107 protein-coding genes, 7 tRNA genes and 1 other RNA gene (2 of these 115 running past the window's edge) are annotated in these 113,202 nt (G+C 68.9%); 71 read left to right on the top strand and 44 right to left on the bottom strand.

All coding sequences use genetic code 11. From position 1 onward, the window contains the following. The 3 genes in view from lepA to hemW are tightly spaced (at most 51 nt apart) and all read left to right on the top strand, a layout consistent with a single transcriptional unit that may run on beyond the window. Positions 1-1,527 carry the 3' portion of a translation elongation factor 4 gene (lepA, locus tag EHF32_RS03480; protein ID WP_137416834.1) on the top strand. 318 nt of this gene lie to the left of the window's left edge, so the window shows 1,527 of its 1,845 coding nt (coding positions 319-1,845); the start codon falls outside the window, past its left edge; the stop codon is at positions 1,525-1,527. A gap of 51 nt (positions 1,528-1,578) precedes the next feature. Beyond that, complete coding sequence (locus EHF32_RS03485) at positions 1,579-2,229, top strand: DUF1990 family protein (RefSeq protein WP_137416835.1); 651 nt, start codon at positions 1,579-1,581, stop codon at positions 2,227-2,229. Next, positions 2,229-3,443: a radical SAM family heme chaperone HemW gene (gene hemW, locus EHF32_RS03490; protein WP_137416836.1), complete on the top strand. Its 1,215-nt coding sequence runs from the start codon at positions 2,229-2,231 to the stop codon at positions 3,441-3,443. Before EHF32_RS03485 ends, hemW begins: the two co-directional genes overlap by 1 nt. 1 nt (position 3,444) lies before the next feature. Here the strand turns inward: hemW and EHF32_RS03495 are convergent, their stop codons facing one another. Then, the gene (locus tag EHF32_RS03495) at positions 3,445-4,860 is read right to left on the bottom strand and encodes a carboxylesterase/lipase family protein (protein WP_137416837.1); all 1,416 of its coding nucleotides are present in this window, start codon (positions 4,858-4,860) and stop codon (positions 3,445-3,447) included. Between the two features lie 102 nt (positions 4,861-4,962). Between EHF32_RS03495 and hrcA the strand changes: the two genes are divergently transcribed. The 9 genes from hrcA to leuA all read left to right on the top strand — a co-directional run bounded on the left by hrcA (position 4,963) and on the right by leuA (position 13,893). Then, on the top strand, positions 4,963-6,000 hold the full coding sequence (gene hrcA / locus EHF32_RS03500; RefSeq protein ID WP_137416838.1) for a heat-inducible transcriptional repressor HrcA: 1,038 nt from the start codon (positions 4,963-4,965) through the stop codon (positions 5,998-6,000). Positions 6,001-6,044: 44 nt separating this feature from the next. Beyond that, on the top strand, positions 6,045-7,154 hold the full coding sequence (gene dnaJ / locus EHF32_RS03505; RefSeq protein ID WP_137416839.1) for a molecular chaperone DnaJ: 1,110 nt from the start codon (positions 6,045-6,047) through the stop codon (positions 7,152-7,154). 4 nt (positions 7,155-7,158) lie between these two features. Beyond that, positions 7,159-7,896, top strand: coding sequence for a 16S rRNA (uracil(1498)-N(3))-methyltransferase (locus EHF32_RS03510; RefSeq protein ID WP_137416840.1), 738 nt, complete (start codon positions 7,159-7,161; stop codon positions 7,894-7,896). Between the two features lie 23 nt (positions 7,897-7,919). Next, on the top strand, positions 7,920-8,267 hold the full coding sequence (locus tag EHF32_RS03515) for an HIT domain-containing protein (RefSeq protein WP_137416841.1): 348 nt from the start codon (positions 7,920-7,922) through the stop codon (positions 8,265-8,267). Positions 8,268-8,298: 31 nt separating this feature from the next. Next, positions 8,299-9,330, top strand: coding sequence for a PhoH family protein (locus EHF32_RS03520; RefSeq protein WP_137419099.1), 1,032 nt, complete (start codon positions 8,299-8,301; stop codon positions 9,328-9,330). After that, positions 9,327-9,803, top strand: coding sequence for an rRNA maturation RNase YbeY (gene ybeY, locus EHF32_RS03525; RefSeq protein ID WP_137416842.1), 477 nt, complete (start codon positions 9,327-9,329; stop codon positions 9,801-9,803). The genes EHF32_RS03520 and ybeY overlap by 4 nt, the downstream gene beginning before the upstream one ends. Next, the gene (locus tag EHF32_RS03530) at positions 9,800-11,110 is read left to right on the top strand and encodes a hemolysin family protein (protein WP_137416843.1); all 1,311 of its coding nucleotides are present in this window, start codon (positions 9,800-9,802) and stop codon (positions 11,108-11,110) included. The genes ybeY and EHF32_RS03530 overlap by 4 nt, the downstream gene beginning before the upstream one ends. After that, positions 11,107-12,003 (top strand): GTPase Era, encoded by an 897-nt coding sequence (era, locus tag EHF32_RS03535; RefSeq protein ID WP_137416844.1) that lies wholly within the window; start codon positions 11,107-11,109, stop codon positions 12,001-12,003. Before EHF32_RS03530 ends, era begins: the two co-directional genes overlap by 4 nt. A gap of 132 nt (positions 12,004-12,135) precedes the next feature. Then, a complete protein-coding gene (leuA, locus tag EHF32_RS03540) occupies positions 12,136-13,893 on the top strand; it encodes a 2-isopropylmalate synthase (RefSeq protein ID WP_137416845.1) in 1,758 nt (585 codons plus the stop codon). 34 nt (positions 13,894-13,927) lie between these two features. On the opposite strand, the gene EHF32_RS03545 is transcribed toward leuA, so the two are convergent. After that, positions 13,928-14,629, bottom strand: coding sequence for a trimeric intracellular cation channel family protein (locus EHF32_RS03545; protein ID WP_137416846.1), 702 nt, complete (start codon positions 14,627-14,629; stop codon positions 13,928-13,930). 35 nt (positions 14,630-14,664) lie between these two features. Here EHF32_RS03545 and recO point away from each other — a divergent pair, with 35 nt between their 5' ends. After that, the gene (recO, locus tag EHF32_RS03550; protein ID WP_137416847.1) at positions 14,665-15,393 is read left to right on the top strand and encodes a DNA repair protein RecO; all 729 of its coding nucleotides are present in this window, start codon (positions 14,665-14,667) and stop codon (positions 15,391-15,393) included. Then, on the top strand, positions 15,390-16,193 hold the full coding sequence (locus EHF32_RS03555; RefSeq protein ID WP_137416848.1) for an isoprenyl transferase: 804 nt from the start codon (positions 15,390-15,392) through the stop codon (positions 16,191-16,193). Before recO ends, EHF32_RS03555 begins: the two co-directional genes overlap by 4 nt. 7 nt (positions 16,194-16,200) lie before the next feature. On the opposite strand, the gene EHF32_RS03560 is transcribed toward EHF32_RS03555, so the two are convergent. Beyond that, a complete protein-coding gene (locus EHF32_RS03560; RefSeq protein ID WP_137416849.1) occupies positions 16,201-17,241 on the bottom strand; it encodes a PIG-L family deacetylase in 1,041 nt (346 codons plus the stop codon). Positions 17,242-17,476: 235 nt separating this feature from the next. Here EHF32_RS03560 and EHF32_RS03565 point away from each other — a divergent pair, with 235 nt between their 5' ends. Next, a complete protein-coding gene (locus tag EHF32_RS03565) occupies positions 17,477-18,151 on the top strand; it encodes a DsbA family oxidoreductase (RefSeq protein ID WP_137416850.1) in 675 nt (224 codons plus the stop codon). A 1-nt stretch (position 18,152) separates the two neighbouring features. On the opposite strand, the gene EHF32_RS03570 is transcribed toward EHF32_RS03565, so the two are convergent. Beyond that, complete coding sequence (locus tag EHF32_RS03570) at positions 18,153-18,656, bottom strand: glutathione peroxidase (RefSeq protein ID WP_137416851.1); 504 nt, start codon at positions 18,654-18,656, stop codon at positions 18,153-18,155. 51 nt (positions 18,657-18,707) lie between these two features. Between EHF32_RS03570 and dusB the strand changes: the two genes are divergently transcribed. The 6 genes from dusB to EHF32_RS03600 all read left to right on the top strand — a co-directional run bounded on the left by dusB (position 18,708) and on the right by EHF32_RS03600 (position 25,632). Beyond that, complete coding sequence (gene dusB, locus EHF32_RS03575; protein ID WP_137416852.1) at positions 18,708-19,868, top strand: tRNA dihydrouridine synthase DusB; 1,161 nt, start codon at positions 18,708-18,710, stop codon at positions 19,866-19,868. Next, positions 19,840-21,219, top strand: a complete 1,380-nt coding sequence (locus EHF32_RS03580; protein WP_137416853.1) for a deoxyguanosinetriphosphate triphosphohydrolase — start codon at positions 19,840-19,842, stop codon at positions 21,217-21,219. The genes dusB and EHF32_RS03580 overlap by 29 nt, the downstream gene beginning before the upstream one ends. Beyond that, a complete protein-coding gene (dnaG, locus tag EHF32_RS03585) occupies positions 21,219-23,072 on the top strand; it encodes a DNA primase (protein WP_137416854.1) in 1,854 nt (617 codons plus the stop codon). The genes EHF32_RS03580 and dnaG overlap by 1 nt, the downstream gene beginning before the upstream one ends. Positions 23,073-23,104: 32 nt before the next feature. Further along, positions 23,105-23,875 (top strand): ATP-binding cassette domain-containing protein, encoded by a 771-nt coding sequence (locus tag EHF32_RS03590; RefSeq protein ID WP_137416855.1) that lies wholly within the window; start codon positions 23,105-23,107, stop codon positions 23,873-23,875. Between the two features lie 52 nt (positions 23,876-23,927). After that, positions 23,928-24,000: transfer RNA gene (locus tag EHF32_RS03595), tRNA-Asn, on the top strand. 222 nt (positions 24,001-24,222) lie between these two features. Then, the gene (locus EHF32_RS03600; protein ID WP_137416856.1) at positions 24,223-25,632 is read left to right on the top strand and encodes an SPFH domain-containing protein; all 1,410 of its coding nucleotides are present in this window, start codon (positions 24,223-24,225) and stop codon (positions 25,630-25,632) included. Between the two features lie 3 nt (positions 25,633-25,635). Here EHF32_RS03600 and def read toward each other — a convergent pair whose 3' ends face one another. Continuing rightward, positions 25,636-26,202, bottom strand: a complete 567-nt coding sequence (gene def, locus EHF32_RS03605; RefSeq protein WP_137416857.1) for a peptide deformylase — start codon at positions 26,200-26,202, stop codon at positions 25,636-25,638. A 44-nt stretch (positions 26,203-26,246) separates the two neighbouring features. Here def and EHF32_RS03610 point away from each other — a divergent pair, with 44 nt between their 5' ends. Further along, on the top strand, positions 26,247-27,242 hold the full coding sequence (locus tag EHF32_RS03610) for a DMT family transporter (RefSeq protein ID WP_238343781.1): 996 nt from the start codon (positions 26,247-26,249) through the stop codon (positions 27,240-27,242). Between the two features lie 14 nt (positions 27,243-27,256). Further along, a tRNA-Ile gene (locus EHF32_RS03615) sits at positions 27,257-27,330 on the top strand. A 15-nt stretch (positions 27,331-27,345) separates the two neighbouring features. On the opposite strand, the gene EHF32_RS03620 is transcribed toward EHF32_RS03615, so the two are convergent. Next, positions 27,346-27,579, bottom strand: a complete 234-nt coding sequence (locus EHF32_RS03620; protein ID WP_137416858.1) for a histidine ammonia-lyase — start codon at positions 27,577-27,579, stop codon at positions 27,346-27,348. 168 nt (positions 27,580-27,747) lie between these two features. Here EHF32_RS03620 and alr point away from each other — a divergent pair, with 168 nt between their 5' ends. After that, a complete protein-coding gene (alr, locus tag EHF32_RS03625) occupies positions 27,748-28,902 on the top strand; it encodes an alanine racemase (RefSeq protein WP_202876835.1) in 1,155 nt (384 codons plus the stop codon). Beyond that, positions 28,899-29,858, top strand: a complete 960-nt coding sequence (locus EHF32_RS03630; protein ID WP_137416859.1) for a D-alanine--D-alanine ligase family protein — start codon at positions 28,899-28,901, stop codon at positions 29,856-29,858. The genes alr and EHF32_RS03630 overlap by 4 nt, the downstream gene beginning before the upstream one ends. A 49-nt stretch (positions 29,859-29,907) precedes the next feature. On the opposite strand, the gene EHF32_RS03635 is transcribed toward EHF32_RS03630, so the two are convergent. Then, positions 29,908-31,530 carry an MFS transporter gene (locus tag EHF32_RS03635; RefSeq protein WP_161594058.1) on the bottom strand — a complete coding sequence of 541 codons (1,623 nt, stop codon included), beginning with the start codon at positions 31,528-31,530 and terminating at the stop codon, positions 29,908-29,910. Positions 31,531-31,771: 241 nt separating this feature from the next. Between EHF32_RS03635 and EHF32_RS03640 the strand changes: the two genes are divergently transcribed. Then, the gene (locus tag EHF32_RS03640) at positions 31,772-32,275 is read left to right on the top strand and encodes a DUF3145 domain-containing protein (RefSeq protein WP_137416861.1); all 504 of its coding nucleotides are present in this window, start codon (positions 31,772-31,774) and stop codon (positions 32,273-32,275) included. Positions 32,276-32,409: 134 nt separating this feature from the next. Here the strand turns inward: EHF32_RS03640 and EHF32_RS03645 are convergent, their stop codons facing one another. From EHF32_RS03645 to aceE, 6 genes are all read right to left on the bottom strand, one after another. Continuing rightward, positions 32,410-33,648: a beta-ketoacyl-[acyl-carrier-protein] synthase family protein gene (locus EHF32_RS03645; RefSeq protein ID WP_137416862.1), complete on the bottom strand. Its 1,239-nt coding sequence runs from the start codon at positions 33,646-33,648 to the stop codon at positions 32,410-32,412. Between the two features lie 55 nt (positions 33,649-33,703). Beyond that, positions 33,704-33,952, bottom strand: coding sequence for an acyl carrier protein (locus EHF32_RS03650; RefSeq protein ID WP_019182110.1), 249 nt, complete (start codon positions 33,950-33,952; stop codon positions 33,704-33,706). Positions 33,953-34,020: 68 nt separating this feature from the next. Continuing rightward, positions 34,021-35,025 carry a beta-ketoacyl-ACP synthase III gene (locus EHF32_RS03655; protein ID WP_137416863.1) on the bottom strand — a complete coding sequence of 335 codons (1,005 nt, stop codon included), beginning with the start codon at positions 35,023-35,025 and terminating at the stop codon, positions 34,021-34,023. Further along, complete coding sequence (locus EHF32_RS03660; protein WP_137416864.1) at positions 35,022-35,942, bottom strand: ACP S-malonyltransferase; 921 nt, start codon at positions 35,940-35,942, stop codon at positions 35,022-35,024. The genes EHF32_RS03655 and EHF32_RS03660 overlap by 4 nt, the downstream gene beginning before the upstream one ends. Positions 35,943-36,027: 85 nt before the next feature. Continuing rightward, positions 36,028-37,251, bottom strand: a complete 1,224-nt coding sequence (locus EHF32_RS03665) for a PucR family transcriptional regulator (RefSeq protein WP_137416865.1) — start codon at positions 37,249-37,251, stop codon at positions 36,028-36,030. A 2-nt stretch (positions 37,252-37,253) separates the two neighbouring features. After that, positions 37,254-39,980, bottom strand: a complete 2,727-nt coding sequence (gene aceE, locus EHF32_RS03670; protein WP_137416866.1) for a pyruvate dehydrogenase (acetyl-transferring), homodimeric type — start codon at positions 39,978-39,980, stop codon at positions 37,254-37,256. A gap of 170 nt (positions 39,981-40,150) precedes the next feature. Between aceE and EHF32_RS03675 the strand changes: the two genes are divergently transcribed. The 6 genes from EHF32_RS03675 (at position 40,151) to EHF32_RS03700 (ending at position 43,226) form a co-directional block, all read left to right on the top strand. Beyond that, positions 40,151-40,223 (top strand) — tRNA-Val (locus EHF32_RS03675). A gap of 179 nt (positions 40,224-40,402) precedes the next feature. Next, positions 40,403-40,696: a WXG100 family type VII secretion target gene (locus EHF32_RS03680; RefSeq protein WP_137416867.1), complete on the top strand. Its 294-nt coding sequence runs from the start codon at positions 40,403-40,405 to the stop codon at positions 40,694-40,696. Between the two features lie 8 nt (positions 40,697-40,704). Then, positions 40,705-41,355, top strand: coding sequence for a hypothetical protein (locus EHF32_RS03685; protein ID WP_137416868.1), 651 nt, complete (start codon positions 40,705-40,707; stop codon positions 41,353-41,355). Between the two features lie 41 nt (positions 41,356-41,396). Beyond that, positions 41,397-41,708: a hypothetical protein gene (locus tag EHF32_RS03690; protein WP_137416869.1), complete on the top strand. Its 312-nt coding sequence runs from the start codon at positions 41,397-41,399 to the stop codon at positions 41,706-41,708. 25 nt (positions 41,709-41,733) lie between these two features. After that, complete coding sequence (locus tag EHF32_RS03695) at positions 41,734-42,504, top strand: hypothetical protein (protein WP_137416870.1); 771 nt, start codon at positions 41,734-41,736, stop codon at positions 42,502-42,504. 89 nt (positions 42,505-42,593) lie between these two features. Then, positions 42,594-43,226 (top strand): hypothetical protein, encoded by a 633-nt coding sequence (locus EHF32_RS03700; RefSeq protein WP_137416871.1) that lies wholly within the window; start codon positions 42,594-42,596, stop codon positions 43,224-43,226. 70 nt (positions 43,227-43,296) lie between these two features. On the opposite strand, the gene EHF32_RS03705 is transcribed toward EHF32_RS03700, so the two are convergent. The 5 genes from EHF32_RS03705 to EHF32_RS03725 form a co-directional block, all read right to left on the bottom strand. After that, positions 43,297-43,830 carry a PKD domain-containing protein gene (locus EHF32_RS03705; protein ID WP_137416872.1) on the bottom strand — a complete coding sequence of 178 codons (534 nt, stop codon included), beginning with the start codon at positions 43,828-43,830 and terminating at the stop codon, positions 43,297-43,299. A gap of 239 nt (positions 43,831-44,069) precedes the next feature. Then, positions 44,070-44,588 (bottom strand): hypothetical protein, encoded by a 519-nt coding sequence (locus tag EHF32_RS03710; RefSeq protein ID WP_137416873.1) that lies wholly within the window; start codon positions 44,586-44,588, stop codon positions 44,070-44,072. 239 nt (positions 44,589-44,827) lie between these two features. Next, complete coding sequence (locus tag EHF32_RS03715) at positions 44,828-45,646, bottom strand: ABC transporter permease (RefSeq protein WP_137416874.1); 819 nt, start codon at positions 45,644-45,646, stop codon at positions 44,828-44,830. A 28-nt stretch (positions 45,647-45,674) separates the two neighbouring features. Further along, the gene (locus EHF32_RS03720; protein ID WP_137416875.1) at positions 45,675-46,679 is read right to left on the bottom strand and encodes an aliphatic sulfonate ABC transporter substrate-binding protein; all 1,005 of its coding nucleotides are present in this window, start codon (positions 46,677-46,679) and stop codon (positions 45,675-45,677) included. Between the two features lie 47 nt (positions 46,680-46,726). After that, a complete protein-coding gene (locus EHF32_RS03725; protein WP_137416876.1) occupies positions 46,727-47,536 on the bottom strand; it encodes an ABC transporter ATP-binding protein in 810 nt (269 codons plus the stop codon). 142 nt (positions 47,537-47,678) lie between these two features. On the opposite strand from EHF32_RS03725, the gene EHF32_RS03730 reads away from it, so the two are divergent. The 3 genes from EHF32_RS03730 to rnpB all read left to right on the top strand — a co-directional run bounded on the left by EHF32_RS03730 (position 47,679) and on the right by rnpB (position 50,457). Further along, positions 47,679-48,410: a zinc ribbon domain-containing protein gene (locus tag EHF32_RS03730; protein ID WP_137416877.1), complete on the top strand. Its 732-nt coding sequence runs from the start codon at positions 47,679-47,681 to the stop codon at positions 48,408-48,410. Positions 48,411-48,429: 19 nt separating this feature from the next. After that, positions 48,430-50,082: a bifunctional 3'-5' exonuclease/DNA polymerase gene (locus tag EHF32_RS03735; protein ID WP_137416878.1), complete on the top strand. Its 1,653-nt coding sequence runs from the start codon at positions 48,430-48,432 to the stop codon at positions 50,080-50,082. A 14-nt stretch (positions 50,083-50,096) separates the two neighbouring features. After that, an RNA gene (gene rnpB / locus EHF32_RS03740) (RNase P RNA component class A) lies at positions 50,097-50,457 on the top strand. A gap of 18 nt (positions 50,458-50,475) precedes the next feature. Here rnpB and EHF32_RS03745 read toward each other — a convergent pair. Further along, positions 50,476-50,763 carry a DUF6966 domain-containing protein gene (locus EHF32_RS03745; RefSeq protein ID WP_137416879.1) on the bottom strand — a complete coding sequence of 96 codons (288 nt, stop codon included), beginning with the start codon at positions 50,761-50,763 and terminating at the stop codon, positions 50,476-50,478. A gap of 80 nt (positions 50,764-50,843) precedes the next feature. Here EHF32_RS03745 and EHF32_RS03750 point away from each other — a divergent pair, with 80 nt between their 5' ends. Next, entirely contained in the window at positions 50,844-51,533 is a 690-nt protein-coding gene (locus EHF32_RS03750) for a DJ-1/PfpI family protein (protein WP_137416880.1), read from the top strand. 1 nt (position 51,534) lies between these two features. Here the strand turns inward: EHF32_RS03750 and ppgK are convergent, their stop codons facing one another. Continuing rightward, the gene (gene ppgK / locus EHF32_RS03755) at positions 51,535-52,332 is read right to left on the bottom strand and encodes a polyphosphate--glucose phosphotransferase (protein WP_137416881.1); all 798 of its coding nucleotides are present in this window, start codon (positions 52,330-52,332) and stop codon (positions 51,535-51,537) included. A 68-nt stretch (positions 52,333-52,400) separates the two neighbouring features. On the opposite strand from ppgK, the gene EHF32_RS03760 reads away from it, so the two are divergent. The 9 genes from EHF32_RS03760 to EHF32_RS03800 all read left to right on the top strand — a co-directional run bounded on the left by EHF32_RS03760 (position 52,401) and on the right by EHF32_RS03800 (position 62,565). Next, positions 52,401-52,586: an SPOR domain-containing protein gene (locus tag EHF32_RS03760; RefSeq protein ID WP_137416882.1), complete on the top strand. Its 186-nt coding sequence runs from the start codon at positions 52,401-52,403 to the stop codon at positions 52,584-52,586. Positions 52,587-52,647: 61 nt separating this feature from the next. Further along, positions 52,648-53,985: a glutamine synthetase family protein gene (locus EHF32_RS03765; RefSeq protein ID WP_137416883.1), complete on the top strand. Its 1,338-nt coding sequence runs from the start codon at positions 52,648-52,650 to the stop codon at positions 53,983-53,985. A 7-nt stretch (positions 53,986-53,992) separates the two neighbouring features. Continuing rightward, a complete protein-coding gene (locus EHF32_RS03770; RefSeq protein WP_137416884.1) occupies positions 53,993-56,992 on the top strand; it encodes a bifunctional [glutamine synthetase] adenylyltransferase/[glutamine synthetase]-adenylyl-L-tyrosine phosphorylase in 3,000 nt (999 codons plus the stop codon). Positions 56,993-57,091: 99 nt separating this feature from the next. Further along, positions 57,092-57,658: a hypothetical protein gene (locus tag EHF32_RS03775; protein ID WP_137416885.1), complete on the top strand. Its 567-nt coding sequence runs from the start codon at positions 57,092-57,094 to the stop codon at positions 57,656-57,658. A gap of 108 nt (positions 57,659-57,766) precedes the next feature. After that, entirely contained in the window at positions 57,767-58,363 is a 597-nt protein-coding gene (locus tag EHF32_RS03780) for a copper resistance CopC family protein (protein WP_238343782.1), read from the top strand. A 34-nt stretch (positions 58,364-58,397) separates the two neighbouring features. Further along, on the top strand, positions 58,398-58,940 hold the full coding sequence (locus EHF32_RS03785; protein WP_238343783.1) for a copper chaperone PCu(A)C: 543 nt from the start codon (positions 58,398-58,400) through the stop codon (positions 58,938-58,940). Continuing rightward, a complete protein-coding gene (locus EHF32_RS03790; RefSeq protein ID WP_137416887.1) occupies positions 58,940-60,166 on the top strand; it encodes a Dyp-type peroxidase in 1,227 nt (408 codons plus the stop codon). The genes EHF32_RS03785 and EHF32_RS03790 overlap by 1 nt, the downstream gene beginning before the upstream one ends. A gap of 11 nt (positions 60,167-60,177) precedes the next feature. Next, positions 60,178-61,596, top strand: a complete 1,419-nt coding sequence (locus tag EHF32_RS03795) for a PepSY-associated TM helix domain-containing protein (RefSeq protein WP_137416888.1) — start codon at positions 60,178-60,180, stop codon at positions 61,594-61,596. Positions 61,597-61,761: 165 nt separating this feature from the next. Further along, positions 61,762-62,565, top strand: a complete 804-nt coding sequence (locus EHF32_RS03800) for a DUF4190 domain-containing protein (RefSeq protein WP_137416889.1) — start codon at positions 61,762-61,764, stop codon at positions 62,563-62,565. A gap of 70 nt (positions 62,566-62,635) precedes the next feature. Here the strand turns inward: EHF32_RS03800 and glnA are convergent, their stop codons facing one another. After that, on the bottom strand, positions 62,636-64,060 hold the full coding sequence (gene glnA, locus EHF32_RS03805) for a type I glutamate--ammonia ligase (RefSeq protein WP_137416890.1): 1,425 nt from the start codon (positions 64,058-64,060) through the stop codon (positions 62,636-62,638). 135 nt (positions 64,061-64,195) lie between these two features. On the opposite strand from glnA, the gene EHF32_RS03810 reads away from it, so the two are divergent. Beyond that, positions 64,196-64,630: an RDD family protein gene (locus tag EHF32_RS03810; protein ID WP_137416891.1), complete on the top strand. Its 435-nt coding sequence runs from the start codon at positions 64,196-64,198 to the stop codon at positions 64,628-64,630. 3 nt (positions 64,631-64,633) lie between these two features. Here the strand turns inward: EHF32_RS03810 and EHF32_RS03815 are convergent, their stop codons facing one another. Further along, positions 64,634-65,344, bottom strand: a complete 711-nt coding sequence (locus EHF32_RS03815) for a DUF4191 domain-containing protein (RefSeq protein WP_137416892.1) — start codon at positions 65,342-65,344, stop codon at positions 64,634-64,636. A gap of 118 nt (positions 65,345-65,462) precedes the next feature. Between EHF32_RS03815 and EHF32_RS03820 the strand changes: the two genes are divergently transcribed. Continuing rightward, positions 65,463-66,731, top strand: a complete 1,269-nt coding sequence (locus tag EHF32_RS03820; protein ID WP_137416893.1) for a hypothetical protein — start codon at positions 65,463-65,465, stop codon at positions 66,729-66,731. Positions 66,732-66,743: 12 nt separating this feature from the next. On the opposite strand, the gene sucB is transcribed toward EHF32_RS03820, so the two are convergent. From sucB to EHF32_RS03835, 3 genes are read right to left on the bottom strand one after another with little or no spacing between them, the layout of a single operon-like run. Next, positions 66,744-68,459, bottom strand: coding sequence for a 2-oxoglutarate dehydrogenase, E2 component, dihydrolipoamide succinyltransferase (sucB, locus tag EHF32_RS03825; protein WP_137416894.1), 1,716 nt, complete (start codon positions 68,457-68,459; stop codon positions 66,744-66,746). A 55-nt stretch (positions 68,460-68,514) separates the two neighbouring features. Beyond that, a complete protein-coding gene (gene lpdA, locus EHF32_RS03830; RefSeq protein WP_137416895.1) occupies positions 68,515-69,885 on the bottom strand; it encodes a dihydrolipoyl dehydrogenase in 1,371 nt (456 codons plus the stop codon). Beyond that, complete coding sequence (locus EHF32_RS03835; protein ID WP_137416896.1) at positions 69,882-71,351, bottom strand: leucyl aminopeptidase; 1,470 nt, start codon at positions 71,349-71,351, stop codon at positions 69,882-69,884. Before EHF32_RS03835 ends, lpdA begins: the two co-directional genes overlap by 4 nt. A gap of 81 nt (positions 71,352-71,432) precedes the next feature. Here EHF32_RS03835 and EHF32_RS03840 point away from each other — a divergent pair, with 81 nt between their 5' ends. The 6 genes from EHF32_RS03840 to EHF32_RS03865 all read left to right on the top strand — a co-directional run bounded on the left by EHF32_RS03840 (position 71,433) and on the right by EHF32_RS03865 (position 77,642). Next, positions 71,433-72,362 (top strand): proteasome assembly chaperone family protein, encoded by a 930-nt coding sequence (locus tag EHF32_RS03840; protein ID WP_137416897.1) that lies wholly within the window; start codon positions 71,433-71,435, stop codon positions 72,360-72,362. Between the two features lie 200 nt (positions 72,363-72,562). After that, positions 72,563-73,906 carry an RNA polymerase sigma factor gene (locus EHF32_RS03845; protein ID WP_137416898.1) on the top strand — a complete coding sequence of 448 codons (1,344 nt, stop codon included), beginning with the start codon at positions 72,563-72,565 and terminating at the stop codon, positions 73,904-73,906. Between the two features lie 7 nt (positions 73,907-73,913). Further along, complete coding sequence (locus EHF32_RS03850; RefSeq protein ID WP_238343784.1) at positions 73,914-75,209, top strand: MurT ligase domain-containing protein; 1,296 nt, start codon at positions 73,914-73,916, stop codon at positions 75,207-75,209. Next, complete coding sequence (locus EHF32_RS03855) at positions 75,206-75,952, top strand: type 1 glutamine amidotransferase (RefSeq protein WP_137416899.1); 747 nt, start codon at positions 75,206-75,208, stop codon at positions 75,950-75,952. Before EHF32_RS03850 ends, EHF32_RS03855 begins: the two co-directional genes overlap by 4 nt. A gap of 5 nt (positions 75,953-75,957) precedes the next feature. Next, on the top strand, positions 75,958-76,611 hold the full coding sequence (locus EHF32_RS03860) for an alanine racemase (RefSeq protein ID WP_137416900.1): 654 nt from the start codon (positions 75,958-75,960) through the stop codon (positions 76,609-76,611). Then, complete coding sequence (locus EHF32_RS03865) at positions 76,608-77,642, top strand: alanine racemase (RefSeq protein ID WP_137416901.1); 1,035 nt, start codon at positions 76,608-76,610, stop codon at positions 77,640-77,642. Before EHF32_RS03860 ends, EHF32_RS03865 begins: the two co-directional genes overlap by 4 nt. A 6-nt stretch (positions 77,643-77,648) precedes the next feature. Here EHF32_RS03865 and EHF32_RS03870 read toward each other — a convergent pair whose 3' ends face one another. Next, positions 77,649-77,873, bottom strand: coding sequence for a DUF7455 domain-containing protein (locus EHF32_RS03870; RefSeq protein WP_137416902.1), 225 nt, complete (start codon positions 77,871-77,873; stop codon positions 77,649-77,651). A gap of 166 nt (positions 77,874-78,039) precedes the next feature. Between EHF32_RS03870 and EHF32_RS03875 the strand changes: the two genes are divergently transcribed. Then, entirely contained in the window at positions 78,040-80,109 is a 2,070-nt protein-coding gene (locus EHF32_RS03875; RefSeq protein ID WP_443189854.1) for a DNA gyrase/topoisomerase IV subunit B, read from the top strand. A 76-nt stretch (positions 80,110-80,185) separates the two neighbouring features. Here EHF32_RS03875 and EHF32_RS03880 read toward each other — a convergent pair whose 3' ends face one another. Further along, positions 80,186-82,645, bottom strand: a complete 2,460-nt coding sequence (locus tag EHF32_RS03880) for a DNA gyrase/topoisomerase IV subunit A (RefSeq protein ID WP_137416903.1) — start codon at positions 82,643-82,645, stop codon at positions 80,186-80,188. Between the two features lie 54 nt (positions 82,646-82,699). Between EHF32_RS03880 and EHF32_RS03885 the strand changes: the two genes are divergently transcribed. Next, positions 82,700-83,821 carry an alkaline phosphatase family protein gene (locus EHF32_RS03885; RefSeq protein WP_137416904.1) on the top strand — a complete coding sequence of 374 codons (1,122 nt, stop codon included), beginning with the start codon at positions 82,700-82,702 and terminating at the stop codon, positions 83,819-83,821. A 6-nt stretch (positions 83,822-83,827) separates the two neighbouring features. On the opposite strand, the gene sepH is transcribed toward EHF32_RS03885, so the two are convergent. Then, positions 83,828-84,847 carry a septation protein SepH gene (gene sepH, locus EHF32_RS03890; protein WP_137416905.1) on the bottom strand — a complete coding sequence of 340 codons (1,020 nt, stop codon included), beginning with the start codon at positions 84,845-84,847 and terminating at the stop codon, positions 83,828-83,830. 213 nt (positions 84,848-85,060) lie between these two features. Between sepH and EHF32_RS03895 the strand changes: the two genes are divergently transcribed. After that, positions 85,061-85,354 (top strand): DUF4193 domain-containing protein, encoded by a 294-nt coding sequence (locus tag EHF32_RS03895; protein WP_137416906.1) that lies wholly within the window; start codon positions 85,061-85,063, stop codon positions 85,352-85,354. Here EHF32_RS03895 and EHF32_RS03900 read toward each other — a convergent pair. Next, positions 85,329-85,799, bottom strand: coding sequence for a DUF3093 domain-containing protein (locus EHF32_RS03900; RefSeq protein WP_337678153.1), 471 nt, complete (start codon positions 85,797-85,799; stop codon positions 85,329-85,331). The genes EHF32_RS03895 and EHF32_RS03900 overlap by 26 nt on opposite strands. Positions 85,800-85,820: 21 nt before the next feature. On the opposite strand from EHF32_RS03900, the gene dut reads away from it, so the two are divergent. The 6 genes from dut (at position 85,821) to dxs (ending at position 93,066) form a co-directional block, all read left to right on the top strand. Continuing rightward, entirely contained in the window at positions 85,821-86,276 is a 456-nt protein-coding gene (gene dut / locus EHF32_RS03905) for a dUTP diphosphatase (RefSeq protein ID WP_192900685.1), read from the top strand. After that, positions 86,273-86,872, top strand: coding sequence for a DUF3710 domain-containing protein (locus tag EHF32_RS03910; protein WP_137416908.1), 600 nt, complete (start codon positions 86,273-86,275; stop codon positions 86,870-86,872). The genes dut and EHF32_RS03910 overlap by 4 nt, the downstream gene beginning before the upstream one ends. Next, complete coding sequence (locus EHF32_RS03915) at positions 86,869-87,657, top strand: DUF3159 domain-containing protein (protein ID WP_137416909.1); 789 nt, start codon at positions 86,869-86,871, stop codon at positions 87,655-87,657. Before EHF32_RS03910 ends, EHF32_RS03915 begins: the two co-directional genes overlap by 4 nt. Positions 87,658-87,797: 140 nt before the next feature. Continuing rightward, positions 87,798-90,632 (top strand): aconitate hydratase, encoded by a 2,835-nt coding sequence (locus EHF32_RS03920; RefSeq protein WP_137416910.1) that lies wholly within the window; start codon positions 87,798-87,800, stop codon positions 90,630-90,632. 74 nt (positions 90,633-90,706) lie between these two features. Next, positions 90,707-91,075: a DUF2200 domain-containing protein gene (locus EHF32_RS03925; protein WP_137416911.1), complete on the top strand. Its 369-nt coding sequence runs from the start codon at positions 90,707-90,709 to the stop codon at positions 91,073-91,075. A gap of 32 nt (positions 91,076-91,107) precedes the next feature. After that, positions 91,108-93,066 carry a 1-deoxy-D-xylulose-5-phosphate synthase gene (gene dxs, locus EHF32_RS03930; RefSeq protein WP_137416912.1) on the top strand — a complete coding sequence of 653 codons (1,959 nt, stop codon included), beginning with the start codon at positions 91,108-91,110 and terminating at the stop codon, positions 93,064-93,066. 53 nt (positions 93,067-93,119) lie between these two features. Here dxs and EHF32_RS03935 read toward each other — a convergent pair whose 3' ends face one another. The 4 genes from EHF32_RS03935 to EHF32_RS03950 all read right to left on the bottom strand — a co-directional run bounded on the left by EHF32_RS03935 (position 93,120) and on the right by EHF32_RS03950 (position 98,328). Further along, the gene (locus tag EHF32_RS03935; RefSeq protein WP_137419105.1) at positions 93,120-95,264 is read right to left on the bottom strand and encodes a 3-hydroxyacyl-CoA dehydrogenase NAD-binding domain-containing protein; all 2,145 of its coding nucleotides are present in this window, start codon (positions 95,262-95,264) and stop codon (positions 93,120-93,122) included. Between the two features lie 8 nt (positions 95,265-95,272). Further along, entirely contained in the window at positions 95,273-96,478 is a 1,206-nt protein-coding gene (locus tag EHF32_RS03940) for a thiolase family protein (protein ID WP_137416913.1), read from the bottom strand. 73 nt (positions 96,479-96,551) lie between these two features. After that, positions 96,552-97,748, bottom strand: a complete 1,197-nt coding sequence (locus tag EHF32_RS03945; RefSeq protein WP_137416914.1) for a ribonuclease D — start codon at positions 97,746-97,748, stop codon at positions 96,552-96,554. Then, a complete protein-coding gene (locus EHF32_RS03950) occupies positions 97,741-98,328 on the bottom strand; it encodes a DUF3000 domain-containing protein (RefSeq protein WP_137416915.1) in 588 nt (195 codons plus the stop codon). The genes EHF32_RS03945 and EHF32_RS03950 overlap by 8 nt, the downstream gene beginning before the upstream one ends. A 25-nt stretch (positions 98,329-98,353) precedes the next feature. On the opposite strand from EHF32_RS03950, the gene EHF32_RS03955 reads away from it, so the two are divergent. Further along, positions 98,354-99,577: an alpha/beta hydrolase family protein gene (locus tag EHF32_RS03955; protein WP_137416916.1), complete on the top strand. Its 1,224-nt coding sequence runs from the start codon at positions 98,354-98,356 to the stop codon at positions 99,575-99,577. Here EHF32_RS03955 and EHF32_RS03960 read toward each other — a convergent pair. From EHF32_RS03960 to EHF32_RS03970, 3 genes are read right to left on the bottom strand one after another with little or no spacing between them, the layout of a single operon-like run. Next, complete coding sequence (locus EHF32_RS03960; protein WP_137416917.1) at positions 99,546-100,256, bottom strand: dihydrofolate reductase family protein; 711 nt, start codon at positions 100,254-100,256, stop codon at positions 99,546-99,548. The genes EHF32_RS03955 and EHF32_RS03960 overlap by 32 nt on opposite strands. Before the next feature lie 2 nt (positions 100,257-100,258). Then, positions 100,259-100,699 carry a SufE family protein gene (locus tag EHF32_RS03965; protein ID WP_137416918.1) on the bottom strand — a complete coding sequence of 147 codons (441 nt, stop codon included), beginning with the start codon at positions 100,697-100,699 and terminating at the stop codon, positions 100,259-100,261. Positions 100,700-100,723: 24 nt separating this feature from the next. Beyond that, positions 100,724-101,632, bottom strand: coding sequence for a sulfurtransferase (locus EHF32_RS03970; protein ID WP_443189863.1), 909 nt, complete (start codon positions 101,630-101,632; stop codon positions 100,724-100,726). A gap of 116 nt (positions 101,633-101,748) precedes the next feature. Between EHF32_RS03970 and zapE the strand changes: the two genes are divergently transcribed. From zapE to EHF32_RS03985, 3 genes are all read left to right on the top strand, one after another. Continuing rightward, a complete protein-coding gene (gene zapE / locus EHF32_RS03975; RefSeq protein WP_137416920.1) occupies positions 101,749-102,783 on the top strand; it encodes a cell division protein ZapE in 1,035 nt (344 codons plus the stop codon). A gap of 194 nt (positions 102,784-102,977) precedes the next feature. Continuing rightward, the gene (locus EHF32_RS03980; RefSeq protein ID WP_137416921.1) at positions 102,978-104,204 is read left to right on the top strand and encodes an ammonium transporter; all 1,227 of its coding nucleotides are present in this window, start codon (positions 102,978-102,980) and stop codon (positions 104,202-104,204) included. A gap of 95 nt (positions 104,205-104,299) precedes the next feature. Continuing rightward, entirely contained in the window at positions 104,300-104,761 is a 462-nt protein-coding gene (locus EHF32_RS03985; RefSeq protein WP_192900687.1) for a type II toxin-antitoxin system PemK/MazF family toxin, read from the top strand. A 3-nt stretch (positions 104,762-104,764) separates the two neighbouring features. Here EHF32_RS03985 and EHF32_RS03990 read toward each other — a convergent pair whose 3' ends face one another. Beyond that, on the bottom strand, positions 104,765-105,421 hold the full coding sequence (locus EHF32_RS03990) for a pentapeptide repeat-containing protein (protein WP_137416922.1): 657 nt from the start codon (positions 105,419-105,421) through the stop codon (positions 104,765-104,767). Between the two features lie 77 nt (positions 105,422-105,498). On the opposite strand from EHF32_RS03990, the gene EHF32_RS03995 reads away from it, so the two are divergent. Further along, a complete protein-coding gene (locus tag EHF32_RS03995; protein WP_137416923.1) occupies positions 105,499-105,762 on the top strand; it encodes a hypothetical protein in 264 nt (87 codons plus the stop codon). A gap of 55 nt (positions 105,763-105,817) precedes the next feature. Here EHF32_RS03995 and EHF32_RS04000 read toward each other — a convergent pair. Beyond that, a tRNA-Val gene (locus tag EHF32_RS04000) sits at positions 105,818-105,893 on the bottom strand. A gap of 148 nt (positions 105,894-106,041) precedes the next feature. Here EHF32_RS04000 and EHF32_RS04005 point away from each other — a divergent pair. The 3 genes from EHF32_RS04005 (at position 106,042) to EHF32_RS04015 (ending at position 106,338) form a co-directional block, all read left to right on the top strand. Then, a tRNA-Gly gene (locus EHF32_RS04005) sits at positions 106,042-106,114 on the top strand. 55 nt (positions 106,115-106,169) lie between these two features. Further along, positions 106,170-106,240, top strand: a tRNA-Cys gene (locus EHF32_RS04010). Positions 106,241-106,266: 26 nt separating this feature from the next. Continuing rightward, positions 106,267-106,338: transfer RNA gene (locus tag EHF32_RS04015), tRNA-Val, on the top strand. Positions 106,339-106,420: 82 nt separating this feature from the next. On the opposite strand, the gene EHF32_RS04020 is transcribed toward EHF32_RS04015, so the two are convergent. Next, complete coding sequence (locus tag EHF32_RS04020) at positions 106,421-106,960, bottom strand: hypothetical protein (RefSeq protein WP_137416924.1); 540 nt, start codon at positions 106,958-106,960, stop codon at positions 106,421-106,423. 134 nt (positions 106,961-107,094) lie between these two features. Next, positions 107,095-107,808: an alpha/beta fold hydrolase gene (locus tag EHF32_RS04025; RefSeq protein WP_137416925.1), complete on the bottom strand. Its 714-nt coding sequence runs from the start codon at positions 107,806-107,808 to the stop codon at positions 107,095-107,097. Positions 107,809-108,045: 237 nt separating this feature from the next. Here EHF32_RS04025 and EHF32_RS04030 point away from each other — a divergent pair, with 237 nt between their 5' ends. Beyond that, positions 108,046-109,260: a cupin domain-containing protein gene (locus EHF32_RS04030; protein ID WP_137416926.1), complete on the top strand. Its 1,215-nt coding sequence runs from the start codon at positions 108,046-108,048 to the stop codon at positions 109,258-109,260. A gap of 57 nt (positions 109,261-109,317) precedes the next feature. Here EHF32_RS04030 and EHF32_RS04035 read toward each other — a convergent pair whose 3' ends face one another. The 4 genes from EHF32_RS04035 to EHF32_RS04050 all read right to left on the bottom strand — a co-directional run. Beyond that, positions 109,318-111,006, bottom strand: a complete 1,689-nt coding sequence (locus EHF32_RS04035) for a dipeptide ABC transporter ATP-binding protein (RefSeq protein WP_137416927.1) — start codon at positions 111,004-111,006, stop codon at positions 109,318-109,320. Beyond that, positions 111,003-111,986, bottom strand: coding sequence for an ABC transporter permease (locus tag EHF32_RS04040; RefSeq protein WP_137416928.1), 984 nt, complete (start codon positions 111,984-111,986; stop codon positions 111,003-111,005). The genes EHF32_RS04035 and EHF32_RS04040 overlap by 4 nt, the downstream gene beginning before the upstream one ends. After that, entirely contained in the window at positions 111,986-113,059 is a 1,074-nt protein-coding gene (locus tag EHF32_RS04045; protein ID WP_137416929.1) for an ABC transporter permease, read from the bottom strand. Before EHF32_RS04045 ends, EHF32_RS04040 begins: the two co-directional genes overlap by 1 nt. Before the next feature lie 87 nt (positions 113,060-113,146). Next, positions 113,147-113,202, bottom strand: the final stretch of a protein-coding gene (locus tag EHF32_RS04050; RefSeq protein WP_137416930.1) for an ABC transporter substrate-binding protein. 1,576 nt of this gene lie beyond the right edge of the window; the window shows 56 of its 1,632 coding nt (coding positions 1,577-1,632); its start codon lies beyond the right edge, outside the window; its stop codon occupies positions 113,147-113,149.

Here is a 113,202-nt window from a genome sequence, read left to right on the forward strand (position 1 = left end):
GCTGCGTGCGAGGGCGCGATCCTCCTGGTGGATGCGGCGCAGGGTATCGAAGCGCAGACGCTCGCGAACCTGTACCTCGCGCTCGAGAACGACCTCACGATCATCCCGGTCCTCAACAAGATCGACCTGCCCGCGGCCGATCCCGAGAAGTACGCCGCCGAACTCGCGGGACTCATCGGCGGCGACCCCGCGGACGTGCTTCGCGTCAGCGGCAAGACCGGCATGGGTGTCGAAGCGCTGCTGGATCGGATCGTCGAGCGCATCCCCGCACCCGTCGGAGACCCCGCGGCCCCGGCACGCGCGATGATCTTCGACTCCGTCTACGACGCGTACCGCGGTGTCGTGACCTACGTCCGGATGGTCGACGGCAAGCTCGAGCCGCGTGAGCGGATCCAGATGATGTCGACCAAGGCCACCCACGAACTGCTCGAGATCGGCGTATCCAGCCCCGAGCCGGTTCCCACCAGGGGCCTCGGCGTCGGGGAGGTGGGATACCTGATCACGGGCGTGAAGGACGTGCGCCAGTCGAAGGTCGGCGACACGATCACGAACCACCGCAAGCCCGCCACCGACGCGCTGCCCGGTTACACAGACCCCAAGCCGATGGTCTTCTCGGGCATCTACCCGATCGACGGCAGTGACTACGCGGAGCTGCGCGAGGCGCTCGACAAGCTCAAGCTGTCCGACGCGTCGCTGCAGTACGAGCCGGAGACCTCCGTCGCCCTGGGCTTCGGCTTCCGCTGCGGGTTCCTCGGGCTCCTGCACCTCGAGATCATCACCGAGCGCCTCTCGCGCGAGTTCGGTCTCGACCTGATCACCACCGCGCCCTCCGTGACGTACGAGGTCATGACGGACACGGGGGAGACGGTCACCGTCACCAACCCGAGCGAGTACCCGGACGGCCGCGTGGCCGAGGTCTCCGAGCCGGTCGTCAAGGTCGGCATCCTGCTGCCGAAGGACTACGTGGGCACCGTGATGGAGCTGTGCCAATCGCGCCGCGGGACGCTGCTGGGCATGGACTACCTCAGCGAGGACCGCGTCGAGCTGCGCTACAACATGCCGCTGGGTGAGATCGTCTTCGACTTCTTCGACCACCTCAAGAGCCGCACGCAGGGCTACGCCAGCCTGGACTACGAACCGGCCGGGTCCCAGACCGCCGACCTCGTGAAGGTCGACATCCTCCTGCAGGGCGAGAAGGTCGACGCCTTCAGCTCGATCGTGCACCGTGATAAGGCGTACGCCTACGGCACGATGATGACCGAGCGGCTGCGCAAGCTCATCCCTCGTCAGCAGTTCGAGGTTCCGATCCAGGCCGCCATCGGAGCGCGGATCATCGCCCGCGAGAACATCCGCGCCATCCGCAAAGACGTGCTCGCCAAGTGCTACGGCGGTGACATCACGCGTAAGCGCAAGCTGCTCGAGAAGCAGAAGGAGGGCAAGAAGCGTATGAAGATGGTCGGACGCGTCGAGGTGCCCCAGGAGGCCTTCATCGCCGCGCTGTCGGGTGACGTCGAGACGAAGAAGTAGGGGATTCACATTCGGATCGTGCATCCAGGCCGGCTCGGTACGCTGGAGACCATGCGCCGTGGGACCTTCCGGGACGAGACCGTCGACTACGCCGCCGTCGGGGCGACGCAGGCTCCCGACCTCCTCCAGTACCCGCCGGAGAAGAGCATCCCCGCCGAGGAGTCGTGGAAGCTCGGCAGCGGCGAGGAGCGCTTCCGCTCGGCGGGAGATGCGCTGCTGTCCTGGAGTGCCCTCCGTGACGGCGGCATCTCGATCGCCGAGGTGCGCCCCGCATCCGATCCGAGCTACTCGGGCGTCTCGTTCGATGACGAGGGCCAGCCCATCGCGCCGAGCCGCCTCGACGCCGACCAGCGCTTCGATGCGGACGGAACGCCGTACGTGGCCGCCGGTTCGTCGGTGCACGTGCGCGGCCGTATCGGCGGTTATCGCGTCGACGCCGAGCTGCGCGTGATCTTCGTGGTCGAGGAGAAGCGCCGTATCGGGTTCGCGCTCGGCACGGTGCGCGACTCGGTGGTGAGCGGTGAGGAATCGTTCATGATCGAGTGGCGCGGCGATGACGAGGTCTGGTTCACCGTTCGCGCGTTCGACCGCCCGGTGGCGCCGCTTTACCGCCTTCTCCCCGCACTCGTGCGCCGCCGCCGCCGCGAGTTGTTCAGTCGGTACCTGCGCGCGATCTCACCCATGTACACGACCCCCGCCTGATGACCCCATCCGTACTTCCCGACGGCGACATCGCACCCGCCGACGGGGCTCTCCCCGAGGGCACCGTGGTGGATTGCGACACCGATTTCGGGGTCTACATCCACGTCCCTTACTGCCGTGTGCGCTGCGGATACTGCGACTTCAACACCTACACGGCCGATGAGCTGCGCGGCCACCGACGCGACGACTATCCCGACGATCTGAGCCGTGAGATCGCGTTGGCGACCCGGGTGCTGGCAGACGCCCCGCGGCCGGCGCAGACCGTCTTCTTCGGCGGGGGCACGCCGACCCTGCTCTCGTCGGCGGCGCTGGGCGGGATGCTGCACGCCGTCCGCGAAGGCTTCGGCATCGCGCCGGGCGCCGAGATCACGGTCGAGGCCAATCCCGACTCGGTAACCCCCGCGTCCCTCGCCGAGCTCGCCGAGGCGGGAGTGACCCGCGTCTCGATCGGCATGCAGTCGAGCGTCCCCCACGTGCTCGCCGCACTCGATCGCACGCATGATCCCGTCAACGTCGCCGCGGCCGTCGCGGGGGCGCGGGCGGCCGGGCTCGACGTGAGCGTCGATCTGATCTACGGCGCACCGGGGGAGTCCCTCTCCGATTGGCGCGCATCGGTCGATGCCGCCCTCGCGCTGGAGCCGGATCATCTCTCCGCCTACGCGCTCATCATCGAGGATGGAACGAAGCTGGCCCGCCGCATCCGCTCCGGTGAGGTGCCCGCGCCCGACGACGACCTGCAGGCCGAGATGTACGAGCTCGTCGACGACGCGATGGCGGATGCGGGCTACGAATGGTACGAGGTGTCCAATTGGGCGCGCGGCACAGACCACCGCTCACGCCACAACCTCGCCTACTGGCGCGGAACAGACTGGTGGGGGTTCGGTCCGGGTGCGCACAGCCACGTCGCCGGAGTGCGCTGGTGGAACGTGAAGCACCCGGCCGCGTACGCGCAGCGGCTCTCGCTAGGGTCGTCTCCGGCGGCGGCGAGGGAGGTCCCCGACCAGGAGGCCCGCACCCTCGAGCGCATCCTGCTGGAGTCCCGCATCCGTGAGGGGCTTCCGGTCGAGGTGGTCCCGGCCGATCGACGCGGCGCCGTGGCCGGGCTCATCGCCGACGGCCTGGTGGAGGGGGCGGCCGCCCTGCGCGGTCGGATCGTCCTCACGCGTCGTGGCCGGCTCCTGGCCGACGCGGTCGTGCGCGCGCTGACCGACTGAGTCAGCGGGCGAGTGCCGCGAGCACTTCCGCACGCGGCAGGGCGACGTCTTCTGTCACGGTGTCGTAGCGGCGCACGAGCGAGCCGTCGCGGAAGGTGGGCCAGCCGGGATCGCCGGTCTCGGCGAAGCGGATCCAGTCGGCGTGCATGCGCGTGGCCAGCTGCTGCGGGGCCCGGGTGCCGCCCATCGTGATGGCGCCATCGTCGCCGAGCGCGTCGAAGACGAAGCCGAGTTCGAGGGCGTGCGCGGCGCGGAGGTCGCGGACCGGGCTCGGCCAGGCGAACTCGTAGACGAACGTGGGTGCGCCGCGCAACCGTGCGACCTCGATCGCCGGCTGCCGCACCAGCAGATCCGTCAGCACCTGTCCGATGATCTCTCCCGCAGGGGCGTCGGGCAGCGCGGTCCGGTACGCGCGCCATACGCCGCGCGGCAGACGCTTCGCGAGCGCGAGGAGGGCGTACGTCCGCCGCGAGAGCTTCGCGAGCGCCTCGGGTGGATACCAGAGGCGGTACTCGTCGGTGTTGGTGCCGATGATGACCGGAACGTCGACATCGACGAGGGCGCGTCGGGGGTTCTCCGGGAGTGTCATCGGATCGATGGTCGCGTTGTATCCCGGTGCCGCCTTGAGCAGGGTGGATGCCGCCGAGAGTTCGTCCCTCGCCGCGACGAGACGCTCCGGCGGGATCCGGCGGAACTCCTCGGCGGTGGCGGGGATTCCGAGCCGGCGAGCGATGTCGCGCGCGGGCCGGGCGGCGCGCTCGGGCGTCGCGGCGTCCAGCGGCCCCGACTCGATGATCGCCCCCGCGATGAGCGGGCGCAGGTCCTCGCGGGCCAGAAGCGCAGCGACGACGGCACCGCCGGCGGACTCGCCGAAGATCGTGATCCGCGAGGGATCGCCGCCGAAGCGGGCGATGTTCCGATGGGTCCACCGCAGTGCCTCGGCCGCATCCGCGAGCCCGATGTTCCTGGGTGCACCGGGCAGGACCGAGAACCCCTCGGCGCCCAGACGGTAGTTCGCCGAGACGAAGACGACGCCGTCGCGGGCGAACGGGGTGCCGTCGTACACGCTGATCGCCGCCGTGCCGCGCTCGAGCGCTCCACCGTGGAACCAGAGCATGACCGCGGCGCCGTCCGCATCCGCCGGTCGCCACACGTTCACCGTCAGGATGTCGTCGCCGGGGATCAGGGTCGAGGGGAGGAGCTTGCCGATCTCGCCCGGATAGGGCGACTGCGGCGATGAGGGCCCGAACACGGTGGCCTCTCGCACCCCGTCCCAGGTCGCGACCGGCTCGGGAAGAGCGAATCGGCGCGCTCCGACCGGTGGTTTCGCGTAGGGGACGCCGAGGTAGCGCTCGATCCCCTCGGAGAGGGCTCCGGATACGACTCCGGTCTCGGTGTGGATGACGGGATGCGACATGCGACCTCCTCTCGAGAGTCTACGGGCGGCCTACCGGCGACTCGCCTCGCGAGCGCGCTAGAATTGGCACTCCCAGACCTCGAGTGCCAGGAGGGAGTGCGCATGGTCAGCGATCGGGGGCTCGACGTGCTTCGGGCGATCGTCCAGGACTACGTGGAGACGCGCGAACCCGTCGGCAGCAAGTCGATCGTCGAACGTCATTCGTTCGGCGTGTCCGCCGCGACGATCCGCAACGACATGGCGCTGCTCGAGGACGAGGAGCTCATCACCGCACCGCACACCTCGTCCGGTCGGGTGCCGACCGACAAGGGCTACCGCGTCTTCGTGAACCACCTCGCCGAACTGCGGCCCCTCACGAGTGCCCAGCGCTCGGCGATCACGGCGTTCCTCGGGGCTCCGGCCGATCTGGACGACATGCTCGGGCGCACAGTCCGTGCGCTGACCCAACTCACCGGTCAGGTCGCCCTGGTGCAGTATCCGTCGTTCGAGCGCGCGAGCATCACGCACGTCGAACTCGTCCACCTCGGCGGGTCGCGTCTGGTCGTCGTGCTCGTCACCGACACCGGTCGGGTGTCGCAGCGTCTGATGGCAGGGCCCGAGCCGCTCGAGGAGACGGATGTGGCGACGCTCCGCGCGCAGGTGTCGGTGCTCGTGACCGGGCGGCCCGTGCGCGAGGGCACGCAACGCGTGGCGCAGGCTCTGGCCGAGACGTTGACCGACAGTCGGGCCGACCGCGCCCTTGGCGCGCTCCTGCGCACCGTCGGCGAGGAGCTCGACGAGTTCCGGCAGGACCGGCTGGTCATGGCGGGAACCGCCAACCTCGCCCGGGCCGAGGGCGACTTCCGCGGCAGCATCTACCCGCTGCTGGAAGCGATCGAGGAGCAGGTGACGCTGCTGCGTCTGATGGGCGAGATGGTGGCCGACGAGCAGGGGCTCGCCGCATCCATCGGACGCGAGAACGAGGCGTTCGGACTCGTCGAGGCGTCGGTGGTGGCCAGCGATTACGACACGACCGGAGGTCAGGCGCGCGTGGGCGTGCTCGGACCCACCCGGATGGACTACTCCAGCAACCTCGCGGCCGTCCGCGCCGTGGCTCACTACCTGAGCCGGCTGCTGGAAGACGACGAACGCGCGCGCTGAGCGCGTGCGAGACGATTCCGCGGCACGCGGACGGGAAGGCTGAAGTGGCAGACCACTACGAAGTACTCGGGGTGCCTCGCGACGCATCGCAGGACGACATCAAGAAGGCGTACCGCAAGCTCGCGCGCCAGCTGCATCCCGATGTGAACCCCGGTGAGGATGCGGCGGAGCGCTTCAAGCTCGTCACGCACGCCTACGACGTGCTGAGCGACAGTGAGCAGCGTCGCCGGTACGACATGGGCAGCGACGGCGGCGGATTCGGTGGTGCGCAGGGCTTCGGCGGGTTCAGCGACATCTTCGACACGTTCTTCGGCGGCGGCGGCGCAGGACGGGTGCGCCCGCGCTCGCGCACCGAACGCGGCCAGGATGCCCTCGTGCGCGTGACGCTCGAGCTGCGAGAGGTGATCTTCGGCGCCCACCGCGACATCGAGGTGGACACCGCTGTGCTGTGCGAGACGTGCGAGGGCGGGTGCTGCCAGCCCGGCACGTCGCCGGTCACGTGCGACATCTGCCACGGCAGCGGCCACGTGCAGCGCACGGTCCGCAGCCTGCTCGGCAACGTCGTCACCAACCAGCCCTGCGCGACGTGCCAGGGATACGGCACCACCATCCCGTACCCGTGCGCCACCTGCCAGGGCCAGGGTCGGGTGCGTGCGCGTCGCACGGTCTCGGTCGACATCCCCGCGGGCGTCGAGACGGGCCTGCGCCTGCAGCTTCCCGGCTCGGGCGAGGTGGGCCCTGCGGGAGGCCCCCACGGCGACCTGTATCTGGAGATCACGGTGGCCGCCGACGAGGTCTTCAGTCGCGACGGCGACGACCTGCTCGCGACGCTCGACGTCTCGATGCCCGACGCCATCCTCGGCACCACCACCCGCATCGAGGCGCTGGACGGTCACGTCGAACTCGAACTGCGCGCCGGAGTCCAGGCCGGCGACGTGCTGACGATCAAGGGACGCGGGATCACGCCGCTTCGCGGCAATCAGCGCGGCGACCTGAAGATCGGCGTGCACGTGGTCACCCCGACCCGCCTCGACCACAAGGAGCGGGCGCTCATCGAGGAGTTCGCGAAGAAGACGAAGGCGCCGGCTCCCCGCCTGTCGGAGTTCCAGCAGGGCCTGTTCGCCAAGCTGCGCGACCGCTTCCGCAACGGCTGATCCGATGGCGCTGCACTTCCTGCTCGACGACGCCTCCGATGCGCATCCCGGCCGCACGGTCGTGCTGACCGGAGCCGAGGCGCACCACGCCGCCACCGTGCGGCGCGTGCGCGTCGGCGAGGAGGTCACGATCGGTGACGGACGGGGCGTCTGGGCGACCGGGACGTGCGTCAGCGTCGCGCCGCGCGAAGTGGCGGTCGAGATCGGGCGGCGCGAGGACGTTCCGGCCCCCGCGCCGCGCCTCGTCCTCGTTCAAGCGCTGGCGAAAGGCGATCGCGACGAGATGGCGGTGCAGGCCGCGACGGAGCTCGGCGTCGCCGAGGTCGTGCCCTGGCAGGCCGCGCGCAGCGTCTCGCGCTGGGACTCCGCCAAGGCGGTCAAAGGCCGCGCCCGCTGGGCGCAGATCGTCCGCGAGGCCGCCAAGCAGGCGCATCGCGCGTGGGTGCCGGAAGTGAGCGAGGTCCGCACCAGCGCGCAGATCGCGCAGCGCGCGGCCACCGTCCCGACGCTCGTGCTGGAGCCCGGCGCATCCGAGTCGCTCAGCGCCAGGATGCAGGAGCTGCACGGTGCCCCCGAGATCTTGCTGGTCGTGGGGCCCGAAGGAGGGATCGACGCGGGCGAGCTCGACACGTTCGCCGCCGCGGGCGCGCACCCGGTCCGGCTCGGAAGCGGAGTCCTCCGCACCTCGACCGCGGGACCCGCCGCCCTCGCCGCCATCGAGGCTCTCCTGGGTCGGTGGTGAACGCGCGCGCATAGACTGGAGGAATGAGCGAGCCGTCCGTGTTCACCCGCATCCTGCAGGGCGAGATCCCCGCGGAGATCCTCGTCGAGACCGAGCGCGTCTTCGTCATCCGTGACATCGCGCCCCAGGCTCCCGTCCACCTTCTGGTCATCCCGAAGACTTCCGAGTACCGCGACGTCGTGTCGCTCGCGGCGCAGGCGCCCGATCTGCTCGCCGAGATGGTCGAGGTCGCCGGCTCGGTCGCCGCGCAGCACGCGGACGGCGACTTCCGCCTCGTCTTCAACTCTGGTGCCGGCGCCGGTCAGACCGTCTTCCACGTGCACGCGCACGTCCTCGCCGGCGATCTTTCGGAGGGGAGTGTCGGTGCCTGAGCAGCCCCAGCCCGAAGCCGTCGAGAAGCTGATGGCCGACGGCATCGCCATGGTGCAGCTTCTCGGACCGCAGGACCGCCTCCTGCGCGTGGTCGAGCGCGAGCATCCGGATGTCGACGTCCACGTGCGCGGCAACGAGATCACCCTCTCGGGTTCGGCCGCCGAGGTCGCCGCAGCGAAGACGCTCGTGGAGGAGCTGCTGGTCATGACCCGCCGCGGGCAGGACCTCGGCCCCGCCGACGTCGCGTCGTCGCGCCGCATCCTCGACACCGACGGCGGGATGCGTCCGTCGGAGGTCATGGGCGAGGCGATCCTGTCGTCGCGCGGCAAGGTCATCCGCCCGAAGACGCTCGGGCAGAAGGCCTATGTCGACGCGATCGAAGAGAACACGATCGTGTTCGGCATCGGCCCCGCTGGCACAGGCAAGACCTACCTGGCGATGGCGAAGGCCGTCCAGGCGCTCCAGCGCAAGGAGGTCAGTCGCATCATCCTCAGCCGGCCGGCGATCGAAGCGGGGGAGCGCCTCGGGTTCCTCCCCGGCTCGCTGACCGACAAGATCGATCCGTACCTGCGGCCTCTCTACGACGCGCTCAACGAGATGCTCGACCCGGAGCTCGTTCCCAAGCTCATGGCGAGTGGAACCATCGAGGTGGCGCCGCTCGCCTACATGCGCGGGCGGACGCTCAACGACTCCTTCGTGGTGCTCGACGAAGCGCAGAACACGACGCCCGAGCAGATGAAGATGTTCCTCACCCGCCTGGGGTTCGGCACACGCATGGTCGTCACCGGCGACATCACTCAGATCGACCTGCCGCAGGGAGCATCCGGCCTGCGCCTGGTGACGCGGGTGCTCAAAGACATCGACGACATCCACTTCTCCTACCTCACCAGCGACGACGTGGTGCGCCACACCCTCGTCGGGAAGATCGTCGACGCCTACACCGAGTTCGATGAGCGACGCCTCGCCTCCCGGCGTGAGCGGGATGAGGCCAGCGAGCTCGCCAATCGTGCCCAGAGGCGCGGGGGCGCGCGCGACCACCTTCCGAAGCGAGGACGCTCATGACGATCGAGATCACCAACGAGTCCGGAATCGACGTCGACGAGACCGTGCTGCTGCGACTCATGGAGAGCAACTTCTCCGAGCTCCACATCAGCGCGGACGCCGACGTCGCGATCCTGCTGGTCGACGAGGGCGCCATGGAGGCGCTGCACGTGCAGTGGATGGACGAGCCGGGACCGACCGACGTGCTGAGCTTCCCGATGGACGAGCTGCGGCCCGGCTCCGAAGAGGCCCCGACGCCTTCCGGCCTCCTGGGCGACATCGTGCTGTGCCCGCAGGTCGCCGAGACCCAGGCGCGTGAGGCGAAGCCGCCGCATCCGATGCAGGACGAGCTGATCATGCTCACCACGCACGGGCTGTTGCACCTGCTCGGCTTCGATCACGCCGAGCCCGATGATGCAGCCGAGATGTTCGGCCTGCAACGCGATCTCATCGTCGCCTTCACCCTCGCCGAGCGGCGCAGGGCGCGGGGATGACCGCTGCGCTGCTGCTGACCGCGGCCGTTCTGCTCATCGCGTTCGGCGCTCTCATGGCCGCGATCGACGCGGCGTTCGGCGTCACCTCGCGCCAGGACCTCGTCGATCTCTCGGGGTCCGGGCGCAACGCCGTGCCGCTCGGTCGTATCAGCGCCGACCCGGAGGCGCACGCCAACGCGGTGGCCTTCATCCGCGTCCTGGCGGAGACCGGTGCCGCGGTGCTCGTGACCGCCGCGTTCGACCAGCTGTTCGACAACGTCTGGTGGGCGATCCTGGCGGCCGTCGTGCTCATGACGGGCCTGTCGTTCGTCGCTGTCGGTGTCAGCCCCCGCTCGGTGGGTCGTCGCCATGCCGAGGGTCTGCTGCGCGGAGCCGCGCCGGTGATCCGGGGCGTCCGCATCCTCCTCGGCCCGCTCGCACACGGCCTCGTCGCGCTGAGCAGTCGGGTGACACCGGGCGGCGCGCGCGGGGCATCCTTCGACACCGAGGAACAGCTGCTCAGCATGGTCGACGAAGCCGCCATGCACGACCTGATCGAAGAGGACGACCGCGAGCTGATCCACTCGGTCTTCGAGTTCACCGGCACCTACGTGCGCGCCGTCATGGTGCCGCGCACCGACCTCGTCACGCTCGCGGAGGACGACACGGCGCGAGAGGCGCTGCGGATCTTCCTCGACACGGGGGTCTCGCGCATCCCCGTCCTCACCGCCGACGGCGAAGACGTCAGCGGCATCCTCTATCTCAAGGACCTCGTGCGTCGCGCGTTCCGTGACGAGCAGGACTGGGGTGCGCAGTCGGTGGCGCAGCTGGCACGCGTCCCCGTTTTCGTGCCCGAGTCGATGCGCGTCGAGCCGTTGCTGCAGCAGATGCAGCGCGACGCGGTGCACGTGTGCATGGTCGTCGACGAGTACGGCGGCATCGCGGGGCTCGTGACCCTCGAGGACGTCATCGAGGAGCTCGTGGGGGAGATCGCCGACGAGTACGACGCCCCGGCGACGGAAGTCGTCGAGCTCAGCCCCGATCGCTATCGGGTGAGCGCTCGCCTCGGCCTGGACGCGGTCGGTGAGTTGTTCGGCCTCGAGCTCGACGACGACGAGGTCGATTCCATCGGCGGGCTCTTGGGCAAGGTGCTGGGCCGGGTTCCGCAGCCCGGTGCCAGCGTCACGTACGAGGGCCTCAACCTGACAGGCGGGGCGTCGCGCGGGCGGGGGCGCGGACTCGCGACGGTCCTGGTCGAGCGTGCCCCGGAACCGCAGACGGATACCCGGACGGGTTCGATCCCCGTGCCGGTGAAGGGAGAACGATGACCGACGAGCACCGCAGCGGCTTCGTGACATTCGTGGGCCGCCCGAACGTCGGCAAGTCGACGCTCACCAACGCGCTCGTGGGCGAGAAGATCGCCATCACGAGCGAGAAGCCGCAGACGACGCGTCGCGCGATCCGCGGCATCGTGAATCGGCCGGCCGGCCAGCTCGTCGTCGTCGACACGCCGGGACTGCACCGACCCCGCACCCTGCTCGGGCAGCGCCTGAACGACCTGGTCGAGGATGTGCTCGGTGACGTCGACGTCATCGCCTTCTGCGCGCCGGCGACCGAGAAGGTCGGTCCCGGTGACCGCCGCATCGCGGAGTCGTTGAACGGCTACCCCCGCGCGCGGAAGGTCGCCGTGGTCACGAAGACGGATGCCGCATCCCGTGAGCAGATCACCGAGCGACTGATCGAGGTGGACTCCCTCCGCGAGGACTGGGATGCGGTCATCCCGCTCTCCGCGCTGACGGGAGAGCAGCTGGGAGTGCTCTCCGACGAGCTGCTGGCCCTCATGCCCGCCGGTCCTGCGCTGTACGACTCGGATGTGGTGACGGACGAGACCACGGAGGACCGCATCGCCGAGATCATCCGTGAAGCGGCCCTGGGCGATGCGCGCGAGGAGCTCCCGCACTCCATCGCGGTCGTCGTCCAAGACATCTCCGAGCGTGAGGATTCGGATCTGACGGATGTGTTCGCCGACATCGTCGTTGAACGTGACAGTCAGAAGGCGATCATCATCGGACGCAAGGGGCAGCGCCTGCGCGATGTGGGCGCGGCCTCGCGCGCCGGGATCGAGCAGCTGCTGGGGCGCCGGGTGTACCTGTCGCTGCACGTGCGCGTGGCGAAGGAGTGGCAGCGCGACCCGAAGCAGCTGGGGCGCCTCGGCTTCTGACTCGCCGGGTGTAAGCTGTCGGCATGCGCGCGGCCGTGCTTCTCCTTAGTCGCCGCGACGAGACCTCGATCTAGGGCCCTTCTCGTCGCGGAGCTCGTCGACGGCCCGCATCATCCGACGAGGAAAGCAGCCATGGAGAACACTCAGAAGCCGTCCGGCATGCCGACGCACAAGTACCGCCCGTTCCACGAGCAGATCCGTGTGGATCTGCCCGATCGCACCTGGCCCGGCAAGCGCATCACCGAGGCGCCGCGCTGGTGTGCGGTCGATCTGCGCGACGGCAACCAGGCACTGATCGACCCGATGAGTCCCGAGCGCAAGCGCGTCATGTTCGACCTGCTCGTGCGCATGGGCTACAAGGAGATCGAGGTCGGCTTCCCGAGCGCGAGCCAGACGGACTTCGACTTCGTGCGTGAGCTGATCGAGAAGGACCTCATCCCCGACGACGTCACCATCCAGGTGCTCACGCAGGCGCGCCAACACCTGATCGAGCGCACCTACGAGGCCATCGCCGGTGCCAAGCAGGCGATCGTCCACCTGTACAACTCCACGAGCGTGCTGCAGCGCGACGTCGTCTTCCGGACGGACAAGCAGGGCATCATCGACATCGCGCTCGAGGGTGCGCGGCTCTGCCGCGAATACGAGAAGCGCGTCCCCGAGACCGCGGTCTACTACGAGTACTCGCCCGAGAGCTACACGGGTACCGAGCTCGAGTTCGCGGCCGAGATCTGCAACGCCGTGCTCGAGATCCTGGAACCGACGCCCGAGCGCAAGGTGATCATCAACCTGCCCGCCACCGTGGAGATGGCGACCCCGAACGTCTACGCCGATTCGATCGAGTGGATGGGGCGCAACCTCAACCATCGCGAGAACGTCATCATCTCGCTGCATCCGCACAACGACCGCGGCACGGCCGTCGCCGCGGCGGAGCTGGGCTACATGGCCGGCGCCGATCGCATCGAGGGCTGCTTGTTCGGCAACGGTGAGCGCACGGGCAACGTCGACCTGGTCGCCCTGGGGATCAACCTGTTCACGCAGGGCATCGACCCCCAGATCGACTTCAGCGACATCGACCAGATCAAGCGCACGGCCGAGTACTGCAACCAGTTGCCCGTTCCCGAGCGCAGCCCGTGGGCCGGCGACCTCGTCTTCACGGCCTTCAGCGGTTCGCACCAGGACGCCATCAAGAAGGGCTTCGAGGCGATGGCCGCCGAAGCGGCGTCGCGCGGTGTCTCGGTCGATGAGATCGAGTGGGCCGTACCGTATCTGCCGATCGACCCCAAGGATCTGGGCCGGTCCTATGAGGCCGTCATCCGGGTCAACTCGCAGTCGGGCAAGGGCGGGGTGGCATACCTGCTCAAGACCGACCACGCGCTGGATCTGCCCCGCAAGCTCCAGATCGAGTTCTCCGGGGTCGTTCAGGCCAAGACCGACGCCGAAGGCGGCGAGGTCACGAGCGACCAGATCTGGTCGGTCTTCTCCGACGAGTACCTGCCTTCGGAGTCGGAAGACGCCCGCTGGGGCCGTTTCGAACTCCTCGGTACTCGGACCTCGAGCGAGATGACCGGCGACGTCGAGCTGAACGTGCGTCTGCGCGACGGCGACACCGTCGAGGATGCGACCGCGAACGGCAACGGCCCCATCGCGGCCTTCCTCGAGGTGCTGCGAACCCGTGGGTTCGACATCTCGCTGTACGACTACGTCGAGCACACCATGAGTGCAGGCGGCGACGCGCAGGCGGCGGCCTATGTCGAGCTGCAGGTCGATGGCGAGCGTCTGTGGGGCGTCGGCATCGACGGAGACATCTCCACGGCGAGCCTCAAGGCGGTCGTCTCGAGCGTCAACCGCGCGATCCGCACCCGCGAGCGCGAGCTGGTCGCCAGCGCCTGATCCCGCATCCCCGCATCCCCACCTCCGCGGGCGTTCACTCGGGCTCGGCGGCGGGGCGCACGATCGGGATCGCCGCGGTCTCCACGGCGACCTTGCGCCGGTACAGCATGCGCTGCTCCGGGAGTGACAGGTCGAAGATCACCGCGAGGATGCGGATGGTGGTCGTCACGGCGATCCCCACGATCGCCGCGGCGACGAGGTTCACTCCGAACGCGTCCAGCGTCGCGAGCACGACGCATCCGGCCGCTGCGGCCACGGCGTAGAGCGACCCGACGTGCATGATGGCGACCGGCAGACCCATGATCACGTCACGGAGCACCCCACCGCCCACGGCCGCGCAGACGCCGACGAAAACGGCGGGAACGACCGGAAGCCCCAGGGCGAGGGCCTTGCTCGTGCCGAAGGCACCGAAGAGTCCGATGACGAACGCGTCGAGCGAGACGATGACCCGGTTCAGACGCTGGAAGAGGCCCGCCAGCAGCATCCCGATGAGGGATGCTGCCATCGCGGTGAGCAGGTACCAGTCACTCTGCAGGGTGGCGGGAGCGACGCCGAGCAGCAGATCGCGGATCAGACCGCCTCCCATGCCGAACAGGATGCCGATGATCGCCACCCCGAGCAGATCGAGGCGACGCTGGCCGCGAAAGCCGGACGCGAAGAGCGCGCCCTGCACGCCTCCGAGGGCGACGGCGGTGAGATCGGCCCACAGGGGGATCACGAAGAGCGGCTCGGTCACGCATCCATTGTCTCTGCTCCGCGGGATAATCGAGTGTGCCCACCTATCGCGACGAGGTCGTGGTCCTGCGCACCCACAAGCTGGGTGAGGCGGATCGGATCGTCACCATGCTCGGGCGCCGCACCGGCAAGATCCGCGCCGTCGCGAAGGGCGTGCGCCGCACGTCGTCCCGGCTGGGCGCGAGGCTGGAACCCTTCATGGTCGCCGACGTCCAGCTGTACGCGGGCCGCTCGCTCGACATCGTTCAGCAGGCCGAATCGCTGGGCACCTACGGCGCCGACATCGCCGGCGACTACGACAGCTACACGGCCGCGAGCGCGATGGCTGAGACCGCCGACCGGCTCGGCGACGCCGAAGCGTCCTCGTCGCACTATCTCCTGCTGGTGGGAGGCTTGCGGGCGCTCGCTCGCGCCGATCATGCGCCGCGCAGCATCCTCGACTCCTACCTCCTGCGCGCCCTCGCCCTCTCGGGCTGGGCTCCGGGCCTCGACGACTGCGCGCGATGCGGCACGCCCGGCCCGCACAGCGCGTTCGTCGCTCAGGCGGGCGGCATGGTGTGTCCCTCCTGCGCGCCCGCGGGGTCCGCGCGCGTCGATGTCGAGACCACGGGCCACCTCCGCGCGCTGCTGACCGGCGACTGGGAGAGCGTGGATGCCGCTGCCGAGCGCACGCACGCGTCCGCCTCCGGACTCGTCGCCGCCTATGCGCAGTGGCATCTCGAGCGCGGCATCCGATCCCTGTCCCACGTGGAAAGAGCCCGATGAGCCCGAAGCCCTACACGCACCGGGATGCGGTGCCCTATCGACCGGTCGACTGGACGGGGGAGTATCCACCCGCCTACCAGCGCGGCACGGTGCCGCGTCACGTGGCGATCGTGATGGACGGCAACGGGCGATGGGCGAACGGCCGCGGCCTCACGCGTGTCGAGGGGCACAAGGCGGGGGAGGCGGCCCTGCTGGACGTGGTCGCCGGTGCGATTCAGGCCGGCGTCACCCACCTCTCCGTCTACGCGTTCTCGACGGAGAACTGGAGCCGTTCGCCCGACGAGGTGCGCTTCCTGATGGGCTTCAACCGCGACGTGCTCCACCGCCGTCGCGACCAGCTCAACGAGTGGGGCGTGCGGGTCCGGTGGGCCGGCCGCAAACCACGGCTGTGGGGCTCGGTCATCAAAGAGCTCCAGTACGCCGAAGAGCTCACGCGCGACAACACGGTGCTGACGCTGACGATGTGCGTGAACTACGGAGGTCGGGTCGAGCTCGTCGACGCCATGCGGTCGATCGCGGATGATGTCGCCGCCGGGCGCCTGCGGCCGTCCGCCGTCACGGAGAAACTCGTCCAGCGTCGGCTCTACCAGCCTGATATGCCGGATGTGGACCTGTTCGTCCGATCCAGCGGTGAACAGCGCACCTCCAACTTCCTCCTCTGGGAGTCCGCGTACGCCGAGTTCGTGTTCCTCGACACCCTCTGGCCCGACTTCGGCCGCCGTGATCTGTGGCGGGCGATCGACATGTACCTGGGCCGCGATCGCCGGTTCGGCGGCGCCGTCGACGCACCTCGCGCGTGACGCGGCCTCAGCCGATGCCGAGCTCCGCGTCCGTCTTCGGATACGAACGCTGCAGCCACGCGCCGAATCCCTTCCGGGCGAGGCACGCGGTGTTGTCTGCGCAGGCGATCACCGGATCCTCCTTCGCGTAGATGCGGTAGGTGTCGACCTTGCGATTGAGGACATCGCCGCCGAGGTTGACGGGCAGATTCTGCGAGGGATATCCCACGAAGTAACGGATGGCGTCCGTCGGATACCCGACGCTCTGTGCCGCCGCCCGTACGATCGCGCCGGTCGCGCCGTGGTCGGGGTGATCGCCCTGTGTCAGGGGCGAGTTGGCGGGAACGTGGGTGAACAACCGGGTGGGTGCCCACGCCGTGATCGCCTCGGCGACGGTCTGCTGCAGCACCGCGGCGCTGAGGGGCGGTGCGCCGTCGATGGGGGCGAGCGCCGGGATCGCGCCGGATTCCAGCTGCGGAATGCTGGCGTGGCCGGTGGCGGTGAACCCGCCCGCATCGAGACCGCCGTCGGGAAGACGAAGGAACGCCACACTCAACTTGGGGTCGCCCTGGCGGGAGAACAACGTGACGTGTGCGCCGGACAGAGTGGTGATGCTGGTCTCGTCCCAGAACGCCTGTGCGCCGCGCATCGTGTTGTAGGCACGCAGGATGCCGAGTTCGCGCGACCGGGAGTAGTTCGTGCCCTTGCCGGCGTCTCCGGCGGTCAGGTAGAGCGTGCGGACGCATTCGCCGTTGCTCACAGCCTCCTGGAGCGACGGGTTCGCGAAGATCAGATCGTCGTCCTGGTGGGCCCACACGGACATCACAGACGTCGTGTCGCACCCGAGCGCGAGCGGGGAGACCGGCGCCGGTGGCGGTGGGGGCGGCGGAGGGATGTCGGGCGTCTGCACCGGCGTGGGCAGCGGCGCGGGATCCGGTGAGTGGATCGCCGAGGGCGACGAACTGGGTGACGGCTCCGCGGCGAACGGGAAGGACGCCGGCAGCTGCGGCAGGACCACGGCTGCCGCCGTGGTGGCGCCCACCGCCAGGACGGCGATGAGCGAACTCACCCAGATGACTGTGCGGCGTCGACGCCGTCGTGCGTGGCGCGCGTCGCGCGCCGGGGTTCGGGTCCCCACGTGCTTTCCCCATGTTGCTCAGGTGCCGGCATACCCCCACGGCAGCCCCCAGAAGTCTCGCACAGCCCGTCCCGCTTGCGTGGCCATTCTTCGCACCTTCTCAGCGTTCGTCGCTCTTGTCGTGGAGCGTCGGAATAGTGGAGGTCGAGCCGCCGTTGCTCCCGTCATGACAGACCCGATTCGTATCGACGTGTGGAGTGACATCGCGTGCCCGTGGTGTTACATCGGAAAGCGCAATCTCGAGGCCGGATTGAAGGCCACCGCGGATGACGAGGACGCCCCGCGGGTGGAAGTGACGTTCCACTCCTACGAGCTCTCACCTGACACTCCCGTCGACTTCCACGGGAACGAGGTGGACTTCCTCGCGGAGTACAAGGGGATGCCGCACGACCAGGTTCGGCAGATGCTGGACCGTGTCACCGGCGTGGCGGCCGAGGCCGGTCTCGACTATCACTTCGAGAAGCTGCAGCACACCAACACGGTGCTCGCGCACCAGCTGCTGCACTTCGCGAAGGAGCAGGGTCTGCAGCGGGAGATGACCGAGCGTCTCATGGCCGCCTACTTCGTCGAAGGGCACCATGTGGGTCGGGTGGACGATCTCGTCGCACTGGCAGCGGAGGTCGGACTGGATGCGGATGCCGCGCGCGAGGCGCTGGAGAGCAATCGGTACCTCGACGCCGTCGAGGCCGACAAGGCGCAGGCGACGGCCTACGGGATCAACGCCGTCCCGTTCTTCGTCATCGACGAGCGCTACGGCGTGAGCGGGGCGCAGCCGCCCGAGGCGTTCGCGCAGATCGCCCGCCAGGTTTGGGCGGAGCGGCAGGGCGCGGAGACGGCCTGAATCAGGCGGGCAGGTTCCGCTCGATGACCTCGACGATCGCCGGATCGTCGGGCTTCGTCGTCGGGCGGAACCGGTGCACGTCACCCGCGGGGGTGAGCACGAACTTCTCGAAGTTCCAGAGGATGGGGCCGTGCTTGCCCTCTTCGTCCTTCGCACGCTTGAGTGCCTTGTAGAGGGGCGCGGCTCCGGGGCCGTTGACCTTCACCTTGTCGTTCACGGGGAACGTGACGCCCCACGTCATCGAGCAGTATTCGAGGATCTCCTCGACGGATCCCGGTTCCTGGCCCATGAACTGGTTGCAGGGGAATCCGAGCACGGTGAAGCCTCGCTCACCGTAGGTGCGCTGCAGCTCCTCGAGCTGTTCGTACTGCGGGGCGAGGCCGCAGCGGGAGGCGACGTTGACGATCATGAGGACGTTCTGGCCGTATTCGGCGAGGGTCTTCTGGGTGCCGTCTGCGGCGGCGAAGGGGATGCTGCGGAGGTCTTCGGCGGTGGTCGCGCTCATGAGCCTTACAGTACGCCGCCGCGCGGTCCCTCGGTCTGGGAGAATGATTTGGTGACCACGACAATCGCCCCCGCGCGCCCTCTGCGGCTCGGCCCCATCGAGGTCGAGGTGCCGGTGGTTCTCGCGCCCATGGCGGGCATCACGAACACGGCGTTCCGCCGGTTGTGTCGCGAGTACGGTGCGGGCCTCTACGTGAGCGAGATGATCACCTCGCGCGCCCTCGTGGAGCGCAACGACACGACGATGCGCCTCATCCGCCATCATGAGTCCGAGACGCCGCGCTCGGTGCAGCTGTACGGCGTGGATCCGGCGACGGTGGGAGCGGCCGCGCGACTGCTCGCCGACGAAGACCGCGCCGACCACATCGATCTGAACTTCGGTTGCCCAGTCCCGAAGGTGACCCGTAAGGGCGGGGGAGCAGCGCTGCCGTGGAAGAGCGGTCTGTTCGGCGACATCGTCCGCGCGGCCGTGCGGGGTGCGGGTGACATCCCGGTGACCGTGAAGATGCGCAAAGGCATCGACGACGATCACCTCACGTATCTCGACGCCGCCCGTATCGCGGAGGATGCGGGGGTCGCGGCGATCGCGCTGCACGCGCGCACCGCGTCGCAGTTCTACTCGGGCAACGCCGACTGGGACGCGATCGGGACGCTGAAGCAGACCATCACGAGCGTGCCCGTCCTGGGCAACGGCGACATCTGGTCGGCGGAGGATGCGGTGCGGATGGTCGAGCAGACGGGTTGCGACGGTGTCGTGGTGGGCCGCGGCTGCCTCGGGCGCCCGTGGCTCTTCGGCGACCTGGCCCGCGCGTTCGGCGGTGGTGCCGGTACGCAGCCCGTCGATGCGACACTCGGTTTCGTGGCGGGCGCCTTCCGGCGTCACGCGGAGTTGCTCGTGGAGTTCTTCGAGGACGAGGACCGCGGGTGCCGGGATATCCGCAAGCACGTGGCCTGGTACTTCAAGGGCTATCCCGTGGGTGGCGACATCCGAGCGCGCCTGGCGACGGCCTCCTCGTTGCAGGAGATCGACGATCTCCTCGGCACGCTGGAGCTTGACGCGCCGTACCCGGGCGAGGCGGCCGAGGGCCAGCGCGGTCGCGCGGGAACCCCGAAGCGCCCGGCGCTGCCCGAGGGCTGGCTCGACAGCCGAGAGCTGGCGACCGATGCCGCCGGCGCGCTGGCGGATGCGGAGCTCGACCACAGTGGCGGCTGAACGCTCCGTGACGGGGACGCGGCCCGACGGATACGACGCGAGCGATGCCGACCGCTTCTTCGCCGAACAGCACCGCTCGCAGCGCGACGACTTCGCCCGTGATCGCGCTCGGGTGCTCCACTCCGCCTCGCTGCGCCGGCTGGCGGCGAAGACGCAGGTGCTCTCTCCCGCGAGCCCGGCCGATTTCGCTCGTAACCGATTGACCCACTCGCTCGAGGTCGCCCAGGTGGGGCGCGAGCTCGCCACCGCCCTGCAGCTGGCGCCGGACGTCGTGGACACCGCGTGTCTGAGCCATGACCTCGGTCATCCGCCGTTCGGGCACAACGGCGAGCGTGCGCTCAACGATTGGGCCGAGGACATCGGCGGTTTCGAGGGCAATGCCCAGACGCTCCGCATCCTGACCCGTCTCGAGTCGAAGGTGATCTCGGACGACGGGCGCAGCTACGGGCTCAACCTGACGCGCGCGAGCCTCGACGCGACCTGCAAGTACCCGTGGACCATCGACAGCCCGGTGCCCGATCCAGGCGGGCGGTTGAAGTTCGGCGTCTACCCGGACGACGAACCCGTCTTCCGCTGGATGCGCCAGGGCGCGCCGGGGCGGGTGCGCTGCATCGAGGCCGAGGTCATGGATCTCTCCGATGACATCGCCTACTCGGTGCACGATTTCGAGGACGCCGTCATCAACGGATACCTCGATCCTGGGCGCCTCTCGGACCCGCGTCAGCACACGGCGCTGCTGAGCGCCATCCAGACATGGGTCGGGTACGACTTCACACGCGACGAGCTCGAGGACGCCCTCTACCGCCTGACCAGCCTCCCGGAGTGGATCGCCTCCTTCGACGGCACCCGCGCTGCGCACGCGAGGTTGAAGAACCTCACCTCCGACCTGATCGGTCGCTTCGCGCGCGCCGCCACCGCTGCCACGCGCGACGCGTACGACGCGCCGGCTCTGACGCGGTACAACGGGCACGTGGTCGTCCCGCGCGTCGTCGAGGCCGAGATGGCGGTGCTCAAAGGCACCATCGGGGCGTTCGTGGTCACGATCGAGGGGCGAAAGGGCCTCTATCGTGAGCAGCGACGTCTGCTGAAGCGGCTTGCGACCGCCCTGTGGGAAGCGCCGGAGCACCTCGATGCCCTGCACGCGGAGGATTTCGTCCGCGCAGAGAACGACAGCGCACGCCGACGCGTGATCGTCGACCAGGTGGCGAGTCTGACCGACCGTTTCGCCCTCGGCTGGCACCACCGCCTGGTCGGCGAGATCGACACCGAGACCCTCGACGTCTGGATGCCGGGAGGGCGAACCATCGCCCGCTCCTTGTACGCCCTTCCCGAGCCTCTCGAGGGGCTCTGATGCCCGGGCGCATCGCGCAGGCCGACGTCGAAGAGGTGAAGACCCGCACGAACATCGCCGACATCGTGGGGGAGCGCGTCGCTCTCAAGTCCGCGGGCGTGGGATCCCTCAAAGGGCTGTGCCCGTTCCACGACGAGAAGAGTCCCAGCTTCCACGTCCGACCGCAGGTGGGTTTCTACCACTGTTTCGGATGCGGCGAGTCCGGCGACGTCTACACGTTCCTGCGGCGGATGGATCATCTGACGTTCACCGAGGCGGTCGAGCGCCTCGCCGGACGGATCGGCTACACGCTCCACTATGAGGAGGGCGGGGCGGCGCCGGAGACGTCCGGACGCGCCCGACTCTACGCGGCGAATGCAGCGGCTGCCGAGTTCTTCCGGGCGCAGCTGCTGACTCCCGAGGCGGAGGTGGGGCGCCGCTTCCTGGGCGAGCGGGGCTTCGACGCCGGAGCGGCCGCGCACTTCGGTGTGGGCTTCGCGCCGCCGGGGTGGTCGGGGATGCTCGACGCGATGACGGCGAAAGGCTTCACGAAGGAGGAGCTGCTGACCGCGGGACTCGTGTCCCAGGGGCAGCGTGGCGTCTACGACCGCTTCCGCGGTCGGGTGGTCTGGCCCATCCGCGACGTCACCGGTCAGGTGCTCGGCTTCGGTGCGCGGCGTCTGCTCGAGGACGACAAGGGGCCGAAGTACCTCAACACGCCCGAGACGCCGATCTACCGCAAGTCGCAGGTGCTGTACGGCATCGACCTCGCCAAGCGCGACATCGCCCGCGGAGAGAAGCGCCGCGTCATCGTCGTCGAGGGGTACACCGATGTCATGGCGTGCCATCTGGCCGGGCTGACCACCGCGGTCGCCACCTGTGGCACGGCGTTCGGCGCGGAGCACATGAAGGTGCTGCGTCGCATCATGGGAGACGACGCCGCGGCCGAGATCGTCTTCACGTTCGACCCGGATGCGGCGGGCCAGAAGGCCGCTGTGCGCGCGTTCGCCGAGACGCGCACAGCCAACGTGCAGAGCTTCGTCGCCGTGGGGCCTGCGGACCTCGATCCGTGCGATCTCCGGTTGGCGCGCGGCGACGGAGCGGTGCGCGCGCTGATGGACACGAAGGTGCCGATGTTCGAGTTCGTCATCGATCAGCGGCTCGCGGGCCTCGACCTGCGCACGGTCGAGGGCCGGCTCGCGGGTCTGAACCTCGCCGCGCCCCTCCTGGCCGAGATCCGTGATGAGCCACTGCGTCGGCGTTACGAGCACGTCCTCGCGCGCCGACTCGGCGAAGACCTGAAGGACGTCCATCGCGAGGTGGCCCGCCAGCGGGCCCGCGCCGCCGGCGCGCCCGAGCCGGTCGCCGCCCCGGTGGCCGAGCCCGACGCCCCGCAACCGCCGGCCACGCGCGTCACACTCGCCTCGCTGCCCCGCTCGGCCGATCTGGAGCGCGACGCGGTGATGGGGTTCCTGCAGTACGGGCACCGCCTCGATCCGGCAGAGCTGCGGGCAGCGCTCGACGAGACCTTCCAGCATCCCGCGCTCGAGGCGGTGCGCTCGAGCATCGCAGCGGTTCCGGATCACTCTCGTCCGGGGTGGGCCGCCGCGGCGGTCGACGCCGTGAGGGAGCCGTACCGGTCGTTGGCCGCCGAACTGCTCACGGGGGAGTTTCCGGCGCGCGACGAAGAGCACGCCGTGATCTCGGCCCGTGACCTGGCGTTGCGCATCCGATTGCGTGCCATCGACCGGCAGAAGCAGGAGCTGGTGGGAGACATCCAGCGGCTCGCCCCCGATTCGCCGGAAGGGCGCGATGTCCGGCTGCGCCTGCGCGAACTGGATGCGGCGCGACTGCGCCTGACCCTCGATCAGTAGCGATTCAGACGTTCAGCGTGCAGGATGACTGCATGGATCAGGCCGCGCACAGCATCGATTGCAGCGACATCTCACTCGCTCATGCCGGCAGCGACGAGCGGGTGATCGACGGCATCTCCTTCCGCCTGGAGCGCGGAGCAGCCCTCATCCTGGTCGGTTCGACGGGCTCCGGGAAGTCGACGCTCGCGGCCGTCCTGGCCGGGCAGGCGGATGAGGGCGTCCACGTCGTCGGCGGCGACGCTGTGGTCGAAGGGGTGTCGGTGCGGCACGGCGGTCGCCGTCGTCGCGCCCTTCCGGTCTTCGCGGGCTACCTCGGCCAGCAGGACGGTGCCCAGTTGCCGCCCCGGCTGACGGTGGCCGAGATCGTGGCGGAGCCGGTGACGAGCCGTGCTCGGCGGGTGAACGCGCGCGCCCTCGAGCTGCGGGTGGTGACGCTCCTCGACGAGCTCGGACTCAGCATCGGCGCGGCCTCCAAGTTCCCGTACGAGCTGAGCTCGGGGATGCGTCAACGTGTCGCGATCGCCCGAGCACTCGTGCTCGATCCGCGGCTGGTGGTCGCCGACGAGCCCATGGCGAACCTCGACGTCGAGGGACGGGAGCTGGTGCGAACCGCTTTCGAGACGCGGCGCCGGGAACGGGGCACCTCGCTCCTCCTCGTGGCCAACGAGGCGGAGACTCTCGCGAGCTTCGATGCCGACGTGTTGGTGATGCGAGGCGGTCATGCGGTGGGGTTCGGACACGGCGTGAAGCAGATGCAGTGGACGCCTTCGTCGTCGGCCGATCGTCGTCTCGTGTCGTCGTGAGCCCGCGGAGTTTGCTACGATAGTCGGGTTGCCTTCGCGAGAAGGACAGCATTCCTCGGTAGCTCAATTGGCAGAGCAATCGGCTGTTAACCGATAGGTTCTTGGTTCGAGTCCAAGCCGGGGAGCGAGAGTACTGCGTTATCTACCGCAACTCTCACCTGAGACCCGGGCTTCCACCCCGGGTCTTTTTCATGCGCTCTTCGGTGCCCCGGAGAACATGGCGAGCGCCTGCGTACCCGGTCCCCGTGTTCGTCCACAACCGGCTCGGCACCGACATAGCCGGTGGATAGGGTGAGGGGGAGACGCTTCGGGGTGAGGCGTCCCTCGCCGCGACCGGAAGGATGCACATGGATATCGCCGCACTCGGAGCAATGGGGCTGCTGGCCATCGTCGGCGGAATCGTGCTCGTCGTCGTTCTGGTGATCGTGCTGATCCTGATCCGCGCCTGGTACCGGGTGGCGAAGGCCGACGAGGCTCTGGTCATCGTGGGTAAGAAGCAGCGCAGCACCAGCGGGGACTCGCGGATCACCGTGATCACCGGCGGTGGTGCGATCGTGAACCCGCTCACCCAGCGCGGCGAGATGATCTCCCTCCGCGCGCGTCAGATCAAGATGGAGCCGACGGCGCAGTCCTCCAACGGCGTCACGGTCAACGTGAGCGGTGTGGCGCTCGTCAAGATCGGTTCCGACCCCGAATCCGTCCGCCGTGCGGCCGAGCGCTTCGCCTCGCAGGACAAGGCCATCGAGCAGTTCACGACCGAACAGCTCGAGGGTGCGCTCCGCGGTGTCGTCGCCACGTTGACGGTCGAAGAGCTCATGCGCGATCGCCAGCGTCTGTCGGATCAGATCGCCGAAGGCATCAAGAGCGACCTGTCGTCGCAGGGTCTGATCCTCGACTCGTTCCAGATCCAGGGCATCACCGACCAGAACGGCTACATCTCCGCTCTGGGCGCGACTGAGGTCGAGCGCGTGAAGCGCGAGGCGGAGGTTGCCAAGATCAACGCGGAGCGCGAGATCCGGGCGCGTCAGATCGCCACCCAGGAGGCGAACCTGATCGAGCAGACGGCGCTCGACAAGAACACGGCAGCAGCGCAGGCGGAGGTCGGGCGGGCCAACGCCGAGGCCGAGCAGGCCGAGGCCCTCGCCCGGGCGGAGCGTCAGCAGGCCGTTCTGCTCCAGGAGGCCGAGAACAAGCAGGCCCGACTGGATGCCGACATCAAGAAGGTCGCCGACGCCAACCTCTACGAGCGCGAACGCGCGGCCGATGCCGATGCGTACGCCAAGGTGAAGGCCGCGCAGGCGCAGGCGCAGATCGCCGAGCAGGATGCGGCCGCCACGCGGCTGCGTGCGAACGCCGAGGCCGACGCCGTCCGTGCCGAGGGCGAGGCGCGCGCTGCGGCGATCGAGGCGGAGGCCGAGGCGCTCAGTCGCAACCAGCAGGCGCTGCTCGCGCAGCGCGCTCTCGAGGCACTCGTGCCGATGATGGCCGAGTTCGCGAAGGGGTACGATAAGGTCGGCTCCGTCACGGTCCTCGGCGGAGAAGGCGCCAGCAGCCACCTCGCGGCCGAGTCCGCACAGGGGCTGCGTGCCACCTTCGATGCGGTGAAGGTCGCGACGGGCCTCGACCTCGCTGAGATCATCCAGGGCCGTGTCGTGGGTCAGGCCATGGGCGAGCAGCTGCAGGCGGCGGCGCCGCAGGCGCAGCAGCACACCCCGCCCGCACCGCCGGCAGCCGGGCAGCCGGCCGAAGGGGTCTGAGTCTCAGCCTTCGAGATCGTCGACGCCCGGGAGCCAGGACGCTCCCGGGCGTCCCCATCCCCGCTTGCGGGCGATCTTCTGCGTCGTCTTCCAGTCGGAGTCGCTGAGGCGATCGATGTAGAGGACGCCGTCGAGGTGGTCGAACTCGTGCTGCAGGATGCGGGCGCGCCAGCCGTCGACCTCGATCGAGACGGGACGGCCTTCGAGGTCGGTTCCCGTCACACGCACCCGCTCCGAACGGCGCAGCGGGAAGCGCTCACCCGGGAACGAGAGACAGCCCTCGGACTCCTCGTCCTCGTCGGGTTGCCCGGGGATGAGCGGCGTCATCCACAGCTCCGGATTGATGATCTCGCCCCGCCAATCGGCGCCTTCGTCGTCCTGATACGTGTAGGTGAAGATGCGCAGGCCCACACCGACCTGGGGGGCGGCGAGACCGACACCGGGCGCTGCATCCATGGTCTCGTACATGTCGGCGACCAGGGCGCGGATCTCGTCGGTCACCTCCTCGACGGGCGCGGCGGGGGAGTGGAGGACGGGATCGCCCATGATGCGAATCGGAAGGACAGCCACGTGTCTGAGCCTACCGAGCGCACGCCTGAGGTTAGGGTCATAGGGTGCTCCCAGCGGAAGTGATCCTGAACGATGTCGCCAACGACCTCGTCGGTGTGTTCCGCGACCCCGGCATCCTGATCGGCATCCCGATCGCCCTTCTGGGTGCGGTGTTCATGTCGCTCGGCGCGCAGTACCAGCACCGCGGTGTCGTCAAGGTCGAGCGCCTCGCGAACGCGTCTGGTGCGAGCGGGCTCAGCGGCGGACAGCTCCTTCAGCTGCTCAGGCGCCCGTCCTGGGTCGCGGGAACCGTGATGCTCGGCTTGGGGATCACCTGTCAGCTGACGGCTCTCGCCTTCGCGCCGCTGATCCTGGTTCAGCCTCTCGGGGCGGTGTCCCTCGTGATCACGACGCTGCTGAATGCGAGGATCTCCGGACACAAGCCGACGAAGGCGTCGGTGCGTTCGATCATCGCGTGTGTGGGCGGCATCCTCATCTTCGTCACCATCGCTGCTTTCGTCGCGACGGAGCAGCCGATTTCGCAGTCGGAACTCCTGACGATCCTCGGACTTCTCGCGGTCGTGGTGGTGCTGACCGCCCTCTCCTGGTGGCTGTGGATGCGCAAGCACGCGCGTCCGCTCTTCTACATCGTCGCGGCGGGGGTGCTGTACGCGTTCGTCGCCACCCTCGCGAAGGTCGTCATCAAGAACATCCAGGAAGGCGACTTCGGCTGGCTCTCGATCCTGTGCATCGTGGGTCTGCTCGTCGCGGTCACCCTCGGTGCGTACTTCGTGCAGACCGCGTACTCGGTGGGGCCGCCCGACCTGGTCATCGCGGGGCTCACGGTCATCGATCCCATCGTCGCGGTCGTGATCGGCCTCGTCATCCTCCAGGAGGCGGCCACCGCGGGCGTCTGGGCCATTGCCGGCTTCGTCGTGGCCGGTCTCATCGCGGTCTACGGTGTGTTCTCGTTGACCCGGAACCACCCACAGGTCATCAGCGACAGCCAGGAACTGCCGCTGCAGCGAAACAGCCGCGGAGACACCGCGCCGCCGCGATAGGCTTTTCGCCACAGGGGGCGGTGGCCAAGCTGGTCAAGGCAGCGGGCTCATAACCCGACGATCGTGGGTTCAAGTCCCACCCGCCCTACACAGCATCGAGGGTTCAGCTCCGCGACGCGTCCGGTCGGACGGTGCCGCCGGAACTGTGGACCCGGCCGGTCTCCGGGTCGATCCAGTTGCCGGAGCCGGTCATCCTGTGCCAGCGCTTGTGGAAAGCCAGGTCGGTGTCGTCGGCTTCTGCGACGACGGCACCGCACAGATCGCAGATGTGCAGGATCACGACCTCGTCCGCTGCGGTCCTCACCGTGATCGATCCCGACGGGAATGTGATGCCCATGAGGTTCCCTTCGTTCCGTGACCGACCGGCGCGGTCGGGTTCGAGATTGTCCTCACCCTAGAGGACGGGGCGTCGCCGGGCGTCGGTGAGTTCCACGGAACGTGTGTATCGCGAACGTATCGAGAACTGCATACGACGCTGTGACGAGCGCATGGATTGACTCTGATCGTGCCGAACGCCTCACAACCCCGCGCTGATGCGGTCCTGTCGGCTCCGGAGCTGCGCGTGGACGAGGACGCGATCCGAGCCAACGTGCGGTATTTCTGCCGTCTCACGCGGGGCCGCCTGATGGCGGTGCTGAAGGCGGACGCATTCGGTCACGGCCCCGTGGCGTCAGCAGCGATCGAGGAGGGTGCCACCGCGCTCGGGGTCGCGTCGCTCGACGAGGCGCTCACCCTTCGACGCTGCGGTCTCGACGTCCCGATCCTCAGCTGGCTGAATCCGGTCGGTGCTGACTTCGCGTCGGCCGTGTTGCAGCGCATAGACCTCGGCGTGTCGAGTGCAGACGCGCTGCAGGTCGTCGTGCGTGTCGCGCACCGCCTCGGTCGCAGGGCACGTCTGCACCTGCATGCCGATCTGCGCATGAGTCGCGACGGCGCGCCCGCATCCGAGTGGCGGAGCCTGTGCGAACTCGCCCGGATGGCGGAGCGGCAGGGGCATGCGCAGATCGTCGGGATCATGGGGCACATGTCGTGCGCCGACCGCCCGGGCGACCCGCAGAACCTCCGCGAGCGGCTGCGGTTCGAAGCGGCCGTCCGAAGCGCTCGGCATCGAGGGCTTGCGCCCGCCGTCACGCATCTCGCGGCGACAGCGGCGACGATCACCGGGATCGGCGGCGACCACGACCTCCATCGCGTCGGAGCGGGCCTGTACGGGATCGACCCCTCGCGGACCTCGAGCGAGCTGCGCTTCGCTCTCTCCCTGCGCGCACCGGTCATCAGCGTGCGTCGGGTCGGTGCACAGGTGAGCGTCGGCTACGGCGCCCGCTTCACCACTGACCGTCCCACCCACCTCGCCCTGCTTCCGCTGGGTTACGCGGACGGGTTGCCGCGAGCGGCCTCCCACCGCGCCGAAGTCCTCGTGCGGGGTCGCCGTCGGCCGATCGTCGGCCTGATCTCCATGGATATGGCGGTCATCGACACCGGCGACGACCTCCTGACCCCGGGGGAGACCGTGACGGTCTTCGGACCCGGTGACCAGGGAGAGCCCACCGTCGCCGACTGGGCGAGATGGTCGGAGACCATCGAGCACGAGATCGTCACCCGGATCGGTGCCCGCGTCTCGCGTGTGCAGCGCAGAACACAACGGAAGGAACCCGAATGACGACACTCCGGCAGCGAAGGATCGTGGTCATCGGCGGCGGAGCGAACGACGAGCACGATGTGTCGCTCGCGTCGGCGGCCTCGGTGGCGCGAGCGGCGCGAGAGCTCGGCGACGATGTCTGCGAGCTGACCATCGATCGCGGCGGGCACTGGTGCTCCACCGATGGGGCGCTCACGCCCGCCGATGCCGTGCGTCTCCTCGACGGCTGTGACGTCGTCTTCCCGGTCCTGCACGGGGTGAACGGCGAGGATGGCGCGATCGCGGGCCTCCTCACGATGCTGGGTGTCCCGTTCGCGGGTTCGCCGGTGCGGGCCGGTGCCTTGGCGATGGACAAGTGGGCGATGAAGCTCGTCGCGGGTGCCCTCGGCGTGGCGACGGCACCGGGAATCCTGATCGAGGCGGGTGACGCGGTGTCGACCGTTCCCCTCGCCACGCCGTACGTGGTCAAGCCGACGTCGGGAGGCTCGAGCAACGGTGTGTCGCTGATCTCGGACCCGGCTGATCTGGCGGTTGCGATCGAACGGGCGCGCCGCGCGGGGAGCAGTGTGCTGGTGGAGCCCTTCATCACCGGGCGAGAGGTGGACATCGCCGTGTTCCGTGGACCCTCGGGCGCACTGCGGGTCGGCGAGCCGCTGGAGATCGCCGTCGCCGACCGGGCTCTGTTCGACCACGCCGCGAAATACGACGGCAGCGCGCCGTTCATCATCCCCGCGCGCGTGACGTCGGACGAGTTGGAGATCCTGGAGCGAGATGCGGTGCGTCTCTACGATGCACTCGGATGCGCGGGTGTCGCACGCTTCGACTTCTTCGTCACCGGTCGCGGCGTCGTGCTCAACGAGGTCAACACCACACCCGGGCTGACCGAGCACTCGCAAGTGCCCCGCATGTACGCCGCCGTCGGGCTCGGCTACACGACCTTGATCGACCAGCTGCTCGACGCAGCCGTCGCACGGTGATCGGGAGACCGATCGCCCCTGTGCGCGAGACGTGCGCCATGACTCACGCTCACGCGGAGTGCGACGCGGGACCGGTCGCGATGAGATGCTCGGTGTCGACGGACCGTGCGAGCATCTGGGCGTCGTGGATGACCTTCTGGTCATACCCCGTGAGCCTCTCGGCATGCTGGCTCAGGTGCTCGCGCCAGCTGCCGACGTCGAAAGCCTCCACGAGCACCCCTGGCTCTTCCCGGTCGGCGTAGAGCGTCCAGCTGCGTGCCCCGGTGCGCCGTCGGCTGTGCTGGACGAGCTCCATCCGAGTGAGGAACTCCGCGCGGTTCTCGTCGTCGACCCGATAGCGCACGAGAACCAGCGTCTGCGCGTTCTCGTCGATGTCGGCATCCGAATCGAGCTGAGGGAGGGGGAGCTCGCCGCGACCGCGGGCGATGTGACCCGTTGCCGCGAGAGGAAGCGCGAGCTGGGTCAGCGCCACCAGGACGACGAGGGCACCCCCCGCCAGGCACGCCACGACCGATCCGACCCAGCCGGCCACGGCGCCGGCGAGCGCGGACCCCGCCGCAGTCGAGCCGAAGAGCACCATCTGATAGATCGAGAGTCCGCGCGTGCGCACCCAGGTGGGGAGGAAAGACTGCACCGCGCCGTTGAGGGTCGCGATCACACCGATCCATCCGGCGCCACCCACCGCCAGGATCGCGACGCTGAGCGCAGCCCAAGGGGAGACGGCGGTCCCGACCATGCTCGCTCCGAACGCGAGCGCGCAGAGCAGCACATTGCGATTCACGCCGATCGTGTCCCGCAGGCGGGGCATCGTGAAGGCGCCCACGATGGAGCCGACCCCGACTCCGCCCAGGAGTACGCCGTAGCCCGTGGCGTCGAGGGCGAGTCGCTCCGTCGCGAGCAGCGGGAGAAGCGCGTACAGGGCCGATGCGGGAACGATGAACAGTCCCAGGCGCAGATAGAGAGCACGGATGATGCCCGCGTTGCGGACGTAGCGCACCCCCGCGCGTGTGGCGTCGAGGAAGGGTTCGAACGCGTGCGGCGAGGGGCGGTATCCCCGCCACGCCAGCAGCACCACCAGGAAGACGGCGAAGGATGCGGCATTCAGTGCGAAGACGAACGCCACCCCCAGCAGAGAGACCAGGGCTCCCGCGATGGCGGGACCGACCGCCCGTGCGACGTTGACCGATATCGAGCTGAGCGACGCCGCGTTCGGTATGAACGGGGTCGGCACGATCTCGGCGGAGATCGCGCCGTATGCGGGCAACTGCACGGCTGACGCCGCCCCGAGCACGAGTGTCAACGCGAGCAGCAGATAGGGCGACATCTCGCCGGTCATCGTGAGGACGACCAGCAGGGCCCCGATGACGACCTGCGTGGCCTGCACCCAGATCAGCAGGGTGCGTCGATTCAGAAGCTCGCCGATCACGCCGGCGGGGATCCCGAGCAACAGCACAGGCGCGGCGCTCGCGGTCTGGACGAGGGCGATGAGCAGGGGCGAACTGTGCTGTTCGACGAGGAACCACTGTGCCCCGACCGTCTGCATCCAGCTGCCGATGTTGCTGACCAGGGCCGCGATCCACAGGGCGCGGAATGCGGGCACCGTGAGCGGAGCGAGTGCGCCCACGCGCGAGGGCACGACGGGGACGGCCGCCGGATCTGATGCCTCGATCATGTGTCGCCTTCCTGCGCTCCACGACAGACGCGCTCTTCCAGCAAAGCGCGTCCTCGCGCCGCGCGGGCAGGACAGGTGACGGAAGTCCGCTCGACACGCTCGGCGGCGCGCCGACATCCAGAGAGTTACAGACTTGTGATTCTCAGGTGGGCCGGAGATAATGGCCGGGACAACCGCATATCCGCAGCTCGTTCGCCGAGTCAGGTCGTAGGGGAAGACGCACCTGATGATCGGAGAGAGAATGGCTGCACACATGGCGCGCGGAGTGGTGTTCATCCACTCGGCGCCACGGGCGTTGTGTCCCCACCTCGAGTGGGCTGTCGGGCGTGTGCTCGGACGCGCCGTGAACTTCGAGTGGTCCGATCAGCCGGTACTGCCGGGCAGTCGCCGTGCCGAGTTCTACTGGGAAGCGCCCAACGGCACCGGAGCGGCGCTCGCGAGTGCCATGCACGGTTGGGAACACCTGCGCTTCGAGGTCTCCGAGGATCCGAGCGCGCGCAGCGACGGCGGTCGGTGGATGCACACGCCGGATCTCGGTGTGCACTTCGCGCAGACGGACACCGCCGGCAACGTGGTGATCGGGGAGGACCGCATCCGCTATGCGATGGAGATCGCGGCGGGGGATGCGGCGGAGCTGCAGCGTGAGCTCACCGTCGCCCTGGGCGGGGCATGGGACGAAGAGCTGGAACCGTTCCGTCAGGCCGGCGACGACGCTCCGGTGGTGTGGCTGCACAAGGTGGGCTGACCAAGACCTCGGGCGGCGGGAGCGCTGCTACCGGATGCCGGTCGACCTCGTCCCGGCGCTGGGAAGGCGCACTGCCGCCCGATACGACGAAGGCCCGGAGAGCGATCGCTCTCCGGGCCTTTCGGCGTGACGGCTCAGACGTTCGAGAACGCGACCACGGCGTTGTGTCCGCCGAAGCCGAACGAGTTGCTGATCGCGAGCTGGTCGCCGGTGCCCAGCGATTGCACCGAGCCGGATACGCGGAACGGCACGGCTGGGTCCTGCTCGGTGATGTTGATCGTCGGCGGCGCCTGCCGCTCGCTGATCGCGAGGATCGTGAAGATCGCCTCGAGAGCACCGGTGCCGCCGAGAAGGTGGCCCGTCGACGCCTTCGTCGCCGACACGGGGATCTCGTCGATCCGATCGCCGAAGACGGCCTTGAGAGCGGTGTACTCATTGGGATCACCGACGGGCGTCGAGGTGGCGTGCGCGTTGATGTGCGTCACGTCGTCCACGGAGGCATCGGCCATGGCGAGCGCGAGCCCCACCGCTCGTGCGGCCCCCGCGCCCTCGGGGTCATTGGCGGTGATGTGATATGAGTCGGCCGTGACACCGCCGCCGGCGACGTACGCGTAGATCTTCGCGCCGCGCGCGCGAGCGTGCTCCTCGGTCTCGAGGATGAGCGCCGCGGCGCCCTCGCCCATGACGAACCCGTCGCGGTCGATGCTGGTCGGGCGCGATGCGGTGGCCGGGTCGTCGTTGCGCTTGGAGAGCGCCTGCATGGAGGCGAATGAGGCGATCGTGATCGGGTGGATGGCGGATTCCGTTCCCCCCGCGATGATGACGTCGGCGAGGCCGTCACGCAGGTGCTCGATCGCGTTGACGATCGATTCCGTGCTGGAAGCGCAGGCGCTCGCGACGGTGCGTGCGAACGCACGGGCACCGAAGTGCAGCGACAGGTTACCGGCCGCCGCGTTGGGCATGAGCATCGGAACGGTCATGGGCATGACACGCCGGGGGCCCTTCTCCCGCAGGGTGTCCCACGCGTCCAGAAGGGTCCACACGCCGCCGATTCCGGTGGCGAAGTCGACGCCCAGACGTTCCGGGGCGACATCCGGCGCACCGGCGTCTGCCCAGGCTTCCTTGGCCGCGATGAGGGCGAACTGAGAGGACGGGTCGAGACGCTTGGCGATCGGTCGCTCCAGCACCTCCTCCGGGCGGACCTTCGCCTCGGCGGCGAACGTCACAGGGAGGGAGTACTGCTCCACCCAGTCGTGCTCGAGAGTGCGGGTGCCGGACTCTCCGTTCAGCAGGGCGGACCAGCTCTCGGGTGCCGTTCCTCCGAGGGGGGAGGAGGCTCCGATGCCGGTGACGACGATGCGGGCGGTGCTCATGTTCGGTCTCCGAGTCGGGGTGGCGGTGGGGGCTCAGCACCCCCACCGCAGGGGGTCACGCCTGGTTCGAGGTGATGTAGGTGACGGCGTCGCCGACGGTCTTGAGGTTCTTGACCTCGTCGTCGGGGATGGTGACGCCGAACTTCTCCTCCGCGTTGACGACGATCGTCATCATCGAGATCGAGTCGATGTCGAGGTCGTCGGTGAAGGACTTCTCGAGCGCGACCTCGTCGGCCGAGATACCGGTCTCGTCGGTGATGAGCTCGGCGAGTCCGGCGAGGACCTCGTCAGTGGTGAAAGCCATGATGTCTCCTTGTTCGATATGGCTGGGGGCGTTGACCGCGAATCAGTCTAGAGGCGCGGAGTCTCGGCTCACGGGAGCACGACGACCTGTGCGCCGAACACGAGACCGGCACCGAAGCCGATCTGGAGCGCGAGGCCGCCGCTGAGTTCGGGGTGCTCTTCGAGCAGGCGGTGGGTGGCGAGGGGAACGGAGGCCGCGGAAGTGTTGCCCGTGGTCTCGATGTCGCGACCGATGAGGACCGTGTCGGGCAGGCCGAGCTGCTTGGCGAACTCGTCGATGATCCGCATGTTGGCCTGGTGGGGCACGAAGGCGGCGAGGTCGGAGGCGGTGACGCCGGCTTCCTCGAGGGCCTGACGAGCGACCTTCACCATCTCCCACACGGCCCATCGGAACACGGTCGGGCCCTCCTGGCGGAGCGTGGGCCAGGGTGAGGTGCCGTCGCGGAACTCGACGAGCGTGGCATCCATGCCCACCGCATCCGCCTTGGAGCCGTCGGATCCCCAGATGGTCGGGCCGATGGCCGGGGTCTCGCTCGGGCCGATCACGACGGCGCCGGCGCCGTCACCGAGCAGGAACGAGATCGTCCGGTCGGTGGGATCGACGACGTCGGAGAGCTTCTCCGCGCCGATCACGACGGCGTAGTGCGCGACGCCGGCGCGGATGAGCGCATCGGCCTGGGCGACACCGTAGGTGAAGCCCGCGCACGCGGCGTTCGAGTCGTAGGCCGCGGCCGGGTTCGCCCCGATCCGGTCGGCGACGACGGCAGACATCGAGGGCGTCTGGCGGACGTTGCTGATCGTCGCGACGATGACGAGATCGATCAACTCGGGTGAGACGCCGGAGCGCTCGACGGCCTCCTTCGCGGCGATCGTCGCGAGGTCGGTGGCACTGGTGCTCGCGTTGGCGCGCACGCGTGTGACGATGCCGGTGCGCTGGCGGATCCACTCGTCGCTCGAGTTGATCGGCTCGATGAGGTCGTCGTTGGGAACGGCGTTCTCGCCGCGTGCGGCACCGTAGGAGAGGATTCTCGTGTACTGCGGACCGGTGGTCTGGCGCAGAGTGGGGGCGGTCATGCGTTCTCCTCCGAGAGCAGTGCGACGGCCGCATCCAGGTCGTCCGGGGTCTTGACGGCGACGGCGGGAACGCCGCGCAGCCCGCGCTTGGCGAGGCCGGTGAGGGTGCCCGCGGGCGCGAACTCGATGAGGCCGGTGACACCCGCCTCGGTGAAGGCGGCCATGTCGAGGTCCCAGCGCACGGGCGAGGCGACCTGGCCCACGAGCAGGTCCAGCGCGCTTGCGCCGTCGGCGACCTCGGAGCCGTCCTTGTTCGTCCAGAGGGTGAGCGTCGGCTCGGATGCGGTGAGCTCCGCAGCCGCGGCCGCGAGCGCCTCGACGGCGGGCTGCATGTAGCGCGTGTGGAACGCTCCTGCGACCTGCAGAGGAATGACGCGCGTGCCGCGCGGGGCCTCCGCAGCGAGCTCGGCGAGGGCTCCGATGGCGCCGGCCGCGACGATCTGGCCCCCGCCGTTGTAGTTGGCGGGGGTGAGGTCTAGCTCGGCCAGGCGGGCGAGGACGGCTTCCTCGTCGCCGCCGAGGACGGCACTCATGCCCGTCTCGGCCTGCGCGGCCGCATCGGCCATGGCGCGCCCGCGCACACCGACCAGACGAAGCGCGGACACGTCGTCGATCACGCCGGACGCCGCGAGGGCTGCCACCTCGCCGACCGAGTGTCCGGCGACGCCGCTGGGAACGCCGGCTGCGCGCGCGACGAGTGCGTGCCACGAGATGAGGCTCGCCGCGACGATGAGCGGCTGCGCCACCTTCGTGTCGCGGATCGCATCGGCATCCCACTCCGTGCCGGCCGCGGCGAGGTCGACCTGTGCCGCCTCGGAAAGCTCGTCGAGCCGGGCGGCAACGCCGTCCAGCTCCAGCCACGGCGAGAGGAACCCGGGCGTTTGGGAACCCTGCCCGGGGAAAAGACCGATGATCACCGTTCTATCCTGCCAATCTCCCCGACCGGGGTATGGATGTCATGCGACAAGAAACGCGGGTTCCTTTGCAGACACCCGCCAATTATCAGCGCGGTCGGCGTGTCCCGGCCGCGCGGCGACGCGTGTTGTCCGTTCCGATGGCGCCCAGAACGAGGGCGGTCTGGAGGATCAGCGCTTCGCGCGGCCCCGTCGCATCCCAGCCGATGACGTCGGACACGCGCTTCAGTCGGTACCGGACGGTGTTGGGATGCACGAAGAGCTCGCGCGCCGTGGCCTCGAGCGAGCGGCCGTTGTCGAGGTAGCTCCACAGCGTCGTGACGAGGTCGGAGCTGTGCGCTTTGAGGGGTCGGTAGATGCGCTCGACAAGGGTGTGCTTGGCGAGCGGATCGCCGGCGAGCGCACGCTCGGGAAGCAGATCGTCGGCTTCGACGGGGCGTGGCGCGTTGCGCCAGGCACGAGCCACCGCGAAGCCGGCGAGGGCGGCGCGGGCACTCTGACCCGCGTCGACGAGGGCGGGAACGGTGGGGCCGAGAACGAGGTGGCCGGTTCCGAAGCCGGGCTCGAGGCGCCGCGCGATCTCGGGGAAGGGAAGTTCGGACTGCTCGTCTCCGCCGGCGCGGTGGTCGGCGTCGGTGCGTCCGATCACGAGCACGAGACGGGATCCCTGCACGCCCACGAGGACATCGACGCCGAGCTTGCGGGCCATGCGCCGCAGCTGGTCGACATCGAACTGCGGCGGGGTCGTGCCGACGAGAACGGAGACCTCGCCGTGACCGTGCCATCCCAGAGCAGCGATGCGGCTCGGGAGCTCTTCGTCTGCTTCGCCCGTGAGGATCGAATCGACCACGAGAGCCTCGAGGCGTGCATCCCAGAGCCCGCGGGCCTCGGCGGCGCGCGCGTAGACGTCGGCCGCCGTGAAGGCGAGTTCGCGGGAGTAGAGCAGGATCGCCTCGCGCAGGTCCTCACCGCGGCCCGCGACGCGCTCCTCGGTGACCTCGACGGTGACGCGGATGAGCTGCAGCGTCTGCTGCAGGCTCACGGAGCGCAGCAGCTCGCGGGGAGCCGCAGCGAAGATGTCCGCCGCGATCCACGGCGTCGCTGTCGGATCGTCGTACCACTGGATGAAGGAGGTGATGCCTGCCTGGGCCACGAGGCCCACCGAGGAGCGCCTGGCCGGCGGCATGTCGGCGTACCAGGGGAGCGTGTCCTCGAGGCGCTTGAGAGTGACCGTGGCCAGATCCCCGGAGATGCGTCGCAACCAGGCGAGTGTCTCCGTCTTGTCCGACGACGACTCCGGGGATCGGCTCATTCTCAGCTCTCGCCGCCGGCGTTGCCGGAGGTTCCGGCGTTCACGTCGTGCAGACGGTACTTCTCGATCGCCTGACCGATGACGGAGCGGTCGAGGCGACCCTCATCCACCAGGCCCTGCAGGGTGCGCACGACGATCGAGGGGCCATCGATTTTGAAGAAGCGACGTGCAGCGGCGCGGGTGTCCGAGAAGCCGAATCCGTCGGCGCCCAGGGTCAGGTAGCGCCCGGGGACCCACTGACGGATCTGGTCCTGCACCGCGTGCATGAAGTCGCTGACACCCACCACCGGGCCCTGCGCGTCGCGCAGCTTCTCGGTCAGGTACGCGGTGCGCGGCTCCGCCTCCGGGTGGAGGAAGTTGTGCTCCTCGGCGGCGAGCCCGTCGTTGCGCAGCTCGGACCAGGACGTCACCGACCACACATCGGCGCTCACACCCCAGTCCTCGCTCAGCAGCTTCTGCGCCTCGAGCGCCCACGGCACACCCACGCCGGAGGCGAGGATCTGCGCGCGGTGTCCGTCACCGGAGCCCTCCGAGATGCGGTGGATGCCGCGCACGATGCCGTCGACGTCGACACCCTCGGGCTCAGCCGGCTGCACGATCGGCTCGTTGTAGACCGTGATGTAGTACATGACGTTCGGGTCGGGGTGGTTGCCGCCGTACATGCGGTCGATGCCCGAGCGCATGATGTGGGCGATCTCGTACCCGTATGCCGGGTCGTACGCGACGGTCGCCGGGTTGGTCGAGGCGAGCAGGTGCGAATGCCCGTCGGCGTGCTGCAGTCCCTCACCCGTCAGCGTCGTGCGACCGGCGGTGGCGCCGATGATGAACCCGCGGCCCATCTGGTCGCCGACGGCCCACTGGGCGTCACCGGTGCGCTGGAAGCCGAACATCGAGTAGAAGATGTAGACCGGGATGAGCGGCTGACCGTGCGTCGCATACGAGGTGCTCGTCGCGGTGAACGCCGCCACCGCACCGGCCTCGTTGATGCCGACGTGCATGATCTGACCCTGCGGGCTCTCCTTGTACGCCAGGAGCAACTCACGGTCGACGGAGGTGTAGTTCTGGCCGTTCGGGTTGTAGATCTTCGCGGTCGGGAAGTACGCGTCCATCCCGAACGTGCGGGCCTCATCCGGGATGATCGGAACGATCCGCTCACCGAAGCCCTTGACGCGCAGCAGGTCCTTCAGGAGCCGGACGAACGCCATGGTCGTGGCGATCTCCTGCGTTCCCGAGCCCTTCTTCGGCAGCGCGTAGGCCTTGTCATCCGGCAGTTCGAGGCCGACGTGCGTCGTGCGGCGCTCGGGCAGGAAGCCGCCGAGCTTGCGCCGACGCTCCACCATGTACTGGATCGTCTCGTCCTGTGCTCCGGGGTTGTAGTACGGAGGCTGGTACGGGTTCTCCTCGAGCTGCGCGTCGGAGACCGGGATGTGCATCGCGTCGCGGAAGTGCTTGAGGTCGTCGAGGGTCATCTTCTTCATCTGGTGGGTCGCGTTGCGGCCCTCGAAGTGCGGACCCAGGCCGTAGCCCTTGATGGTGTGCGCGAGGATGACGGTCGGCTGGCCCTTGTGCTCGACGGCCGCCTTGAACGCCGCGTAGACCTTGCGGTAGTCGTGGCCGCCGCGCTTCAGGTTCCAGATCTGGTCATCGGTGTAGTCCTTGACCAGGGCGGCGGCGCGCTCGTCGCGACCGAAGAAGTTCTCGCGGATGTACGCGCCGTTCTCGGCCTTGTACGTCTGGAAGTCGCCGTCCGGCGTGACGTTCATCAGGTTGAGCAGAGCGCCCTGGTCGTCGTTCGCGAGCAGCGAGTCCCACTCGCGGCCCCAGATGACCTTGATGACGTTCCAGCCCGCGCCGCGGAAGAAGCTCTCCAGCTCCTGGATGATCTTGCCGTTACCGCGGACGGGGCCGTCGAGGCGCTGCAGGTTGCAGTTGACGACGAAGGTCAGGTTGTCCAGACCCTCGTTCGCAGCGACTTGGAGCTGACCGCGGCTCTCGACCTCATCCATCTCGCCGTCGCCGAGGAACGCCCAGACGTGCGAGTCGGACAGGTCCTTCATGCCGCGGTTGGTGAGGTACTTGTTCGTCATCGCCTGGTAGATGGCGTTGACGGGTCCGAGACCCATCGAGACGGTGGGGAACTGCCAGTACTCGGGCAGCAGACGCGGGTGCGGGTACGAAGGAAGTCCGAGAGGCGCCGCCGACTTCTCCTGACGGAAGCCGTCGAGCTGCTGCTCGCTCAGGCGACCCTCGAGGAAGGACCGCGCGTACATGCCGGGCGAGGCGTGGCCCTGGAAGAAGACCTGGTCGCCGCCGTTGGGGTCGTCGAGACCGCGGAAGAAGTGGTTGAAGCCGACCTCGTAGAGCGCGGCAGAGGATGCGTAGGTCGAGATGTGACCGCCGACGCCGATGCCCGGGCGCTGCGCACGGTGGACGGTCATGGCCGCGTTCCACCGGATCCACGCGCGGTAGCGGCGCTCGATCTCCTCGTCGCCGGGGAAGTCCGGCTCGTTCTCGGGGGCGATCGTGTTGATGTAGTCGGTGGTGGGAACCATCGGCACACCGAGGTGAAGCTCACGCGAATCCTGAAGCAGGCTCAGCATGATCTCGCGACCGCGTCCGCGGCCCTTCGCCTGGACGAGCTGCTCCAGCGACTCGCGCCATTCCGCGGTCTCTTCCGGATCGCTGTCGAGGGGGCCCTGCGAGTACGGATCCTGTTGGTTGACAGTCACGAGACGCCTTTCATCACACGGCAGGTCTTGCCGGAAGGAACCATCGGGTTGGTGCGAGCCTTGTCGGCAGTGGACAAATGCACCATCGTCCAGCTTAGCGAGTGTGTAGACGGCCCCGGGTGACATGGCGGATCGGGCCTGCGGCTTTCCCCGCCTAGACTGTCAACGAGGGGCCTTTAGCTCAGCTGGTAGAGCGCCACGTTTACACCGTGGATGTCGTCGGTTCGATCCCGGCAGGGCCCACCGAGCGAGGGGCCCCACGCGTCGCGGACGCGACGTGTGGGGGAGCAAGGGGGAGGCCCACCGAGCGAGGGGCCCCGCGCGTCGCGGAGGCGATACCTCATTTCTCCACATCCTGACAACAGTCGGATTCGCGCGAGCTGATCGTGAAATCATCGGGCTGAGTGCGAAGGGGGAGCGCCATGACAGGTGAACTCAAAGTCGGCGGTTCGCGTATCGAGCTGCTCGTTGCGGAGATGGAGCGCGCGCGTGCGGAGATCGCGCGCATCCTTGATAGGTTGAAGGCGGAACTCGACCGTCTCAGCGGCGAGTGGAGCGGAGACGCCCACCAGGCCTACAAGATCGCCCAGGAGCGCTGGATCGCCAGCATGGCCCAGCTCCATGACGAACTCGAGCGCGTTCGCCGGCGCACCGAGGAGTCGAACGAGGTCTTCAGCGACGCGCAGCGCGCCACCCAGCGGCTGTGGAGCCAGTGATGGCGGAGATGGCAGACATCCAGCAGCGACTCAGCGAGATCTACCGCTCCGATCCAGAAGTGTGGATGCAGGCCGACGAGTCCGAAGCGGTCCGTGTATCCGTCGACGGCGACGGCAAGGTCGGCGCCGTGCGGTTCGCGCAAAACTGGTGGCAGCGCCTGCGCCCCGAGGATGCCGGCGCGACCGTTCTGACGCTCGTTCAGGCGAGCCGCGCGGCGCGGGGTGAGACCGCCACCGAACTCGGTGCGGATGATGCAGCGTGGGAGCGCGCGACCGGTGCGACGCCGAATACCGCCCCGCTCCAGCCGCCGTCGAGCGACCGCGACGAGCTGATGGGCCGACTTGAGACGCTGCTGACGGCGTTCGCGCAACTCGATACCTATCGGAAGTCGGTGATGGAAGCGGCGCGCGAGACGGTCGAGCTCCGCAGTCCGTCGGGCGAGGTGACGCTGGAAGTCGTGGGTAGCGGAGTCCGGCGTCTCACCATCGATGCGCGGAACGCGCAGTTCACTCCCGAGGCGCAACTCGAACGGGAGATCGTGGATTTGTTCGCTCGGGCTCGTGAGCAGCTGGGCGTGCGGCAACAGGACGCGCTCGATGACCTTCCCGAGCTGAGCGCCGTGGTGAGAGAGGTCCACGCGGCCGAAGGACGCGCGTGAGCGCGCGTGCTCACTGAAGCTCTCGATACACAGGAGGAACGATGAGTCATCAGGACTACGAGGCAGCCCTCGACGACCTCAAGCAGGATGCCACCGCATGGAGCACGCTGTCCGGGACGTTCGCCGAAGTGCGCACGATCGTGGACGGCTGCGAGCTCGGACGTTGGGAGATGGACGGCTTCGGGCACATGTCGGGAGCCGAGGCGAACTACAACACCGCGCATCAGACGATCTACACCCTCATCGACAGCGCCGTCGCCGAGTTGCAGAGCGTCTCCGACAAGTTGCTCGAGACCAAGCGGAACTACGAGGCTGCCGACGGCTACTCGCAGTGGCTGCTCGATCAGGGCTGAGCCCGAGAAGGAACGAGGAGACACCGTGACATCTGTCATCCCCAGTGATCAGGGCACCTTCGACTCATTGGTCAAGGGCGTCACCGACGGCATCGACGACATGCGCGAGAGCCTCGACGAGTGCGTCGACACCTTCAACCGAAGGAAGGACGACATCTCCTTGTGGGAGAAGTTCATGGAGTGGTTCATGGACCGCATGGGCGAGGTGCGCGACAAGCTGCAGATCGCCGTGGAGAAGTTCGGCGAGTTCTTGGCGATCATCGGCGACTACCTCAGCCCGGGCAACCCTTTCGCCATGTACGGGAAGCAGGATCAGTGGATCGTCGTCAAGCAGAAGGTCAGCGGCTCCCGCACGACCATCACCGCGGACTATCTCAAGGCCGACACGAGCTGGAAGGGCGACCCGGGAGACGGATACGGCGCCCTCGCGGGCCGTCAGAGCACGGCGATGGAGACCGTCGTCGGCTATGTCGACGGAATGATCGACTTCCTGGGCGACTACGCGCAGAAGATCCTGAACACGTGGATCGACTTCGGTAAGCGGATCGCCACCTACGTGCTCGACCAGATCAATGCGGGCGCCTCGTTCATCACTGCTGATCCGTTGGAGTGGCTGGACGCCGTGCCGAAGATCGTGACCCTCTGCACGAACCTCGTGCAGCTCGGCGTGGACGCCGTCGCCTCGTTCGGCACGAACTTCACGGACTCGAAAGCGAAGGCGGACCAGCTGAAGCAGGACATGGCGAATCTCTACGGCTTCCCGAACGGCAGCTGGCCCGCTGCGACGCTCGGCTGATCGTGACTCGCGCATCGTCGCATCGGCGGCTGGCGCTGCCCGGCGTACTGCTGGCTGTGGCTCTCGGCCTGTCTGCGTGTGCTCCATCCGTGGCACCGCTCGACGGGCCTCCGGAGTTCGACGCGGACACAGCCGGCCTCCCGGGTCAGGTGGAGACCTTCTTCGGCTATCTCGCCGGTGGGCAGGCGGCCGCGGCCTTGAGAATGACCGATGTCGCGATCGATGAGAGCGCTCCGGGTGCTCCGTTCATCGGTGACGAGGCTTATGAGTCCCTGATGGATCGGCCGTCGCTCAAGAACGTCGGGGAGCCCAAGGTCTCGGACGACGGCACCCTGGCCGACATCGACGTCACGTACGCCATCGGGGCGGACGAGCGGTCGGAGACCCTCCAGCTCGCGTACGTCGATAAACAGGGCGACATTCCCGCCCACTGGGTCTTCGTCGTCGACCCTGCGTCGGCCGGCTTCGACGCCGCGGGCGCCGCGGACCTCCCCTCCGGTACTCGCTACAGCGTCAACGGCGTGGATGTCACGTCGGCGTTCGAGAATCTGTCCGGCTCGTCGTCGCGTGTCATGGCGTTCGCGGGAACCTACCCACTGGAGATCGCTGTTCCTGGTGCGACGCCGACGACCGAGACGATCGCCATCGATGTCGACACGCTGTTCGGCACCATGAGCGCCGACGGCAAGTTGTCTGGGTTCGCCGACTCGCTCGGTGGCTGAGGCGCAGCGGGCGCCTCGATCGTTCGCTGAGCTCATGTGAGCGCGCGGATCCGTGCCAGCCTGCGGCCGCTCAGCAGCCGGGACCGCGCGGATTCTGTGCGCAGGTCTGGTTGACGAGGGCGGTGCGAGCTTCGAGGACCCGCAGTGCCTGCGGCGCCGCATCCGCGACCACGGTGCCGTTGACCGCTCGCGTCGTGACTCCGAAGTCGACGACGGCTGCGTAGGCGACGCTCACAGTGACGGTGTAGTCGCCGGGTGAGACGAAGGTATGGCTCGTGGGGGTCGGCGTGAACTGCGCTTGTCCCAGTGCGGCCCAGGGCGCGCCGCCCGTCGACGTCGTACTGATCGCGCCATCGCCGTAGTCGAACCGGAACCCGACAGGGGTGAAGCGAACAGTGACCGGGCGTCCGAAGAGCGTGCCCGCGATCGTGTGCTCGGAGGCGCCCGCGATGACGTTGGTGGGAAGTCCCGCCACGCCGAGCCCCGCCGGCTCGGCGGCGAAGGACGGCCTCTGCGGAGTGAACGCCGCGAGATCGGCCACCGTGACAGCGGGAATCTCCTCCGTCGCCTCGTCCTGCGGAATCTGTTCGTAGAGGAGGTCCATTCCGAACGGATTCTTCGGCTCCGCGGGCGCCGTCGCACCGCCTCCGGGCCCGCTCGTCGGGATCCACTCCGACCCGCCGCCGTTCGTTCCCGGCTGCGTCTGCGTGCCCTCCACGATGACGGACGTGCCGTCGGTGCTGGTCCAGCAACCTTCTCCGAAGGATGACGCGCCGCCACAGGTCCCGGGCGAAGACGAGACCAAGAACGAGAGCAATACGGCTCCACCAGTAACCAGGGATGTCAGCACTGAAGTGGCTCCGCGCTCAACGCAATCTGAACGAGCCTGCCCGATGAGTTATCGATCAGAATGTCCAGTGACTGCACGTCCGGCCGTGTCGGGGAAACGACGGATGAGCCATCGGTGGCCTCGAGTGTCACCTGTGAGACGTCATAGCATGCCCGGATGGTTGCCATCGGTTCCGACCACTCGACAGGCTGAGTATGTGTGATTACAGCCTGGCCTCCTTTCGCCCATCCGTCGGCATGCATCTGCGAGAACGTCTCACGATCGATGGCGTTAAGCTCTCCCATCGTCAACTCGTACACGGGCTCGAAGGTGGCGGGGTCGCTCAGGTCGACGTTGTTGAGTGCGTCGATGTAGGCGCGGTAGGTCGCCTCGGCGGCGGCGAAGGCCTCGGCCTCGGTGGCGAATCCCGTCGGGGTGGGCGTCGGGTCGGGCGCCGGCGTCGTGCAGCCGGACACGCCCAGCGCGACGAACAGGCCGATCATGGCCGCAATCGAGACGTGACGCCGGGACATGCCGACACGGTATCGGCGGGCAGGCGACGTCGGCTGGGCTTATCCACAGCCGGCGGGCGGCCGCATCCGCTCGTCGTGCGTGCCTCCTGTTTCTCGCCCGTCGGAGATTTGCGCCGATGTCGGAGGATTCGGGCGGAAACCTCCGACGCGACGCCGAATCTCCGACCTGCGCGCGCCGGATGCCTGCGGGCGTAGGCCTCGTGGGCGTCCCGCCGGAGCCGGAAGCAGGGGAGGAGAGGTCAGCCCCAGCGGCGCACGGCCCAGCGCTGCAGGACCGCGAGCAGGGAGTCGGTGAGCTTTCCGATGACCGCGAGCAGGATGATGGCGAGCACGATTTGATCGACGCGCCCGTTGTTCTGGCCGCGCAGGAGCAGGAACCCGAGGCCCATCGATGCGCCGAGAAGCTCGGCCGCCACGAGGAAGAGCCATGCCTGCACGAGCGCCAGACGCAGCCCGGAGAAGAGCGCAGGAAGAACCGCGGGCAGCTGCACCGTGAAGAACAGCCGCAGGCCGGTGTAGCCGAACGAGCGGCCCATCTCGACCAGCTGCGCGTCGACGTGACGCAGCGCGAGCGAAACCGTCGTGAACACAGGGAAGAACGCGCCGATCGCGATCAGGATGATCTTCGACTGCTCGCCGACCAGGAACCACACGATCAGCAGCGGCACCCACGCGAGACTGGGCACAGCACGGATGACGCCGAGCGTGGGGGAGAGCAGTGCATCCCAGAACCGCGACAGCCCGATGAGACCACCGAGCGAGATGCCGAGCAGCGCGCCGACGGTGAACCCGATGACGACCCGCTGCAGCGAGATGGCGGTGAACTGCCACAGCTCACCGCGCTGGGCGAGGTCGACACCGGCGGTGACGACGGCCTCCGGGCTCGGGAACTTGTAGGCCGGGACGATGGGCGCCTCGGGGTTCGTCAGCAGGAACCACAGCGCGACCAGCGCGACCGGCACCACCCAGCCCAGAAGGGTGCGTACGCCGCGTCGTGACAGCGGTCCGCGTGCGGATGCGGTCTGCGCCGTGCGGGGGGCGGTGCCGCTCGTGCTCATCGTCGTGTGGTCCTCTCGGCGGCGGGTGTCAGCCCTTGGCCTTCTCGGCGAACTCCGGCGCGAACAAGCTGTCGAGCGCCTTGTCGACCTTGTCCTGCGAGGTCACATCGCCCAGCGAGACCTGGATCGCGCCGATCGGGGCGAGCACGGTCGCCAGCGCGGATCCGGGCACAGGATCGACATCGAGGCCCTCACGTTCGTCGATGACCTTCTGAGCGACGGCCAGATCGATCGAGGCGGCGTCGGCGAGGATCTGCGCGGTCTTGTCGGGGTTCTCCAGCGCCCAGGCGCGCGCACGCTCATACGCGTCCACGACCACCTGCACGACCTCGGGGTGGTCCTTGATGATCGATTCGGTGGCGTTCAGCACGCTGTACGAGTTGAAGTCGAGGTTGCGGTAGAGCAGCTTCGCCCCGCTGGCCTCCGCCGAGGCCATGATCGGGTCGAGTCCCGCCCACGCCTGGACGGAACCGCCCTGGAGCGCCGCCCATCCGTCGGCGTGGATGAGGTTCTGCACGGTGACGTCGTTGATCGACAGGCCCTCCGCCTCCAGCGCCTGCACGAGGAAGAAGTACGGGTCGGTGCCGAGCGCGGCTGCGACCGAGGTGCCCTTCAGATCGGCGACGGAGGTGATGTCGGAGTCCGCGGGCACGACGAGCGCGGACCACTCGGGCTGCGCGACGACATCCACGATCTGCTGTGGAACGCCGTTGGCGCGGGCGAGGAGCGCGGCGGAGCCGGCCGTTGAGCCGAAATCGATGGCTCCGGCGCGCAGCGCCTCGTTGGCCTTCGACGAACCCAGCGATTGCACCCACTCGACGTCGTACCCGTCGGCTTCGAGCCAGCCCTGGTCCTTGATGATGAGGCTGAGCGGGTTGTAGGTGGCCCAGTCGAGCTTGATGGTGACGTCGGATGCGGCGGCTCCGCTGCCTGCGGGAGCGGGAGCATCCTCCCCGGCGACACAGCCCGAGAGGGCGACGGCGGCGACGGCGAAGCCGGCGAAGGCACCGAGGAGACGGCGAGAGCGGGACATGGCAAGCCTTTCGATTGCTGTGGAAAGGGAGGGTGCGGGACGGGAGGTCAGTGCGCGTGGCGGTCGATGCCGAGCGCGCCGAGCAGATCGGCGCGGAGCTCGGCGAGCTCGGCTGAGCCGCGGTCGCGCGGCCGGGTGCCGGGGACCGTCACCAGGCGCTGGATGCGGGCGCCCGCAGAAGACCCTGATTCGACTCCGAGAACGATGACGCGGTCGGCGACCTGCAGGGCCTCGTCGACGTCGTGCGTGACCAGAAGCGTGGTCGTGGGCGCCTCATCCAGGATCGAGAGCAGGAGATCCTGCATCTTGAGTCGTGTGAGTGCGTCGAGGGCGCCGAACGGCTCGTCGAGCAGGAGCACACCGGGCCGCCGCGCGAGCGCGCGAGCGAGCGAGGTGCGCTGCGCCATTCCACCCGAGATCTCGCGAGGGCGATGGTGGGCGAAGGCAGTGAGTCCGATGAGCTCGAGCAGCGATCCGATGCGCTGCGAGCGCTCGTCGCGCGAGAGGCCCGCAGGAAGTCCGAGGGCGATGTTCTCCGACACGGACCGCCAGGGCAGCAGTCGCGGTTCCTGGAAGCCGATGGCGACGCGGGCATCGTGTGCGGCGACGGGCTCGCCGTCGATCGACACCGATCCCTCGCTGGCACGGTCGAGGCCGCCGGCGATGCGCAACAGCGTCGACTTGCCCGAGCCGGAGGCTCCCAGGATCGCCACGAGCTCGCCCGGCTCCACCGTCAGATCGATCCCGTCGAGCACGATGTGCGTGCCGAAGGTGCGCCCCAGACCGTCGAAGTGCAGAAGGGATGCAGGCGCTCCCGCATCCGGATGGACGCGGTCCGTGGCGACGGCGGTGCTCATGGCGGGCTCCTCGGGGCGGACGGGGGTCGAGTCCCGAAACTAACGAGCCTTGTCGGTTCGAGCACACCGGCCGACACGGGAGGTAACAAGCCGTCACCGCACCGCCGCCGCGGCGCCCTGTGCGCTGGCGTAGGTTGGAGGGGTGAACGCCGCCCACGCTGACCAGTTGCGCCTGTTGGATCTCGCCGACATCGACGCCCGCCGCGCGCAGGCCGATCACGCCCGACGCAATCCTCCTCAGGCCGCACGCATCGGCGAACTCGTGAAGGCCAAGCAGCAGCTCGCTCAGGAGCTCGCCGCGCGCCAGAACGTCGTCGACGATGTCGCCGCGGAGCTGCGGCGTGTGGAAGGCGACGTGGCGCTGGTCGTCGCGCGTCGTCAGCGTGATGAGGAACTGCTGCAGAAGACCGCGAGCGCGAAGGATGCGGTCGGCCTCGAGCGGGAGCTGGCGTCGCTGACACGTCGGCAGGACGAGCTCGAAGAGACGCAGCTGGAGCTTATGGAGCGGCTGGAAGCCGCGGAGGCGGCCGTCGCCGAGCAGCAGCAGCTCGTGGGCGCGAACCACGACGAGGGTTCGCGCCTCTCGGCGGAGGCGAAGGAGACCGTGGAGGCCGCGTCGGCTCTCGAACAGCAGCTGGGCCGTGACCGCGCCGCTGTCGCCGGGTCCGTTCCCGAGCAGCTCCTCGCGCTGTACGAGAAGCTGGCGACCCGCTCGGCGGGGGCGGCACTGTTCCAGGCCCGTACCTGCGGCGGTTGCCACATGATGCTCTCCGGCACCGACCTGGCGGCTTTGCGGCAGGTTGCCGACGACGTCGTGGCGACGTGCCCGGAGTGCGGCTGCATCCTCGTGCGCACCGCCGAGTCGGGGTTGTGATCCGCCGCGGTCGGATGAGATGACCGGCCGCGGGGGCACGCCGTCGTCGTCCTGGCGGATCGTCGCGGCCGACGGCGTCCGTGATGTCTCCGGCGACGCGCCGACGCCCACCCGCTGGGTGTGGGCCGATACCGCCGCGAGCTACCCGGTGATCCTCCAGGCGGGGGATCGCGTGGCGCGCGCGTGGGACGTGCGGCTGGCACGCCGCATCCTGCGCCACAGCCCGCTGAGCCCCGTGAGCGTGCCGTGGAGCGCGAGTGACCGGTGGGATCTCGCCCCGACCGCGAACGACGGCGGGGAGACGCTGTTCGCGTTCGACCAGGTGCCCGCCTTCGATCTCGATGAGGTCGAGGCCGAGTGGCGCGCCCAGCAGGGCGTCATCGCCGCATCCCACGATCCGGGGCGATTGACGCTGCTCATCACGGCGGAGTCCGCGGGCGCGCTGATCGCCGCCGAGATGCACGCCGCGGGCCTGCCCTGGCATCGCGCGACGCACGAGCGGATCCTGGTCGACACGCTCGGCCGTCGCCCCGTGGGCGGCGGAGCGCCCGACCGCATGCGTGCGGTGGGCGAACGGGTGCGCGCGGCGCTCGGTGACGCCTCGTTGTCGCTGGACTCCCCGCCGCGAGTGCTCCGCGCGCTGCATCGGGCCGGGCTGACGGTGGGCTCGACGAGCAAGTGGGAGCTCGCCCGCATCGAGCATCCGGTGGTCGAGCCCCTTCTGGAGTACAAAAGGCTCGCGCGGCTGTACACGGCGAACGGCTGGGCGTGGCTCGACGAGTGGGTGCGCGCCGACCGGTTTCGACCCGTGTACGTGCCGGCGGGCGTCGTGACGGGTCGCTGGGCATCGAGCGGCGGGGGAGCACTGCAGATCCCGAGGCAGCTGCGTCCGGCCGTGCGCCCCGATCCCGGGTGGGTCATCGTGGATGCGGATGTGGCCCAGCTCGAGCCGCGTGTGCTCGCCGCGATGTCCCGCGACACGAGGATGGCGGAGGCGGCGCGCGGGCGGGACCTGTACGAGGGGATCGTCGCCACCGGCGCGGTCGCGACCCGTGAGGAGGCGAAGTACGCGGTCCTCGGGGCGATGTACGGCGCGACCACCGGCGACAGTGGACGCCTCGTACCGCGTCTGCGCAAGACGTTCCCGAGGGCGATGGCCCTCGTCGACGACGCGGCGGTCGCCGGGGAGGACGGCCGCGGGGTGGCCACCTGGCTCGGACGCGGCACACCCGACGCGGAGGCGCCGTGGCTTGCGTTGCAGGCGCGCGCGAGCGAGGCGGATGCGGAGCCGGGCGTTCGTGAGGGTGCGCTGCGCGCTGCGCGCGAACGTGGCCGCTTCACGAGGAACTTCGTCGTGCAGGGCACCGCGGCGGAGTGGGCGCTGTCCTGGCTCGCCGAGATCCGGCGGCGCCTGGACGCACTGCCGGCCGCATCAGGACCGCCCGCATCCGCATCCGGGCCGGCGTTCGCAGATCGCGCGCATCTGGTGTTCTTCCTCCACGACGAGGTCATGGTGCACGCGCCGGAGGAACTGGCGGACGCGGCCGCGCGGGCGGTGGCCGAGGCCGCCGAGGCGGCAGGGCGCCTGCTGTTCGGCACGTTCCCGATCGACTTCCCGCTCGATGTCGAGGTCATCCGACAGGAGCCGGACGATGCGGCTCAGCCCCGGTAGACTCGACACGCGAATGGGTCGGCTGGGCGGTCGCGTCGCGGGTAACCGCGCCGAGGAACGTCCGGGCTCCGTAGGGCAGGGCGGTGGGTAACACCCACCCGGAGCAATCCGCGAGACAGTGCCACAGAGAGCAGACCGCCCGGGTTTCGGCCCGGGTAAGGGTGAAAGGGTGGTGTAAGAGACCACCGGGGTCGTGGTGACACGACCCGCAAGGTAAACCTCGTCCGGAGCAAGGCCAGACAGGGGATGATGACGCGGCTCGCCGAGTCCCCGGGTAGGCCGCTGGAGCGGCACGGCAACGTGTCGCCGAGAGAGATGACCGTCCACGGGGCGATAGCCCCCGGACAGAACCCGGCGTACAGGCCGGCCCATTCGCCCCGCCCGTCGAGCGCTCTAGACCGCCTGCGACTCGGCGTAGATCCTCTGGCGCAGCTCGTCGAGCTGTCGGTTCACCGCGGCGACCTGATCGTCCGTGATGGCGTGCCCGTTGGCCGGATGTATGACCAGATCGCTGAAGCTGCCCATCCCGCCGAACACTCCGCGCACGTCGCCCGCATCGCCGCCCGCGGCGATGCGGGCGGCGGCGCGCGCCGCCCACTGCGCCCAGTAGGTCTCGCCCACCGAGGTGAGCAGCGCGTTGAGCTCCCGCAGGGACTGCTCCAGCGATGTTGCGGCATCCACGAGGTGAGTCTTGCATGTCGGCGGGCTCGTCACGCGACGAAGACTCGCGGCGCGGCGGGGTTTCGGCCACCATCGAAGCCATGCCAGACACCGTGCACTTCGTGTCCTTGCTGTTCCCGTCGGTCACGCAGCTCGATCTGACGGGACCCGTGGAGGTCTTCTCGCGCCTTCCCGGCGCGGTGAGTGATCTCGCGTGGCATCGGATCGAGCCGGTGGCGACCGACGCGGGGTTCTCCATTCTGCCGACGGTGTCGTTCGCGGACGCACCCCAGGCGGAGGTCCTCATGGTTCCGGGCGGGCAGGGCGCCTTCGACCTCTTGGACGACGCCGAGGCCCTCGACTTCGTCCGCGAGCAGGCGCGTCACGCGCGATACGTCACGAGCGTGTGCACGGGCTCCTTCGTCTTGGGTGCGGCGGGCCTGCTGCAGGGTCGACGGGCGACGACGCACTGGGCATCGCACCCAATGCTCGAGGTGCTCGGCGTGATCCCGGAACGAGCGCGCGTGGTTCGCGACGGCGACGTCATCACGGGCGGCGGCGTGACCAGCGGGATCGATTTCGCTCTGACGGTCGCCGCGGAGGTCTTCGACGCGCCGACGGCCCAGGCTGTACAGCTCGCGATGGAGTACGACCCACAACCGCCGTTCGACGCCGGCTCGCCCGACGGGACGGATGCCGATCCCGCCCACGTCGACATGATGACGGCGTGGGCGAGGACGACTCGGCTGGAGACCGTCGAGCGCGCCGCTGCCCGGCTTGCCGGAGCGTGAATCACTGACCGGTGACGGTCTCCTCGAGGTCCGGCTCGACGCCCAGCGAGAGCGCTGCCGCGCCGATGATGCCCGCGTTGTTGCGGTGCACGGCGGGGACGATCGGCGTACGGAGCTCGAGAAGGTGCAGGAACTTGTCCGCGTGCTTCGAGACGCCGCCGCCGACGATGAACAGGTCGGGGCTGAAGAGGAACTCGACGTGCGAGTAATACCACTGCAGGCGTTCGGCCCACGCCTCCCAACTCAGCTCGTCGCGCTCCATCGCGGAGTAGGCGGCGTACGCCTCGGCGTCCTTGCCGTGCTTCGCGCGCTGCAGGTGGCCGAGCTCGCTGTTGGGGATGAGGACGTCGTTGTAGATGACGGCCGAGCCGATGCCCGTGCCGAGCGTTGTGAGGATCGTGAGTCCGTCGACGCCCTTCGCAGCGCCGAAACGCATCTCGGCGACGCCGGCCACATCCGCGTCGTTGGCGAAGTGGATGTCGCGGCCGAGACCTTCCTCGAAGAACTCCTCGGCCGGGAAGTCGATCCACTTGTCGGAGACGTTCGCGGCCGACAGCGTCCGACCGTTCTTCACGATCGCCGGAAAGGCGACGCCGAGCGGGTAGTCGGAGTCCGCGACCTCGAGCGTGTCGAGCACGCTGCGCACCGCATCCAGAACGTCCTTCGGCTCCGCTCCCGGAGGTGTGGACACCTTGATCCGGTCGCTGATCAGCTCGCCCTTCTCGAGGTCGACGATTCCACCCTTGATGCCGGTTCCGCCGATGTCGATACCCACCGCGCGAGACTTCTCTGCTGCCATGGGTTCAGCCTATCCAGCACACGGGTCGCGATCAGTAGGATCGTCTCGAGAGCGATGAGGAGTCAGCCGTGAGCGAAGACAGCGAGAAGTACTGGTACAACCTCACCACCGGCGAGGTGGAGCGAGGTTTCGAGTCCCCGGCGATCGACCGCGCCGGCCCGTTCGACACCGCCGAAGAAGCGGCGAACGCCCCCGAACTGATCAAGCAGCGCTCGGCGCAGTGGGCGGCAGACGACGCCCTCGAGAACGACTGACGCGCCGCTTCGAGCGCACCCCCACCACGTGATCGGGCCCCGCGGGGCCGGGAGGAAAAGCATGGACAAGCAGCGCGATTTCGTACTGCGCACGATCGAAGAGCGCGGCGTCAAGTTCATCCGACTCTGGTTCACCGATGTGATCGGAACGCTGAAGTCGGTGGCGATCGCCCCCGCCGAGGTCGAGGGAGCCTTCACCGAGGGCCTCGGTTTCGACGGTTCCGCGATCGAGGGCCTCACGCGCACCTTCGAGTCCGACCTGCTCGCCCACCCGGATCCCACGACCTTCCAGATCCTGCCGTGGCGCGGTGAGATCGACCCGACTGCGCGCATGTTCTGCGACATCACGACCCCCGACGGCCAGCCCGCGGTCGCCGATCCGCGTCACGTCCTCAAGCGCACGCTCGCGAAGGCCTCGGACGCCGGATTCACGTTCTACACGCATCCCGAGATCGAGTTCTACCTGCTGAAGTCCTCGACCTACGGTCCGGCCGGTCCCGAGCCGGTCGACTCCGCCGGCTACTTCGACAACGTGCCCGGCGGAACGGCCCACGACTTCCGCCGCCGCTCGGTGCGGATGCTGGAGGACCTCGGCATCTCGGTCGAGTTCAGCCACCACGAGGGCGGCCCGGGACAGAACGAGATCGACCTGCGCTACGCCGACGCGCTGGCCACGGCCGACAACATCATGACGTTCCGCACGGTCATCAAGGAGGTGGCGATCGAGCAGGGCGTCTACGCGACGTTCATGCCGAAGCCGCTCAGCGGGCAGCCCGGCAGCGGCATGCACACGCACATGTCGCTCTTCGAGGGGGACCACAACGCCTTCTACGAAGAGGGTGCGCAGTACCAGCTCTCCAAGGTCGGCCGCCAGTTCATCGCAGGCCTGCTGCGTCACGCCAACGAGATCTCGGCGGTGACGAATCAGTTCGTCAACTCCTACAAGCGCCTGTGGGGCGGCGACGAGGCACCCAGCTTCATCAGCTGGGGTCACAACAACCGTTCGGCTCTCGTGCGCGTGCCGCTCTACAAGCCCAACAAGGGTGGGTCTTCGCGAGTGGAGTATCGCGCCCTCGACTCGGCCGCCAACCCGTATCTCGCGTACGCGCTCATGCTGGCCGCGGGTCTCAAGGGCATCGAGGAGGGCTACGAGCTCCCGCCCGAGGCCGAGGACAACGTGTGGTCCCTGACCGATTCCGAACGCCGCGCGCTCGGATACGCACCGCTTCCGGCAAGCCTCGATCAGGCACTGCAGTACATGGAGGAGTCGGAGCTCGTCGCCGAGACGCTGGGCGAGACCGTCTTCACCTACGTGCTCGCCAACAAGCGGCGTGAGTGGGCGGGCTACCGTTCGCAGGTGACGCCCTTCGAGCTGCAGAGCAACCTCGAGATGCTCTGAGCCGGCGATGGCCGGCACGGAGCGCTCCTCGAGCCGAACGGACCTCGTGCGGCTCGGACTCGGCGACCTCGAGGCGGCGGAGCAGGCGTTCGACGAGCTCGTCGACCTGCTGGCGCTCGGTCGCTCCGAGGTCATCAGCGATCTCGGGCGGGCCGCCGATCCCGACGGCGCGCTGCGCAGCGCGAGCAGGATCGCACGCCGCAACCCGGACGCGGTCACGGCGACGCTGCGCGATCCGCACGCGCGCCGGGTGTTCTGGCTGCTGCTCGGCGCCTCGGAAGGCTTCGGCGAGTTCTACCTGCGTCACCCCGAAGAACTCGCAGACCTCGCGACGGCGGGGGAGATCCTGCCGCGCGCGGATGAGATGCAGCGAGAGCTGCAGGAGTCCGTCGGGGCGCAGGACGGTTTCGCCGCGTCCGGGGACGAGTCCGCCTGGGTCGCACTGCGTGTGCGCTACCGCAGGCTGCTGGCACGCATCGCGGCCTTCGACCTGCGAGCGCCGGACGCGATCGAGGTGCTGCCCGAGGTCGCCGCGGCCCTCGCGGATGCGGCGGGTGCCGCGCTCGAGGCGTCGCTGAGCGTGGCTCGCACCCGCATCTCGCAGGGAAGGCCCGGAGGCCTGTTTCCTCGGGAACAGGTCGCAGCGACGCGGCTCTCGATCATCGGAATGGGCAAGACCGGCGCCCGCGAGCTGAACTACGTCAGCGACGTCGACGTCATCTTCGTCTGCGGTGCCGCAGACGGCGCCGAGGAGGAGTGGGGCGCGAGTCGCCTCATCGACATCGCCACGCGCCTCGCCGTCCAGACGATGCAGGGCATCTCGGGGATCGAGATCGAACCTCCGCTGTGGGAGGTCGACGCCAACCTGCGACCCGAGGGCAAGCAGGGCGCGCTCGTACGCACCCTCGAGTCACACCTCTCCTACTACGACCGCTGGGCGGGCAGCTGGGAGTTCCAGGCGCTCTTGAAGGCGCGGCCACTCGCCGGCGACCTGGAGCTCGGTCGCGAGTACGTCGCCGCCGTGCAGCCGAAGGTCTGGACGAGCGCCGCCCGCGAGAACTTCGTCGACAGCGTGCAACGTATGCGGGAGCGCGTCACCGACCACATCCCCGCGCACGAGGTGCCGCTGCAGATCAAGCTCGGCCCCGGCGGCATCCGCGACATCGAATTCACCGTGCAGCTTCTCCAGCTCGTGCACGGGCTCACCGACGACCGCATCCGTCAGCGGGGCACGCTGGACGCGCTGGATGCGCTCGTCGCGGAGGGTTACATCGGGCGGGCGGAGGCCGCGGCCTTCGCCCGCGACTATCGGTTCCTGCGCGTGCTCGAGCACCGACTGCAGCTGCGTGGTCTTCGTCGCACCCACCTCATGCCGGAGAAGGACGACGATCGCCGTGTGCTCGCGCGCGCGAGCGGTGTCGCCGACAGCGCCGCCGGAGTCACGGCAGAGTGGGAGCGGGTCAAACGCGAGGTGCGCGACATCCACGTGCGCCTCTTCTACCGACCGCTCCTCTCCGCCGTCGCAGCCCTCCCGGAGGGCGAGCGCACCCTGTCCGCCGCGCAGGCGCACGACCGTCTGGCGGCCATCGGCTTCCAGGATCCGGCGGGAGCGCTTCGGCACATCGCGGCGCTGACGAGTGGGATCAGCCGCAAGGCCACGATCCAGCGCCACCTCATGCCGATCATGATCCGGTGGTTCGCAGACGGGGTCGACCCCGACTACGGGCTGCTCGCCTTCCGCCGCATCAGCGAACGGTTGGGGGACACCCCGTGGTTCCTGCGATTGCTGCGCGACTCGTCGGCGGCGGCTGAGAGCCTCACCCGGGTGCTGTCGGGCTCGCGCTACATCGGCGAGCTCATGGAGTGGATCCCCGAAGCGGCGGCCTGGCTCGACGACCCCGAACTCCTGCGTCCGCGCAGCGGCGTCGCCCTGCAGACGGAGGCTCGCGCGATCCAGACGCGGCACGACAGCCTCGACGATGCGATGCCGTTCGTGCGCGCGCTGCGGCGACGTGAGCTGCTGCGCACCGCGATGGCCGCTGTCCTCGGCGTGCTCACGATCGAAGAGCTCGCCGATTCGCTCAGCACGATCACCGAGGTCACGATCCAGGCGACCCTGCGGGCCGTGCGTCGTGAGGTGGTGCCGCCCGAAGACGATGCACTCGACTTCTCGGTCATCGCAATGGGACGCTTCGGCGGGCGTGAGCTCGGGTTCGGCTCGGATGCGGACGTGCTGTACGTCTATCGGGCGAACGGCGTCGACCCGGAACGCGCGCACGCGCTGTCGTTGAAGCTCGTCCAGGGGCTGCGCACCCATTCCGAAGACCACCGCGTGCCGCTCGACCTCGATGCGGACCTGCGCCCGGAGGGGCGCAACGGTCCGCTCGTGCGGTCGCTGGAGTCCTACGCGGAGTACTACGGTCGGTGGTCGCTGTCGTGGGAAGCCCAAGCCCTCCTGCGTGCCCGTGGCGTCGCGGGCAGCGTGAAACTCATCGACGCGTTCACGGCGCTGGCCGACAGCGTGCGGTACCCCGCGCGCGCCGACCCGCAGGGCGTGCGTGAGATCAAACGCATCAAGGCGCGTGTGGAGAGCGAGCGGCTTCCGCAGGGCGTCGATCCGTCACGCCACCTCAAGCTGGGTCCCGGCGGGCTCAGCGACGTGGAGTGGCTCGTGCAGCTGCTGCAGTTGCAGCACGCCCACGCCGTGCCGGCGCTGCGCACGACCTCGACGACGGACGCCCTGCGCACCGCCGGAGAGGCGGGGCTGCTGCCGGAGAGCGCCGTTCCACGCCTTCACGAGGCGTGGCGGCTCGCCAGTCGCCTGCGCTCGGCCAACACCCTGCTCTCGGCGCAGACGAGCGACGTGCTGCCTGTCGACCGGCGCCGCCTCGACGGCATCGGACGGCTGCTGGAGTATCCGCCGCGTTCGGCCTCGCGAGTCGAAGAGGACTGGATGCGGGCGGCCCGCCTGTCTCGACGCGTGTTCGAGAAGCAGTTCTACGGTTGATCGTCCGCGTGGGACGAGGCGTCTCTCACCGGCTGCAACAATAGGGTCGTGCGCCGTTCCCGTCTGCCCCGCCTTTTGCGTGGGACGACGTCTGCGTCCGTGGCGACCTTCATCGCCCTCCTCTCTCACGTGAGCGCCGGCGGAGCGGTGCCGGGGTGGCTCGGGATCCTGATCCCGTTCGTGCTGTCGCTCGCCGTCTGTACGGTCCTCACGGGGCGTCGCCTCTCGGTGTGGCGCCTGTCGGCCGCCGTCGCGCTCAGCCAGGCTCTCTTTCACACGCTCTTCGTCCTCGGATCCTTCGCAGTGCCCGGGATGGGCCAAGAGCATCACGCGATGCACGGCATGGGCAGCACTCAGACGACCTCGAGCGTCGGGATGACCGACGCCCTGCACGGCGATCCGGCGATGTGGCTCGGCCACCTCGCCGCCGCCGTGGTGACGATCCTCGCGCTGCATCGCGGCGAACGATGCGTGCGTGCCCTGATCGAGCTGGCGCGCACACTGGTCGGGCGCCTCCGCATCCGCCTGGCGCTCGTCGTCGCGGACGTCGACGTCGAGGCTCCGCGCTTTCCCGCTGTCGCCTGCGCACGACAGCGTCCGCCCCGTCAGAGACTCTTCCTCCGCGACATCGCCCGCCGCGGCCCACCGCGACTTCACACGGTCTGATCACGCTGTCACGACGCGCTCGCGTCGTGTGCTGCGCTTCCGCCTGTCGCCGAGACAGGCGTCCCGTGTGGTGCGGCGCCTGCGCGCGCCGCTGTCGAAAGGTGTCCCATGTCCCTGTCGCGACGTATCGTCGCGGGGATCGTGGTGGCGTTCGCCGCCGTCTTGGCGGTGGCCGCCCCCGCGTCCGCTCACGATGAACTTCTCTCCTCCACGCCCGAGACCGGGCAACGACTCACCGAGGCTCCGACGCAGGTCACGTTGACCTTCTCCGCCGACGTGCTCGACACCGGTGCGGCGGTGATCGTCGCCGATGCCGGAGGGCACGACTGGGTGGCCACCGAGCCGGTACTGGACGGCCCGACCGTCACCGTCGAGCTGCAGCCGGACATGCCGGCGGCAGGGTACGAGGTGCGGTGGCGCGTGGTGTCCTCGGACGGGCACCCGATCGCGGGCACCGTCCCGTTCACGATCGGCGATGGGACCCCTCTCGAGCACACGGCCCAGCCGACGGCACCGAGTGCCGACGGCCAGGCGGCGCAGTCAGACGAGCCGACGGCCGATGAGGCCGGTCAGGAGAACGCCGGAGCGCTGCGCATCGCGTTCATCGGCGCCGCCGGTGCCGGCATCGCCGTCGCGCTCTTCGCACTCATCCTCTTCCTCCGCCGCCGCTCCGACGCGCGCGGCACGGACGACGCCGAGCACTGAGCTCGCCCGTCCCGCTTTTGAAAGGCACACCCCTGTGAACACTCCCACCACCCGCATCCGCTTCACCGCAGCGCTCGCTCTCGCCGCTCTCGCCCTCGCGGGCTGCGCCGCCCAGAGCCAGCCGACCTCGAGCTCCGTCACCGCTGCTGAGGCGATCTCCGTGTCCGACGCCTGGGTCAAGTCCGCCGACTCCGGAATGTCGGCCGCGTTCGGGGAACTGACCAACGACGGCGACGCCGACGTCACGGTGACATCGGCGACGACACCCGCATCGTCTGCGGTCGAGCTCCACGAGACCGTCGAGAACGAGTCGGGGCAGATGGTCATGCGTCAGATCGAGGGCGGCTTCGTGATTCCCGCGCACGGCAGTCTCACCCTCGCCCCCGGCGGCAACCACATCATGCTCATGGATCTGACCGCGCCGCTCGTCGCGGGCGACGACGTCACCCTCACCCTCACGTACTCGGACGGCACGAGCTCCCAGATCACCGCGCCGGTCAAGGACTACGCCGGGGCGAACGAGAACTACGAGGGTGGCGACATGGACATGAGCGGCGACAGCGGGATGAGCCACTGATGTCACGGCGCGATCCCGACGACACCACGGTTCGGCATCGCGCCACCCGGCGACAGTTCCTCCTCGGGGGAGCTGTCGCCGGTGTCGGCGCGGCGGCCGCGATCGCGATAGATGCCGCGTTCCAGACGGCGCCCCCCGCGGCGTCCGCCGTCCCGCCCCTCAACGGGGACGCCACGGTGCCCTTCTACGGCGTGCATCAGGCCGGAATCGACACGGACGCGCAGTCGCACGCGGTCTTCGTGGCCCTGGATCTGAAGCCCGAGGTCGATCGCGACGGCCTGCGGCGGCTCATGCGCACGCTGAGCGACGACGCCGCGCGGATGACGCAGGGCGAGCCGGCCCTCGCCGACTCCGAGCCCGAGCTTGCGCTGGCACCCGCCCGCCTCACCGTGACGTTCGCATTCGGACCGCGCTTCGTCGCGGTGGCGGGCGGGTCCGCTCCCGCGTGGCTGGCGCCTCTGCCTGCTTTCGGGATCGACCGCCTGCAGCCGGAGTACTGCGACGGGGACCTGCTGATCCAAGTGGCATCGGACGATCCGGTGACACTCGCGCACGCGTCGAGGATGCTGCTGAAGGACGCGCGCAGCTTCGCGACAGTCCGATGGACGCAGAACGGGTTCCGCCGTGCGCACGGCACGGTGAAGCCCGGCACCACGATGCGCAATCTCTTCGGACAGGTCGACGGTACGGCCAATCCCGAACCCGGAACCGCTGACTTCGACGAGCTCGTGTGGCACCAGCATGGATGGCTCGCCGGCGGCACCGGAGTGGTCATGCGCCGCATCGCGATGGATCTCGACAAGTGGGACAGACTGGACCGTCCCGGCCGCGACGAGTCCGTCGGCCGGTACCAGTCGAACGGTGCGCCGCTGACGGGGACGAACGAGCACGACGAGCCGGACTTCGAGGCGAAGACACCCATCGGCTTCCCCGTCATCCCGGAGTTCTCGCATATGCGCCGTGCGCGCAGCGACAATCGTCGGGAGCGCATCTTCCGGCGCGGCTACAACTACGACGACACCCCCGCAGGTGGCGAGATCTCACGTGCCGGTCTGGTGTTCGTCGCCTTTCAGGCGGACGTGGCGAGTCAGTTCGTGCCGCTGCAGCGGCGCCTCGACGAGCTCGACCTGCTGAACGAGTGGACGACGCCCATCGGCTCGGCGGTGTTCGCGGCACCGCCCGGCTGCGCGCAGGGCGGATTCATCGGCGAGACCTTGCTGTCGTGAGGCGCGAAACGATGACCGACACCCTCGTCTCTCCGCCCCAGGCCCGCCCGCGTCGGTCCCGTCCCCGCGGCGGATGGTTCGGATCGCTGCTGCTGCGGCTCCATTTCTCCGCGGGGCTGCTCGTCGGTCCCTTCATCCTCGTCGCGGCGATGAGCGGGGCACTGTACGCGATCGCCCCCACGCTCGATGAGCTCGTGTACGGGCACGAGCTTCATGCGCCGGCGACCGCCACATCGCTCCCGCTCGCGGAGCAGATCACCGCGGCGGAGACGTATGTCGGCGAGGGCGCGGTACTGACCGCCGTGCGACCGGCGCCGGAACCGGGCGACACGACGCGGGTCATGTTCGCCGAGGACGACCTCGCGGCCAGTGAATCGCGGGCCGTCTTCGTCGACCCCGGGACGGGGGAGATCCGCGGCGATCTCACGGCGTACGGCACGAGCGGCTCGCTTCCCGTGCGCACGTGGATCTCCAACCTCCACCGCAATCTTCACCTCGGTGAACCCGGACGCCTGTATAGCGAGCTGGCCGCATCCTGGCTCGCGATCATCGTGGTCGCAGGTGGTGCGCTGTGGGTGATGCGCATCCGGAAGGCGCGGGTCAAGCGGGAGCTTGTGGTGCCCGCCGTGCGACGCAGCGGGTACCGGCGTCTGTTCAGCTGGCACGCATCCGTGGGTATCTGGGTGCTTCTCGGCGCTCTCATGCTCTCGGCGACGGGGATCACGTGGTCAACCTACGCCGGCGCGAACGTCTCCGCGGCGCGCGAGGCGATCGGGGGTGCGACACCGGCGCTGCAGACGGACCTCTCCGGGGCCCAGGAGGCGCCGGACGAGCACGCTGCTCATCACGGCGGTGCGACGCCGATGCCGACCGGAGAGGCGAACCCCGCGACGTTCGACGCGGTCCTCGCGATCGCACGTCGGATCAACGTCAACACAGGCGAGGTGGAGATCAAACCTCCCGCGGCGTCCGGACAGGCGTGGACGGTCACGGAGATCAAGCGCTCGTTCCCCACAGAGGCGGATGCGGTCGCGATCGACGGTGCCACCATGCAGGTGGTCTCGCGGGTGGACTTCGCCCAGTTCCCGTTGCTCGCGAAGCTCGCCCGCTGGGGCATCGACCTGCATATGGGAGTGCTGTTCGGGTGGGTGAACCAGCTTGCGCTCCTGCTCATCGCCGCGGGGATCGGGACGATCGTCGTGCTCGGCTATGCGATGTGGTGGAAGCGTCGGCCCACGCGCGGCGAGCACCGCGTGGGGTCGCCGCCGGCGCGGGGCGCGCTGCGGGCGGCGCCGTGGTGGGGCTTGCTCTCCGTCGTCGCGGCCTCGGGTGTGATCGGATGGTGGCTCCCGCTTGTCGGATATCCGCTGATCGCGTTCGTGGTCGTCGACGTCCTTCTCGGCCTGCGGGCGCGACGGCGACCACGCTGACTCAGCCTTGAGTGTCTCCGGTGGCCGTGATGCGAGGCCACGGCCACCGGAGGGACGGTCATCCCTGTCTGCCTGCAAGGGCCGGTCGGCCCGCATTCTCATCCGTATGCTGGACGGCGACCGCTGAGCGCGCTCGCGCGGCTCGGCGCGATGCACCGTGACACGATGAAGACCGGGGGAACGATGTCTGATCCGCAGCAGCCGTCCGAGCCGCACATTCCGGCGCCCGACGCCGCGGCCCAGCTCGGGCCCGTCGCGAGCGAGCAGCGGATGGTGCCGCAGACGGGCGATGCTCCGCAGCCGCCCGGCGGCGCAGCGGCGGCCCAGGCGGGCTCTCCGTCATACGGTGTCCCGCCTCAGCCATACGGTGTTCCGCCGCAGCAGAGCTACCCCGGATACGCGCAGCCGCACGCTCCCGGTTATGCGTCGGCACCGGGTTACCCGCCTGCCCCACAGGGGTTCGGGCAGCCGCCGACCCCGGGCTATCCGCAGGCCCCGGGATACGCGCCGCAGCAGCAGGGTTATCCCTCGGCTCAGGGGTACGGGCCTGCTCCGCAGGCGCCCGGATACCCGCAGTCGGCACACGCGCCTCATCCGGGCTACCAGGCACCGGATCAGGCGCGTATGCCGTCGGCGGCGGGCGCCGCGTCGGTGGTCGCGGGGTCACCCACCAACAACCCCGCGCTGTGGTCGATGATCCTCGGTGCGATCTCCGCCGCATCCCTGCTCAGCCTGCTGATCCCCTTCCTCGGGTTCTTCATCGTGATCATGACGTTCCCCCTCAGCATCTGTTCCGTGGCACTCGGCTACGCGGGCCTCTCGAAGGCGAAGCGCGCGGGAGGCGTCGGTCGCACGAACGCGATCATCGGCATGATCCTCGGCCACATCGCGCTTCTGCTCGCGATCGCGGTCGGCCTCTTCCTGCTGCTGGCGCTCATCGCGGCCATGAGCAGCGGCTCCTTCGGCTGAACGGTGCAACGAAGAACCGCCCCGGCGCATGCCGGGGCGGTTCTTCGTTGTGAGCGCGAAGCTCTCGGTGTCAGACGCCGAAGTAGAGCTCGTACTCGAAGGGGTGCGGGCGCTGAGCGATCGGCTGGATCTCGTTCTCGATCTTGTACTCGATCCAGGTCTCGATGAGCTCCTCGGTGAAGACGCCGCCCTGCAGCAGGAACTCGTGGTCGGCGCGCAGCGCCTCGAGCGAGTCGAGCAGCGAGTTCGGCACCTGCGGGATGCCCTTGGCCTCCTCGGGGGGAAGCTCGTAGAGGTCCTTGTCGACCGGCTCGTGCGGCTCGATGCGGTTCTTGATGCCGTCGAGGCCGGCCATGAGCTGAGCGGCGAACGCGAGGTACGGGTTGCCGGAAGCGTCGGGCGCACGGAACTCGATGCGCTTGGCCTTGGGGTTGGTGCCCGTGATCGGGATGCGGATGGCCGCCGAGCGGTTTCCGGCCGAGTAGACCAGGTTGACCGGAGCCTCGAAGCCCTTCACCAGGCGGTGGTAGCTGTTCAGCGTGGGGTTCGTGAAGGCCAGGACGGCGGGCGCGTGCGCCAGGATGCCGCCGATGTACCAGCGGGCGATGTCGGACAGGCCGCCGTAGCCCTTCTCGTCGTAGAACAGCGGCTTGCCGTCGTTCCACAGCGACTGGTGCGTGTGCATGCCGGAGCCGTTGTCGCCGAAGAGCGGCTTGGGCATGAAGGTCGCGACCTTGCCCCACTGCTCGGCGACGTTCTTGACGATGTACTTGAACTTCAGGATGTCGTCGGCCGCGTGCACCATGGTGTCGAAGCGGTAGTTGATCTCCTGCTGGCCGCCCGTGCCCACCTCGTGGTGCGCGCGCTCGAGGATGAGGCCCGCCTCGATGAGACGCAGGCTGATGTCGTCGCGGAGGTCCGCCGTCTTGTCGACGGGGGAGACGGGGAAGTAGCCGCCCTTGTACGGGGTCTTGTTGGCCAGGTTGCCACCCTCTTCGGCGCGGCCCGTGTTCCAGGCGCCCTCTTCGGAGTCGACCGAGTAGAAGCTCGAGTTCTGCTTCACCTCGTAACGGACGTCGTCGAAGATGTAGAACTCCGCCTCGGGGGCGAAGAACGCGGTGTCGGCGATGCCGGTGGAGGCGAGGTACTTCTCGGCCTTCTTGGCGACCTGGCGGGGGTCCTTCGAGTAGATCTCGCCGTTGCGCGGGTTGTAGATGTCGAAGACCATGACGAGCGTCTTCGCCTCACGGAACGGGTCGAGGTACGCGGTCGACACGTCCGGGATGAGCTGCATGTCCGATTCGTGGATGTTCGCGAACCCGCGGATCGACGAGCCGTCGAACAGCTGACCGACGGTGAAGAACTCCTCGTCGACGGTGGAGGCGGGGATGTTGAAGTGCTGCTGCACACCAGGGAGATCCGTGAAGCGGATGTCGAGGAACTTGACGTCCTCGTCCTTGATGAACTTCAGCACCTCGGATGAATCACTGAACATGGAGACTCCAGAGGTAGGGCATTTCGGGAAGTTCCGCCCGCCACGGCGGGCTGATCCGACGCTATCGATCGGGCGTTGCTCGCCAGTGTCCCATATGTTTCCGGGATGTTACGGGTGCCCGATTAGGGTTGATGCATGCCCGAGACCCCCGTCGAGTCCAGCTATCCCGGTGAGCGCCTCGGGTTGCCCCGTACCGGATCGACGTCCGTCGCCCGTGTCGGACGGCGCCTTCTCGCCCTGCTGATCGACTGGACGTGCGCCACCATCCTCGCCGTCGCGTTCCTCCGGTACGACCCGTGGGCGCTGCCGGGCGAGGCGGGATTGTCGACCTTCGCACCGATGCTGGTGTTCGCGCTCGTGCAGATCCTCTTCATCCCGCTGATCGGGGGAAGCCCCGGCCACCGCATCCTCGGGATGCGGCTGGTTCTCGTCCGCGGCGGATGGATCGGTCTGTGGCGGCCGATCGTCCGTACGGTGCTGCTGCTGCTCGTCATCCCCGCGGTGGTCTGGGATGCCGACCAGCGCGGCCTGCACGATCAGGCTGCGGGCAGCATCCTCATCCGCGCCTGAGGATCAACGGGGGCGCTGAGCCCGCACGCGGTTGGGGTCGACGCCCTTCGGGATCGGCAGCGACGTCAGCGACTGCGACACCGAGTCGATCCGCTTGATGACGGCGGCCATGGTGGTGCGGTCGATCTTCTTCGGCAGGGCCTTGATCGTGCTCGCGAGCTTCGCGATCGGAACCTCGTCGTCGCCGTGACCCACGTAGAAGACGGTCACGGGAACACCGGAGGCCACACGCTGCGCCTTGGAGCGCTCGTCCGCGATGAGGCGCGTCAGGCGACCGCGCGCGCCCTCGCCGACGAGGACGATGCCACCGCGGCCGACGGCACGGTAGACGGCCTCCTGCGTGCGGGGGTTGATGCCGACAGGCATCTCGCTGGCCTGCCAGCGGCGACCGAGCGACACGGACATCACGCGTCCCGCCGCTCCCGGCATGCCGTCGATCTGCTTGTACATCGCGGTGGTCGACAGGCGGGTCGTCAGAATGAGTGAGCCGAGGACACCCGCGAACAGGCCCGTGATGCCCCAGAGGATCACGCTCCAGATGGCGAACGGCGGGATGAGGAAGCCGACGCCCGCGCCGAGCGCGATGCCGAGCAGCACGATGCCGATCAGAGCGTACGGCAGCCAGGAGTACGCATCCTTGGTGTAGCGGTAGAGGGTCTTCAACTGCGAGAAGAATCCGGGGCGCTTCTCGGGTGCGGAATCGCGGGCTGCCATGCCCTCCAGCCTACCGGTGCCGTCCGATCTCTTCTCCCCATCCGCGAGCAGCGCACCTGGTCTCCTCCCGTCCCGCGCTCGGAGCGCGGCGTGCCGTTCCGGCGGACACGATCGGAGCATGTTGTCGTCGCTCCTGCCCGCACCGCCCACGTTGCGTCCTCTCCTGGAGCCCGCGGTGCTGCGTACCGTCGTCGCCGATGCGGCTCCCTTCGGCGGAGATGTCGTCGTCCACGAGGGCGAGCCGGCGCTCGCGGTGCCGGTGGCCGCGGTCGAGGGCACCGGAATCTGGGCGGCGTCGGGCGAACACGTCATGGCGCCTCTGGACGTCGTCACGACGACGCGGGGACCATTGGTCCTCTTCCCGGCGGTTCGCTGCACCCTCGAGTCCCTGCTACGCCGGCGGGGAACGGTGGAGCCGGGCGAGGCGGTCACCATCGCCGTGAGTCTGCTGCGCGGTGTCGCGGCGGAGACGTCCGCGCATCCACGGGGCACCTGCGTCGGCACCTGGTGGCTGGACAATGCCGGGACGCCTCTGTTCGTCCACGCTCACGAGGGCCCCACGGCCGCGGAGGGAGCCGCCCAGCTGATGGGGAAGCTCGACCCCGGGGATCACGACGCCGCGGCACGCGCGATCAGCGCGGCGACGGGCGCCGTGACCGATACCGCGCGTATCGTGCGGGGGCTGGCCGCTCTGGAGGACGACCTGTTCGCCGCGGCGCGGCCGCAGGCCGTGCGCATCGACGGGTCTTCCGTCGCAGCGTCGATCACCCGCGCTCAGGCGCGCGCGGAGGCGAATCGACCCACCCCGGCGTGGCGTCGTCTGACCGTGGCGATGGACGGGTCGCTCAGCGACCTGGTCGCAGAGCGCGTGGACGCCCTCCGTCAGCGATGGCGTCGTCCTGCCCCGGCGAAGAAGCCCCGATCTCGTCGACCCGTGTTCCTCGTCGGGATCGGGGTCGTGGGTCTCGTGCTCGCGGTGGGGCTCCTGTGGCCGGAACCCGAGGACAGAGCACCCGTGCCGGTATCGTCCGAGGACTCCCTCGCCGCGGACGACACCGGGGCGACGGTGCTTCCCGCGGAAACTCCTGCCGCCGCGCAGTCGTCGGATGACCCCGTCGCTGCCGCACGCGCGCTGCTCGCGGTATGGAACGCGTGCGGCGACGACTCGTGTCGACAGAAGCTGCAGGAAGCGCGGATCGACGCCGACCCGGCGGGCGCGGCCGCGGTCGCCGACGCAGCGCTGACGGTCATCGACGATCTCGGGGATCTCACCCTCTTGCGTGCTGACGATCCGAGCGAGCGAGCGGTGTCGCAGATCGTGGCGATCGTGCGCCAGAACGACGAATGGGTGCTGCGCGGCATCCATGATGTCGCGCAGCACCCATAGGTGCGGGAAAGGTCAGATCCCGAGGTCTCCGGCGAAGTCGGCCGTCTCGAGGCGCGTCTTCATCGCCGACAGGAAGCGTGCCGCGTCGGCGCCGTCGATGATCCGGTGGTCGTACGACAGAGCCAGGTACACGTACGAGCGGACCGAGAACGCGTCCTTACCGTCGACCGTCACGACGCCGGGGCGCTTGACGACGGTGCCCGTGCCGAGGATCGCGGACTGCGGCAGGAACACGACCGGGGTGTCGAACAGCGCGCCGCGGGAGCCCGTGTTCGTGACCGTGAAGGTGCCACCGGCGAGCTCGTCGGGCTTCAGCTTGTTGTCGCGCGTGCGGGCCGCGAGGTCAGCGATGTCGTGAGCGATCTGAGCGAGGTTCTTGTCGCCCGCCTCGCGCACGACCGGCGTCAGCAGGCCGCGCTCCGTGTCGACCGCGATCGAGATGTTCTCGCTCGACGGGTAGACGATCTGCTCGCCGTCGACGGTCGCGTTGATGACGGGGTACGTCTTCAACGCCTCGGCGGCGGCCAGGACGAAGAACGGCAGGAAGGAGAGCTTGTCGCCCGTCTTCTGCTGGAACTCGTTCTTGACGCCGTCGCGGAAGAGCGCGACCTTCGTCACGTCGACCTCGACCACGGTCGTGAGCTGCGCTGTGGCCTGCATCGACTCGACGGCGCGCTTGGCGAGAACCTTGCGCAGACGCGACATGGGCTGCGTCGTGCCGCGGAGCTCGGACACCTCGACGGGAGCCTTGGTCGCGGCCGGTGCCGCGGGTGCGGACGCCGCAGCGGGAGCGGCCGCAGCCTCGGCCGCCTTGAGCACGTCCTCCTTGCGGATGCGTCCGCCGACGCCCGAGCCGGTGACGGTCGAGAGGTCGACGCCCTGCTGGGCGGCGAGGCGGCGCACGAGCGGCGTCACGTATCCCGAGCCCTCGTCGCCCGAGGTCTCGGCCGCGGGGGCCGCGGCCGGAGCAGCGGCGGGGGCCGGTGCGGGTGCCGGAGCAGCGGCCGGGGCCGGTGCAGCAGCGGGGGCGGGCGTGGCGGGGGCCGCGGCCTCGGTCTCTTCGACCTCGACGGGCTTCTCCGTGGACGGGGCCTCGGGGGCGGCCTCGGCGGCCGGAGCAGCGCCGTCGCCGATGCGGGCGAGCGGGCTTCCGACGGCGACCGTCTCGTCCTCCTGGACGAGGATGGCCTGCAGCGTGCCGGCGAACGGCGCGGGGATCTCGGTGTCGACCTTGTCGGTGGAGATCTCGAGCAGCGGCTCGTCCACGGCGACCTCGTCGCCCACGGCCTTGAGCCAGCGCGTGACGGTGCCCTCGGTGACGCTCTCGCCGAGCTCCGGCAGAACGACGTCACGGCCACCGGATGCGGCGGGCGCGGCCGAGGGAGCGGCCTCCTCTGCGGTGGGTGCCGGCGCGGCGGCCGGAGCAGCCTCGGCGGCGGGCTCGGGAGCGGCGGCCACCTCGGGCTCTGCGGCCGGTGCCGCAGCGGCGGAGCCGTCGCCGATCTTGGCGAGGACGGCGCCCACCTCGACGGTGTCGTCCTCCTGGAAGAAGATCTCTTCGATGACGCCGCTGACCGGCGAAGGGATCTCGGTGTCGACCTTGTCGGTGGAGATCTCGAGCAGACCCTCGTCCGCCTCCACCGTGTCACCCACATTCTTGAGCCAGCGGGTGACCGTTCCCTCGGTGACGCTCTCGCCGAGAGCGGGGAGGACAACGGAAGTGCTCATGGGATTTGCTCCTTCGAACTGCGATATCGGTGTCTAGCTTAGTGAAGCCGAAGCCTCATAGCGTGTGCAGGGGCTTGCCTGCCAGAGCCAGGAACGCTTCGGACAGCGCCTCGCTCTGAGTGGGGTGCGCGTGGATGAAGGGGACGACGTCCTCGGGGTGTGCGTCCCAGCCGATCACCAGCTGCGCCTCGGTGATCAGCTCGCCCACTCTCGGGCCCGCCAGATGTACCCCCACCACGGGGCCGTCGACGCGCCGGATCACCCGCGCGACACCGCCGCCGCCCAGGATCTCGGTGCGTGCGTTGCCCGCGAGGTTGTAGTCGACGACGCGGATGCCGTCGGTGCCGTAACGCTCCTCGGCCGCCCGACGCGTGATGCCGACCGACGCGAGCTCGGGCGAGCTGTACACCACGCGCGGAACGAGCTCGTCCGAGACGACCGTTGGGTCCTGGCCCGCGATCCGCTCGGCCACGGCGATGCCGTGCTGGAACCCGCGGTGCGCGAGCTGCGGGCCCGCCACGATGTCGCCGACGGCCCAGATTCCGGGAACCGTCGTGCGGAGCCGCTCGTCGACGACCACGAAGCCGCGATCCAGGACGACCCCGGCCTCCTCGAGCCCGATGCCGTCGGCTGCGGGTTCACGCCCCACGGCCACCAGCAGATAGTCGCCGGTGAGCACGCTCCCGTCCGCCAGCTCGACCCGAACCTGCTGCGTATCCTGCGTGACCGCGACGAAGGGGGAACCGAGCCGGGTCTGGATGCCGCGACGGCGGAACGCGCGGGAGAGCTGCTGGCGCAGGATTTCGTCCTCCGCAGGAACGAGGCTGTCGGCGGCCTCGACGACCGTGACCTCGGCTCCGAGGGAGCGCCACAGACTCGCGAACTCCACGCCGATGACGCCGCCGCCCAGCACGATCGCCTGCGAAGGGACCTCGTCGAGCTCGAGCGCCGTCTCGCTGGAGAGGATGCGGCCACCGAGCTCGATCCCCAGGGTGCGGGTGCGAGCGCCCGTGGCGACGATGATGTCGGTGGCTGCGATCGGCTCGCCCTCCACCTCGATGACGCCGGGTGAGGCGAGCCGGCCGTGGCCGGCCACGATCTCCACGCCGCGCGCGGAAAGGAGGCCCTGAAGGCCTTTGTACTTCTTCGCGACCAGATCGGTGCGGAACGCGTGCATCGCGGGCACGTCGATCGCGTCGAGCGTCGCCTTCACGCCGAGCGAGGGCCCTTCACGGACCGCATCCGCCGTCTCGCCGACGTGCAGGAGCGCCTTGGTGGGTACGCATCCCCGGTGCAGGCACGTGCCGCCGACCTTGTCGGCTTCGATGACGACGACCTTCTTGCCCAGTTCCGCGGCGCGCAGAGCAGCCGCATATCCTCCGCTGCCGCCGCCGATGATGGCGACGTCGGCGCTGCGGACGGTCACCGGGAGGATCCGGCGACGAGGTCGATGAGGCTGCGGACGGTGGCGGCGGTGGGCCCCTTGTCGGTGAAGCCGTAGCCCGCGCCCTTGTTCATCCCGACGCCCGCGATGTCCAGGTGCACCCAGGGGATGCGCGGCGATTCGGGGCCGTCGGTGCGACCGACGAACCGCTGCAGGAAGAGGCCGGCGAACAAGGAGCCCGCCGCGGGGTCGCCGATCTTGGCGTTGACCATGTCGGCGATCGGGGAGTCGAGCTCTTCTTCCATGTGCGCGGGCAGCGGCAGACGCCAGGAGAGCTCGGAGACCCGCTCGGCGGACTCGAGGTACTCGGCGACGGCGTCGTCGGAACCCATGACGCCGGTGAGTCGGTTCCCGAGCGCGACGGTGATGGCGCCCGTCAGAGTGGCGACATCGATGATCAGATCGGGGTTCTCACGGCTGGCCGCGACGAGGCCGTCGCCCAGGACGAGGCGGCCCTCCGCGTCCGTGTTGAGCACTTCGACCGTTGTTCCGTCGGCCATCCGCAGGACGTCGCCCGGGCGGGTCGCACGGCCGGAAGGCATGTTGTCGGCGACGCAGAGCCAGGCCGTCACGCGGGCATCCGCGGCGAGCTGGGCTGCCGCCCGGACGACGGCGAGGACGGTCGCGGCGCCGCACATGTCGTACTTCATCCCGACCATGGACGCGGCGGGCTTGAGTGAGAGGCCGCCGGTGTCGAACGTGATGCCCTTGCCGACGAGCGCGATGTGCCGCTTCGCGTCGGCGGGGGAGTAATCGAGGCGGACGAGTCGCGGCGGACGGTCGGATCCCTGGCCGACGCCGAGGATCCCGCCGAAGCCCTCTTCGCGAAGTCGCACCTCGTCGTAGACCTCGACCGTGATGGGGAGATCAGCGACCAGCTCGGCGGCCTGGTTCGCCAGATCGGCCGGGCCCAGCCACTCGGCGGGCGTGGACACGAGGTCTTTCACGACGGCGGCGGCGGATGCGGTCGCCCGCGCGGCGGCGAGGTCGGCGTCGGATCCGTCGGCGTGCACGGTCACCGTCGCGGCGCGCGTCTTGCCCGTGGAGCTCTTGTAGCCCGCGAAGCGATAGCCGCCGAGGCCCGCGCCCTCCGCGAGCTCGCGTGCCCCGCCGGTGACGGACGGTGCGGCGAGCGAGAGCGAGGCGAAGCCGACGAGTGTGCGGACGCCCGCGCCCGCGGCGAAGCGCAGCGCCCCGCCGTCGGGGGTGGCACCGGTGCCGACGACGGCGACGGGGACGGAGGGAAGGCCCGCCGCTCCGGGCAGCACCACGCGCTGCACGGACCCGGGGGCGCCGGTGAAGCCGACCGCATCCAATGTGTCGCGCATCGCCTGGCCGAGTCCGTCGTCGTAGAACGCGTCGTCGAGCGGAGGCAGCGCCAACAGCAGCGCGTCCGCGGTGCTGTCGGTGAGAGGGGCCGAGGTGAAGTGCAGATCCGGGAACGGCATGACTCCATCCTAAGGACGCCGAAGCGAGTAGAGACGGCCCACAGCGGCCGTTGCGCGTTCGCAGCCTCGTACCATGGAGGAATGTCCTGGAACCCGCCGCTGTACGTGAGCGTCGATGACGCGCCCGCGGTGCCCACCGGGTTGCCGCTCGTGATCCTGCTGACGGGTTTCACGGATGCGGGTTCCGCCGTGTCGCAGTCGATCGGGTATCTGCGCGATGAGGCGAGCCCCGCCGTCCTGCTGCGCTTCGAGAACGACGTCCTGCTCGACTACCGCGCGCGCAGACCGCAGATCACCTTCGACGCCGACCACCTCACGGACTACCGTCCGGCACGTCTCGAGCTCTCGCTGGCCTACGACGCGCTCTCTCGTCCGTTTCTCCTGCTGGCCGGTTATGAGCCCGACTTCGCGTGGGAGGGGTTCGTCAACGCGGTCGTGGGTGCGGCGATGGCGTTCGCCGTCTCGTCGGTCACGTGGGTGCACGCGATCGGCATGCCGGTGCCGCACACGCGCCCCTTGGGTACGACGGTCTCGGGAAACCGCGCGGCCCTCACCGAGGCGCACTCGGTCTGGAAGCCGCACACGACGGTGCCCGCGACGGTCGGGCATCTGCTCGAGTACCGCTTCGTCGCCTCCGGTCACTCCGTCGCCGGCTTCGTCCTGTTGGTCCCGCACTACCTCAGCGACACCGAGTACCCCGCCTCCGCCATCACCGCGCTCGACAGCATCACGGCCGCCACCGGTCTGGTCTTCGCCGTTGACGACCTGCGCGAGCAGAACGAGGACTTCCTGTCGAAGGTCGGCGAGCAGGTGGGTGCGAGCGACGAACTCACCACGATGCTCACGGGCCTGGAGGAGCGTTACGACGCGTACATGGCGGGGGCGACGATGGCCACGCCTCTCCTACACGAGGCGGATCTGCCCAGCGCGGACGAGATCGCGGCGGAGCTGGAACGCTTCCTCGCCAACGGCTCCCATGACGACGATCAACGAGGACCGAGTTTCGGCTGACGCCAGGCGTCGGGGGAATGCAGGGGGATGCGGGGGTGTTGTCAAGGGGAGCAGGCCGCGCGTGCAAAGCCGCGGTCGGGGGTATGAGACAATAGAGCACCGGCCCGTTGTCGATCAAGGAGTTTCCCGCTCCGGACTTGACAAGGGTCTTACTCGTGTTCGAGAACGACCGGCGTGATCGCGTCGGTGAAAGGTGAACCGTGACTCCTGGCACGAAGACCGAATCCCGCTCGCGGAAGACCGCGACGCCGGGTGACGAGGAGGTCGTCGACACGGCGACCGAGACCGCGGCGCCGGCCAAGAAGGCGCCCGCGAAGAAGGCTCCGGCCAAGAAGGCCCCGGCGAAGAAGGCGCCCGCCAAGAAGAAGGCAGCCGCCGACGACGAGGAAGAGTTCGAGGACGACGTCGACGTGGACGTCGAGGTCGATGACAGCGACGACGCCGAAGAGGGCGACGAGCAGCAGCCCGCGGGCGAGAAGAAGAGCGCCAAGGCGTCCGACGACGATGCCGACGACGAAGACGGTGAGAACACCAAGCCCGCCTTCAGCGAGCCGCTTCCCACCGGCGCCATCGTCATCTCGTCGAGCGACGAGGACGACGTTCCGGTCTACTCGACGCAGATCACCGGCGCCACCGCGGACCCGGTCAAGGACTACCTGAAGCAGATCGGTAAGGTCCCGCTGTTGAACGCGGCCGAAGAGGTCGAGCTCGCCATGCGGATCGAGGCGGGTCTGTTCGCCGAAGAGAAGCTGTCGAAGATGTCGGCGGCCGAGAAGTCGACGCAGCTCGGCCTCGACCTGCAGTGGGTCGCCCGCGACGGGCAGCGCGCCAAGAGCCACCTGCTGGGTGCGAACCTGCGTCTGGTCGTGTCGCTCGCGAAGCGCTACACCGGACGCGGCATGCAGTTCCTGGACCTCATCCAGGAGGGCAACCTCGGCCTCATCCGCGCCGTGGAGAAGTTCGACTACACCAAGGGCTTCAAGTTCTCGACCTACGCGACGTGGTGGATCCGTCAGGCCATCACCCGCGCCATGGCCGACCAGGCGCGCACCATCCGCATCCCGGTGCACATGGTCGAGGTCATCAACAAGCTGGCTCGCGTGCAGCGTCAGATGCTCCAGGACCTCGGCCGGGAGCCCACGCCCGAGGAGCTCAGCCGCGAACTCGACATGACCCCCGAGAAGGTCATCGAGGTGCAGAAGTACGGCCGTGAGCCGATCTCCCTGCACACGCCGCTGGGTGAAGACGGCGACAGTGAGTTCGGTGACCTCATCGAGGACACCGAGGCCGTGGTCCCCGCCGACGCGGTGGGCTTCACGATGCTGCAGCGTCAGCTCGAGTCTCTGCTGGACTCCCTGAGCGAGCGCGAGGCGGGCGTCATCCGCATGCGCTTCGGTCTCGGCGACGGCCAGCCCAAGACCCTCGACCAGATCGGCGACACGTTCGGTGTGACGCGCGAGCGGATCCGTCAGATCGAATCGAAGACCATGGCGAAGCTGCGGCACCCCAGCCGCTCGCAGTCGCTGCGCGACTACCTGGAGTGATCGGGGCGTGAGCGGCAGCATCCGTTATGTCCCCGCGGTGCTCGCAGGCAAGGCCGCCCGCTTCGCCACGCGTCTGCGTGGTGGCGGGTCGGCCTTCCCGGGCTACCTCGCCAACCGTCTTGCCCCGACCCTGCTGAGCAGCCTCGCGGCGCAGTTCCCGTATGGCGTCGTCTTCGTCCTCGGCTCCAACGGGAAGACGACGACCACGCACATGGTCAGCGAGGTGCTCCGCGCCCACGGACTTCGCGTGTTCACCAACCCGACCGGCGCGAATCTGCCCCAGGGAGTCACCAGCGCGCTCCTGGCCGAAGCGACCCCCACCGGCAAGGTCCGGGCCGACGTGGCCGTGCTCGAGGTGGACGAAGGGTACGCGGCGGATCTCGCCGACATCCTCTCGCCCCGCGTCATCGTCGCGCTCAACGTGCAGGTCGACCAGCTCTATCGCTTCTACGAGACCGAGCGGGTCGCCGACATGATGCTCGACGCCGCGAACCGTGCGTCCGTGCGCGTGGTGGTCAACCGCGACGACCCGTACCTCAGCAAGATCGACGCCGCCGCGCTACGGTCTCCGGTCTCGTTCTTCGGCGCTTCCCGCGAGGTCGTCGCCGCGTCGGCACACGGACTGAACAACGCGGCCGACACCCGCAGCGGTACGGTCGGCGCTCTCGACCATCCGGCCGAGAGCGAGGTCACCGCGGTGACCGGACGCAATGTGGAGATCACGCTCGACGGCCGGCCGATCGCGGTGACGCTGCCGGCTCGCGGGCTCCACTATGCGGTGGATGCGGCGGCCGCGATCAGCACTGCTCGCCACGTCCTCGGTGAGGCCTTTCGGGCAGACGCTGCTGCAGCGGGCTTCTCCCAGATGACGCCGGCCTACGGCCGAGGTGAGCTCGTGCCGCTGCGCCGCGACCGTTCGGGTGAGCAGGTCGAGTTCGTGATGTTCAAGAACGGCCCGAGTCTCCAGCTCAACGTCGACGCGCTCGACGGTGCTCCCGAGCGCGTCCTCATGGCCATCGACGAAGGCACCCCGGACGTGTCCTGGCTCTACGACGTCGATCTCAGTGCGTTCGACCACGTGGATGTCGTCACGGGGGAGAAGGCGCACCAGATCGCGACGCGACTGGCCTACGCGGGCATCCCGATCGGGGTCGTCGAGCCCGATATGGAGAAGGCCGTCGAGCTCATGCGAGCCTTCCCTCCCACCGCGGCCGGCCGGCAGATCTGGTTCGTGAACTACGAGCTCATGATGATCGGTCGCCGCATCCTCGGCTACGGCGACCAGGAGGTGGCGCGACGATGACGACGCTGCGAATCGTTCAGCTCTACCCTGATCTGCTCGGCGTGACGGGCGATCGCGGGAACGTGGAGGTCCTCGCCGCACGTGCGTCGTTGGCCGGACACGAGTCGGAGGTGACTCTCGTCGACCTCGGCGAGGACGCACCGGCGGAAGCCGACATCATCGTGATCGGCAACGGTCCGCTCTCGGCGCTGCGTGTGGTGCGCGACGACCTCGCGAGCCGTCGAGAGTGGCTCGCGGCGCTCATCGGAGCGGGTGCGGTCGTGCTGGCCGTGGGCGGAGGGTCGGAGCTGCTCTCCGAGGGCATCGACCTCGTCGACGGCACGCACCTCGACGGCCTCGGACTCATCCCGGCCCGCGTGGGACGCACGAAGCAGCGCCGGGTGGGTTATGTCGTCGCGGACACCAGCGACGGAAAGCTCATCGGATTCGAAGACCACGCGTCCCTGTGGCGCTTGGGCGACCCCGCCATCGCCTACGGCACCGTGACCGCCGGCAACGGCGGGATCGAGGGCGGGTTTGAAACCGTCCGCGTGGGCTCGGTCTACGCGACGAACGTGCAGGGCCCCGTGCTGCCACTCAACCCCGACCTGGCCGATGCGCTGCTCACGCAGGCGTTCGCCCGTCGCGACGCGCAGTACTCGCCCGGTCCCGCGCACGCCGAGATCGACGCGCACGCGCGCGCGGCACGTGCGGAGATCGAGCGCCTGGCTGTCGACAAGCGCTTCACCGCGATCCAGCTCTGAGACGCATGAGCGACGACGGCGCACCCGTAGCGCGCATCCGCACGTCGGCCATCGTGGCCAACGTGCGATCGGCCGGCGTCGTCGCGCCGGTCGTCGATCTTCGCCGCGACGCCTACGGCCACGGTCTGCTGGCGACCGCCGCCGCTCTGCGCGCCCAGACGGACGCGGTGCTGCTCATCGACGACGTCGCCGAAATCGCGGAGCGCGATCGCACGGTGACGGTGGGATCTGCGACCCTCGCTCCGGACGTCGTCTTCGGGTGGGATCGGACGCTTCCCGCGATGACACTGGTCGGCACCGTGCTCTCCACCAAGGCGCTGCGTGCCGGCGAGGGTGTCTCCTACGGCTACCTCCACCGCGCGCCCGTGGATACACGCGTGGCGCTCGTCACGGGTGGCTACGCGCAGGGCGTGGTTCGTGAGCTCGGCAATCGAGCGCACGTCGTGATCGGCGGCGCCTCGCATCCGATCGTGGGGCGCGTCGCAATGGATGTGTGTGTCGTCGACATCGGCGACGCGCCTGTCACACGCGGAGACCGCGCGGTGTTCTTCGGCGAAGAAGGTCCGCGCGTCGCAGACTGGGCGCGCGCGACCGGATGGCGCGCGGACGAGATCGCGACGGCTGTGGGACTGCGGGCCCGGCGGGAGGAGGCGTCGTGACCTCCGTGCTGCACGTCGACCTCGATCAGCTTGCGCGCAACATCGCCGTGGTGCGAGATCGCGTGGCGCCGGCCGCGCTCATGCTCGTGGTCAAGGACGACGCGTACGGGCACGGGGTGTCAGAGGTGGTGCGTCGTACTGTGGCCGAGGGAGTCGGCTGGATCGGCGCGTTCGACGTCGCGACCGCGCTCCAGGTGCGACGGGCCGTCGGAGACGGGCCGCGCATCTTCGTCTGGATGATCGTGGGCGAGAGTGCGATCCGCACGGCGCTCGATGCGGATCTCGACCTCGGTGTCGGCGACGCGGACCTTCTCGAGGAGGTGGCGGATACGGCCCGTGCGCGCGGCATCCGCGCCCGCATCCACCTGAAGATCGACACCGGTCTGCACCGCAACGGCATCCGGCCCGAAGAGTGGACGGATGCGGTGGCCCGCGTCGTCATGCTGGCGCGTGAGGGCGTCGTGGAACTCGCCGGTGTCTGGAGTCACATCGCCGAGGCGTCCGACGAGGAGGACGATCTTTCGCGGGCCGCCTTCGAGCATGCTGTCGCGGCCGTGACGGATGCGGGATTCGACCGCCCGCTCCGTCATCTCGCCGCGAGCGCGGCGTCGTCGGCGCGCGCGGAGTTCCGGTACGACCTCGTCCGGGTGGGGGCGTTCTGCTACGGAATCCGCCCCGCGGGCGGCCCGGCCGATGCGGAGCTGGGGATCGCGCCCATCGGCTCGTGGGAGGCGGCGGTTCTCTCCGTCGACGGTGACCGGGTGCGCATCGACGTAGGCGCGCTGGACGGACTGGTGTCGGCCCTGACGGGGCGTGTCGAGGTCACGACGCCGGCGGGTCCGCGCGCTCTGCTGGCGGTGGACGAGGTCAGCGCGGTCGTCGCCGGATGGGACGGCGTGCGCGCGGGTGATGTGGTGCGCATCTATGGCACGGATGCGGCGAGCCCCACCGATCTGGCCGAGACGATCGGGACGATCGGCGAGGAGATCGCGCTGCGGGTATCGCCGCTGGTGGAGCGGCGATACCGCTGAGGCGGATCAGACCGCGTCGACCAGGCGAGCGGTCTCGTCGTGCCAGCTGGTGGCGACGGCGCGGAGCTTCTCCTCGTACTTGCGGCCGTGGTGTGCGCAGAACAGCAGCTCGCTGCCGTTCACCTCGGCGGCGATGTAGGCCTGCGCTCCGCAAGAGTCGCAGCGGTCGGCGGCCGTCAGCCGGTGTTCCAGTACGGCGGACTGCTCGGTGGGTGTCGACGTCGTGCTCATCGGAGACCTCCTCGGTGCGTCGGGCGGGTACGGATATGACATGTAACCATGCGTGCCCGTGACCCATGCCCGCTCGGGCGCGCGTTTCGCTGACCGCGTACGGCGGCCCCCGTCCCGTCGTGTCTGTGCAGAGCCGCGGGGGTGGCCCCGGATACCCTTGAGGATTGTGACTGCCGAGTACTCCGCCCACCACCTGCAGGTCCTCGAAGGACTCGAGGCCGTCCGCAAGCGCCCGGGCATGTACATCGGCTCCACCGACTCCCGCGGACTCATGCACTGCCTGTGGGAGATCATCGACAACTCCGTCGACGAGGCCCTCGCCGGGCACGGTTCGCGCATCGACATCCTGCTCCACGCCGACGGCAGCGTCGAGGTGCGGGACCGCGCGCGCGGCATCCCCGTCGACGTCGAGCCGCGCACCGGACTCACCGGCGTCGAAGTCGTCTTCACGAAGCTCCACGCCGGCGGGAAGTTCGGCGGCGGCTCCTACGCCGCGTCCGGTGGTCTGCACGGTGTCGGCGCCTCGGTCGTGAACGCGCTTTCGGAGCGTCTGGACGTCGAGGTCGACCGCGGCGGCAAGACCTACGCCATGTCGTTCCACCGCGGGGAGCCCGGCACGTTCGCCGGCGATTCGCCCGACGCGCCGTTCACGCCCTACCAGCGCTCATCCGAGCTGCGCGTCGTGGGCAAGGCGCCGCGCGGCGTGACGGGAACCCGCATCCGCTACTGGGCGGATCGGCAGATCTTCACGAAGGACGCGACGTTCGGACTCGACGATCTCGTGCAGCGCGTACGCCAGACGGCGTTCCTCGTGCCCGGGCTGGAGATCGTGGTCGACGACCAGCGCGGCGAGGAGCGGGTGGAGACGAGCTACCGCTTCGACGGCGGCATCTCCGAATTCGCCGACTTCCTGGCGCACGATGCGCCGATCACCGACACCTGGCGGCTGACCGGCGAGGGCACGTTCACCGAGACGGTTCCCGTGCTGCAGCCGTCGGGCGCGATGGTGCCGACCGAGCTCGAGCGCTCCTGCGAGGTCGACGTCGCGCTGCGCTGGGGAACCGGTTACGACACGACCATGCGCTCGTTCGTGAACATCATCGCCACCCCGAAGGGCGGAACGCACCAGGCAGGCTTCGAGGCCGGGCTGATGAAGGTCGTCCGAAGTCAGGTGGAGCAGAACGCCCGTCGCCTCAAGGTCGGCAACGACAAGCTCGAGAAGGACGACATCCTCGCGGGGCTCACGGTCGTTCTCACGGTGCGTCTGCCGGAGCCGCAGTTCGAGGGCCAGACGAAGGAGATCCTCGGTACGCCGGCGGTGCGCCAGATCGTGGCCAATGTGGTCTCGCGCGAGCTGACGGCGAAGTTCACCTCCACGAAGCGCGACGACAAGAATCAGACCGCGCAGCTGCTGGAGAAGGTCGTATCGGAGATGAAGGCGCGTATCTCGGCGCGCACCCACAAGGAGACGCAGCGTCGGAAGTCCGCGCTCGAGTCCTCGTCCCTGCCCGCGAAGCTCGCGGACTGCCGGACGAACGAGGTCGCCGACTCCGAGCTGTTCATCGTCGAGGGCGACTCCGCCCTGGGTACCGCGAAGTTGGCCCGCAACAGCGAGTACCAGGCTCTGCTGCCGATCCGAGGCAAGATCCTCAACGTGCAGAAGGCATCGATCAGCGACATGCTGTCCAACGCCGAATGCGCGGCGATCATCCAGGTGATCGGCGCCGGCTCCGGCCGTTCCTTCGATATCGACGCCGCGCGCTACGGCAAGGTCATCCTGATGAGCGACGCCGATGTCGACGGAGCCCACATCCGCACACTTCTGCTCACGCTCTTCTTCCGTTACATGCGCCCGCTGGTCGAGGCCGGACGCGTCTACGCTGCCGTGCCGCCCCTGCACCGCGTGGTCGTGATGAACCCGGGCACCAAACCGAACGAGACGATCTACACGTACAGCGAGAAGGAGCTGCACGCCCTGCTCGCGAAGCTGCAGAAGGCCGGCAAGCGCTGGCAGGAGCCCGTGCAGCGCTACAAGGGTCTGGGCGAGATGGACGCCGATCAGCTCGCCACCACGACGATGGACCGCGCCGGTCGCATGCTCCGACGCGTTCGCGTCGAGGACGCGGATGCGGCGAATGCGGTGTTCGAGCTCCTCATGGGCAACGAAGTGGCTCCGCGCCGCGACTTCATCGTGACCTCGAGCGACCGGCTCTCGCGCGAGTCCATCGACGCCTGACGCGCCGCATCCGTCCGCTCTCTCGTCCCTCTCCGGCGAGACTGCAGATGCAGTCTCGCCGTGTGAAGGAGCGGGGTCAGGCGATCGAGGTGCCGATGGCGCCGATGACGTCGTCGAACGGCTGACCGGATGCGTCGCGCTTCGCGCCCGCCTCGGGGAGCGTGCGTACAGCGCCGTCGGGACCGACGGCGCGCGGCTGGTCGCCGACCCACGCGAGCATGAGGGTGTCCTCGCCCTTCAGGAAGCGCTGCGCACGCACCCCGCCGGTCGCGCGCCCCTTGGCGGGGAACTCCGACAGCGCGGAGACCTTGCCGCTGCCCCCGGCCGTGCCCGCAAGCGCCTGCGACGAGTCCGCGATCGTCACGACGACGGACTCGTCGGACGCGGCGACGGCACTGAACAAGATCACTTTGGCGCCGTCGGCGAGCCGGATGCCGGCCATCCCGCCTGCGCTCTTGCCCTGGGGGCGCACCGCCGACGCGTCGAAACGCAGCAGCTGCGCGTCCGAGCTCACGAAGACGAGCTCGACGTCATCGGGTGCCAGAGCCGCGCCGACGACGCGGTCGCCCGGCTTCAGGGCGATGATCTCCGCATCCGGCTTTCCGGGCGCCAGCTCTGTGACGGCGACACGCTTGACGACGCCCTGGGCCGTACCCAGTGCGATCGGGGCGGATGCGTCGAGCGGGACGAGAGCGAGGACGTGCTCGTTCGCGCTGAGACCGAGGTACTGATCGGCCTTCGCGCCGGCTGCGGGCTGCACACTGTTCCCGGGGACCGAGGGGAGGTCGACGGGGGAGAAGCGCACGAGGCGTCCGGCGCTGGTGACCGCTCCCACATCACCGCGGACGGTCGCGTCCACCGCGCTGCGGATGGCGTCGTGCTTGCTGCGGCGAGCGGGCGGCACGATGCCGCCGTCGATCGCATCCGCGACGAGCTCGGCGCGCAGCATCCGCCCGGTCGCCGTCAGGAACACGCGGCACGGCGCGTCGGCGATCTGCAGATCGGCGGCGGCCGCCGCCTTCGCACCGCGGGGAGTGACAGGACCGCCGTTCAGCAGCAGCGTGCGACGCGGCGTGCCGTACGTGTCGGATGCGGCCTCCAGCTCGCGGGCGACCTGGGCGCGCAGGAGCAGATCGCTGCCGAGCAGCTCCTCGAGTGCCGCGATGTCGGCGCGCAGCTGGTCGCGCTCGGTCTCGAGCTCGATGCGGGAGAAGCGGGTGAGGCGTCGCAGGCGCAGCTCGAGGATGTACTCCGCCTGCAGCTGCGAGAGGTCGAACACTTCGATGAGGCGCGTCCGTGCCTGCTCGCTGTCGTCCGAGGACCGGATGACCTGGATGACCTCGTCGATGTCGAGGATCGCGATGAGCAGACCCTCGACGAGGTGCAGTCGTTCCTGCTTGCGTGCAAGACGGTAGCGGCTGCGGCGTGTGACGACGGAGATGCGATGGTCGAGATAGACGCGCAGCAACGGCTTCAGACCCAGCGTCTGAGGCTGACCGTCGACGAGGGCGACGTTGTTGATGCCGAACGAGTCCTCCAGCGGCGTCAGCCGGTAGAGCTGATCGAGGACGGCCTTGGGATCGAATCCCGTCTTGATCGTGATGACCAGACGGAGGCCATGGTTGCGGTCGGTGAAGTCCGCCACATCCGCGATGCCGGTGAGCTTCTTCGCGTTGACGGCGTCCTTGATCTTCTCGATCACGCGCTCCGGCCCCACCATGTACGGCAGCTCGGTCACGACCAATCCGGTGCGACGGGGACCGAGCGACTCGACCGACACCTTGGCCCGGGTGCGGAAGCTCCCTCGGCCCTGGGCGTAAGCGTCCTTGATTCCGTCGAGACCGACGATGACGCCGCCGCCGGGCAGGTCAGGACCCGGGACGAACTCCATGAGCTCTTCGAGGGTGGCGTCGGGGTTGTCGAGTAGGTGGATGGCGGCGGCGACGACCTCGTTGAGGTTGTGCGGCGCCATGTTGGTCGCCATGCCCACCGCGATACCGGTCGTGCCGTTGACGAGCAGGTTGGGGAAGGCCGCGGGGAGGACCTCGGGCTGCTGGAACTGACCGTCGTAGTTGGGGATGAAGTCGACGACGTCCTCGTCGAGATTCTCGGTGAGCGCGAGGGCAGCCGGCGCCAGACGCGCCTCCGTGTAGCGGGCGGCAGCCGGGCCGTCGTCGAGGGAGCCGAAGTTGCCGTGCCCGTCGACGAGCGGCACCCGCAACGCGAAGTCCTGGGCGAGGCGCACAAGTGCGTCGTAGATGGGGGAGTCGCCGTGGGGATGCAGCTTTCCCATGACCTCGCCGACGACGCGGGCGCTCTTCACGTGGCCACGATCCGGGCGCAGGCCCATGTCGGCCATCTGGAACAGGATGCGCCGCTGCACCGGCTTGAGGCCATCGCGCGCATCCGGGAGGGCGCGCGAGTAGATGACCGAGTACGCGTACTCGAGGAAGGACCCCTGCATCTCGGCAGACAGGTCGATGTCTTCGATGCGGCCTTCCTCGGCGGGCGCGGAATCGGACGTGGCTCGGGACATGCAGAACACCTCGGGTCGAAAAGGGCCTGGCGCGGGTATGCGAGACTGGGCCCGATGACCCTCAGCCTACCGGCGGACCCCTCCGGCGCCCCGAGGCTCACCGGCGTGCTGCCCGACGCGATCGCGGCCCTGGATGGCGGCTCCGCGCGCTGGCGCACCGTGCAGAGCCTCATCGTGTTCGTCGTCGACGGACTGGGCGCCGCCAACCTCGCCGAGAACCTCGCCTACGCCCGCTTCCTCGCCGAGCATCGCGGCAAGAAGCGTGTCGCGGCCTCGGTGTTCCCGAGTACGACGGCGGCCGCCCTGACGAGCCTGCTCACCGCATCCGATGTCGGCGAGCACGGGCTCGTCGGCTACCGTGCGCGCGATCCGCTGACCGGGCTCGTCCACAACCAGCTCACCGACTGGGGACCCCGTGGTCTCGATCCGCTGGCATGGCCGCAGGTCGCGCCGCTCAGTGCCAGGGATGCGGCGCACCGCTGGGTCGTCGCGTCCAAGCCCGAGTACGCAGGCACAGGCTTCACCGAGGCGACGCTCCGAGGGGCGGAGAACTTCGGCGAGAAGCGGCTCGACGACCGCGTCGAGCGCGCGATCACCGAGGCCCGAAGTACGCCGGGAACGATCGTGTACCTCTACGCTCCTGAGCTTGATGCGGCAGGCCACCGGCACGGTGTCGTATCCGATCGCTGGACCGCTGCGCTCGAAGCGGTGGATGCGGCGGCGCGCCGCCTGCACACGGGCGCAGGCGCGGGCGTCGGGGTCATCGTGACCGCAGACCACGGCATGGTCGACGTGCCGCGGCACCGTCAGATCGTCATGGTGGACGGCGACCCGCGCCTCGAAGCGGCTGCGGTCATCGCCGGGGAACCTCGGATGCTGCACCTCTACGCGCACCCTGGTGACGAAGACGCTCTGGTCCGCGCCTGGCGAAACGAACCGACCGCCTGGGTGTTCACGCGGGAGGAGGCGATCGCCGCAGGTCTGTTCGGCGACACCGTCTCTGCCGCGGTCGCCGCGCGCATCGGTGACGTGATGGTGGCGGCGCGCGGTCGCGTCGCCTACTACGACGGTCGCCTCGCTGACACCTCGGCGCAGCAGATGGTGGGCCAGCACGGCTCGCTCACCACGGAAGAGCGCGTCGTCCCCCTCATCGGGCTGGGGGGCTTCGCCGGCTAAGAGCGATCAGCTCTCGTCGGAACGGGCTCCGAAGACGATCTCGTCCCAGGAGGGCATCGAGGTGCGACCCTTTCGGCGTCCCGCATCGGACGCGGGTTCGCTGCGAGACGTCTCCGCGGGGGCAGGTTCGCTCGTCTCGGTGTAGCCGGGCTCCAGGGCGTCGAAGAGGGCGACCGGCGAGGGCGAGCGCGTGGGCTCCTCCGGTGCTTCCGCGGTGGGAGCGGCCGTGCGCTGACCGCGCCGACGACGCAGAGCCTCCAGCAGGTCGGCCGTCTCAGCGGAGGTCTGCACGGCCTCAGGTGCACGCTTGATGGCCGCATCCTGCACAGCCGGACTCGCCGGCGTCGGAAGCGTCGGGCGCTCGGTCGCGTCGTAGCGGGGGCCGAACGCACCGCTGTCGAAGCGCGTGTCGTCCTTGATGCCGGGGGTATCGAGCGCGCGCAGGCGCGGGATGAGCCCTTCGGGAAGCGAGCCCTGGCGGGAGAGCTGCGTGGCGTCCGCATTCAGCGGAGACAGCGAGCTGCGCCGGGGCTCAAAGCTCCATCGTGCATCGCGCTCGACGTCACCCGCGACGAAGCCCAGCTTGACCACCCATCCCGTGGGCTCCTTCCAGCTGGACCAGCGCTCGCCCGTCGCACCTGCTTCCGCCAGCTTCGCGCGCACCGCGTCACCGAAGCTCGTCTGGTTGTCGCCGTCGAAGTCGGATCCGAGCAGGACCGGCACGGAAAGTGCCTGACCGACGATGAACTCGCGTTCGGCGAGCACGGGGGGCTCAAAACGGACCACGTCCTCGAGCGTCGTGCCGAGCACCTCGGCGACCTCGCGCGCCGACAGGCCGGCGCGGATCTGCGCCTGGATCTCGCGGGGGCTGGGTCGGTTCACCTTGGCAGGTTCCTCGCGCTCCTTGCGTGCCCGACGAAGCTCTGCGCGCAGCACCTCATCGATGGCCAGGGAGTAGCGCTGCCCGGACTCGGTGGAGACCACCAGCACACCGTCTTCGGTGCCGATCACTCTGAGTTGTTCCATGCGACACACGCCTCCCATCTGTCGTGTGGGCCCATGCTGACACAGGGCACCGCCGCGGGCGGGAATATCCGGGGCGTGGCGCGAGTTTCGATGCGTGCCGACCGCGATGAGAGCACCACGCATCCGCATTTGCTAAATGCCACCCGGTCATGCAAACTATCGCCGCCTGCCCGACGGCGGGAGATCCACAACGCGACAAGAGACACGAGAAGAATGGCTACGGACTACGACGCCCCCCGCAAGACCGAAGACGACAGCGAGTCCATCGAAGCGCTCAAGGAGCGCGTTCCGGACAAGATGTCCGGGGCCGTCGACGTCGAGGACGCCGACAACCCGTCGGGCTTCGAGCTGCCCGGCGCCGACCTTTCGGACCTGGAGCTCGACGTCGTCGTGCTCCCCGCGCAGGAGGATGAGTTCACCTGCGTCAGCTGCTTCCTGGTGAAGCACCGCTCACAGATCGACCATGAGGAGTCGCTCGGCGCTATCTGCGTGGAGTGCGCTGCCTGACCTGCGCTCTGCGCACCGCCGCGGCGAGTCGGTCGGGGGTCCGAGAGGACACCACCCACGCCGGTGTCGGATCGTCCGCATCCTCGACGGGAACGACGACCGCCCCACCGATTCCGCCGCGCACCAGCATCCATGACCGAGGGTCGGCATCCCGCCCGCGCGCGAAACGCGCGTCCTCGCCCGTGTAGGCGACCGGCTCTCCCAGAAGATCGACCGGGATGTGGGCCCGCCCCGCACGAAGCTCCCCATCGCTGACCTCGACACGAGGCGCGGTCGCCATCAGGGCCCAGACGATCAGAGCCGCGACCGCGACGCCCGCCACGAGCGCGAGAGTGGTGTCGACGGGGGACAGGGCGAGCGCCACCATGGGGGCGCAGACCGCTGCGGCGACGAGCGTCCACAGCGAGGGGCTCAGGCGTTCGCGATAGACGACGTCGGAAGTCATGTTCTGCATTACCCTCGTGAGGTGGCCGAAAGCGTGGACATCCCCATTATCGCGCCCGTCGTCCCGGCGTTCGCTCATCCGGGCGACGCGGGCGCCGACCTGATCGCCGCAGAGGGGGTGCGACTCGGCCCCGGAGAGCGTGCTCTCGTGGGCACCGGTGTCCGCATCGCGCTGCCCGAGGGGTACGCGGCGTTCGTGATGCCCCGTTCAGGGCTCGCGGCCAAGCACGGGGTGACCGTCGTCAACGCTCCCGGGACGGTCGATGCCGGCTATCGCGGCGAGATCAAGGTCGCGCTGCTGAACACCGACCGCACGGAGGCCTACGAGGTTTCGGCGGGCGACCGGATCGCGCAACTGGTGGTCCTTCCGATCCCGCCGGTTCGCTTCGTCCCGGTCGACGAGCTGCCCGCCAGTGTGCGCGGCGAAGGGGGCTTCGGCTCCACCGGATACGACACTTCTGCGAGGACGACCCGATGACCGACGCATCTCTGGAACCGACCGGCAAGAGCGCTCCGATCGACCGCGAAACCGCGGGACCCTTCGACGAGTCGGAGGTGAACCCGGTTCGTCCCTACATCGATCTGGGGGCGATCAAGGTGCTGCCGCGCGAAGGGCTGAACCTGCGGCTCGAGGTCGAGGAGCAGACCAAGCGCATCGTCGCCGTCGGTCTCGACTACGCCGATTCGACGCTCCAGGTGCAGCCGTTCGCCGCGCCTCGATCGAGCGGCCTGTGGGAGGAGACTCGCGAGCAGATCCGCCAGCAGGTGCGTCAGCAGGGCGGACGCGTCGAGGAGCGCGAGGGTCCGCTCGGCCCGGAGCTGCTCGCCGAGGTCCCAGTCGTCGTGGCCGGCGATGCCAGCAGTGGCGCCAAGCGACTCGCGCGCTTCGTGGGCGTCGACGGCCCCCGTTGGTTCCTGCGCGGCGTGATCGGGGGTGCGGCGACGTCCAACGTCGAGGCCGCGGCCCAGATCGAGGATCTCTTCCGATCGCTCGTGGTTGTCCGCGGCGGCACGCCGATGCCGCCGCGCGATCTCATCCCGTTGAAGATGCCGGCGACCCCGGGCGCGGCGTGAGCCCCGACGAGACGCACGACGAGCGCCCGTCGCTCGATCCGCCGGCTCCCGTCGAGCCCCGTGCATCCGAGCTGATCGGTTCCGCTCTGGGCGCGGCCGCGCGACGCGCGGGACTGGACCCGGCGCAGGAGGCGAGCACCGGTCATGTGGTGTGGCGGGCCATCGGCGGATGGCGCGGCATCATCGAGTCCGTGCTTCCGAGCCTCGTCTTCGTGGTCACCTTCACGGCGACGCAGGACCCCGCAGCCGGGACGGGGAACCTCCCGCTGTCCCTCGGGCTGTCCGTCGGCATCGCCGCGTTGTTCACGGTGGTGCGCCTGATCTGGCGGAGCAACGCTTCGCCAGCGCTCGGCGGTCTGATCGCCGCGGCCCTCGCGGCCGGACTGGCCTTGTGGACCGGCCGCGGCGAAGACAACTTCCTCCTCGGGTTCTTCATCAACGGTGGCTACGGTGCTGCCTTCGTCGTCTCGGCCTTCATCGGCTGGCCCATCATCGGACTCGCCGCAGGGTGGCTCATGGGTGAAGCGACCGCGTGGCGGAGCGACCGGCGCAAACGCCGCACGTTCTTCTGGCTCACGCTGGTCTGGGGGCTGTTCTTCTTCACGAAGCTGGCGGTCCAGCTGCCGTTCTATCTTTCGGGCGATGTGACCACACTCGGCGTGCTGAAGATCGCGATGGGCCTCCCGCTGTTCGCGCCGTTGCTCGCGGTGACATGGCTGGTCGTCCGAGCGTCATACCCTCGAGCCGGCGCCGTGTCCGACGCGGAAGGGTCCGACGCCCGGTGATACTATTTATCTCGACATCGAGATAAATTTCCGGGCGACGGGGTAAGGCTTACCTTCCTAGCAACCCCTTCCGGACGCGGGGAAGATGGGCAGATCGGGCCCCGCGACGACGCCCGTGAACGCCGACGAAGGAGACAGACGTGTCCACGGTTGACAGCTTCGGTGCGAAAAGCACCCTGACGGTCGGCAGCACCGACTACGAGATCTTCCGTATCGACACGGTCGCCGGTTACGAGAAGCTCCCCTTCAGTCTCAAGGTGCTCCTGGAGAACCTGTTGCGCACCGAGGACGGCGCCAACGTGACGAAGGAGCAGATCCAGGCCCTCGGCTCGTGGAACCCCGATGCGGAGCCCGACACCGAGATCCAGTTCACACCCGCACGCGTCGTGATGCAGGACTTCACGGGTGTGCCCTGCATCGTGGACCTCGCCACGATGCGCGAGGCCGTCACCGCCCTCGGCGGCGACCCGAACCGCATCAACCCGCTCTCGCCTGCCGAGATGGTCATCGACCACTCGGTCATCGCGGACCTCTTCGGTTCCGAGAATGCGCTCGAGCGCAACGTCGAGATCGAATACGAGCGCAACGGTGAGCGTTACCAGTTCCTGCGCTGGGGCCAGACGGCCTTCGACGACTTCAAGGTCGTCCCGCCGGGCACCGGCATCGTGCACCAGGTGAACATCGAGCACCTCGCCAAGGTGATCTACGACCGCTCGGTCGACGGTGTGCTGCGCGCCTATCCCGACACCTGTGTCGGCACCGACTCGCACACCACCATGGTCAACGGTCTCGGCGTGCTCGGTTGGGGCGTCGGCGGCATCGAGGCAGAGGCTGCGATGCTCGGTCAGCCGGTCTCCATGCTGATCCCGCGCGTCGTCGGCTTCAAGCTCACCGGCGAGATCCCTGCCGGTGTCACCGCGACCGACGTCGTCCTGACGATCACCGACATGCTGCGCAAGCACGGCGTCGTGGGCAAGTTCGTCGAGTTCTACGGCGAGGGCGTCGCCTCCGTCCCCCTGGCCAACCGCGCCACGATCGGCAACATGAGCCCGGAGTTCGGCTCCACGGCAGCGATGTTCCCGATCGACGACGTGACCCTCGACTATCTGCGCCTCACCGGCCGCAGTGATGAGGCGATCGCGCTCGTCGAGGCGTACGCCAAGGAGCAGTCGCTCTGGCACGACCCCTCTCGCGAGCTGGTCTTCAGCGAGTACATGGAACTCGATCTCGCCACGGTCGTCCCCTCGATCGCTGGCCCCAAGCGTCCCCAGGACCGCATCCTGCTGTCGGAGGCCAAGGCTCAGTTCGAGAAGGACATCCTCAACTACGCGACCGCGTCCACCTCGGACTCGATCGTCGACCTGGAGGGCGACCAGTCCTTCCCCGCATCCGACCCGGGCCCCGTGCCGGGCGAAGAGCACGTGCACACCGGCGAGATCCTGATCTCCAGCGGAGGACCGGCGGCGGCATCCAAGCCCGTCAAGGTCACGCCTCCCGAGGGTGCGCCCTACATCCTCGACAACGGCGCGGTCACCCTCGCGGCGATCACGTCGTGCACGAACACGTCCAACCCGTCGGTCATGATGGCAGCGGGTCTGCTCGCGAAGAAGGCCGTCGAGAAGGGCCTGACGCGCAAGCCCTGGGTCAAGACGACGCTCGGCCCCGGCTCCAAGGTCGTGACCGACTACTACGAGAAGTCTGGCCTCGACAAGTCGCTCGAGGGCCTCGGTTTCTACACCGTCGGCTACGGCTGCACGATCTGCATCGGCAACTCGGGTCCGCTCATCGAAGAGGTCTCCGAGGCCATCAACGAGAACGACCTCGCCGTGACGGCCGTCCTCTCGGGCAACCGCAACTTCGAGGGTCGCATCAGCCCGGACGTGAAGATGAACTACCTCGCGTCGCCGCCGCTCGTGGTGGCCTACGCGCTGGCCGGTTCGATGAACTTCGACTTCGACAACGACGCGCTCGGCAAAGACCAGAACGGTGAGGACGTGTTCCTCAAGGACATCTGGCCCTCCACCGAGGAGGTCCAGGCCGTCATCGACACCTCGATCTCGCGTGAGCAGTTCATCAAGCAGTACGCGACCGTCTTCGACGGCGATGACCGCTGGCGGAACCTGCCCACGCCCACCGGCCCGGTCTTCGAGTGGGATGCGGACTCCACCTACGTGCGCAAGGCCCCGTACTTCGACGGCATGTCGATGGAGCTGACACCGGTCTCCGACATCACCGGCGCACGCGTGATGGCGACTCTGGGCGACTCGGTCACGACCGACCACATCAGCCCGGCCGGCAACATCAAGGCCGGCACCCCTGCCGCGCAGTACCTGACCGAGCACGGTGTCGCGCAGAAGGACTTCAACTCCTACGGCTCGCGCCGTGGAAACCATGAGGTCATGATCCGCGGCACGTTCGCGAACATCCGCCTGAAGAACGCGATCGTCAGCGCGGTCAACGACGGTGCCGTCGTCGAGGGCGGCTACACCCGCGACTTCACGCAGCCCGGCGGTCCGCAGTCGTTCATCTACGACGCCTGCCAGAACTACGCCGCGCAGGGCACGCCCCTCGTCGTCTTCGGCGGCAAGGAGTACGGCTCCGGCTCGTCGCGCGACTGGGCGGCCAAGGGCACGAGCCTCCTCGGCGTCAAGGCCGTCATCACCGAGAGCTTCGAGCGCATCCACCGCTCGAACCTGATCGGTATGGGCGTCGTGCCGCTGCAGTTCCCGGAGGGCGAGAGCTGGTCCTCGCTCGGCCTCGACGGCACCGAGATCGTCTCGATCACGGGCCTGGAGAAGCTCAACGAAGGCGTCACCCCCAAGACCGTGACCGTCACGGCCGAGCCGAGCGAGTTCTCGCCGGAGGGCAAGCAGACGATCACGTTCGAGGCGAAGGTGCGCATCGACACCCCCGGTGAGGCGGACTACTACCGCAACGGCGGCATCCTCCAGTACGTGCTGCGCTCGCTCGTCTGAGTGCGTGCACCCGAGACGGGTCGGTCCTGGCAAGGGACCGGCCCGTCTTCTGCTGCAGCGGCTAACCTGTGGAGATGAGCCGGATCTTCGCGACGCCGTTCGCTGACATCTATCCGCTCTACGTGGCCAAGATCGAGCGGAAGGGGCGCACGAGCGCCGAGCTCGACGAGGTCATCCGGTGGCTCACGGGGTTCGATGACGAGGCGATCGCCCGTCACCTCGCCGAGCGCACGAGCCTCGAGCAGTTCTTCGCTCTGGCACGGCTCAACCCACAGGTCGATCGGATCACCGGAGTGATCTGCGGCGTCCGGGTGGAGGAGATCGACGATCCCCTCATGCAGCGGATCCGCTATCTCGACAAGCTCGTCGACGAACTCGCGAAGGGGCGCCCGATGGTGAAGGTTTTACGGCAGGAGCCCGTCGCTGCCCGAGGGAACAGATGATGACGGCCTCGCCCGAGGAGAAGGGAACCGATATGTCGCTGTTGTCCGACGTGACCCAGCCGAGCGATCTGCGCGCCCTGTCGACCGCCCAGCTGGAGGAGCTCGCCGGGGAGATCCGCGCGTTCCTGATCGAGAACGTGGCCCGCACCGGCGGGCACCTCGGGCCGAACCTCGGGGTCGTGGAACTCACCATCGCGTTGCACCGCGTCTTCGACTCGCCGAACGACCCCATCGTCTTCGACACGGGCCACCAGTCGTACGTGCACAAGCTGCTCACCGGTCGTCAGGACTTCTCGGCGCTGCGCTCCCGCGGCGGTCTCGCCGGGTATCCACAGCGTTCGGAGAGCGAGCACGACATCGTCGAGTCCTCTCACGCCTCCAGTTCGCTCAGCTGGGCCGACGGCATCTCTCGCGCGTTCGCCCAGACGGGTCGCCGTGACCGCCACGTCGTCGCCGTCGTCGGCGACGGCGCCCTCACGGGCGGAATGACCTGGGAAGCGCTCAACAACATCTCCGATGACAACGATCGGAACCTGGTCATCGTCGTCAACGACAACGGTCGCTCGTACGCACCGACGATCGGCGGCATGGCGCGCTACCTCAACCGCGTGCGCACCGCAGACGCCTACCAGAGTCTGCATCGCGGATCCCGCAATCTCATCACCCGTCTCGGGCCGGCCGCGCGGGCGTTCTACCGCGGCGTGCGCGGTGGCACGCGCGGCTTCCTCTCGCGGTTCACCAACAACGAGGCTCTGTACTCGAACCTCGACATCAAGTACCTGGGGCCGATCGACGGCCACGACATCCGTGCGCTGCTCGAGACGCTCGAGCTCGCGAAGAACTACGGCGCTCCCGTGATCGTGCACACGATCACGGAGAAGGGGCGCGGCTACCAGCCGGCGGTCGATGACGAGGCCGATCAGTTCCACGCGGTCGGTCGCATCGACCCGGTGACGGGGGCGACACTCGGCGCGGACGCCGGGAACGCATGGACAGACGTGTTCGCCGAGGAGCTCACGCGCATCGGAGCGGAGCGGCCGGACGTGATCGCCGTCACAGCCGCCATGCTGCGCCCCACCGGCCTCCTGTCGTTCGCGCAGCAGTTCCCCGACCGTGTCTACGACGTCGGCATCGCCGAGCAGCACGCCGCCGCGTCGGCCGCGGGTCTCGCGTACGGCGGTCTGCACCCGGTCGTCGCGATCTACGCGACGTTCATGAACCGTGCCTTCGATCAGGTGCTGATGGATGTGGCCCTGCACCGCGCGGGGGTCACGTTCGTCCTCGATCGCGCCGGTGTCACGGGCCCCGACGGCCCGAGCCACCACGGGATCTGGGACCTCGCGATGCTGCAGCTGGTGCCGCGCATCCGGATCGCCGCGCCGCGTGACGCCGCACGCCTGCGCGAGGAGCTCGCAGAGGCGGTGAAGGTCTCGGACGGGCCCACGGTGCTGCGCTACCCGAAGGGAGCGGTGGGCAAGGAGCTTCCCGCCGTCGAGCGCCTGGACGACGGCGTCGACGTGCTCGTGAGGCCCCAGGCGGCCGACGTGCTCGTCATCGGCATCGGGCCTATGGCCCACACCGCGATGGAGGTCGCCGAGCGCCTCTCCGCGCAGGGCATCGGCGCCACCGTCGTCGATCCCCGGTGGGTCGTGCCCGTACCAGGCTCACTCGTCGACCTGGCCGCCGCCCACCGACTCGTGATCACGATCGAGGACGGCATCCGGGTGGGCGGTATCGGCACGCGCATCCGTCAGGTGCTCCGTGAGAACGGTGTCGACACGGCCGTCGACGAACTCGGAGTCCCAGACGAGTTCATCGACCATGCCTCCCGCGACCAGATCCTCGCGGATGCAGGCCTCACCGCTGCGAAGATCGCGCAGGATGTGGTCGCGCAGGTGCTGGGCACACGGATCCCCGTGGCCCGCGGGTCAAAGGAGGCGGCGGATCTCCGCGTTCCGGACGACGAGGGTGTCGGTACGCGCAACTCCTGACACGACGCGGCAGGGGCGGCCCACCGTTCGGTGAGCCGCCCCTGCCGATCGTGTCAGGCGCCGACGCCGCGGATCGGCGGTGTGTGGAACGTCCCTCCGAACACTCGCGCAGAGGCTCCCTCCCGGTCAAGGTAGGGCGACGCCCCGCCATCGATGAACGGCCAGCCCGCGCCGAGGATCAGGCACAGATCGATGTCCTGCACCTCGGGCACGACCTCGTCGTCCAGCATGATGCGGATCTCCTGCGCCAGGCCGTCCTGCACGCGCCGGAGGATCTCCGCCTCCGCAACGGGTGTCGTGCCCACGGCGGGCTTCAACACCTTCTCGGCCGCCTTCGTCCAGCCGGTGACCCGTCCGTTCTTGTCCTTCTCGACGACGTCCGGCAGCTCGGCCAGCATGTGGAAGTTCTCCGACGCGAAGAACCGGTCGGGGAAGGCGTGAGCCATCGTGTCCTGCACGTGTGCCGCGACCTTCCAACCCACCAGATCGATGAGCTGGAACGGAGTCATCGGCAGCCCGAGGGGAGCGAACGCCTTCTCGACGGTGAGCAACGGCGTGCCCTCGTACACGGCGCGTGCGGCTTCGCCCATGACCTTGGCCAACAGCCGGTTGACGACGAAGCCGGGAGCGTCGGCGGTCAGCACGGCGTTCTTGCCCAGGCCCTTCGCGACGACGAAAGCCGTGGACAACGCCGCATCCGAGGTCGCGTCCGTCTTGACCACCTCGATGAGCGGCATCACGGCCACCGGGTTGAAGAAGTGGAAGCCGACCAGGCGCTCGGGGTGAGCGAGCTTGGACCCGATCTCGGTGACCGAGAGCGACGAGGTGTTCGTCGCGAGGATCGCATCCTCCGCCACGATCGACTCGATCTCCGCGAACACCTGCTGCTTGACGCCGACCTCCTCGAAGACCGCCTCGATGACGAAATCGCAGTCCGCGTACTGCGACTTGTCGGTCGTGCCGGTCACGAGTCCGCGCAACTGGTTGGCGGCGTCCGCGTCCAGACGACCCTTCGCCTCGAGCTTGCCGATCTCGTCGTGGATGTGCGCCACCCCCTTGTCGACCCGAGCCTGGTCGATATCGGTGATGAGCACGGGCACGCGGAGCTTGCGCACGAAGAGCAGCGCGAACTGACTGGCCATGAGGCCTGCGCCGATCACGCCCACCTTGGTGACCTTCTTCGCGAGTGCCTTGTCGGGCGCGCCGACGGGGCGCTTGGCGCGCTTCTGCACGAGGTCGAACGCGTACATCGAGGCCGCGAACTGATCGCCGACGACGAGATCCGCCAGCGCCTCGTCCTCCCGCGCGAAGCCTTCGGCCTTGGTGCCGCCCTTGGCCTTGTCGAGGAGTTCGAGCGCGACATAGGGAGAGCGCGGGACCGTGCCGATACGGCTCTCCAGCATGCCCCTCGCCATCTTGATGGCGATCGGCCACTTCGTGAGGCGCTCGATCTTGCCTGGCTCGTTCTTGCGCTCGACCTTGATCGTCCCGCCGATGACACCGTCGGCCCAGACGAGCGACTCCTCGAGGAAGTTCGCCGGGGAGAAGATGGCGTCGAACATGCCGAGCTCGAAAGCCTGGCGGGGCTTGAGCGTGCGGTTCTGCTTCAGCGGGTTCGAGATGACCACCTCGAGCGCCTTCTCGATGCCGATGAGGTTCGGGAGGAGGTACGACCCGCCCCAGCCGGGGATGATGCCGAGGAACACCTCCGGCAGAGCGATCGCGGCTGCGGACGCGTCCACCGTGCGATAGGTGGAGTTGAGCGCGATCTCGACGCCGCCGCCGAGCGCCAAGCCGTTCACGAAGGCGAAGGACGGCACGCCGAGCTCTGCGAGGCGCCCCAGCACCTGATGACCACGCTGCGCGATGAGCTTGGCGGCATCCCGTGAGGGGACCTTCGAGACGTCGGACAGGTCTGCGCCCGCGGCGAGGATGTACTGCTTTCCCGTGATGCCGACCGCGTGGATGTCGCCCGCGGCTGCGCGCGCGGCGAGCGTGGACAGCGTCTCGCCGAGCTCCTTGAGCGTCGCGGGGCCGAGAGTGTTCGGTCGTGTGTGGTCGCGGCCGTTGTCGAGCGTGATGAGCGCGAGCACCTTGCCCGAGGGCAGACGGATGTCGCGCACGGGGGAGTGGGTGACGACCTCGTCGCCGGAGAACTGGTCGAGGGGGGAGAAGTCGATCGCGTCGTAGTCGGTCATGGTCGCACTCACTTCCGCTTCTTGCCGTCGAAGTACGGGTTCTCCCAGATGACCGAGCCGCCCTGGCCCAGCCCCACGCACATCGCTGTGAGTCCGTAGCGGACGTCCGGCCGCTCACGGAACTGCGCGGCGAGCTGGATCATCAGACGTACGCCGGATGCGGCCAGGGGGTGTCCGAGGGCGATGGCGCCGCCCCAGGCGTTCACACGCGGGTCGTCGTCGGCGATGCCGAAGTGATCCAGGAGCGAGATGACCTGGATCGCGAACGCCTCGTTCAGCTCGAACAGGCCGATGTCGTCGATCGTGAGTCCCGCCTTGCGCAGGGCCTTCTCGGTGGCGGGGATCGGCCCGATGCCCATGATCTCCGGCTGCACACCCGCAAAGGCGAAGGAGACGAGACGCATCTTCGGCTGCAGGCCGAGCTCCTTGACCGCGCCGCCGCCGGCCAGCAGGCCCATGGTCGCGCCGTCGGTGAGCGGCGAGGAGGTACCGGCCGTCACGCGGCCGTGCGGGCGGAACGGGGTCTTCAGCGTCGCGAGCTGCTCGAGCGTCGTCTCCGGACGTCGTCCTTCGTCCTCGGTCGCGAGGCCCCATGCGCCGTCGGCGTCCTTGATGGCGACCGGAACGAGGTCGGGCTGGAACTTGCCGTTCTCGTACGCCGCCTGCGCCTTGTGCTGGCTGAGCATGCCGAACATGTCGCTGCGTTCGCGCGTCAGGTGCGGGAAGCGGTCGAAGATGCGCTCGGCGGTCACGCCCATGTTGAGCGCTCCCGGGTCCACCATCCGCTCGGCGACGAAACGCGGATTCGGATCGGCGTTCGCGCCGATGGGGTGGCGCCCCATGTGCTCCACACCGCCGGCAAGCGCGACGTCGTACATGCCGACGCCGATCGAGCCGGCCATCGTGGTGACGCTCGTCATGGCGCCGGCGCACATACGGTCGATCGCGAAGCCGGGGACTGTCATCGGCAAGCCCGCCAGGATCGCGGCCGACCGGCCGAGGGTGAGTCCCTGGTCGCCGGTCTGGCTCGTCGCGGCGATGGCGACGTCGTCGATGCGGTCCGCGGGGACCTGCGGATTGCGCTCCATGACGCCGATGATCGTCTTGACCACCAGATCGTCCGCGCGGGTGTTCCAGTACATGCCCTTCTCGCCGGCGCGCCCGAAGGGCGTACGCATGCCGTCGACGAAGAAGACATCCGAAATCTCGGCCACTCTGCCTCCAATGATCGGGGTTTCCTCCAACGTAGGAGGGGCTCGGGGCCGGAAAAAACCGATTGGATCGAACCTACGAAGCGTTCTCCGCCGCCTTCTCGACCGATTGCACGGAAGCCACAAAAGCATCGGCGATCGTCTGTGCGGTTTCTCGCACCTGCCACTGGCGGGCGCCGAGTGCAAGAAGAGCTGCGCCCACGGTGTCGGCATCGACGGGCGTCGGCGGCTCCCACGCGACGCGTCGGAGCAGTTCCGGGGTGAGCAGGTTCTCGGTCGGCATCGTCAGTTCTTCGGCGCGGGCTTCGACGAGAGGGCGCGCGGCCTTCAGGCGCGCGTCGGCCTCGGGGTTGCGGTCGATCCACGCCCGCGGCGGGGGCAACGCGTCGCTGCCGACGCGCTCGAGGGGGAGGTCCGTCGCCGCACGCCCCTCCTCGATAGCCGCCCACCAGCGGTCGAGCTCAGAGCGGCTCGCGCGACCGGTGAACTCCTTCACCGCCGCGAGAGCGCGCTTGCTGTCGGGAGCCGCCGCCACGGCCGCCACGAGCGCGCGGTCGGGTACCAGACGGCCCGGAGACACGTCCTGCGCGACGGCGAGCTCTTCGCGCGCCTGCCAGAGCGCGCGGGCGACGGCCAGGTTTCGGCGCCCTCGGAGCGTGTGCAGGCCGCTCAATCGCCGCCACGGATCCGCGCGCGGGGGCTTGACGGGGCGGTCCAGCACGGCCTGGAACTCCTCCTCGGCCAGCTCGGTCTTGCCCTGCTCGGCAAGCTCCGACACGAGTGCGTCACGCACGTCGATCAGATGCACCACATCCAGGGCGGCGTACTCGAGCCAGGACTGCGGGAGTGGCCGGGTCGACCAATCGGCCGCGGAGTGCGCCTTGGCGAGCGTGATGCCGAGCGTGTCCTCGACGACGGCCCCGAGCCCGACGCGGGCGTGTCCGAGAAGCCGCGAGGCGAGCTCTGTGTCGAAGATGCGCGGCGGCTCCAGTCCCAGTTCCCGCAGCGAGGGCAGGTCCTGGCTTGCAGCGTGGAGAACCCAGTCCGCCGTGCCGAGGACCGCCTGCAGTGCGGAGAAGTCGGAGAGGGCCGGCGGATCGATGAGGAACACGCCCGACCCGCGCCGAAAGATCTGCACCAGGTACGCGCGCTGTGAGTAGCGGAAACCGGATGCACGTTCCACGTCGACAGCGAACGGACCTTCACCCTCGGCGAGTCTCTCGATCGCCGACGTGAACTCTGCTTCGTCGGCGATGACGGAGTACTCAGGCACGGGATGAACCCCTTCCCCGGATCTGTGCGATCCCTTCCGAGCCGGGCGGGAGCCCGGCGAGCATGCATACCAATTCTGCCCACGCTTCGACGTGTCGTTCGATCTCGCCCTCGGGAGACCACGATGCACGCAGTTCGATCTGGGCGCCGTCCCCCTCTGCGGCGAGCGACCCGAACCCCTTGGACAGGGTCTTCGTGGCCGTACCCGATGCGGCGTGATAGCCCGCATCGCGGGTCTGCAGTGCGTCGACGAGCCAGGACCAGGCCACATCGGCGACCAACGGATCCGTGCCGATCTCGGTGTCGAGAGGAGCCTGCGCGAAGCACACGATGCGCCACGGCGAGTCCCAGGGCTCCGGCTCGGACGCGTCGTGCAGGAGCAGGAAGCGACCCGTGCCGAAGGCGGACTCGTGCTCACCGGGCTCGGGCCGCACGTCGCCCGCCAGCGCGAACGACGCGGGGGCGATACCGGACGGAGCGGGAATCTGCCGCACGACGAGGTCCTCGCGGAACGACACCTCGAGGATCCGCGCGACGGCGTCGTCGAGTGCAGACGCGGGTGCGGCTGGGTCGGAGGGCACGGCGACAGACTAGAGTGAAGCCACGATGTTGGACTCCAGGCGCGCCGCCCGCCATGGCGCCTCACCCACCGCCTTCGCCCTCTTCCGCGGCGCAGCCGTCGCTCTCGCGACCGCGACGGCGCTCTGCTCCGCTCTGATCGGAGCCGTCGCCATCCGGGTCGCGCGTCAGGTCGTGACGCCCGCCGGGCGTCGCGCCGACACCCGCATCCTCGCGCTCGATCCCGCGTCGCAGACGATCACCCTCGAGCACAACGACGACACCGGGCTGCCGGGGCGCTACGGCCTGTTCACCCGCGGCACCGAGGACTACGTGAAGCTCGGCAGCGTGCTGGCCGAGAACGAGGCCGGCGTCAAACGCAAGCTGCTGACGCACGTCGGACAGGATGCGAGGCTCTCCGCCGAGGCTGCCTTCAGCGGCTGGTACTTCGACCGCCCGGAACAACTGCAGCTGCCCTTCAGCTCGCAGCTGATCGGTTCGGCGGTCGGACCATGCCCGGCCTGGCTCTTCCCAGCCGAGCAGGACACGGACGTGTGGTGCATCCAGATCCACGGCCGCGGAACGACTCGCGCGGAGTGTCTTCGTGCCGTTCCTCTCATGCACAACCTCGGCATCACCACGCTCGTCGTCTCGTACCGCAACGACGGTGAGGCGCCGCGCAGCCGCACGGGCACGTACGGGCTCGGGGCCACGGAGTGGCGCGACGTGGATGCGGCGATCGGCTTCGCCCGCCGCAACGGCGCCCGCCGTATCCTGCTCATGGGATGGTCGATGGGTGGTGCGATCGCCCTGCAGCTGGCGCTCAGCTCGGCGCACCGCGACATGATCGCCGGTGTCGTGCTGGACTCGCCCGTCATCGATTGGCGTGTCGTGCTCGACTACCAGGCAGGGCTCATGAAGCTTCCGGCCACGGTCACCAAGCTCGCCATCTCGGCGCTGGAGTCGGACTGGGGCACGGCTTTCACCCGCACCGGCGCGCCGATCCCGTTCGATCGTCTGGACGTCGTCGCGCGGGCGGACGAACTACGCGACCCGATCCTCATCCTGCACAGCGACGACGACGGCTTCGTCCCCTCCGATGCATCACACGATCTTCGCCAGGCGCGTCCCGACCTCGTCGAGCTCGAGGTCTTCGAGGTCGCCCGCCACACCAAGCTGTGGAACTACGACGAGCAGCGGTGGAGTGCTCGCATCCGTGACTGGGTGCGTGCGCAGGGACTCACGCCGACGGCCGAGCCCGCAGATAGCTGAAGCCGGAGTCGTCGACGAGCAGACCGTGCGGAGCCGCCAGCGCGTGACCGTCGGGCACACGGATGAACGGCGCGGCCGCCGGCACGAGTTGTGGTGCGACGGAAACACAGAACTCGTCGATCGCCCCGGCCCGAGCGAATTGCGACGCGAGCGTGGGCCCGCCCTCGCAGACGACACGCAGCCACCCGCGATCGGCGAACGCCGAGATGACGCGCGAGGGGTCGAGGTCGTCACCCGGAACCGCGATGACGTCGAGCCCCAGACTCTCGCTGTTGCGCCTCACAGTGGTGGCATCGCGCTCGGCGCACACCAGGAAGACGCGTGCGGTGTCGTCGTCGGGCGCGAGCTGGTGGCCGTCGAGTCGTCCCGTTCGTGTGGCGATCGCCAGGCGGGTGCGCTTGGGGACGACGTATCGCTCGGCGCGCACGCTCTGCGCGCCGACCACCACGACATCGCTCCATCCGCGGATGACCCCGAGGATGCGGCGGTCCACGGGACTCGAGAGCGTGTCGCTCGTGCCGTCCGTGCCCGTCGCAGACCCCGTCAACGACGTGATCATGTTCAGCCGCACCGAGCTCTCGGTGCTGGGCTCGTACTCGGCGCGCAGCCAGGCGAGCCCGGCGTCGTCACCGGCGTCGATGCGTTCGATGGGCCGGGGGACCACCCGCGTGAGGTGCATGGTCAGGCGCCGCTCTTGCGCTGGATCTGTCGCTTCGCGCGCAGGAGCATTCCCGTCATCCCTGCGATGCGCAGGGGAGAGACCGCGCGGGTCAGTCCCAGGCTCTGCGGATAGTCGTCCGGCACGGCGAGGGCGTCCGCGACGGTGAGGCCGGTCAGCCCCTGGGCGAGGATGCTCGCAAAGCCGCGGGTCGTGGGGGCCTCCGCCGGAGCGGTGGCGTGCATCGCGACGATGCCGTCGCCATCCACATCGACGACGATGTACACGGGGGACTGGCACTCGGCCACCCGCTCGCACAACTCTGGGTGGCCCTCGTACTCCGCCGGGATCGGCGGGAGCTCCTGCGAGAACTCCAGTAGCAGCTGCAGGCGTTCGGGTTCGGCGAGGGCGAGGAAGTCCTCGCGGATCTCGGCGAGCTTCTCGGGGAGGGCGCTGTCGGTCATCCGCGACATTCTCGCACGCAGCGTCTAGCGGCCGGGCACCTCGCCCGGTTCGGCGCCGGTGACGATGGGAACGCGCACCGCGCTGCCCCACTCGGTCCACGAACCGTCGTAGTTGCGAACGTCCTCGAAGCCGAGCAAGTGCTTCAGGACGAACCAGGTGTGACTGGAGCGCTCACCGATCCGGCAGTACGCGACGACCGGCTCGCCGTCGGTCAAGCCGGCTTCATCGCGGTAGATCGCGTCCAGGTCCTGGCGGGTCTTGAACGTGCCGTCATCGGCGACTGCGCGTGCCCACGGCACACTCTGCGCGGACGGGATGTGGCCGGCACGCAGAGCACCCTCCTCGGGATACGCGGGAGCGCTGGTGCGCTCGCCCGAATACTCCTCGGGGGAGCGCACATCGATCAGCGGATGCCCGAGGTGCGCGAGGACGTCCTCCTTGTAGGCGCGCAGCGCGCTGTCGTCGCGCTCGACGACGGGGTAATCGGTGCGCGCGCGGTTCGCGGGCTCGGTGGTGATCTCCCGCCCCTCGGCGATCCAGCGGTCGCGGCCACCGTCGAGCAGTCGGACGTCCTCATGACCGAACAATGAGAACACCCAGAGCGCGTAGGCTGCCCACCAGTTGTTCTTGTCGCCGTAGATCACGACGGTGTCGTCGCGCGAGATGCCCTTGCGGCTCAGGAGCTCGGCGAACCCGTGGCCGTCGACGTAGTCGCGGACGACGGGATCGTTCAGCTCGGTGTGCCAGTCCACCTTCACCGCGCCGGGGATGTGTCCCGTCTCATACAGGAGAACGTCCTCATCCGACTCGACGACGACGAGTCCGGGGACCCCCAGGCGGTCCTGAAGCCACTGGGTGGTGACGAGGCGCTCGGGGTGCGCGTAGGCGGTGAACTTCTCGGACGAGGCATCGAGGTCGACGGGCACGGGGATCTCCTGTTCAGTCGGGGTGCGACCGAGCACGTAAAGTGAGCACGTCGCCCGACCGAGCCTAGGTTCGCGTCGCCGCACCCGCATCCACTCCGTAACCGTGTGACACAGGATTCCGCATGACTTCGCCCGCTCATCAGAACGCATTCGTGCATCTCGCCGAGCGGTCTCCGCAGGTGACCGGTGCGGACATGGTCGCCGCCCTCGTGCCTCCGCCGCAGTTCGCCGACGCGAGCTTCGACACGTACCGGGCGGATGATGCCTTCCCCTCGCAGGCCGAGGCCAAGCAGACACTTCGTGAGTTCGCCGGCGCCGTGGTCGAGGCGCCCAAGCGCGGTCTGTTCCGCCGCGCTCCCCGCGCCCCCGAGCGCAAACCGGGCGTCTACCTCGACGGCGGCTTCGGTGTCGGCAAGACGCACCTCCTGGCATCCATCTATCACGCGATGCCCGCGCGCCGGAAGTACTTCGGTTCGTTCATCGAGTACACCGCGCTCGTCGGCGCCCTCGGCTACCAGCAGACCGTCGAGCTGTTCCGCGGCTCCGACCTCCTGTGCATCGACGAGTTCGAGCTGGACGATCCGGGCGACACGATGGTGATGACGCGCCTGCTCGGCGAGCTCGTCGCATCCGGCACCAAACTGGCTGCCACCTCGAACACCCCGCCGAACGCACTCGGTGAGGGGCGCTTCGCCGCGCAGGACTTCCTGCGCGAGATCCAGGCGATGTCGGCCTCTTTCGAGACGCTGCGCATCGACGGCGTCGACTACCGGCAGCGTGCGGTGGACGGTCATGCCGTCGTCTTGGACGCGGGCGCCTACGACGGCGCTCTCGCCGAGGCCTCCGGAGCCGGCGTCGTCTCCGATGACGAGTTCTCGGCCCTCATCGCCCATCTGGCGAAAGTCCACCCGTCGCGTTACATCCGCCTCATCGACGGCGTGACGACCATCGGGCTGCGCGACGTGCACCAGCTGACCGATCAGTCCGCGGCCCTCCGGTTCGTCGCCTTCGTCGACCGCGCGTACGACGCGCAGATTCCGGTCCGCGCCACCGGCGTGGCGTTGGATGAGGTTTTCGGCGACGAGATGCTCGCGGGCGGCTACCGCAAGAAGTACCTGCGCGCCATCTCACGACTGATCGCGCTCACCCACTCCTGAGCCGCGATCCCTGGCGGGTTCCCGGTGTGGGGAAACCTGTTGTTTACCGTGGCGGGCTCGCTGTAACACAGCCGAAACACCATTCGCGCACCACTGGAACTCCTTCTCGACAAACTGTGGACGTCCTGAGGAGCTGCGACCCGATCTGCGGCCCTGGGATTACCTCGAGTAACACGACATGGATGAGGAATTTCATGGATAGCGGAAATCTCGCCTGGTCCGTCGCTGCGACGGCACTTGTGCTCTTCATGACGCCGGGCGTCGCGTTCTTCTACGGAGGACTCGTCAAGGCCAAGAGCGTCGTCAGCATGATGATGATGAGCTTCGGCGCGCTGGGCCTGGTCAGCGTCCTGTGGATCCTCTACGGGTTCAACATGAGCGCCGTCGAAAGCCCGTTGTCGTTCGCCGGCAACCCCTTCTCCGACTTCGGCCTGGGCGGCCTCGACGACAACGGTCTCGTCGGTGCCACCTACGGCGCGACGTTCGCGATCATCACGGTCGCCCTGATCTCCGGTGCGATCGCCGACCGCGCCAAGTTCGGCGCCTGGATGATCTTCGCCGGCGTCTGGGCCACGGTCGTCTACTTCCCGGTCGCAGCCTGGGTCTGGGGCGGCGGCTGGGTCATGAAGCTGGGGGAGACCTTCGGCTTCTCGACGTCGGTCATCGACTACGCCGGTGGTACCGCCGTGCACATCAACGCCGGTGCTGCGGCGCTCGCGCTCGCGCTGGTCCTCGGTAAGCGCATCGGTTTCCAGAAGGGCATCACGAAGCCGCACAACGTGCCGCTCGTCATGCTCGGTGCGGCCATCCTGTGGTTCGGCTGGTTCGGCTTCAACGCCGGCGCTGAGGGCACCTTCGGTCTGCTCGGCACCGAGGACTCCTCGGTCGGTCTCATCATCATCAACACGCTGGGTGCGACCGCCGCGGCCATCATCGGTTGGCTCGTCGTCGAGAAGCTCAAGGACGGCAAGGCCACCTCGGTGGGCGCCGCCTCGGGTGCCGTCGCCGGTCTCGTCGCCATCACCCCCTCGTGCGCCAACCTCACGCCCGGCTGGGCCCTGCTGCTCGGTGTCGTCACCGGTGCTGTGTGTGCTCTCGCGATCGAGCTCAAGTGGAAGCTCGGCTACGACGACTCGCTCGACGTGGTCGGCATCCACCTCGTCGGTGGTCTGATCGGAACGATCTACCTCGGCTTCTTCGCAACCGAGACGGGCCTGTTCGTCGGCGGCAACTACGAGCAGCTCGTGCTCCAGGTCATCGCCGCGGTGGGCGTGCTGATCTACTCCTTCGTCGTCGCCTGGATCATCGGCTTCGCGATCGAGAAGACCATCGGCTTCCGCATCAAGAACGAGGACGAGCTCGCCGGCGTGGACTCCACGGTTCACGGCGAGGAAGGCTACTCGCTCGCCGAGCAGTCCTGACTCATCGTCTCCAGCAGGGGAGGGCGTCGCGGATCACCGCGGCGCCCTCTCCTTTCGGCATCTGCGGCATCGGTCGGGCTGGATAGGCTTGCCCGATGGGTCTGCTCTCCCGTCTCGGCCGCGGTGTCCTGCGCCTGGTACGTCCCGCGGCGTCCACGCAGACCTACGAGGTGGATCCTCGTTCCGCGGGGCGTCTGAGGATCGCGTATGCGCCGCGTCCCGATGGGATCCCGGACGCGGGGGAGATCGTCTGGACATGGGTGCCGTATGCCGAACGTGACGGGCGGGGCAAGGACCGTCCCGTGCTCGTCATCGCACGTCAGAGCCGCGACCGTGTCTACGCGGTCAAACTCACCAGTCGCGCGCATCCGGGCTCCGATGCCTACGTCGCTCTGGGAGCGGGCGGGTGGGATCCGAAGCGCCGCCCCTCGTGGGCTGACACGGATCAGCTCTACAGTGTGTCCCACGCGGGGCTACGGCGCGAGGGCGCCGCGTTGGACGCGGTGCGCTTCGCCCGGGTCGCGGAGGCTCTCCGCGCGCGCTACGGGTGGCGATGATCATCACTCGTCGCTGATCGAGATCCCGACGTGCGCGGCGAGGAGCGGCGCCAACTCCAGGGCCTGCTCGTGGGAGATCGTGGCGCCGGACAGGTGGCCGATGCCCGAGACGGCCGAGAGCGCCGCGCCTCGAAGGTCGACATCGGTCAGCGATGCGCGAGGCAGCTCGAGTGACGCGATCCGTGTGTGCGTGAACCGCACTCGGCGGCACCGCGTCTCACCCAGATCGAGCTCGTGGATCGAGCAGTCCGTGAACTGGACATCCAGCAGCTCCGCGCCGCGCAGATTCACGAAGCCCAGGCGGCATCCCGTGAAGTGGACGCTGCGCAGCGAGCTGTCGTACGCGGTGAGAGCCCCGACACGGCCGCTGAGACGGGCATCAGACCAGTCTGTGCGCGCGGCGTCCATGACGGGGACGTCGACCGCGTCGAGCGCGACCTCGAGCAGGCCCGCGCCGCGCAGGCGCAGCTCGGGGGCGACGAAACGGTCGAAGCGGACGCCGTCGAGCCGCGCGTCGGTGAGATCGACAGCGGAGCGGTGGTCGATCGTCAGGCTCCTGCCGGTCAGCGTCGCCCCGGGACCCACCTCCTCGGGCCTTCCGTCGACGAGGTCGTCGAGATGGAGCGTGTTCAGCTGCGGGGGCTTCGGCGCAGACGGCATGTGTCCATCCTGGCGCGTCGCGGATCGTCTCGGGGGCTCGCTCTCGATCCGGACGCGTTCACCAGTAGCCTCGGGTCATGAGCGAGAGCAACCCGCGAAGACGGAGCTCGGTCGTCCGCGGACTGGTGTGGGGAGCGCTCGTCCTTGTAGGCGCCGCGGTCGTCCTGTTCCTCACGACCTCCAGCCAGGGGGCCTGCTATGACTCGGGTACGGACCCCGACGCAAGCTACTGCACGAGCGCACCGGTCGTGGGCGTTGCGGGTGTGTGGATCCTCTGGACACTCTGGGCAGTCCTCGCCGCGTTGAGCGGCTACCGGATTCTTCGGCGAAGGGCTCCGTGATGGAAGCGAGGATAGCCCGGAAACGCCAAACCCCCGGCTGAACCGGGGGTTTTCGTGGTGGGCGATACCAGACTCGAACTGATGACCTCTTCCGTGTGAAGGAAGCGCGCTACCAACTGCGCCAATCGCCCGTGACCCGTGGGGCCGAGAACCGAGCATACCGGATGCGGGCGGGCCTCGTTGACCAGACGGCGAGACACGCGCGGGTCCGTCTCGGTTTTGCGAAGCGTCGGAGTTGGGATAATGTTTTCCAAGTGCCCGAGAGATCGGGAACGAAATGCGGATGTAGCGCAGTTGGTAGCGCATCACCTTGCCAAGGTGAGGGTCGCGAGTTCGAGTCTCGTCATCCGCTCGAGTGCGGGGATCTCCCTCCGGGGAGATCACGTCACGTGGGTCGAACCACACACGGTGGCGTGGCCGAGCGGCTAGGCACCGGCCTGCAAAGCCGTTTACACGGGTTCGAATCCCGTCGCCACCTCGCCCATAACTGAACAGCCTGTACAGGCGCGATTGGCGCAGCGGTAGCGCGCTTCCCTGACACGGAAGAGGTCACTGGTTCGATCCCAGTATCGCGCACCGAAGAACCCCCGGTCATCCGGGGGTTTTCTCGTTTTCGGGGTGAGTCGTGCGCGGACGCTTCGAACGCACGCGCATCTTGTCACGCGTTCCGCGGGCGCCCCATGTCGCGAATGGTCGCTGGGCGAGCCCGGCGGCGCTCGCTCAGCCGCGTCACGCACAACCAGACGAGCCATATCGCGATGGCTGCGAAACCCCCGGTCACCAGGGCAGCTCCCGCGGGATTGAGATCGAGGCCGCAGTATCCGGCGCCCAGTGGGTCGATTCCTTCCAGCGGTTTCCCCTCGGACCAATGGTCGCTGATCGTGTAAGCGAGCCCGAAGTAGGGGACTCCCCACGCGGTCGCGCCGAAGCCGATGCAGAGCAGCACATGCGCCCACGCGAGGTGCGGGCGCCGGCGCGCCCATATCGAGTACGCCACCACCCAGCCGGCTGCCAGCGCTGTACAGCCTGCGAGGACGATCGAGCTGTTGACCCAGACCTCAGCGCTCACCATGCCGGAGTCGATCACGTCCCAGCCGCACACGGTGATCGTCGAGGGGAGCAGCGCGGCCGTCATCAGCCATCCGCCGAGCCCGGCGGGTATCGTCCAGGGCCACACGCGTCGTCTCGGCTCGATCATTGTCCGCGTTCCCCTCGCCGACCGGCCGGCGGCATCCGCGCCTGACGACGCGTCCCGCCTGATCCCCGCTCTTGGAGAGGACGAGGAGAGCATACGTCACCGGTTCGATCCCCGCGCCGCGCCGGCTCGAGGGGTCAGGCGAGTTCTGCGAGCGCGGCCTTGATCAGCTCTGCCACCGCCCCGGGGTTCGAGACCATGACCGAGTGCGACGCGCCGTCGATCACGCGAGTGCCGCGCGAGCCGGCACGCTCCGCCATGAAGGCGAGCCCCGCCTCGGGAATGTTCTTGTCGCCCGTCCCGTAGATGAACCACGACGGGAGCGTCTTCCACGCCGGCGTCTCGGCGGGCAGGCCCTCGCCGAGGGCGTAGTCCCGGATCGGACGCTGCGTGAGGGCCGACAGCTTCGCGACCTCGAGCGGCACATCGGCGGCGAACTGGTCCGTGAAGAGTGCGCGGTCGACGACGAGGTCGTTCGTGCCGTCGCCGAGCGGGTACGGTCGCACGCGCTCACCGAGGGAGCTTCCGGGGAACTGACTGGTCAGGTCGAGGGCGTTCTCGCCGTGGTCGGGCGCGAAGGCCGCCACATAGACGAGGCCCTTGACCTTCTGGTTCCCGGCGCCGGCTTCCGTGATGACCGCTCCACCGTACGAATGCCCCACCAGCAGCACGTCGCCGGGCAGCGAGTCGACGAGACGACGAACGTTCTCCGCGTCCGTGGTCACGCTGCGCAGGGCGTTCGGGGTCGCGATCGCGTCGATGCCCGCATCCTGCAGCAGCGTCAGGACGCCGTTCCAGCTCGAGGACTCGGCGAACGCGCCGTGGACGAGGACGACGGTGGTGTCGGACATGGGTGGTTCTCCTCAGGTTCCTGTGCTCGCTTGCGAGGCGCCCGGCGGCGCAGCGGGTACGCGCAGACGCTATAAGCGGCGCGAGGCACCCGCATCCGCTCTGAGTCGGAATCCGTCCCGCTCCCTGACGAGCCTCGACGCGCGTCGAAGCGACTTGCGTCATCGCGCGGTGCCGAGCCGAGGCACCGTTCGGCGAGACTCGCCGGCATCTACTCGACGTGACGAAGGAGCGCCAGCATGGACACCCCGGACAGCACAGTGCCGCACCACGAGGCAGCGACGTTCGGCAATCCCGACCTTCCAGCGGAGGGCGAGATCAACACGGTCGACCGGCCGCAGAGCACCGTCATGACGGGTCCGCAGAACCTCGTCATCACGTCGCAGTTCCCGAATCAGATCGATGCTCCGGCGACCGACATCTCAACGCAGCCGTTCTTCTGGTCGTCGTTCAACATCTCTCCTCGTCGCGTGCAGCGTGGCGGATGGGCGCGCGAGCTGACCAGCAGCGACTTCCACATCTCGGATGAGATCGCGGGGGTCAACATGTATCTGGAGCCGGGCGGCATCCGCGAGCTCCACTGGCATCAGACAGCCGAGTGGGCGGTCATGACGCGCGGCAAGGCGCGTGTGACGACACTCAGCCGCTCGGGTCTGCCGGCGGTGGAGGATGTGGAGGAAGGTGATCTCTGGTTCTTCCCGGCGGGGACCCCGCACTCGCTGCAGGGGCTCGGACCGGACGGCGCGGAGTTCGTGCTCGCCTTCGATGACGGAGCGCAGTCGGAATCGAACACCTTGCTGCTCACGGATTGGTTCGCACACACGCCGCCGGAGGTGCTCGCGAAGAACTTCGGGGTCGCCCAGGAGGTGTTCTCCGACATCCCGCTGCACAACCTCTGGATCTTCCCCGGCGACGAGCCGCCCGCCCTGGAGGTCGATCAGGCCGCCGCGGGCGTCGAGTGGGGGACGGAGCCGGTCATCTTCCGGCTGTCCCGCTCCCAGCCGCGGTATCAGAACTCGGGCGGCAGCGTCCAGGTCGCCGACTCCACCAACTACGCCTACTCGAACACCGTCGCTGCCGCGCTCGTGACGGTCGAACGCGGTTCCATGCGCGAGCTGCACTGGCACCCGAACGCGGACGAGTGGCAGTACTACCTACGCGGCTCAGCCCGCATGACGGTGTTCAACACCGGCCCGCACGCCAACACGACCGACTTCCGGCCGGGTGATGTCGGGGTCGTCAAGAAGAACTACGGCCACTACATCGAGAACACCGGCGACGACCTCCTGCAGTTCCTCGAGGTGTTCCGCACCGACAGGTACGAGGAGATCAGCCTCGCCAACTGGCTCGCGCACGTGCCGCCACAGCTCGTCTCCGCCCACCTCAACATCGACCCCGCCGTCCTCGCGACCTTCCCCCGGACGGCGCAGGGCATCACGCCCCTTCGCGGATGAGCGGATGCGTGCGCCGCGACCGGCCCGGCGCGGGTGAGGCCCCGGCGCACGCGCCGTTCATCGCCCCGCTTCGGGCGGCAGCGCCAGCCACGCGGCGCGGCGTTCCGCCTGCGCCACCGGGTCCGGCACCGGCAGCGATGTCAGGAGGCGTTCGGTATAGGCGTCCTGCGGGTTAAGGAGCACCTGCGCGGTCGTTCCCTGCTCGCGCACCTCACCCTGTCGCAGGACGACGACGCGGTCCGCCACGGCGTCGATGACGGCCAGGTCATGGCTGATGAACAGCGACGCGAAGCCGAGCTCCCGCTGGAGTGCGGCGAACAGCTCCAGCACCGTGGCCTGCACCGACACATCGAGCGCACTGGTCGGCTCGTCCGCGATCAGCAGCTTCGGGTCGAGGGCGAGGGCGCGGGCGAGGGACGCGCGCTGGCGCTGTCCTCCCGACAGCTCATGCGGGAAACGGTCCCCGTAGGCGGCGGGGAGGCGCACCGCATCCAGGAGCTCGTCGACGCGCTTGCGCGCCTGAGCGGCGCTACGCACCCGCTTGTGCACCACGAGCGGCTCGGCGATGCACTCCGCGATCGTCAGCAGAGGGTTGAAGCTCGTGGCGGGGTCTTGGAAGACGAATCCCACCTGCGGGCGTAGCGCCGTGAGCGCACGGGACCTGACATCGCGCATCTCGGTGCCGAGGACCTCCAGGGACCCGTCCACGACGGAGGTCAGACCCACGATCGCGCGACTGATCGTGGTCTTGCCCGAGCCGGACTCTCCGACCAGGCCGAGGACCTCACCCGGGCCGATCCAGAAATCGACGCCGCGCACGGCTACGACGCCCGTGCGACCGAAGCGGCCCGGGTAGGCGATGTGGAGATCGCGAGCGACCACGAGGCTCCCCGCCGGCGGCTCGGTCGGTGCGGGCGTTGCCGGGTCCTGCGCCGCGCTCTTCCCGGCGCCGACATGAGGAACAGCCGCGAGCAGCTCGCGCGTGTAGGACTGCTGCGGTGCGGCGAAGAGCTCGCGTACCGGCGCCTGCTCGACGATCTCGCCGCGATACATGACCACGACACGATCCGCGAGGTCGGCGACCACGCCCATGTTGTGCGTGATGAGGACGATCGTCGCGCCGAACTCGTCGCGGCACGCGCGCAGCAGCTCGAGGATCTCCGCCTGCACGGTCACATCCAGCGCCGTCGTCGGCTCGTCGGCGATGATCAGACCCGCATTGAGCACGAGCGCCATGGCGATGACGACGCGCTGCTTCTGCCCGCCGGAGAACTGGTGGGGGTAATCGTCGACGCGCTTCTCCGGCTCGGGGATCCCGACCTTCCGGAGGATCTCGACCGAGCGGCGCCGCGCCTCCGCCCGCGTCACCCGCTCATGCGCCCGGATGCCCTCGGCGATCTGCCACCCCACGGTGAACACCGGATTCAGAGCCGTCGACGGCTCCTGGAACACCATCGCGGCATCGCGACCGCGCATAGCGCGCAGCTGGGACGCGGATGCATGGACGATGTCGGTCTCGCCGCCGTCCCGGCCCTGGATCACCACAGCGCCGGACGTGGTGGCGGTCTCCGGCAGCAGCCCGAGCATGGTGTTGGCCGTGACGGTCTTCCCGGACCCGGATTCGCCGACGATGGCGAGCACCTCGCCCGCGTGCGCGGCGAGCGAGATGCCGTCGACGGCGACGACGGGATCACCGTCGGTCGCGAAGGCGACCCTCAGGTCGTCGATGCGTGCGATGTCGCTCATGCGGACGCCTCCTTCGTGCGCGAGCGGGGCGCGCGGCGCCGGGTGCGCAGCCGCGGGTCGCTCAGGTCGTTGAGGCTCTCACCGACGAGCGTGATGCCGAGGACGACGAGGACGATGGCGATGCCCGGTGGGATGGCGGTCCACCAGATGCCGCTCGTGACGTCCGAGACGGCGCGATTGAGGTCGTAGCCCCACTCCGCGGCAGCCGTCGCTTCGATGCCGAATCCGAGGAAGCCCAGGCCGGCGAGCGTCAACAGCGCCTCGGAGGCGTTGAGGGTGACGACGACCGGCAGCGACCGGGTGGAGTTGCGCAGCACGTGCCGCAGGAGGATACGCGAGGTCGGCACCCCGATGACCTGCGCGGACTCCACGAACGGTTCCGCTTTGACCCGCACCACCTCGCTGCGGACCACACGGAAGTACTGCGGGACGAACACGACAGTGATGGCGATGGCCGAAGCGAGGATGCCGCCCCAGAGCGTCGATTGCCCCTGGCTGATGACGATCGACATCACGATCGCCAGCAGCAGCGAGGGGAAGGCGTAGATGGCATCGGCGAGGACGACGAGGATGCGGTCCAGCCAACCGCCGAAGTACCCGCCGAGCAGGCCGACGAGCACCCCGAGGAAGATCGAGAAGGCGATCGCGCACACGATGGCGAGCAGCGCCGTCTGCGCACCCCAGATCGTCCGCGACAGGACGTCGAAGCCGCTGACGGTCGTTCCGAGGAGGTTGACCGCATTCGGTGCCTGGAGGGTGCCGAAGTCCTGGCCGTCCACCGAGCGCTGCGCGAAGCCGTAGGGCGCGATCCATGGTGCGAGGGCGGCGGTCAGGATGAACAGGGCCGTGATGACGAGCCCGGCCACGAGCATCCCGCGCTGCAGCCCCACGCTGCGGCGGAGCTGTGAGAGGACGGGCAGTCGGTCGGCAAGCGGACGGCGGCGGTCGGTGACGGCTGCCGGGGACGGGGCGGTGGACATCAGTACCTCACTCGCGGGTCGATGAGGGCGGCGACGACGTCGACGATGAAGTTCGTGACCGCGACGACCACGGCGATCATGACCACGATGCCCTGAACGGCCACGAAGTCCCGCGCCTTCAGATACTCGGAGAGCATGAAGCCGATGCCCTTCCACTCGAAGGTCGTCTCGGTGAGGACGGCGCCCGAGAGGAGCACGGCGATCTGCAGGCCGATGACGGTGACGATCGGGATGAGCGCCGGACGGTAGGCGTGCTTCGTGACGAGCCGGTACTCGCCGACGCCCCGGGCGCGTGCGCTCGTGACGTACTGCGAGCCGAGCGTGCCGATCACGTTGGTGCGCACGAGGCGCAGGAAGATGCCGGCCGTAAGGATGCCGAGAGCGAGCGCCGGCAGGACCGCGTGCCACAGGACATCGCCCACCGCATCCGCTCTGCCGAGTCGGATGGCGTCGATGAGGTAGATACCGGTCTGGCCGTCGAGGCTCTGTAGGGCGAGCTCGGTGCGCGTACCCGCGCGTCCGGATGCGGGAAGGACGCCGAGCGCGACGGAGAAGATGAGTTTGAGGACCATCCCGAGGAAGAAGATCGGCGTGGCGTAACCCAGGATCGCGGCGATCCTCAGGGCCGCATCCTGCCAGCGGTCGCGTCGGTAGGCCGCGAGCAGACCGAGCGGGATGCCGAGGACGAAGGCCACGATGAGCGCGTACAGGGCGAGCTCGAGCGTCGCTGATCCATACTGCAGCAGGATCGTGACCACCGGGCGCCCGTCGGTGATCGTGTTGCCGAAGTCGCCGCGGAAGACCCCGCCGATGTACTCCGCGTACTGGACGATCAGCGGGCGGTCGTATCCGGCCTCGTGGATGCGTTCGGCGAGTTGATCGGGTGGGAGCTTGCCGCCGAGGGCGGCCGTGATGGGGTCTCCGGTGACCCGCATCAGGAGGAAGACCAGGGTGACGAGGATGAAGACGGTGGGGATGATCAGGACGAGTCTGATCAGGATGTAGCGCCAGAGCCCACCCCGCTGGGGAGCGACGGGCTTGACGACGGCGGCGGCGTCTACCGCTGTGACCATGCGGAAACCTTTGAACGGTCGGAGTCCTCGACCCGCGTCCGGACGACGCCGTCGGAAGGCGGCGGCGTCGTCCGGAGCGAGGGGGACTTACTTGTGGAGCGGGGCGTAGCGGAACTTGAACGAGCCGTCGAGCACGGCGCCGT

The organism is Microbacterium sp. RG1 (assembly GCF_005347485.1).
GTDB lineage: Bacteria > Actinomycetota > Actinomycetes > Actinomycetales > Microbacteriaceae > Microbacterium > Microbacterium binotii_A.

Bases quoted from the DNA above. Each gene is read 5' to 3' on its own strand.
- EHF32_RS03485 (WP_137416835.1), top strand. From the start codon at position 1,579: ATGCGCCGTGGGACCTTCCGGGACGAGACCGTCGACTACGCCGCCGTC.
- hemW (WP_137416836.1), top strand. From the start codon at position 2,229: ATGACCCCATCCGTACTTCCCGACGGCGACATCGCACCCGCCGACGGG.
- EHF32_RS03495 (WP_137416837.1), bottom strand. From the start codon at position 4,860: ATGTCGCATCCCGTCATCCACACCGAGACCGGAGTCGTATCCGGAGCC.
- hrcA (WP_137416838.1), top strand. From the start codon at position 4,963: ATGGTCAGCGATCGGGGGCTCGACGTGCTTCGGGCGATCGTCCAGGAC.
- EHF32_RS03510 (WP_137416840.1), top strand. From the start codon at position 7,159: ATGGCGCTGCACTTCCTGCTCGACGACGCCTCCGATGCGCATCCCGGC.
- EHF32_RS03515 (WP_137416841.1), top strand. From the start codon at position 7,920: ATGAGCGAGCCGTCCGTGTTCACCCGCATCCTGCAGGGCGAGATCCCC.
- EHF32_RS03520 (WP_137419099.1), top strand. From the start codon at position 8,299: ATGGCCGACGGCATCGCCATGGTGCAGCTTCTCGGACCGCAGGACCGC.
- ybeY (WP_137416842.1), top strand. From the start codon at position 9,327: ATGACGATCGAGATCACCAACGAGTCCGGAATCGACGTCGACGAGACC.
- EHF32_RS03530 (WP_137416843.1), top strand. From the start codon at position 9,800: ATGACCGCTGCGCTGCTGCTGACCGCGGCCGTTCTGCTCATCGCGTTC.
- era (WP_137416844.1), top strand. From the start codon at position 11,107: ATGACCGACGAGCACCGCAGCGGCTTCGTGACATTCGTGGGCCGCCCG.
- leuA (WP_137416845.1), top strand. From the start codon at position 12,136: ATGGAGAACACTCAGAAGCCGTCCGGCATGCCGACGCACAAGTACCGC.
- EHF32_RS03555 (WP_137416848.1), top strand. From the start codon at position 15,390: ATGAGCCCGAAGCCCTACACGCACCGGGATGCGGTGCCCTATCGACCG.
- EHF32_RS03565 (WP_137416850.1), top strand. From the start codon at position 17,477: ATGACAGACCCGATTCGTATCGACGTGTGGAGTGACATCGCGTGCCCG.
- EHF32_RS03570 (WP_137416851.1), bottom strand. From the start codon at position 18,656: ATGAGCGCGACCACCGCCGAAGACCTCCGCAGCATCCCCTTCGCCGCC.
- EHF32_RS03580 (WP_137416853.1), top strand. From the start codon at position 19,840: ATGCGGAGCTCGACCACAGTGGCGGCTGAACGCTCCGTGACGGGGACG.
- dnaG (WP_137416854.1), top strand. From the start codon at position 21,219: ATGCCCGGGCGCATCGCGCAGGCCGACGTCGAAGAGGTGAAGACCCGC.
- EHF32_RS03590 (WP_137416855.1), top strand. From the start codon at position 23,105: ATGGATCAGGCCGCGCACAGCATCGATTGCAGCGACATCTCACTCGCT.
- EHF32_RS03600 (WP_137416856.1), top strand. From the start codon at position 24,223: ATGGATATCGCCGCACTCGGAGCAATGGGGCTGCTGGCCATCGTCGGC.
- EHF32_RS03620 (WP_137416858.1), bottom strand. From the start codon at position 27,579: ATGGGCATCACATTCCCGTCGGGATCGATCACGGTGAGGACCGCAGCG.
- EHF32_RS03630 (WP_137416859.1), top strand. From the start codon at position 28,899: ATGACGACACTCCGGCAGCGAAGGATCGTGGTCATCGGCGGCGGAGCG.
- EHF32_RS03635 (WP_161594058.1), bottom strand. From the start codon at position 31,530: ATGATCGAGGCATCAGATCCGGCGGCCGTCCCCGTCGTGCCCTCGCGC.
- EHF32_RS03640 (WP_137416861.1), top strand. From the start codon at position 31,772: ATGGCTGCACACATGGCGCGCGGAGTGGTGTTCATCCACTCGGCGCCA.
- EHF32_RS03645 (WP_137416862.1), bottom strand. From the start codon at position 33,648: ATGAGCACCGCCCGCATCGTCGTCACCGGCATCGGAGCCTCCTCCCCC.
- EHF32_RS03650 (WP_019182110.1), bottom strand. From the start codon at position 33,952: ATGGCTTTCACCACTGACGAGGTCCTCGCCGGACTCGCCGAGCTCATC.
- EHF32_RS03655 (WP_137416863.1), bottom strand. From the start codon at position 35,025: ATGACCGCCCCCACTCTGCGCCAGACCACCGGTCCGCAGTACACGAGA.
- EHF32_RS03665 (WP_137416865.1), bottom strand. From the start codon at position 37,251: ATGAGCCGATCCCCGGAGTCGTCGTCGGACAAGACGGAGACACTCGCC.
- EHF32_RS03680 (WP_137416867.1), top strand. From the start codon at position 40,403: ATGACAGGTGAACTCAAAGTCGGCGGTTCGCGTATCGAGCTGCTCGTT.
- EHF32_RS03685 (WP_137416868.1), top strand. From the start codon at position 40,705: ATGGCAGACATCCAGCAGCGACTCAGCGAGATCTACCGCTCCGATCCA.
- EHF32_RS03690 (WP_137416869.1), top strand. From the start codon at position 41,397: ATGAGTCATCAGGACTACGAGGCAGCCCTCGACGACCTCAAGCAGGAT.
- EHF32_RS03705 (WP_137416872.1), bottom strand. From the start codon at position 43,830: ATGGACCTCCTCTACGAACAGATTCCGCAGGACGAGGCGACGGAGGAG.
- EHF32_RS03710 (WP_137416873.1), bottom strand. From the start codon at position 44,588: ATGTCCCGGCGTCACGTCTCGATTGCGGCCATGATCGGCCTGTTCGTC.
- EHF32_RS03715 (WP_137416874.1), bottom strand. From the start codon at position 45,646: ATGAGCACGAGCGGCACCGCCCCCCGCACGGCGCAGACCGCATCCGCA.
- EHF32_RS03720 (WP_137416875.1), bottom strand. From the start codon at position 46,679: ATGTCCCGCTCTCGCCGTCTCCTCGGTGCCTTCGCCGGCTTCGCCGTC.
- EHF32_RS03725 (WP_137416876.1), bottom strand. From the start codon at position 47,536: ATGAGCACCGCCGTCGCCACGGACCGCGTCCATCCGGATGCGGGAGCG.
- EHF32_RS03735 (WP_137416878.1), top strand. From the start codon at position 48,430: ATGACCGGCCGCGGGGGCACGCCGTCGTCGTCCTGGCGGATCGTCGCG.
- EHF32_RS03750 (WP_137416880.1), top strand. From the start codon at position 50,844: ATGCCAGACACCGTGCACTTCGTGTCCTTGCTGTTCCCGTCGGTCACG.
- ppgK (WP_137416881.1), bottom strand. From the start codon at position 52,332: ATGGCAGCAGAGAAGTCTCGCGCGGTGGGTATCGACATCGGCGGAACC.
- EHF32_RS03765 (WP_137416883.1), top strand. From the start codon at position 52,648: ATGGACAAGCAGCGCGATTTCGTACTGCGCACGATCGAAGAGCGCGGC.
- EHF32_RS03770 (WP_137416884.1), top strand. From the start codon at position 53,993: ATGGCCGGCACGGAGCGCTCCTCGAGCCGAACGGACCTCGTGCGGCTC.
- EHF32_RS03780 (WP_238343782.1), top strand. From the start codon at position 57,767: ATGTCCCTGTCGCGACGTATCGTCGCGGGGATCGTGGTGGCGTTCGCC.
- EHF32_RS03790 (WP_137416887.1), top strand. From the start codon at position 58,940: ATGTCACGGCGCGATCCCGACGACACCACGGTTCGGCATCGCGCCACC.
- EHF32_RS03795 (WP_137416888.1), top strand. From the start codon at position 60,178: ATGACCGACACCCTCGTCTCTCCGCCCCAGGCCCGCCCGCGTCGGTCC.
- EHF32_RS03800 (WP_137416889.1), top strand. From the start codon at position 61,762: ATGAAGACCGGGGGAACGATGTCTGATCCGCAGCAGCCGTCCGAGCCG.
- glnA (WP_137416890.1), bottom strand. From the start codon at position 64,060: ATGTTCAGTGATTCATCCGAGGTGCTGAAGTTCATCAAGGACGAGGAC.
- EHF32_RS03810 (WP_137416891.1), top strand. From the start codon at position 64,196: ATGCCCGAGACCCCCGTCGAGTCCAGCTATCCCGGTGAGCGCCTCGGG.
- EHF32_RS03815 (WP_137416892.1), bottom strand. From the start codon at position 65,344: ATGGCAGCCCGCGATTCCGCACCCGAGAAGCGCCCCGGATTCTTCTCG.
- EHF32_RS03820 (WP_137416893.1), top strand. From the start codon at position 65,463: ATGTTGTCGTCGCTCCTGCCCGCACCGCCCACGTTGCGTCCTCTCCTG.
- sucB (WP_137416894.1), bottom strand. From the start codon at position 68,459: ATGAGCACTTCCGTTGTCCTCCCCGCTCTCGGCGAGAGCGTCACCGAG.
- EHF32_RS03835 (WP_137416896.1), bottom strand. From the start codon at position 71,351: ATGCCGTTCCCGGATCTGCACTTCACCTCGGCCCCTCTCACCGACAGC.
- EHF32_RS03840 (WP_137416897.1), top strand. From the start codon at position 71,433: ATGTCCTGGAACCCGCCGCTGTACGTGAGCGTCGATGACGCGCCCGCG.
- EHF32_RS03855 (WP_137416899.1), top strand. From the start codon at position 75,206: ATGACGACGCTGCGAATCGTTCAGCTCTACCCTGATCTGCTCGGCGTG.
- EHF32_RS03860 (WP_137416900.1), top strand. From the start codon at position 75,958: ATGAGCGACGACGGCGCACCCGTAGCGCGCATCCGCACGTCGGCCATC.
- EHF32_RS03870 (WP_137416902.1), bottom strand. From the start codon at position 77,873: ATGAGCACGACGTCGACACCCACCGAGCAGTCCGCCGTACTGGAACAC.
- EHF32_RS03880 (WP_137416903.1), bottom strand. From the start codon at position 82,645: ATGTCCCGAGCCACGTCCGATTCCGCGCCCGCCGAGGAAGGCCGCATC.
- EHF32_RS03885 (WP_137416904.1), top strand. From the start codon at position 82,700: ATGACCCTCAGCCTACCGGCGGACCCCTCCGGCGCCCCGAGGCTCACC.
- sepH (WP_137416905.1), bottom strand. From the start codon at position 84,847: ATGGAACAACTCAGAGTGATCGGCACCGAAGACGGTGTGCTGGTGGTC.
- EHF32_RS03895 (WP_137416906.1), top strand. From the start codon at position 85,061: ATGGCTACGGACTACGACGCCCCCCGCAAGACCGAAGACGACAGCGAG.
- EHF32_RS03900 (WP_337678153.1), bottom strand. From the start codon at position 85,799: ATGACTTCCGACGTCGTCTATCGCGAACGCCTGAGCCCCTCGCTGTGG.
- EHF32_RS03910 (WP_137416908.1), top strand. From the start codon at position 86,273: ATGACCGACGCATCTCTGGAACCGACCGGCAAGAGCGCTCCGATCGAC.
- EHF32_RS03925 (WP_137416911.1), top strand. From the start codon at position 90,707: ATGAGCCGGATCTTCGCGACGCCGTTCGCTGACATCTATCCGCTCTAC.
- dxs (WP_137416912.1), top strand. From the start codon at position 91,108: ATGTCGCTGTTGTCCGACGTGACCCAGCCGAGCGATCTGCGCGCCCTG.
- EHF32_RS03935 (WP_137419105.1), bottom strand. From the start codon at position 95,264: ATGACCGACTACGACGCGATCGACTTCTCCCCCCTCGACCAGTTCTCC.
- EHF32_RS03955 (WP_137416916.1), top strand. From the start codon at position 98,354: ATGTTGGACTCCAGGCGCGCCGCCCGCCATGGCGCCTCACCCACCGCC.
- EHF32_RS03960 (WP_137416917.1), bottom strand. From the start codon at position 100,256: ATGCACCTCACGCGGGTGGTCCCCCGGCCCATCGAACGCATCGACGCC.
- EHF32_RS03965 (WP_137416918.1), bottom strand. From the start codon at position 100,699: ATGACCGACAGCGCCCTCCCCGAGAAGCTCGCCGAGATCCGCGAGGAC.
- zapE (WP_137416920.1), top strand. From the start codon at position 101,749: ATGACTTCGCCCGCTCATCAGAACGCATTCGTGCATCTCGCCGAGCGG.
- EHF32_RS03980 (WP_137416921.1), top strand. From the start codon at position 102,978: ATGGATAGCGGAAATCTCGCCTGGTCCGTCGCTGCGACGGCACTTGTG.
- EHF32_RS03985 (WP_192900687.1), top strand. From the start codon at position 104,300: ATGGGTCTGCTCTCCCGTCTCGGCCGCGGTGTCCTGCGCCTGGTACGT.
- EHF32_RS03990 (WP_137416922.1), bottom strand. From the start codon at position 105,421: ATGCCGTCTGCGCCGAAGCCCCCGCAGCTGAACACGCTCCATCTCGAC.
- EHF32_RS03995 (WP_137416923.1), top strand. From the start codon at position 105,499: ATGAGCGAGAGCAACCCGCGAAGACGGAGCTCGGTCGTCCGCGGACTG.
- EHF32_RS04020 (WP_137416924.1), bottom strand. From the start codon at position 106,960: ATGATCGAGCCGAGACGACGCGTGTGGCCCTGGACGATACCCGCCGGG.
- EHF32_RS04025 (WP_137416925.1), bottom strand. From the start codon at position 107,808: ATGTCCGACACCACCGTCGTCCTCGTCCACGGCGCGTTCGCCGAGTCC.
- EHF32_RS04030 (WP_137416926.1), top strand. From the start codon at position 108,046: ATGGACACCCCGGACAGCACAGTGCCGCACCACGAGGCAGCGACGTTC.
- EHF32_RS04035 (WP_137416927.1), bottom strand. From the start codon at position 111,006: ATGAGCGACATCGCACGCATCGACGACCTGAGGGTCGCCTTCGCGACC.
- EHF32_RS04040 (WP_137416928.1), bottom strand. From the start codon at position 111,986: ATGTCCACCGCCCCGTCCCCGGCAGCCGTCACCGACCGCCGCCGTCCG.
- EHF32_RS04045 (WP_137416929.1), bottom strand. From the start codon at position 113,059: ATGGTCACAGCGGTAGACGCCGCCGCCGTCGTCAAGCCCGTCGCTCCC.